Source organism: Herbiconiux flava (assembly GCF_013409865.1).
Taxonomy (GTDB): domain Bacteria; phylum Actinomycetota; class Actinomycetes; order Actinomycetales; family Microbacteriaceae; genus Herbiconiux; species Herbiconiux flava.
In genome coordinates, this window is the sequence record NZ_JACCBM010000001.1 from 1959596 (window position 1) to 2072830 (window position 113235).

The following is a 113235-nucleotide window of genomic DNA, read 5'->3' on the forward strand; positions in this document are numbered from 1 at the left end:
TGCAGCTGTATCGGGCGCTCTCGGACTAGAGCGCGTGGCGTGTGGCGTGCTTGGCGGCCGCGTGCCGCGCTCGGCCGTCGCGTGCCGCGTGCCGCACTTCGCTACAGGGCGAGGGTGGTGATCACCGCGAGGTGGTCTGAAGACCCCGCGCGCAGGGTGGTGTTCGACGTGACGTCCATGCCGCGCGAGAGCACGTGGTCGGGGCGGGTCGCCGGGAAGGCGGCCGGCCAGGTGAAGCCGAAGCCGCCGCCGTTCTGGTTCGCCTCGGCGAGCTGACCCGTGAGACCGGCGAGGCTGCGGTCGGAGCTGCCCGCGTTGAAGTCGCCCATCATGATCAGCCGCGCGTTCTCGTCGCGCGGCACGTAGTCGGCGAGGTTCGCGAGCATCTCGTCGCGGGCCTCGTGGTCGGCCGGCCGCGCCGACGCCGCGTGGATGACGTAGAGACTGACGAGCCCCGTCGGCGTCGCGAGGTCGGCCGCGATGCCGCGCTGCCAGCCCAGCCCGAGGTCGAGCGCCTGGGCGTTCTCGATCGGGTACTTGCTCCACACGCCGACCGTGCCGATGCCGTAGGAGTGCGGGTAGCTCTCGCTCAGCACCGCCTCGACCTCGGCGCGGGCCGTGTCGTCCATCTCCTGCAGCCCGATCACGTCGGCACCCTGGGCGGCCAGCGCCTGCGCCGACTCGGCGGCGGTGCCCGAGTCCGCCTCGACGTTCTGGCTGGCCACGGTGAGGGTTCCGGATGCTCCGCCGGCGCTCTGCGTCAGCGGCACCAGCGCGGGCACGAACATCACGCCCCAGACGATCGCGGGGATCACGGCCGCGGCGACCGCACCCCGGCTGCGCGCGATCAGACCGGCCACGAGGAGCACCGGGATCGCGGCACCGAACCACGGGAGGGCGGACTCGACGATGAGCGAGAGCCCGAGCATCCGCGGCACGAGCACGTGGGCAGCGAGCAGCAGAGCGAGTGCGAGCGAGGCCAGGCACACCGCGATGGCCAGGGCGGGGCGGCTGCGCCGCCGCCTCGGCGGTGTCGGACGGCCGCTCTGACGCGGCTTCTCGAGCAGTGCTGACATCGGGGACATTCTGCACCGCACGACTGACAATCCTCTCCGTGCTGCGGGTGATTCGCCGGAGGGACCCTGTGCCGGGCCGCTCCCGAGGCGGTGTCAGAGGCCCGCCGTATGCTGGACGGCATGAAGGTTCTCGCAGCAATGAGCGGTGGCGTCGACTCCGCGGTGGCCGCCGCGCGGGCGGTCGAGGCGGGCCACGAGGTGGTCGGCGTGCACCTCGCCCTGAGCCGCATGCCCGGCACCCTGCGCACCGGCAGCCGCGGCTGCTGCACCATCGAAGACTCGATGGACGCGCAGCGGGCGGCGAACAAGATCGGCATCCCCTATTACGTGTGGGACTTCTCCGAGCGCTTCAAGGCCGACGTCGTCGACGACTTCATCGCCGAGTACTCGGCCGGCCGCACCCCCAACCCCTGCATGCGCTGCAACGAGCGCATCAAGTTCGCCGCCCTGCTCGAGAAGGCGCTCGACCTCGGCTTCGACGCCGTCTGCACCGGTCACTACGCCACGGTCACGACCGACGCCGACGGCAACCCCGAGCTGCACCGGGCCGCCGCCTGGGCGAAAGACCAGAGCTACGTGCTCGGCGTGCTCACCACCGAGCAGCTGCGGCACAGCCTGTTCCCGCTCGGGGCCACGCCCTCCAAGGCCGAGGTGCGCGCGGAGGCCGCCGAGCGCGGCTTCTCGGTGGCGAACAAGCCCGACAGCCACGACATCTGCTTCATCCCCGACGGCGACACGAGCGGGTGGCTCGCCGAGCGCGTGGGCACCGCCACCGGTGAGATCGTCGACCGCTCCGGCGCCGTCGTCGGCTCGCACGAGGGCGCACACGCCTTCACGGTCGGGCAGCGCCGCGGCCTCAAGCTCGGCATGCCGGCGCCCGACGGCAAGCCGCGATTCGTGCTGGAGGTGCGGCCGGTCACGAACGAGGTCGTCGTGGGGCCGAAGGAAGCGCTCGCCATCGCCGAGATCGCCGGTGCGCGGTTCACCTGGGCGGGGCTCGCGCCCTCCGACGTCGAGCGCGGCTTCGACTGTCAGGTGCAGATCCGTGCGCACGCCGATCCGGTGGATGCGTGGGCCGTGGTTCGGGGCGGCGAGCTCGTCATCACGCCCGTGCTGCCGCTCGTCGGGGTGGCCCCGGGGCAGACCGCGGTGGTCTACGTGGGCACGCGGGTGATGGGGCAGTGCACGATCGACCGCACGGTGGCGGCCGACACGGTCGCGGCGGACACGATGGCGGTGGTCTGATGGCGCGCGCGGCCGAGACGGCCGGCGACGGGGTCGCCGCAGACGAGGCGCTGCCGGAGGAGACGCCCGACGAGCTCGAGTCGGCGGCGGTCGAGGTCGAGCGGCTCACCACGCGCATCCTCGAGCTGCGCGACCAGTACTACGAGAAGAACGCCTCGACGGTGTCCGACCAGGAGTACGACGCGCTGGTGCATCGGCTCGACGACCTCGAGCGCGAGCATCCGGAGCTCCGCTCGCAGGACAGCCCCACCCAGACCGTCGGCGGCCGCGCCGTCACCACGATGTTCACCCCCGTCACGCACGCCGAGCGCATGCTGAGCCTCGACAACGTGTTCAGCGAGGAGGAGCTCGACGAGTGGGCGGCCAAGGTGCAGCGCGACGCCGGCCGCGGGGTCGTGCGCTTCCTCAGCGAGCTGAAGATCGACGGGCTCGCCATCAACCTGCGCTACGAGAACGGAGTGCTGGTCACGGCCGCCACCCGCGGTGACGGCGTGGTCGGCGAGGACGTGACCGAGAACGTGCTGCAGATCGACTCGATCCCGGCGCGATTGAAGGGCTCCGGGCATCCGCCGCTCGTCGAGGTGCGGGGCGAGATCTTCTTCCCCGTCGCGTCGTTCGACGAGCTGAACGCGGCCCAGGAGGCGGCGGGCGAGCGTGTCTTCGCCAACCCGCGCAACGCGGCGGCCGGTTCGCTCCGGCAGAAGTCCGAGGGCAAGAACGAGCGCCAGCTGGCCCTCGTGACGGCCCGTCTGCACCGGCTGCGGATGCTCGTGCACGGCATCGGCGCCTGGCCGAACCCGCCCGTGGCCGCCCAGTCCGAGGTGTACGAACTTCTGGCCGAGTGGGGGCTGCCGACCTCGACGCACTACCGCGTGTTCGACACGATCGGCGAGGTGGCGCAGTTCATCCGCGGCTACGGCATCAACCGCTCGAGCGTCGAGCACCAGATCGACGGCATCGTCGTGAAGGTCGACGACCTCGCGCTGCACGAGGAGCTGGGTGCCACCAGCCGCGCACCGCGCTGGGCAACGGCCTTCAAATACCCGCCAGAAGAGGTCAACACGAAGCTGCTCGACATCGTCGTGAGCGTCGGGCGCACCGGGCGCGCCACGCCGTTCGCCGTGATGGAGAAGGTGGAGGTCGCGGGCTCGGAGGTTCGCCAGGCGACGCTGCACAACCAGGACGTGGTGAAGGCCAAGGGCGTGCTGATCGGCGACACGGTGGTGCTGCGCAAGGCGGGTGACGTCATCCCCGAGGTGCTCGGCCCGGTGGTCGAGCTGCGCGACGGCAGCGAGTACGCGTTCGTGATGCCCGAGAACTGCCCCGAGTGCGGCACGAAGCTGGCGCCCGCGAAAGAGGGCGACATCGATCTCCGCTGCCCGAACGCCCGCAGCTGCCCCGCGCAGGTGCGCGGGCGCGTCGAGCACGTCGGATCGCGCGGAGCGCTCGACATCGAGGGCCTCGGCGAGGTGTCGGCGGCGGCGCTGACGCAGCCGAGCGAGCCGGCGGAACCCCCGCTCGAGACCGAGGCGGGGCTGTTCGCACTGACGATGAGCGACCTGTTCCCCATTCGGGTGATCGTCCGCGACAACGAGACCGGGCTCGAGAAGCTGAACGACGACGGCACGCCGAAGCTCGTCACCCCGTTCCGGCGCAAGCGACGGGTCTCGGGGCGCGACGCCGACCCGGCCTACGATCCCGAGGCGACGGAGTTCTGGGGCGACGCCGGCTCGGTGCCGTCCTCGAACGCCATCGAGCTCCTGGCGAACATCGAGAAGGCCAAGACGAAGCCGCTCTGGCGCATCCTCGTGGCGTTGAGCATCCGGCACGTGGGGCCTGTCGCGGCGCGAGCGCTCGCGGACTACTTCGGGTCGCTCGACGCGATCCGGGCGGCGACCCGCGACGAGCTCGCGGCGGTCGACGGCGTCGGCGGCATCATCGCCGACGCGCTGATCGCGTGGTTCGAGGTCGACTGGCACGTCGAGATCCTCGACCGGTGGGCCGAGGCGGGCGTGCAGTTCGCGACCCCGGGACACCCGGGGCCCGGCGCGAACGTCGGCGCGGGCGGGGTGCTCGAGGGAATCACCGTCGTGGCCACGGGCTCGCTCGAGGGATACACCCGCGAGGGCGCCCAGGAGGCGATCATCGCCGCCGGCGGCAAGGCGGCCTCGAGCGTCAGCAAGAAGACCGACTTCGTGGCGGCCGGCCCCGGCGCCGGCTCCAAGCTGCCGAAGGCCGAGGCCCTCGGCCTCCGCATCATCGACGCCGCCCAGTTCGCGCTCCTGGTCACGGAGGGCCCGGCGGCCCTCGGCCCGCCCCCGGGCGCCGACCCCGCCGACGCCGACCCGGATGGTTCGCTCCCTCCCACCGCGAGCGACGACGCCGCGCCGGCCGCCGGGGAGGCGGAGACGACGCCCACGAAGCCCCGGGCGAAACGGGCGCCCCGTGCCAAGAAGCCCACCACGCCGGCACCGTCGCCCGACGACGAGGCAGCGGTCGACGTGACTGCGGCCGACGGCGACGAGGGGTAGCGGATGCGCGGGCGCGCGGCCGCGGTCGGGGGAGTGATCGCGGCGGCGGCCGGCCTCGGCGCGGCTGCCGTCTGGGTGCGCAGCTCGCCGTGGCCGGCGGTGATGGCCATCCGCGCGGTGTTCGACCGCGACGCCCGCCGTACGGTCGCCGAGCTGGAGCGCCACGCTCCGCCCGGCCCCTTCCGCGAGCTGCACGACGTGCCCTACGGCCCCGTCGCCGGCCGCGCCGGGGGCACCTTCGACCTCGTCTCGCCGATCGACTCCGCAGCACCGCGGCCGGTCGTCGTGTGGATCCACGGCGGCGCCTGGATCTCGGGGAGCAAGGCTCACGTCACCCCGTACCTCCGCCACCTCGCCGCAGCGGGGTACATCGGTGTCGCCGTCGACTACACGATCGCGCCCGACGCCGCCTATCCCACCGCCGTGGAGCAGCTCGGCGACGCCCTCGCCCACCTCGTCGAGCACCCCGACGAGCTCGGTATCGACCCCGGTCGCATCGTGCTCGCCGGTGACTCGGCGGGCGCGCAGCTCGCGAGCCAGCTCGCGGCCGCGATCGTGAACCCGGCGTACGCGGCCCGCACGGGCATCCGCCCCGCCCTCGAGCCCGGTCAGCTCGCCGGGATCGTGCTGCACTGCGGCATCTACGACCTCGACGCCATGACGCACCTCACCGGCGTGCTCGAGTGGGGCTTCACGAGCGCCCTCCGGGCCTACACCGGCAGCCGCGACTGGTCGGCGACCGAGGCGGCCGACTCGATGAGCACGATCCGCGCCGTCACCGGGGCCTTCCCGCCGGCCTTCCTCTCGGGCGGCAACGGCGACGGGCTCACCGCCGTGCAATCGGTGCCCCTGAGCGAGCGGATGCGCGCGGCCGGCGTCCCCGTCACCACGATGTTCTGGCCCGCCGACCACCAGCCCTCCCTGCCCCACGAATACCAGTTCAAGCTCGACTTCCCCGACGCCCGCCGAACCCTCGACGCGACCATCGCCTTCCTCGACGAGGTGACGGGGCCGCGGTCCGACGGGTGACCGCCCCACCGGTCGAAGGCCGAGGCGCGACAGCCCGACGCCCGCCTTCCGACGCCCGCCCATCTGCGCCCCGACCCCGCAAGCGGCCACCCCGTAGAATTGCCCCACACCCTTCGCGAACAGAACACCGGAGCACCATGTCCGAAATAACCCAGGAGCAGGTCGCGCATCTCGCGAACCTCGCCCGGATCGCCCTGACACCCGAGGAGATCGAGAGCCTCACGAGCGAGCTCGGCTCGATCGTCGACAACGTCGCGAAGGTGTCCGAGGTCGCGACGGCCGATGTGCCGGCCACGAGTCACCCGATCCCGCTGCAGAACGTCTACCGCGACGACGTGCCCGGTGCCACGCTCACCACCGAGCAGGCGATCGCCGGTGCACCCGACCACGACGGCACGCGCTTCCGCGTGACCGCGATCCTCGGAGAGGAGCAGTGATGGCCCGCCACGACCACGAGCTCGTCCGGCTGCCGGCCGCCGCGCTCGCCGAGAAGCTCTCCAGCGGCGAGATCAGCGCCGTCGAGGCCACCGACGCGCACCTCGACCGCATCGCCGCCGTCGACGAGGAGGTGCACGCGTTCCTGCACACCGCCCCCGAGCTGAGCCGCCGCACCGCCGCCGCGATCGACGAGCGCCGACGCGCGGGTGAGGCCCTGCATCCGCTCGCCGGTGTGCCGATCGCCATCAAGGACGTGATCGTCACGAACGACATGCCCACCACGAGCGGCTCGAAGATCCTCGAGGGGTGGGTGCCGCCCTACGACGCGACCGTCATGACCAAGCTGCGCGCGGCCGGCCTCGTGCCGATCGGCAAGACGAACATGGACGAGTTCGCGATGGGCTCCACCACCGAGCACTCCGCCTACGGCCCCACCCACAACCCGTGGGATCTCGAGCGCATCCCCGGCGGCTCCGGCGGCGGCTCGGCCGCGGCGGTCGCGAGCTTCGAGGCGCCGCTCGCCCTCGGCAGCGACACGGGCGGCTCCATCCGGCAGCCGGCCCACGTCACGGGCACCGTCGGCGTCAAGCCGACCTACGGGGGAGTGAGCCGCTACGGCGCCATCGCGCTCGCCTCGAGCCTCGACCAGATCGGCCCCGTCAGCCGCACCGTGCTCGACTCGGCGCTGCTGCACGACGTCATCGGCGGCCACGACCCGCGCGACTCCACCTCGCTCACCGACGAGTGGCCGAGCATGGCCGAGGCCGTGCGCCGCGGCGACGTGAAGGGCCTGAAGATCGGGGTCATCAAGGAGCTCGACGGCGACGGCTTCCAGGCCGGCGTGCTCGAGCGCTTCCGCGAGGCGCTCGACCTGCTGGCCGCGAACGGCGCCGAGATCATCGACGTCAGCCTGCCGAGCCTCGAGTACGCCATCGCGGCCTACTACCTGATCATGCCGGCCGAGGCTTCCTCGAACCTGGCGAAGTTCGACTCCGTGCGCTTCGGCCTGCGGGTCAACCCGCCCGGCGGCGGCACCGTCGAAGACGTCATGGCGGCGACCCGCGAGGTCGGCTTCGGCGCCGAGGCGAAGCGTCGCATCATCCTGGGCACCTATGCGCTGAGCGCCGGCTACTACGACGCCTACTACGGCAGCGCCCAGAAGGTGCGCACGCTCGTGCAGCGCGACTTCGCCGCGGCCTTCGCCGGGGTCGACGTGCTGGTCTCGCCGACCGCGCCGACCACCGCGTTCAAGCTCGGCTCCAACACGGGCGACCCGATGGCGATGTACCTCAACGACATCGCGACCATCCCCGCGAACCTCGCGGGCATCCCCGGCATCTCGCTTCCCGTGGGCCTGGCCCGTGAAGACGGCCTGCCCGTCGGCATCCAGTTCCTCGCCCCCGCTCGCGAAGACGCCCGTCTCTACGGCGTCGGCGGGGCTCTCGAGCGGATGCTCGAAGAGAAGTGGGGCCACACGCTGATCTCTCAGGCACCCGATCTCGCCCCCGGCGAGATGGCGGCCGCGCAGGAAGGAGCCGTCTGATGGCCACCGCGAAACTGATGGACTTCGACAAGGCCCTCGAGCTGTTCGAGCCCGTGCTCGGCTTCGAGGTGCACGTCGAGCTCTCGACGAAGACCAAGATGTTCTCCGACGCCCCGAACTTCTTCGGCGGCGAGCCCAACACGAACATCACGCCGGTCGACCTGGGCCTGCCCGGGTCGCTGCCCGTGGTGAACGGCGAGGCGGTGCGGTACAGCATCAGCCTGGGACTGGCACTCGGATGCTCGATCGCCCCCTCGAGCCGCTTCGCGCGCAAGAACTACTTCTACCCCGACCTGGCGAAGAACTATCAGATCTCGCAGTTCGACGAGCCGATCGCCTTCGGCGGCTCGGTCGACGTCGAGCTGCCCGACGGCCGCATGTTCACCGTGCCGATCGAGCGCGCGCACATGGAGGAGGACGCCGGCAAGCTCACGCATGTCGGCGGGGCCACCGGCCGCATCCAGGGCGCCGAGTACTCGCTCGTCGACTACAACCGCGCCGGTGTGCCGCTGGTCGAGATCGTCACCGACATCATCTACGGCGCCGAGGCCGATGCGCCCGAGCTGGCGAAGGCGTACGTGGCGACCATTCGCGACATCGTGGTGGCGCTCGGCATCTCCGAGGCCCGGATGGAGCGCGGAAACCTGCGCTGCGACGCGAACATCTCGCTGCGTCCGCGCACCGCTCCCGGCGAGCCGCCGGCACCGCTCGGCACTCGCACCGAGACGAAGAACGTCAACTCGCTGCGCTCGGTCGAGCGGGCCATCCGCTACGAGATCCAGCGCCAGGCGCAGATCCTCGCCGACGGCGGCACCATCACGCAGGAGACGCGGCACTGGCACGAGGACACGGGCACCACCTCGGCCGGGCGCCCGAAGAGCGACGCCGACGACTACCGCTACTTCCCCGAGCCCGACCTGCTGCCGGTCGTGCCCTCGGCCGAATTGATCGAGGAGCTCCGCGCCGCCCTGCCCGAGCCGCCCGCCGCACGCCGCCGCCGGCTGAAGCAGGAGTGGGGCTTCACCGACCTGGAGTTCCAGGACGTGCAGAACGCCGGGCTGCTCGTCGAGGTCACCTCGACCGTCGAGGCCGGCGCGTCGCCGGCCGCCGCTCGCAAGTGGTGGTCGGGGGAGATCTCGCGCATCGCGAACGCGCGCTCGGCCGAGCCTGCTTCACTGGTGTCGCCCGCCGACGTCGCGGCGCTCGTCACCCTGATCGACAGCGGTGCGCTGAACGACCGTCTGGCCCGCCAGGTGCTCGAAGGCGTCATCGACGGCGAGGGCACCCCGCAGGAGGTCGTCGACGCCCGCGGACTGGCGGTGGTCTCCGACGACGGCGCGCTGATCGCGGCCATCGACGAGGCGCTCGCCGCCCAGCCCGACGTGCTCGCCAAGATCAAGGACGGCAAGGTGCAGGCCGCCGGCGCCGTCATCGGCGCGGTCATGAAGGCGATGAAGGGCCAGGCCGACGCGGCCCGCGTGCGCGAACTCGTGCTCGAGCGCGCGGCGGCCGAGTAACCGCCCCTCACACGGACGACGGCCCTTCCCGGAACGGGAAGGGCCGTCGTCGTGTCCGGTCGGTCTAGGCGGCCAGGCGCGCGTCGCGGCCCGTGAGTGCGAGCAGCCGCGTCTGCAGCGGCGCGTCGTCGGCCACCGGAACGGGAGACGCGAACAGGCCGCTCAGCTCCAGGGCGTCGCGCTGCGGCTCGAACACCGTCCACACGGCCGCGACCAGGTCGACGTCGAGGTCCTCGGGCGCTCCGACGGCCCGCGCCAGGTCCCAGCTGTGGATCGTCACGTCCGCCACCTGCTCCTTGAGGTACTCCACGACGGTCACCGTGTCGGACGCGAGGTTCACCTCGGAGTCGGGCGCCGCATCCTGCCACGCGGTCGTCGCCGCGAGCGAGTAGCGGTGCCACTCGTGCCGCAGATCGGCTTCGATCGCGCGCAGTCGGCTCTTCGCCTGCCGTGTGCTGAGGCCTGAGAGCAGCCACGGCACCCACTGCTGCTCCTCGATCACGTGCTGCACCAGGTCGCGCACGCGCCAGTCGGTGTCGGGGGTCGGGCCGTCCCAGTCCTCGACGGCGGCCAGGCGGCTGCCGAACTCGTGGTGGGCGCGGCGCTGCAGTCGCAGCCACTGGGCGGTCTCGGTGTCGAGGGGGGTTCGTGCGGTCATCCGGAGCTCCTGTCGATCTCTATTGTCAATGACGGGCCCCGGATGCGCATTCCTCCTGCTCCCCGATGCGACGACCGATCAGCGCAGAGCGAACACCGCGCGGGCGCTAGGGTCGGCACATGACCCACCACGGCACCCGCGTGCGCCCCCTCACCGAGGCCGACGTGCCCCGTCTGCTCGAGCTCAACCACGCGGCGGTGCCCGCGGTGAACGACATCGATGCGGGGGAGATGGGCGCCCTCATCGGCGCCGCGGCGCTGGCGGCCGGGGTGGTGCGGGGCGGGCATCCGGATGCGCGTGAGGGAGAGCTGCTCGGCTTCGTGCTCGCCCTGGCGCCGGGCGCCGACTACGCCAGCGAGAACTACCGCTGGTTCTCGCAGCGCGGCGATCGCTTCCTCTACGTCGACCGCATCGTCGTGGGGGAGGGGCACCGCGGTGAGGGACTCGGACCGCGGCTCTACGACGCGGTCTTCGTCGAGGCGCGGGCGCGGGGCGCGGCCGAGGTCGACTGCGAGGTCAATGTCGAGCCGCCGAACCCCGGCTCGCTCGCCTTCCACGCACGGCTCGGCTTCGAGGAGGTGGGCCGCCAGTCGACGAAGGGCGGCTCGGTGGTGGTCGCGCTGCTGGCGAAGCCCACCTCCTAGGCAGGCAGAAATGTCCGTCGACTGCGGGCCCTGAAGCGGGTCGGAGGTGGTGGCCCGCGGGAGCGGCCGGGCCGGGGGCCCGGCCGCAGCGGGGGTCAGACCACGCGGGTGGGGGGAGAGGTCGTCTTCGACGGGTCGGTGACGGCGGCCGAACCGAGGATGTCATCGATCTGCGACAGCACGTCGGCCGGCAGCTCGACGCCCGAGGCCTCGACGTTCGACGCGACCTGCTCGGGGCGCGAAGCGCCGATGATGGCGGCGGCCACGTTCTCGTTCGCGAGCACCCAGGCGATGGCGAGCTGCGCCATCGTCAGGTCGAGCGAGGCGGCGACCGGCTCGAGCTTCTCGACGCGCTGCAGGATGTCGTCGGTCAGGAACGACTTCACCGTGTCGGCACCGCCCTTCTCGTCGGTGGCGCGCGAGCCCGAGGGCAGCGGCTGGCCGGCCTTGTACTTGCCGGTGAGCACGCCCTGCGCGACCGGCGACCAGACGATCTGCGAGATGCCGAGCTCCTTCGAGGCCGGCACGACCTCCTCCTCGATGACCCGCCAGAGCATCGAGTACTGAGGCTGGTTCGAGATCAGCTGGAAGCCGAGCGACTCGGCCAGGGCGTGGCCCTCCCGCAGCTGCTCGGCGGTCCACTCGCTGACGCCGATGTAGAGCGCCTTGCCCTGACGGACCACGTCGGCGAACGCCTGCATGGTCTCGAACAGCGGCGTCTCGTAGTCGTAGCGGTGCGCCTGGTAGAGGTCGACGTAGTCGGTGCCGAGGCGCTGGAGCGAGCCGTCGATCGACTCGAGGATGTGCTTGCGCGAGAGCCCGGTGTCGTTCGGGCCCTTGGGTCCGGTGGGCCAGTAGACCTTCGTGAAGATCTCGAGCGAGGAGCGTCGCTCGCCCTTCAGGGCGTCGCCCAGCACCTGCTCGGCGACCGTGTTCGCGTAGGCGTCGGCCGTGTCGAAGGTGGTGATGCCGTTGTCGAGAGCGGCCCGCACGCACTGCGTGGCCGTGTCGTTCTCGACCTGGGAGCCGTGGGTGAGCCAGTTGCCATAGGTGATCTCGGAGATCTTGAGTCCGCTGTTGCCGAGGTATCGAAACTTCATGCTCCGAAAGCTACTCCCGCAGCCCGGGAAGCGCCCGCGCCGTCGTCGGCCAGGATGTCGGCGACGACCCGGCACGCGTCGTGCTCACCCGTGCCGAGGTGGGCGCCGGCCGCTGCCCGCTCCAGCAGGGCGCGCAGGGTGACGGTCTCGACCGGGCTGAGACCGGGGAAGAGAGCGGACTCCGCCGCGTCGACCTTCGCCCGCAGCGACTTCAGGCGGCGCCGGCCGCTCGTCGTGAGGGCGATGCGCCGCACCCGCCGGTCGCGCTCCTCGGTGCGCCGCTCCACCAGCCCGGCCGCCGCCAGGTCGTCGATCACGTAGGTGAGCACCGTGCGGTCGATGGCGAGGTGAGCCGAGAGCTCGGCCTGCGTGGGCGCCCGGCGGTCGCTGTCGAGCGCGCCGAGCAGTTGGAAGCCGCGCGGCCCGTGCGGCAGCTCGCCGACGATGCCGGTGACCGTCGTCTGCCAGCTGCGGAAGAGCGTGCCGAGGGACCACCCGAGGTCGAGTCCGTCTGCCATGGAATGAGTCTAGCGGAATAGGTTGCCGAACAGATAGGTTGTGAGACAGACGATCTGCGGGGCAACACGTTCCGCCCGACTGAGAACGGCATCCGCCCATGGACTACGGTCACAGCATCCGCTTCGGCACCTTCATCACCCCCTCCGCCGCCCGGCCCCAGGCGCCGGTGCAGCTCGCGCGGCTGTCCGAGTCGCTCGGCTACGACCTGGTGACCTTCCAAGACCACCCCTACCAGTCCTCGTTCCTCGACACGTGGACCTTGCTGTCCTACGCGGCCGCGGCCACCGAGCGCATCCAGCTCGCCCCCAACGTGCTGAACCTGCCCCTGCGGCCCGCGCCCGTCACGGCCCGGGCGGCCGCCTCGCTCGATCTGCTGAGCGGAGGTCGGTTCGCCCTGGGGTTGGGATCAGGAGCCTTCTGGGAAGCCATCGAGGCGATGGGAGGGAGGCGGCTGAGTCCCGGCCAGGCGGTCGACGCACTCAGCGAGGCGATCGATCTCATCCGCGGCATCTGGGCCGCGGGTGAGCGCGGAGTGCTGCGGGGCGGCGAGTACTACCCGGTCGACGGGGCGAAGCGGGGCCCGGCCCCGGCTCACGACGTCCCGATCTGGCTCGGTGCCTACAAGCCGCGGATGCTCGGGCTCACCGGCCGCAAGGCCGACGGCTGGCTGCCGAGCCTGCCCTACCTGAAGGCCGGCGATCTCGAGACGGGCAACCGTCGTATCGACGACGCGGCCGCCTCCGTCGGGCGCGACCCGCGCGAGATCCGTCGCCTGCTCAACATCGGCGGGTCGGAGGGGGTCGAGCAGCTCACGGCCCTGGCCCTCGAGAACGGCGTCTCCACGTTCATCGTCGGCAGCGACGATCCGACGGCGCTCGAACGCTTCGCCGACGAGACCGTTCCGGCCGTGCGGGCCGCGGTCGAGGCCGAGCGCCGGGATCGCGGCGTGGTCGCCGTCGACGCGGTGCGCCCGTCCCGGGCCCTGGCGAAGCGCCGAGAGGGAATCGCCTACGACGAGGTCCCGGCGTCGCTCCGGGAGCGGGCCGTGGAGCCCGGAGACACCGACTACGCGTCGGTGCGCTCCACCTACATGAGGGGCGGCGCACCCGGTCTCGTCCTGCGCCCGCAGACGGTGGAGCAGGTGCAGGAGGCGCTCGCCTTCGCCCGACTTCATCCGGCGGTGCCGCTCGGCATCCGCAGCGGGGGCCACGGCATCAGCGGGCGAAGCACCAACGACGGCGGCCTGGTGATCGACCTCGGCGCACTCGACGGTGTCGAGGTCGTCGACGAGGCCAGACGCTTGGTGCGCATCGGGCCGGGCGCCCGGTGGATGGAGGTGGCCGCCGCCCTCGCCCCGCACGGGCTCGCCCTCTCCAGCGGCGACTACGGCGGGGTCGGCGTGGGCGGGCTCGCCACGGCCGGCGGCATCGGCTTCCTCGCGCGCGAGCACGGGCTGACCATCGACCATCTCGTGGCGGCCGAGATCGTGCTGGCCGACGGAACGCTGGTGCGCGCCTCGGCCGAGCAGGAGCCCGAACTGTTCTGGGCGGTGCGCGGCGCCGGCGCGAACGTGGGCATCGTCGTCTCGTTCGAGTTCGAGGCCGACGAGGTGGGCGACGTGGGTTGGGCGCAGCTCGCACTCCAGGTCGACGATCTCGCCGACTTCCTCGAGCGCTTCGGCCGCACCATGGAGGAGTCGCCGCGCGACACCACCCTCTTCCTCATCGTCGGGGCCTCCCGGCCCGCCGAGCCGATCGTCGCACAGCTCTACGGCGTGGTCGACTCAAGCGACCCCGAGACGATCGTGGAACGGCTGCAGCCGTTCGCCGAGCTCGCTCCGCTCGTGGGTCAGCAGGTGCAACTGCTGCCCTACGCGGCCGTGATGGCGAATGCGTCCGAGCTGGCGCACGACGGGCAGGGCGAGCCGCACTTCCGCTCGGGGCTGGTCGAGCACCTCGACCCGGTCACGGCCGAGGCCGCCGCCGCGCTGGCGGGCTCAGGCTCGGCGCCCTGGTTCCAGATCAGGTCGGTGGGCGGCGCCGTGAACGATGTTCCGGCCGAGGCGACCGCGTACGCCCACCGATCGGCGAACTTCTCGATCACCTCGGTGGGGCGCTCGGCCCGTTTCGACGAGCTCTGGTCGGCACTCGCCGCGAACTTCGAGGGCCTCTACCTGAGCTTCGAGAGCCGTACCGATCCCGAACTGATCGAGCAGGCGTTCCCACCGGCGACCCTCGAGAGGCTGAGATCCGTGAAACGGCGCGTCGACCCCGACGGGGTCTTCCGCGACAACTTCGGGGTGTCGGTCGTGCCGGAGCCGCTGGGGTGACGGTGCCAGTGAGGCGGAAGCTACGCCTGCCGCCCGAAGCTCCGCACGGCCTGCCGCGCCGAGAGCGTCGGCAGGTAGGCCCGGCCGAGCGCCAGCCCGATCGCCGGCAGCGCCAGCGGGTCGGGGTAGCACAGGTGCAGTCGGTGGAACTCGGGCCGGAACTTCAGCTTGAACCGCAGCAGCGACCGGAACCCGTAGACCGGCTCGAGGGTTCGGCTGAGGAAGGCCAGCACCGCGTCCATCGGCCCCGGCCGAGCATCCGCCCCCGGGCCGACCGCGAGCGGCGCCCCCGAGAGGCTGACGAACTCGACCCCGTCGTCGCGCGCTCGCAGGATGGTCTGCGCGATCAGGAACTCCATCAGGCCGTTCATGCCGTCGGGCCGGCGCCGCATGAAATCGAGGGTCCAGCCGATCACCTGCCCGTCGGCGTAGGTGGGCAGCCAGCTCGTGACGCCGTGCACCCGCCCGTCGCCGTCGAGGCCGACCATCAGCAGCACTTCGTCGTCCATCAGCTCGTCGAGTCCCCCGAGCGTGAAGCCCATCTCGGGCAGCTCCTTCTCGGCCACCCACAGCTCCGAGATCTCGCGGATCTGCGCGGTCTGCGCCGCCGGCAGCTCCCGGTAGCGCACCCACTCGGCGCGCAGCCCCTCCTTCGCCGCCCGGTTGATCGCGGTGCGGATGTCCTGCATCTTCTTGCCGTCGAGCGACCAGCCGGCCGGCCGCACGAGCGTCTCCTCGGCCACCTGGAGCGACGACCAGCCGACCGCCTGCAGGGTCTCTCGCAGCGCATCCGTCACCGAGTAGAACGCGGGGGTCCAGCCGTGGTCGCCGCAGTACGCGGCGAAGGCCAGGGCGGTGGCCGACTGCGTCTCGGGCGGGCCGAGCGGGTCACCCGTGGTCACGGCCACTCCGCCGACCACGCGGTAGGCCACAACTCCGCCCGACGGCGCGAACCAGTAGCGGTTGCCCTGCCAGGTCGTCATCCACGAGAGGGTGCCGCCCGAGCCGGCGTGCAGCAGCTCGCGCACGCGCCCCTCCTCGGTCGAGGCGAGCTCGGTCGAGACGAGCGGATGCGCGTTCCGCATGCCGCGCACCGCCGCCACGATCACGGCCCCCCAGAACAGCGGACCCACCCACTGCGAGGCGATCACCGCCACCGGCCCGACCGGCACGATGTCGACCGGCTCGAACGCGAGGAAGCCGACGGGCACGAAGCGCTCCGGCAGGTCGAGCAGCAGCTCGTAGAGCGAGGCGGTGGGGGAGAACTGGTCGCGCACGATCCACGCGACGGCCAGGTAGAGCACCGAGCAGGCCACCGCGGCGAGACCGACGGTCGCCGCGAAGCGGAGCACCGGCCGCCGCCCGGGCTCGGCCGGAACGAGCCGCGAGGCCGCGATCAGCGCGGCCGCGATGACGAGCGGCACGAGGGCCGAGACCAGCTCGAAGGAGCGGAAGTCCTCCGCCGCCGTCGCCTGGAAGCGCGTGAACTCACTCGTCGCGAGCACGGGGAAGAAGCCGTAGTAGACGGCGGCGAGCAGGGCGAGGGCCAGGTTGATCCAGACGGCCAGGTGCAGGCCCACCCGGCGGCCGCGCTGGATCCCCCGGGCCGCGACGAGCAGCGCCACCAGCGGCAGCAGCGTGAGCAGCACGGCGCCGGGGCCGTCCAGCCGCGAGAGCGCGAGGGCGTCGACGCAGTGCCGCGAGTAGTCGCCGGTCTGGCAGCGTGCGGCGATCGCCGCGTAGTCGCGCAGCGGGTCGCGGAACAGCAGGCCGAGCGGGTTCAGCACGCCCACGCCCTGCGGTGCGGCGATGGTCACCAGCGGTCCGAGCGCGGTGACCGCGACGACCGCCGCCAGCAGCGTGCGCGTCTCGCGCCGGGTCGCGCGCGGGACGCGCACCTGCAGGCGCGTGCGGGCGAGGGCGAAGCCGAGCACCAGCCCGACCACGGCGGCGAACAGCCGGAACTGGTCGCTCGGCGCACCCGAGTACAGCACGAAGACCGCGAGCACCGTGAAGCCCACGATCCGGATGCGCCGCCGCAGCAGCGGCCCGCAGAACGCGCTGGCGGTCATCACCACACCGGTCACGGCGATCAGCGGGTCGACGATGCGGTGGGTGCGCGTGATCTCGGAGGCGTAGAGATCCAGCCCGATGCCGAAGCCCTGTGCCGCGAGACCCAGGGCGATCCCGACGACGGTGACGACCACGAAGGCGACGCCCGTGCGGAGGTGACCCATCCGCCGCTCGCTCCAGCCGATGCCGAGGAGCACGAGGGCGAGCACGGGCGCGAGGAGCACGGCGTTGTGCACGAAGAACACCGAGGTCAGGGTCGACAGCCAGTCGTGGTGCACGAAGACGGCGTCGAAGCCGGTCGACACGAAGGCGTCGACGTCGCCGCGGGCGCGGCCCGGGCGGAGCGTGAGACGGAAGGCGCTCGCCGCGAGCACGAGGGCGACGATCACCCAGGTCACGGGGATCGACCGGGCGCGGGTGCCGAGAGCGACGATCACCGCACGCGCGGCAGGGCGCCGCCCGGCGGCGGCCGGCGGCGTGGCCGTCGGTGTCGGTGTCGGTGTCGGCGAAGGTGAAGGCGCCGATGTCTTCGGCGGGCTCCCCGCGTGCGTCATCGGTTCAGCCCCCAGTCGTCGGCGATCACCGTGAGGCCCTTGTCGAAGACGTAGCTCCAGCTCGTGGCGTCGTGGGCACTGCCGGGCGACTCGACGTAGGTGGCCGTCATGCCGGCGGCCTGCGCATCCGCATAGAGGGTCTTGATGCCGGGGAGGTAGGCCGTGTCGGCACTACCGACCCCGAAGACGGCGACCATATCGGTGTAGGGGGCGTTCGCCGCCATGATCGCCGAGGGGGCCGCCGCGGCGAAGGCGGCCGCGTCGCCGTCGAAGCCCTTGGCGATCGTGGTGGCGTCGTCGCCGAGGGAGGGGTGCAGCTCCCCCGAGGCGTCGAGGATGGCGCTGAACAGCTCGGGGTGGGCCGCCCCCAGCTGGATGGCGCAGGTGCCGCCCTGCGACAGTCCGCCCACGCCCCAGCCGGCGGGGCTGTCGAGCACGTTCAGGTGCCCGCGGATCCAGTTCGGCACGTCGACCGTGAGGTACGTCGCCGAGTTGCCGCCGGCCGTCGAGTCGATGCACATCGGGTTGCGGTCGGGGGCGCCGAGCTGGTCGGGCGAGACGACGATCGGGGCGAGTCCCTCGTGGGCCGAGGCGTAGGCATCCAGGTACTGCTGCAGCTTGTCGGTGACCAGCGGATCTTCCGGCGTACCCGGCTGGCCCGACATGACGATCAGCACCGGCAGCTTCGGCGGGTTCGCCACGAGGGCGGCCGGTGGGAGGTAGACGACGGCCTGGCGGGGGGTGAAGCCCGAGACGGTGCCGGGGATGTCGGTCAGGGCGGCGGTGCCCTTCGTCGGCATATCGGCCGGCGGCGCCCAGCTCTCGATCGTCGGGGCGTCGCCCGCGCTCGCTGTGGGGCGGATCGGCAGCGTGCCGTCGATGCTGCTGATGCCGAGGGCCGTGCGCACCGTGGGGTACTGGCCGAAGTCGATGTTGATCGACATGGCGGTCGTGCCTGCGAACAGCAGAACGGCGAGCAGGCTCGCGATCACGCGCCGCCGGCTGGCGCGCCAGAGCGAGACGAGGGCGAGCAGGATGCCCGCGAAGCCCACCGCGATCCAGACGCGAACCACGAGCGTGAACTCCGCCCCGAACAGGTTCAGCGTGTCGGACAGCAGCCACGTCAGGCCGACGCCGATCAGGGCGCCCACCCCGAGGGCGAGTGCGGCGGTCGCGATCCAGCGCCCGCGCCGCCAGCGCGTCGAGGGCCGGACGGCGACGAGCAGCAGAGCCGCGACGGCCGCGACGGCGTAGACGACGATGACGAAGGGGCCGGAGACGATGCCGATGTCGAGGAGGGCGTTCATCGGTCGGTGGTCCTGTCGTCGGGCAGAGCGCCCGCGGCGGCGGGCGACGAACAGTATTCTGTCCCAGTCTGGGCGGGGACTGTGCGGTTCCGGTGCCCGGGCCGGTCGAGGCCCGGTCCCGGCTCGATGCGGCGCCCGATGTCGGTGGTCGTGGCTAGGCTCGGAGCATGAGCTCCGCGGCATCGATCGACACCCCCGGCGGGGGAGCGATCGAGGCCAGCCCGCCCATCCTGCACGTCGACATGGACGCGTTCTTCGCCTCGGTCGAGCTGCTCTCGCATCCCGAGCTGAAGGGCAAGCCGGTCATCGTCGGCGGCCACTCGCCGCGCTCGGTCGTCACGAGCGCCACCTACGAGGCGCGGGCCTTCGGGGTGCACTCCGCCATGCCCGTGGGCAACGCCCTGCGCCTGTGCCCCAAGGCCGTCGTGCTCGAGCCGCACATGCACCTCTACCGCGAGTACTCGCGCCAGGTCATGGCACTGTTCCGGGAGGTCACGCCGCTCGTCGAGCCGCTCAGCATCGACGAGGCGTTCCTCGACGTCTCGGGCGCGCGGCGGCTGCTAGGCGAGTCCGACGTCATCGCGCAGAACCTGCGCGCGCGGGTGCTCGCGGAGACCGGGCTGCCCTGCTCGGTGGGCGTGGCGCCCACGAAGTTCATGGCGAAGCTCGCCTCGGGGCGGGCCAAGCCCGACGGCATGCTGGTCATCCGCCCCTCGGAGCTGGTCGCCTACCTGCGGCCGCTGCCCGTGCGGGCGCTCTGGGGCGTCGGCGCGAAGACCGCCGAGCAGCTCGAGCGCCTGGGCCTGCGCACGGTCGCCGACATCGCCGACACCCCCCTCGACGCGCTGGTGCGGGCCGTGGGGGAGGCCACCGGATCGAAGCTGCACGAGCTCGCGCAGGGCATCGACACCCGCTCCGTCGTGCCGGCGAGCCAGGAGAAGAGCGTCGGTCACGAGCGCACGTTCGACGTCGACGAGCGGTCGACCGAGGTGCTGAAGCGCGAGCTGCTGCACCAGGCGAGCCGCGTCGCCGTGCGCCTTCGCGCCGCCGGGCTGATGGGGCGCACGGTCTCGCTCAAGCTGCGCTTCAGCGACTTCACCACCATCACCCGTTCGCGCACCCTGAGCGAGCCCACCGATCTCGGGCGCCGCATCTACGAGGAGGCGATAGCGATCTTCGACGCGGTGGGGTTGCGCGGCGAGGCCATCCGCCTCATCGGCGTGCGGGTCGAGCAGCTCTCCGAGGCCGACGGCACGATGCACCAGCCGGCGCTCTGGGCCGACGAGACGGTGCCGTCCGAGGGCTGGCGCGAGGCCGAGCTCACGATCGACCGCGTCACGGCCCGCTTCGGCACCGACATGGTGCGCCCGGCCTCACTCGTGCGCGCCCCCAAGTCGGGCGAGACCGCCGACCGCAACGGCACCCGCTCCTAGAGCAGACAGCGCGGTCGCGGTCGGCGGCGACCCCTACTTCTGCCGCGCCACCACCACCGAGCGCGGCGCCACGCCCGCCGGCCGCCCCGCGGCCTCGTCGGGCGTCGTCGCCGACGGCCCATGCAGCACCGCGTGCGAGTCGAACAGCACGTCACCGGCCAGCGGCGCCACCTGCGCCACGGTGCCCGCGTCGAGCCGCGCGTCGCCGAGGTTGACGATCACGACGATCGACGGCCGCGACAGCACCAGCCACCGCGCGTCCTCGTCGAACTCGACGTTCACGTCGGCGAGCGTCAGCGACGACCCCGCCGGCAGCGTGCGACGGATCGCCGCGAGCCGCCGGTACACCTCGAGCATCCCGGCGTGCGAGGGCTCTTCCAGCTCGCTCCAGTCGAGCTTCGAGTTCTCGAACGTCGCCGGATCCTGCGGGTCGGGCACGATCGCCGGGTCCCAGCCGTGCTTCGAGAACTCCTCGATCCGGCCCTTGGCCGTGGCCTCGCCGAGGTCGGGCTCCGGGTGCGAGGTGAAGAACTGCCACGGCGTCGACGCTCCCCACTCCTCGCCCATGAACAGCATCGGCGTGAACGGCCCGAGCAGCGTCAGCGCGGCCGCGATGGCGAGCCGGTCGGGCTCGAGCGTGGCCGTGATGCGGTCACCGGTGGCCCGGTTGCCGATCTGGTCGTGGTTCTGCGAGGCCACCACGAGTCGCCACGGAGCCGTGGTGGCGCGGTCGAGCTGCACCCCGTGCTCCTTCTCGCGGAAGCTCGAGTAGGTACCGTCGTGGAAGAACCCGCGCGTCAGCACCTTCGCCAGCGCCCCCACCGAGTCGAAGTCGGCGTAGTAGCCCGCCGTCTCGCCCGTCAGGTTCACGTGCACCGCGTGGTGGAAGTCGTCGCTCCACTGCCCGTCGAGCCCGTACCCGGTGCCCTGGGCATCGGCGGCCCGCGGGTCGCCGTCGCGCGGCAGGAACATCACCGGGTCGTTGAGGTCGCTCTCCGCGACCACCAGCCGCTTCACCCCCGTCGAGGCCGACAGCGCATCGGCCTCGGCGGCCAGCTCGGCCAGCAGGTGCGTCGGGCTGTCGTCGACCAGCGCGTGCACCGCGTCCAGTCGCAGTCCGTCGACGTGGTAGTCGCGCAGCCACATCTGCGCGTTGTCGAGGATGAACCGGCGCACCTCCGCCGAGCCCTCCTGGTCGAGGTTCACCGAGACGCCCCAGGTGTTCTTGTGCGCGTCGCTCAGGTAGGGCCCGTACAGCGGCAGGTAGTTCCCGCTCGGCCCGAGGTGGTTGTAGACCACGTCCTGGATGACCGCGAGCCCGGCCGCATGGCACGCGTCGACGAAGCGGCGGTACGCATCCGGCCCGCCGTAGCCCTCGTGCACCGTGAACCACGCCACCCCGTCGTAGCCCCAGTTGTGCGTGCCGTTGAAGCCGTTCACCGGCAGCAGCTCGATGTGGGTCACACCGATCGAGCGCAGGTGCTCCAGCTTGTCGGGCGCCGACGCCGCGGCCAGCGTCCCCTCGGGCGTGAAGGTGCCGACGTGCAGCTCGTAGATCTCGGCGCTGTCGATGGGCAGGCCGGTCCAGTCGCCGTCCTGCCACTCGTACGCCGAGGGGTCGTCGGTGCGCGAGAGGCCGTGCACGCCCTCGGGCTGGCGGCGCGAGCGCGGGTCGGGGTAGGGGCCCTCACCGTCGAGCAGGTAGCCGTAGTCGACCCCGGGCATCCATTCGACGCCGTCGGCGGGCCTCCACCAGCCGTCGCCGTCCACGGTCATCGGATGCTCGGCCCGCCCGTTCTGGTCGGCGAGCACGAGCTCGACCTTCGTGGCGCGGGGCGCCCAGACGCCGTAGTCGTTCTCGGTCATGATTCGATCCTCTGCAGCAGGGCGACGGGGTAGGTGCCGAGCAGCTCGGCCAGCCGCACCGAGCCGTCGCGGTAGAGCCGGCCGGTCAGCGCGTCGGCGTAGCCGTTCCGCGCCTCGGGCAGCTCGATGGTGGTGTCGTCCCAGCCGCCGTGCCGGGCGAGCCCGATCGGCAGACGGGTGACGACGGTGATGGCGCCGCCGCGGTCGAAGGCGACCGCGTGGCGGGCGGCCGAGCCGCGCGGCTCGAGCGGCGTGTAGCCCTCGAACAGCTCGGGGCGGTCGCGGCGCAGCGTCAGCGCCGAGGTGGTGACGAGCAGCTTCACGGCGCCCGTGTCGTCGGCGCCCTCCTCGAGCACCGGCGGCTCACCGGCCTGGATGTCGGCGAGCAGCGACGCCCGCAGCTCGTAGTCGACCTCGCGCCGGTTGTCGGGATCGACGAGCGAGAGGTCCCACAGCTCGGAGCCCTGGTAGACGTCGGGCATGCCCGTCGTGGTCAGCTGCACCAGCTTCTCGCCGAGGGAGTTCGAGCGGCCGGCGCCCTCGACCGCGGCCACCGCGCTCGCCACGAGGCCGGCCGTGATCTCGTCGTCGTAGACGGCGTCGACGGCGGCGGCCATCCGCTCTTCGAACTCCTCGTCCACATCCAGCCAGGCCGTCGTGTTCCCGGCCTCGCGTGAAGCCTTCGTGGCGTAGGCCTGCGCACGCTCGCGGCTGATCGGCCACGCCCCCACGATCGCCTGCCAGAGCAGGTTCTCGAGCGGTCCGTCGCCGAGCGGGTGCCGCGAGCGCAGCTTCTCCAGCGTGCCGGCCCAGCCGTCGGGCGTCTCGGCGAGCGCCGTGATGCGGGCCCGCACGTCCTCGGAGCGCTTCGTGTCGTGCGTCGAGAGCGTGGTCATGGAGTGCGGCAGCGTCTCGAGCCGGCGCCGCTGCTCGGCGTGGAACCGCTCGGGGCTCCAGCTGAAGTCGTCGGGGTCGGCGCCCACCTCGGTGAGGCTCGTCAGCCGCGTGAAACGGTAGAACGCGCAGTCCTCCACGCCCTTCGCCATCACCATGCCCGAGGTCTGCTGGAACCGGATGCTCGGGGCGGTGCCCGCGCGTCCGAGCGCCTCGGCGACCTCGCGCAGAACGGCGTCGAGGTCGGGGCGGTGGCTCAGCGCGAGCTGCAGCGCCTCGTCGAGGTGCTCGCGGCCGGCGGGGAGGTAGGAGCGGTAGACGGGGAAGCAGGCCAGGAGCTCGGCGAGAGCATCCTGCACCACCGTCTTCTCGGTGGGGGTCGGGAGCCCGCCGGCGCGTTCGATGTCGCGGGCCAGGCGGCGAACCTCGGCCTGCAGGATGCCGTCGGCCACGTCGCGCTTCGTGTCGTGGATCATGGCGCGGTAGCGGTCGGCGGCGGTGCCTGCGGCGGCAGCCCCCTCGGTCGCCGCCCCGTCGCGCAGGGCGACGTCGAGCCGGTCGAGCCCCTCCTCCCCGGAGGGGTCGACGAACAGGCGGTCGATGCCGGCCAGCGCGTCGTAGCCCGTGGTGCCGGCCGAATGCCAGGACGGCTCGAGCGGCTCGTCACCCTCGAGGATCTTCTCGATCAGGATGTACGCCCCGCCGGTCAGCGCACTGAGCCGGTCGATGTACCCGCCCGGGTCGGCGAGTCCGTCGGGGTGGTCGACCCGCAGCCCGTCGACGAGCCCCTCGCGGAACCAGCGGCCGATCTCGGCGTGCGACTCGTCGAACACCCACGGCTCCTCGACCCGGATGGCGGCGAGCGTCGACACGGCGAAGAAGCGCCGGTAGTTCAGGTCGGTGCCCTCGCGGCGCCAGTTCACCAGTTCGTAGCTCTGGCGGGAGTGGACGGTCTGCGCATCCGCCCCGTCGTCGGCCGTGCCGGGAGCGACCGGGTAGCGGTTGTCGTAGTAGGCGAGGATCGTGCGGTCGTCCTCGAGAGTCAGCGCGTCGAGGGTGTCGTCGCCGAGCACCGGCAGCAGCAGACGGCCGTCGCCCGCCTCCCAGTCGATGTCGAAGGCCTCGGCGTAGCGGCTCTCGCGGCCGTTTCGCAGCAGGTCCCACCACCAGGGGTTCTGCGACGGCGTGGCGACGCCGACATGGTTCGGCACGATGTCGACGAGCACGCCCATCCCGGCGTCGTGGGCGGCCTGGGAGAGCTCGCGGAGGCCCTCCTCGCCGCCTCGCGACACGTCGATGCGGGAGTGGTCGGTGACGTCGTAGCCGTGCTCGGAACCCTCCTCGGCCTGGAGGATGGGCGAGAGGTAGACCCAGTCCACCCCGAGTCGCCCGAGGTAGGGCACCAGCCGCGCGGCGTCCTGCAGGGTGAAGTCGGCCGTGAGCTGGAAGCGGTACGTGGAACGGGGGGTGCGCATCCGCTGCCCTCTTTCGTGGTTCGGGGCCCTCCCTAGACCACGGTGGGCGTGATCGGGATGGCCTGCGTCGTCGTGTCGGCCTGTGCTGTCAGAGATGCGGCGACCGAGTGATCGGGCTCCGTCTCGGGCTCCTGATGGACCCGCAGCACCATCATCGATCGTGCCCTGACGTTGACCTGACCGCCAGCGGTGAAGACCTGGGAATCCGCCGCCTCGCCCGCGGTGTCGATCACGGCGTCCCAGGCTTCGCTGTACTCGGCCGACGGCAGGGTGAACTGCTCGTCCTCGTCGTGGGCGTTGAAGTACAGCAGGAAGTTGACGTCGGAGAGGCGCTGCCCGCGCGGGTCGCGGCCGGCGATGCCCTGCCCGTTCAGGAACAGGCCCACCGAGCGCGAGAGCCCGGAGTCCCAGTCCTCCGGCGACATCTCGACGGCATCCGCCGTGAGCCAGACGATGTCGGGCAGGGGCTCGCCCGCACCGCGTCGCACCGGTCGGCCGTCGAAGAAGCGGCTGCGCCGGAAGGTCGGATGCTCCTTCCGGAGCCGGAGCACGGCCGCCGTGAAGTCGATCAGCGGCTGATCCTCCTGGTCCCAGTGGATCCAGGTCAGCGGCGAGTCCTGCGCGTAGGTGTTGTTGTTGCCGAGCTGGGTGCGGCCGAGCTCGTCGCCGTGCAGCAGCATCGGCACGCCCTGGCTGAGCAGCAGGGTGGCGATGAAGTTGCGCTGCTGGCGGGCACGGAGGCCGAGCACCTTCGGGTCGTCGGTCGGGCCCTCGACACCGCTGTTCCAGGAGCGATTGTGCGATTCGCCGTCGTTGTTGTCCTCGCCGTTGGCGTCGTTGTGCTTCTCGTTGTAGCTGACGAGGTCGCGCAGGGTGAAGCCGTCGTGGGCGGTGACGAAGTTGATGCTCGCGACCGGGCGCCGGCCGGAGTGCTCGTAGAGGTCGGCGCTGCCGGTGAAGCGGCTGGCGAACTCGCCCAGGGTGCTGGGCTCGCCGCGCCAGAAGTCGCGCACGGTGTCGCGGTACTTGCCGTTCCACTCCGTCCACTGGGGCGGGAAGTTGCCCACCTGGTAGCCGCCGGGGCCGACGTCCCAGGGCTCGGCGATGAGCTTCACCTGCGAGACCACCGGGTCCTGCTGCACGAGCTCGAAGAAGGTCGACAGGCGGTCGACGTCGTAGAACTCGCGGGCGAGGGCGCTGGCGAGGTCGAAGCGGAAGCCGTCGACGTGCATCTCGGTCACCCAGTAGCGAAGCGAGTCCATGATCAGCTGCAGGGAGTGCGGGTGGCGCACGTTCAGGGTGTTGCCGGTGCCCGTGTAGTCCATGTAGTAGCGCAGGTCGTCCTCGACCAGGCGGTAGTAGGCGCCGTTGTCGATGCCGCGGAACGACAGCGTCGGGCCCAGGTGGTTGCCCTCGGCGGTGTGGTTGTAGACCACGTCGAGGATGACCTCGATGCCCGCCGCGTGCAGCGACTTCACCATGCCCTTGAACTCCTGCACCTGCTGACCGCGGTCGCCGGTCGAGGAGTAGGAGTTGTGCGGTGCGAAGAAGCCGATCGTGTTGTAACCCCAGTAGTTGCTGAGGCCCTTGTCGAGCAGCACGCTGTCGTTGACGAACTGGTGCACGGGCATCAGCTCGATCGCGGTCACGCCGAGCTTCTTCAGGTGCTCGATGATGGCCGGATGCGCGACCGCCGCATAGGTGCCCCGCTGCTCCTCGGGGATGGCCGGGTGCAGCTCGGTGAGACCCTTCACGTGGGCCTCGTAGATCACCGACTCGCTGTACGGGATGCCGAGCTTGCGGTCGCCCGACCAGTCGAAGAACGGGTTGATCACGACGCCGAGCGTCATGTGCGGGGCGCTGTCGTCGTCGTTGATCGAGTCGGGGTCGCCGAAGGTGTACGAGAAGAGCGACTGGTCCCAGTCGATCTCGCCCGCCGTGGCCTTGGCGTAGGGGTCGAGCAGCAGCTTGTTCGGGTTGCAGCGCTGACCGGTCTTCGGGTCGTACTCGCCGTGGACGCGGTAGCCGTAGCGCTGACCGGGCTGCACCTGGGGCAGATAGGCGTGCCAGACGTAGGCGTCGACCTCGAACAGCTCGACCCGGGTCTCGGTGCCGGCGTCGTCGAAGAGGCACAGCTCGACGCGCTCGGCCGCTTCGCTGAACAGCGCGAAGTTCGTTCCGCTGCCGTCGTAGGTGGCTCCGAGCGGGTAGGCGGATCCTGGCCAGGACTGCATCTGGTCTCCTCATGGGTGGTGATGGTGGTGACGTCGTGCGGGGTCGGCCCTTACCGTACCGGGTTCTCGCCGTGCCTCCACATCGGCCGGGCTCGCGTCCCGCTCTGTACCCGCGCCCGCGTGCGCGGTAGCGTTGCGGCATGGCCGACCTCGTGGAATCCCTGACCGACTCCCTCAAGAAGCTGGGCATCGACGCCGCCTACGGCGCCCCCGTCGAGATCGACGGCTCGACGATCGTGCCCGTCGCGCTCGCCTGGTCGGGCTTCGGCGGAGGCACGGGCAACGCCTCCTCGCCCGGCACCGTCACCGAGCGCATCGCCGCGGGTGACGCCGGCGGCGAGGGCTTCGGCGGCGGCGGCGCGACCATCCCGATCGGCGCCTACGTCGCCTCGAACGGCACCGCGGTCTTCCAGCCGAACGTGGTGGCGCTCGCCGCGGTCGCGATCCCCCTCGTCTGGACCACGGGCCACGCCCTGGCCCGCATCATCCGCGCCCTCAAGAAGTAGCCCCGCCCGCCCGACTTGGCCCTTCCCGTCCTTCACCGCGCGTTTTAGAACGGCTAGGGCCAACTCGGTTCCGGATGCGCGGCGAGGGCAGCGCGGACGAGGCGCACGGCCTCGTGTCCACCGGCCGCGAGCTGACGTCTTCGCACGCGGACGACGCGGTAGCCGAGGGCGTGGAGCTCGTCGATGCGGCTGATGTCGCGGTCGTACTGGCGTGCATCCGTTCGGTGCTGGTCGCCGTCGTACTCGACCACGACCCGTGCGTGACGGTAGAGCATGTCGACTCGCGCGACGAAACGGCCCCCGGTCGTTCGGAGCTCGCAGTTCAGGGCGGGTTCGGGCAGGCCGGCCCTCGTGAGGGCCAGACGGAGGCGCGACTCCTGCGGCGAGTCGGATCCCTCGCGCACGAGCTCCGCGGCCCGACGGGCGAGGGTCGCCCCGCGACCTCGGCACTCGCGGCTCCGCTGGACCAGTTCGTCGACCGTGCAGAACGGCCGGCGGAGATCGTCCCGCCGGGACGGGATGCGCACCAGGTGGTCACCAGCCACCACCAGTTCGTCCAGGGTCGACCCGCCTGCGAGCTGTAGCCACGCCGACACGGGGTCGACGACGGGAAGACCTCGGACGGTGCTCCGGGCACAGGCCTGGCAGAGCGCCATCAGGCCGCCCGGCGAGGCGGGGGCGCGGACGCCACGGAACGGGATGTCGAGGTCGCTTCCCCGCAGCCGGGTCTCGCCGACGCCCGCCGAGAGTGCCTCACCGAGGGCGAAAGGCCTTGAGGTGAGGTGGGACGGGAGGTCGATGCGGTGGGACACGACCCGATGATGCCGCGCCCACACGACCCGGACGCGGTTATCCACAGGGGTGGGGCGGGTGCCTATACTGGGGGCACACGGGAGTCCGGTGAGCCGGGCTGAGAGGAAGGTTCTCAACCTTCGACCGTCGAACCTGATCTGGATCATGCCAGCGCAGGGAGGCATCTCACGGTGCGACGGCTCCAGCCGTACGCCCGACCCGTGCCCCTTCCACCGAATGAAAGGGCACGATCAGTGCATTCCACCATCAGCAAGCCCGCGGCCGCCGCCGCGACCCGCCCCCGCCCGACGCTGAAGTGGCGGGTGGTCGACATCGTCATCGCGAGCGTCATCGGCGTCGCCGCCGGACTCATCTTCTGGGTCTGGAACCTCACCTACTCGCCCTTCAGCGCCGGCCTCGAAGCCGTGCTCCCCGGCCTCCAGTCGGCCATCGGCGGCGTGTGGCTGTTCGCCGGCGTGCTCGGCGGGCTGATCATCCGGAAGCCCGGCGCCGCCATCTACACCGAGCTCGTCGCGGCCACCGTGTCGGCGCTCGTCGGCACCCAGTGGGGTGTGCTCACACTCGAGGCGGGCCTCGTGCAGGGCCTCGGCGCCGAGCTCGTCTTCGCGCTGTTCCTCTACGGCAACTACCGCGTCTACGTCGCCGTGCTCGCGGGCGCCGGTGCCGGCCTCGCCATGGGCATCAACGACATCGTGCTCTGGTACCCGGCGCTCGGCGGCGACTTCAAGACGATCTACGTGATCGCCGCGGTCGTCGGCGCCTCGATCGTCGCCGGGCTGCTGTCGTGGCTGATCGTGCGGGCGCTCGCGTCCACGGGGGCGCTCAACCGCTTCGCTGCCGGTCGCGAGGTGACGGCGCGAGAGGCGTCGGCTCGGGCGTGACGCGGGTGACTCGGGTGGCGCGCGGCGAGGGTTCGGGGCCGCTGGGTGCGGTTCCGGATGCTCGTGCCGAGCCGTCCGGGCCCGCCGACGTGGCCCCCGCCGCCGCTGCGCGGGCCACCGCTCCGGCCGCCGCCGCGCGCGGCGCCGAGCTGCGCGCCGAGGGGTGGGGCTGGCGCCACGCCGGACGCTCCGAGTGGGCCGTCCGCGGCCTAGACCTCGCGATCGAACCGGGGGAGCGGGTGCTGCTGCTCGGCGCGTCCGGGGCGGGCAAGTCGACGCTCGTGCATGCCTTCGCGGGCGTGTTGGGCGGATCCGACGAGGGCGAGCAGGAGGGCTCGCTCACCGTGGGCGGCCGCCTCCCCGCCGAGTCGCGCGGCCGCACGGGTCTCGTGCTGCAGGACCCCGACTCCCAGGTCGCCCTCGCCCGCATCGGCGACGACATCGCTTTCGGCTGCGAGAACCTCGGCATTCCGCGCGAGGAGATCTGGCACCGGGTCGGCGAGGCGATGACGGCCGTCGGCCTCGACCTCCCGCTCGACCGCCCGACCTCGGCGCTCTCGGGCGGGCAGAAGCAGCGGGTCGCGCTCGCCGGAGTGCTCGCCATGCGCCCCGAGGTCGTGCTCCTCGACGAGCCGACGGCCAACCTCGATCCCGCGGGCGTCTCCGAGGTGCGGGATGCCGTGGCCGCCGTCGTCCGCGCCTCGAACGCCACCTTCGTGGTGATCGAGCACCGCGTCGACGTCTGGCTCGACGTCGTCGACCGCGTGATCGTGCTCGATCCCGGCGGCGGCGTGCTCGCCGACGGTGACCCGGCTACGGTGCTCCGCGAGCGGGGTGCCGAACTCGCGCGCGGCGGCGTCTGGGTGCCGGGCTTCGACCCGCTCGAGGGGCGACCGGCTCGGCAGGCGCACCCCTCGACGACGGATGCTCGGCCCACCCTGCTCGCCACCACCGACCTCGCCGTCGGCCGCACCCCGGCGACGGTCGCCGCCCGTGGACTCGACCTCGAGGTCGCCCGCGCGTCGGCTCTGGCGCTGACCGGCCCGAACGGAGCCGGCAAGTCGACCCTCGCCCTCACGATCGCGGGCCTGCTCGAACCCGTCGGGGGAATCCTCCGCGCCCTCCCGACGCTCACGGGCGACCCGGCGAGCGACGCGCCGTCCTCGTCCGAGACGGCGGTCGCCGAGCCCGGAACCCGGCGGGTGGCTCGGAGACACCGCCGCGCCGTGCGGCGCGCGCGCCGGTGGGGCGGGGTGGGCGGGAGGCCGCTGGGCGAGCATCCGTTCGCCTGGCCCTCGCGGGAGCTGCTCACCCGGATCGGAACGGTGTTCCAGGACCCTGAGCACCAGTTCGTGGCCGGGACCGTGCGGGGCGAGCTCGAGGTGGCGCTCAAGGCGCTGCGGCTCGAGGCCACCGAGATCGACGCGCGGGTGGCCGAGGTCGCCGGGCGGCTGCGGCTCGACGGGCTGCTCACCGCCAACCCCTACACGCTCTCGGGCGGCGAGAAGCGGCGGCTCTCGGTGGCGTCGGTGCTCGTCGCGCGACCCGCCGTGCTGGTGCTCGACGAGCCGACCTTCGGGCAGGACTCGCGCACCTGGGCCGAGCTCGTGCGCCTGCTCGGCGAGCAGCTCGACCGGGGGACGGCGGTGGTGGCGGTCACCCACGATCGCGCCTTCATCGACGCCCTCGCCGACCGCGAGCTCGAGGTCAGGCCGGCCGACGGGACCCTGTCGTGAGCGTTCTGACCCCGGTGCGCGGCAGCGGGCGCATCTACGCCGTCAACCCGGTGGCGAAGCTGGCGGCGTCGCTGCTGCTGAGCCTGTTCCTGCTCGTGACGGTCGACTGGGTGTCGGCGCTCGTGGCGCTGGCGCTGGAGAGCGTGCTGTTCGTCTGGGCAGGGCTCGGGCCGCGGGCGTTCTTCCGGCGCACGGCCGCGATCTGGATCGCCGCACCGCTCGCCGGCGTCACCACCGTGCTCTACGGGCTGCCGTCGGGCACGGCCTACTTCGAGTTCGGGCTGATCCACGTCACGGAGGGCTCGGTGCAGCTCGCGCTGGCGTCGGCGCTGCGCATCCTCGCGATCGGTCTGCCGGCCGTCGTGCTGTTCGCGACCATCGACCCGACCGACCTCGCCGACGGGCTCGCCCAGGTCGTGAAGCTGCCCAGCCGTTTCGTGCTCGGGGCGCTGGCCGCGCTGCGGCTCGTGGGGCTGTTCCTCGACGACTGGCGGCAGCTCGAGCTGGCGCGGCGCGCGCGGGGGATCGGCGACACCGGCCGCCTCCGCCGCTTCCTCAACCAGGCGTTCGCGCTGCTGGTGCTGTCGCTCCGGCGCGGCAGCAAGCTCGCGACGGCGATGGAGGCCCGCGGCTTCGGCGGCAGCACGGTGCGCACGTGGGCTCGCCCGTCGCGGTTCGGGGCGCGCGACTGGATGCTCGTGCTGATCGGCCTCGCGATCGGAGCGGTGGCGCTCGGCGCCTCGATCGCCACCGGTTCCGTCAACTTCGTGCTCGGGTGAGGGGCGGGCGATGACGGTAATCCTGATCGACGGGCCGAGCGGCTCGGGCAAGACCGTGCTGGCCGAGCGGATGCGCGCCGGCTGGGTCGGCGGAGACCGTCCGACCCTGGTGCACCTCGACGACATGTACCCCGGCTGGGACGGGCTGGAGGCAGCGAGTGCACTGCTCGTGACCGAGCTGCTGGAGCCGCTGCGCGCCGGACGTCCCGCGGGGTGGCGGCGCTGGGACTGGGCGGGGGACACGGCGGCGGAGTGGCACGGGGTCGACCCCGCGCATCCGCTCATCGTGGAGGGCTGCGGGGCGATGAGCCGCCGGGCCGTGGAGCTGGCCGACCTGACGGTGTGGGTCGAGGCCGACGAGGTGGAGCGGAAGCGCCGGGCGCTCGAGCGCGACGGGGAGCTCTATGCGCGGGAGTGGGAGCGGTGGGACGCGCAGTGGCGCACCTTCGTGGCCCGCGAGCAGCCGCGGGCGGCGGCGACGTTCGTCGTGCCGACCTGAGTCGACTTGCTCTGGGCGGGGCGTGAGTCGTCTTGCTCTGGGCAGGGCGAGCGTCGTCGACGGCCCCGGGTCAGCCGAAGCGGGAGGCGATGAAGGCCTCGATGACCGGCACGGGGTGGGTGAGACGCCAGATCGGGCCCGGGTCGCCGATGCGGCCGTCGAGCTCGAGCAGCACGTTCAGGGGGCCGTCGGGCGTGGTGACCGTGACGCTGCCGATCTGCTCGCCCTTCGAGCCGGTGCTGAGCGGCTTGGCGTCGACGTCGTACCGAAGCGGCGACGTGGCCCAGAGCATGCGGCTCTCGGTGCCCATGGCGACGCCGTTCGCGCTCTCGCCCCAGGCGGTGCTGTACGTGACGAAGCTCTGCCCCTCGGTGACGACGGGGGTGGCGCGCACCGTGCTCGCCGCCGTCTCGGTGAGGGTGGTGAGGTCGGCGTCGAGCGTCTCCCAGTCGGGTTCGCGCAGGAACGCGCCGTAGAGGCGCACCGAGCCCTCGGCCCCGGCCGGCGTGACGTCGAGCGCGAAGAGAACGCAGACGCCCGCCTCGTCGGTGTAGCTGCGGGAGAGCATCGTGTAGCCCTCGTCGGCGGCGTAGGCGGCCAGGTTCTCGACCGAGCGGTTGCCGTTCACCGTGACGCTCTCGCTCGCCATGATCTCGGCGAGAGCCGGTTCGGTGCCGGCCAGTGCCGCGATCTGTGCGAGGTCGGATGCGCTGCCGACGTCGCCCTCGGCGAGCCCGGTCGCGTCGACGAGCTGCACGCTCGCGAACCCCTTCTCGGTCAGCCACGCCTGAGCGGCCTCGAGGTAACCATCCATCGAGCCGAAGGCCCAGCGAGCGAGGGCGTCGGCATGGTTGTTGCTCGAACCGAGGAGCATGGCCTCGAGCATCTGGCGCTGGCTCCACTGCTCGCCCGCGATGAACGAGATGGCGCGGGCGCGCTCGCTGAGGTACTGGACGTAGGAGGCGTAGTCGTCGGCCGAGACGGTGACCTGCTCGCCGGCGGCGCCCGCGGCCAGCGGCTTGGCGTCGAGCACGACGAGCGCCGTGATGATCTTCGCCGTGCCGCCGAGAGGCACAGCCTCGGCGATGCCGCCCGAGGCCAGCACGCCGTCGGACTTCTCGGCGACGATGGCGCTCGCGCCCGTCTGCGGCACCGTGGGCGCCCCGGTGGTTCCCGACTCGGCGGCCGCGTCGCCGACGGAGGCCGTCGCGGCGGGCAGCGGGCCGACCAGCGTCGCCGGACCGTAGACGCCGACCGCGAGGATGACGAACACGCCGACGACGATCACGACGGCGCGGAGGGCCTTGCGCGCGGGGGATGCTGCCATGGCATCAGGCTAGGGGCGACCGCCGACAGCGCGGGGGAGGGACGCGGGCGTCCGGGTAACGATGTGCTGTGAAGCCGCTGGACCTGGAGCGCCGCTCAGCCCCAGCCGAGCTCGTGCAGCTTCTCGTCGTCGATGCCGTAGTAGTGGGCGATCTCGTGCACGAGGGTGACGTGCACCTGATCGCGCAGCTCCTCGACGTCGTCGCAGATGGCGAGCAGGGGCTCGCGGTAGAGCGTGATGCGGTCGGGCATCTCGCCGAAGCCGTACTGGCCGCGCTCGGTGACCGCGACGCCGTCGTAGAGGCCGAGGAGGTCGAGGCTGCCGTCCTCGGGCCGGTCGTCGACGACGAAGACCACGTTGTCGAGCCCGTCGAGCATGTCGTCGGGCAGCTGATCGAGTTCGTCGCCCACGAGCGCCTCGAAGTCGTCGGCGGTCATCTCGAGCATCCGGAGCCCCGTTCATGGTGCAGAGCAGGCCGGCACCCGGCGACCTGCATGGAGTGACGATGGGTGGATACGACGATGGCCCGGCGTGAACCGGGCCATCGTGGCGGCTGTCGGCCGCCGGTGGGGTGAATAACGGGACTCGAACCCGCGACATCCGGCACCACAAGCCAGCGCTCTACCAACTGAGCTATATCCACCATGCGCCCCGTGATCGAGATCGTGGGGCAACGACAAACGAGTCTATTACATATTGGAGCCGAAGTCGCGCACGACGTCGGCGGAGATGGTCTTGAGCTCGATCGAGGTCGGCCCGGGCTCCTGAATGAAGACGGCCTTGCGGTAGTACTCGAGCTCACGGATGGACTCGAGGATGTCGGCCAGGGCGCGGTGCCCGCCGGCCTTCTCGGGCGCGTTGAAGTAGACGCGGGGGAACCAGCGGCGGGCCAGCTCCTTGATCGACGAGACGTCGATGCTGCGGTAGTGCAGGTGGCCGTCGACGCGCGGCATGAACTTGGCGAGGAACATGCGGTCGGTGCCGATGGTGTTGCCCGCGAGCGGCGCCGACTGGGCGGCCGGCACGTGCTTCAGGATGTACTCGAGCACCTGGTACTCGGCGTCGGCGAGGCTGACGCCGTGCGGGATCTCGTCGGCGAGGCCGCTGGTGGCGTGCATGTTCGTGACGAAGTCGTTCATGTGCTCGAGCGCGGAGTCGTCGGGCTTGATGACGATGCTGAAACCCGGGTCGACGAGGCTGAGATCGAAGTCGGTGACGACCACCGCGACCTCGACCAGTTCGTCGACCTCGAGGTCGAGCCCCGTCATCTCGCAGTCGATCCACACGAGACGGTCTGAGGAAGAACTCATGCGAGAAGTCTAGGGCCGGGCGCCGACACCGGGCGGGCCGACCCCCGACCCGCGGCGCCTTCTAGACTGGCGGCGATGACTACCGCACTCGCCGTCCTGCTGTTCGTGAACGCCGCCTTTAACGTGATCGTGTGGCCGCAGTTCTACAAGCGGGTGAGCCGCGACACGCGGGCCCGCGATGCGGCGGGCAAGCCGACGACGTTCCTGATCGTGCACGCGGTGCTGATCGCGATCGCACTGGTGATCGCCGTGGTGTCGGTGATCGCGGGGATCGCGGCTCTCGCCGGAGCCTGAGCTCGTCGCTCGGGCCGGGAGCAGACCGGTCGCTCGCTGGTCGGCCCGGTCGGTCGGCCCGGTCGGCTCGGTGCGCCGGTTGCCGACGGGTGTGCCCCTGGCTGGATTCGAACCAGCGACAAACGGATTAGAAGGCCGGTGCTCTATCCACTGAGCTACAGGGGCGACCCGAAAAGCGTACTACCTCCGCCGGGTCGCCCCCGGGCGGGCTCAGTCAGTGGAGCCGGCGCGCGGCGGGAACGCGTGCACCGGCGGCGGCACGTCACCCGAGGCGCGCGCGTCATCACCCGGGTCGACGGTGTTCTCGAGGGTGCCGAGCGGTGAGGCGGCCCCGCGCGGCCCCGCGGCGATCGGCTTGCGAGGAGCCATCCCGCGGGTGCCCGTGCCCGACGCGACCTGCTGCACGATGGGGCGCGGTTCGTGGGTCGGCGCGAGGGGCGACGAGGGCATGATCGGCGTGGCCTGGGTCGGCACGTCGGTGTAGTCGGGGCGAGCGGATGCCGTGGGCGCCGAGTTCGACGCCGCGGAACGCTGCTCGGGCCGGCCCTGCGCGGCGTCGGGGCGGGCGAACTGCTCGTGGTGCTGCTGGGCGACCCACTCGTCCTGCTTGGAGGCGAGCTCGGACTCCTTCGTGGAGTCGGCCGCGGCCCAGCGCTCGAGGTCGGCCTGGAACAGGCGCTTGGAACGAGCCGGACGCTGCTGCCACTCGATCAGCCGGTCACGGAACTCGATCACGGCGGGCTCGATGCGGTAGCCGAAGGTGGCGGACTCGCGCTTCATCTCGGCGAGGCAGTGCGCGGCCCAGTTGGCGGCGACGTCGGAGCCCTTGATCGGCAGCAGGCGCACCTGGATGTCGGCCTGGCCGCTCGCGCGGTCGGAGAGGATCTGCTCCTGCGGCGTGAGGGAGTTCCACACCGAGGCCTGCTCGGCGGCGTCGATGAGGGCGGCGATGGCGGAGATCTTCAGCTCGCGGTCGTGCTTGGCGAGCAGGCGCTTCACCGAGGAGTGCGCGATCCAGGCGGCGAGGAGGCCGGCCACGATGATCGCGGCGGCCGGGAGCACCAGATTCGAGACGACGTATTCACCATCGGCGGACGAGAACCACCGGACGAGACCATTCCACCATTCCATGAGCGGCACGATACCCGCGGCTCAGCCGCACGACGGGGCGACGAGCCGGTGTCGCCGGGATCGGGTGGATCGGACGTCGTCGGCCACCGGGACGACGGCGGCACGCGCATCCGCCCCCCTGCTCAGCGGAGGCACTCGACGGCCTCCGCCCGCTGCCCGAACTCGCCCACGTCGCCGACGCGGCCGGAGGAGTAGAGCCGCCGGGCGCGGAACCGCGGACCCTGCGGGTCGGCGACCTCTTCGACGTAGCCGAGCACGATGCCCGAGGCGGCGGTGACGCGCCAGTAGCCGTCTCGCACACGGTGCACGGCGGGGGCGCTGAGCGTTTGTATCGACATGACTGCACGCTACGGGCGACCACCGACATCGGCCGGGGCGCTGCCCGCCGTGGCCGGCCGTAGAATCCAGGCATGGAAACTTTCGTTGTCGCAGGAGGCTGCTTCTGGTGCCTCGACGCCGTCTACCGCACCCTCGAAGGCGTGCAGGACGTGGTGTCGGGCTACACGGGCGGCTCCGTCCCGAACCCGAGCTACGAAGAGGTCTGCACCGGCACCACGGGCCAGGCCGAGGCCGTGGCCGTGACCTTCGACCCGGCCGTCATCCCGGCCGAGGTGATCCTCGACGTGTTCTACACGCTGCACGACCCGCGCCAGCTGAACCGCCAGGGCAACGACGTCGGCACGCAGTACCGCTCCGCGATGTTCTACGACGGCGACGAGCAGAAGGCGCTGTTCGAGGCGGCGCTCGAGCGCGCGTCCGAACTGTGGGACGGCGGGATCGTCACCACCCTCGAGCCCCTCGGCGAGTACTACCGCGCCGAGGAGTACCACCAGGACTTCTTCGCCAAGAACCCTGGCCAGGGCTATTGCATGGCCGTCGCGCTGCCGAAGGTGAACAAGGTGCGCAAGGCCTACGCGAAGTACATCAAGGCCGCGTAGCCACTCCTCCTGCACTTCCTGCTCCGGCCGGGGCCCTGTCCACAGATGGGGCCCCGGTCGTTTCTCGTGCGTCCCACCGCCGCAGACTCGGGGCACGGATCACCCACGACGGTGACCCCACACGACGGTGACCGCCCACGAGGGTGATCACTCACGACAGAAGGAGCACGACATGTCCGACACCATGACCCTCACCGGAGTCGTCGCGACGGCGCCGCGGCACATCACCACGAACGCCGGTCTCGACATCACCAGCTTCCGGCTGGCCTCGAGCCAGCGGCGCTTCGATCGCGACCGGCAGAAGTGGGTCGAGACCGACACCAACTGGTACACGGTCACCGGGTTCCGGCAGCTGGCGCAGAACATGGCCGCGTCGATCGAGCAGGGGCAGCGCGTGGTCGTGTCCGGGCGGGTGCGCATCCGGCCGTGGGAGAACGCCGAGCGCTCCGGCACCACAATCGAGATCGAGGCCGACGCCCTCGGGCACGACCTCGGCTGGGGAACGGCGGTCTGGGCGCGCGTCTCGCCGGCGGGCTCGGGTTCCGGTTCGGGTTCGGCTCCGGCTGACGGCGCTGCGGGCGACACGTGGGCGCACGATGCGCTCGCGGCGGGCCTCGAGCCGGCGGGCGGGCTGCACGACCCGCAGCAGGGGCAGGGGGTTCCGGATGCTCGGGAGCCCGCCATGGCGTCCACGGCGGCCGAGGAGCCCGCCGACGCGGGCCTCCCGTTCTGACCGGGCGGTTTCGACCGAGCGGTTCTGCCCGAGCGGGTGGGAGCGTCCCACCACGGTCTGCCGATCGAGCGCGTTCGAGCGTGCTGGGGACGGACGCGGTGCGAGACGGCAGGCGCGGCGGTCTCTCAGGCGACCGGGGTCGCGAACGCATACACTCGTGTCGGTCTCACGGGCCGGGGCGGGATGGTGCCGTGATCGAGAGGATTGTGGGAGCGATGCAGACGAGACGAGCCGGAGCGCCGGCCCGGAGGTGGGCCGTCGCGGTGGTGGTGCCGGTGGCGTTGGTGGGGCTGCTCAGTGCCTGCACGCCCGACGCCGAGCCGGCGCCGTCGGCGAGCGCGGCGCCGTCGGTCACGGCGGCACCCACCGAGACCGCCGCGGCGCCGGCAGCGCTGAACCCCGAGGGGTCGGCGGCCGACAACAAGGCGTTCTTCGACCAGGTGAACCAGGCGCTCGTGGCGGGCAACCCGGCTGCCGGGGGAGTGGAGTTCACGAGCAACCTGCGCACGAACGGCTTCGACATCGCCGCGATGCAGGTGACGCCCGACATCACGACGGTGGGGGTCGCGGCCGACTCCATCCAGTTCTCGGTGCTGTGGAAGAACGAGTGCCTGATCGGGCAGTACGGCCACGGCGCCTACACGAGCACGGTCGCGCCGGTGCTCGGCACCGGCCAGTGCCTGATCGGTCAGACCCGCGCCATAGACTGGTGACCATGGCCGAATACATTTACTCGATGGTGCGCGCCCGCAAAGCGGTGGGCGACAAGCTGATCCTCGACGACGTCACGATGGCATTCCTGCCCGGGGCGAAGATCGGTGTCGTCGGCCCGAACGGCGCCGGTAAGTCGACCATCCTCAAGATCATGGCGGGGCTCGACACCCCCTCGAACGGCGAGGCCAAGCTGACGCCGGGCTTCACCGTGGGCATCCTGATGCAGGAGCCCGAGCTCGACGAGACGAAGACCGTGCTCGAGAACGTGCAGGAGGGCGTCGGCCCGATCAAGGGCAAGATCGACCGCTTCAACGAGATCAGCGCGCTGATGGCCGAGCCCGACGCCGACTTCGACGCGCTGCTGGAGGAGATGGGCACCCTGCAGGAGGCCATCGACGCCGCCGACGCGTGGGACCTCGACTCCCAGCTCGAGCAGGCGATGGATGCGCTGCGCACCCCGCCCGCCGACTCGCCGGTCGCCAACCTCTCCGGCGGTGAGAAGCGCCGCGTCGCGCTCTGCAAGCTCCTCCTGCAGAAGCCCGACCTGCTGCTGCTCGACGAGCCCACCAACCACCTCGACGCCGAGAGCGTGCTCTGGCTCGAGCAGCACCTGAAGCAGTACCACGGCGCCGTGCTCGCCGTGACCCACGACCGGTACTTCCTCGACCACGTCGCCGAGTGGATCGCCGAGGTCGACCGCGGTCGCCTCTACCCCTACGAGGGCAACTACTCGACCTACCTCGAGAAGAAGCGCGAGCGTCTCGCGGTGCAGGGCAAGAAGGACGCCAAGCTCTCCAAGCGTCTCTCCGAGGAGCTCGACTGGGTGCGCAGCAACGCGAAGGGCCGCCAGGCGAAGTCGAAGGCCCGTCTGGCCCGCTACGAGGAGATGGTCACCGAGGCCGAGCGCACCAAGAAGCTCGACTTCGAGGAGATCCAGATCCCGGTGGGTCCGCGCCTCGGCTCGCAGGTGATCGACGCCAAGAAGCTCCGCAAGGGGTTCGGGGAGCGCGTGCTCATCGACAACCTCTCCTTCACCCTGCCGCGCAACGGCATCGTGGGCGTGATCGGCCCGAACGGCGTCGGCAAGTCCACCCTGTTCAAGACCATCGTGGGCCTCGAGCCGCTCGACGGCGGAGATCTGAAGATCGGCGAGACGGTCGACATCTCCTACGTCGACCAGTCGCGCGGCGGCATCGACCCGAACAAGACGCTGTTCGAGGTGGTCTCTGACGGCTTCGACTACATCCAGGTCGGCAAGACCGAGATCCCGTCCCGCGCCTACGTCGGCACCTTCGGCTTCAAGGGGCCCGACCAGCAGAAGAAGGCCGGGGTGCTCTCCGGTGGTGAGCGCAACCGCCTGAACCTCGCGCTCACGCTCAAGCAGGGCGGCAACCTGCTGCTGCTCGACGAGCCCACCAACGACCTCGACGTCGAGACCCTGTCGAGCCTCGAGAACGCGCTGCTCGAGTTCCCCGGTTGCGCCGTGGTCATCACGCACGACCGGTGGTTCCTCGACCGCATCGCGACGCACATCCTCGCCTACGAGGGCACCGAGGACGACCCGGCGAACTGGTACTGGTTCGAGGGCAACTTCGAGGCCTACGAGGAGAACAAGATCGAGCGCCTCGGGGCCGACGCCGCGAAGCCGAGCCGCACCACCTACCGCAAGCTCACCCGCGACTAGGCGAGCGATGCGGCTGCACGTCCCGATCCAGCTGCGCTGGAGCGACCTCGACGCGTACGGGCACGTCAACAACGCGTCGATGCTGAAGATCCTCGAGGAGGCCCGCGTCTTCGCCTTCTGGGTCGACGGCGACATCGCCGACCCGCAGCAGGCGCAGTGGTCGACGGCGGTCATCGACGCGGGGCCGCAGGCCGACACGAAGAGCGTGATCTCCCGGCAGGAGATCGAGTACGTCACGTCGATGCCGTACATCCGGCAGCCGATCGACGTCGAGCTGTGGATCGGGCACCTGGGCGGGGCGAGCCTCGACGTCTACTACGAGGTGAAGAGCCCGATCGGCGTCGAGCCGCGGGTCACCTACGTCAAGGCGTCGACCACCCTGGTGCTCGTGGACGCGGCCACCGACCGCCCGCGCCGCATGCACCCGCACGAGCGGGCCGCGTGGGAGCCCTACCTCGACGAACCCCTCACCTTCCGCCGCCGCGCCTGAGGAACGGCCGGATCCACCGGTGCGCGAGTCAGTCCTTGACGCGGACCATGCCCTCCTGCGCCACCGACGCGATCAGGCGGCCGCCGAGGTCGTAGATGCGCCCGAGCGCCAGCCCGCGGCCGCCGCTTGCGCTCGGCGAGCTCTGCGTGTACAGCAGCCACTCGTCGGCCCGGGCGAACCGATGCCACCACATGGCGTGATCGAGGCTCGCCATCTTCAGATCGGGTCGCGCCCACGACACCCCGTGCCGCCGCATCACCGACTCCAGGATCGTGTAGTCGCTCGCGTAGACCAGCGCGGCACGGTGTAGAGCCGGGTCGTCGGGCAGGGTGCCGAGCGAGCGGATCCACACGGCCTGCCGCGCCTCGCGCTCGCCCTCCACACTGAAGTAGATCGGGTTCGGCACGTGCCGCATGTCGAAGGCGCGCTCCCGGGCCCAGGTGCGCGCCACCGGGTGGTCGACCGCCGAGAGCACCTCGACCGCGCTCGGCAGCTCTTCGGGCCCCGGCAGGTCGGCGGGCATCTCGACCTGGTGCTCCAGCCCGGAGTCCTCCGTCTGGAACGACAGGATGGCCGAGAGGATCGGCACGCCGTTCTGGTAGGCCTGCGCGCGGCGGGTGGTGAACGAGCGGCCGTCGTGGATGCGGTCGACCGCGAAGGTGATGTCGGCCGAGGCGTCGCCCGGCCGCAGGAAGTAGCCGTGCAGCGAGTGCACCGCCCGGTCGTCGTCGACCGTGCGGGTCGCGGCGATCAGCGACTGCGCCAGCACCTGGCCGCCGAAGACGCGGCCGTTGGGCATCGACTGCGAGGGGCCGGTGAAGATGTCCTCGGTCGTGCGGGCGCCGGTGTCGACGAGGTCGAGGGTGGTGAGGAAGCCCGCTAGCGCGTCTGACACGATCTCTCCCGGGGGTTCAGGCTGGTGCGAACGCGAGCGGAATGCGTGCGCATCCGTCGCTGTGAAGTAGTTTAGACAGCACAGATGGTCCAGTCCTTCACGCTCATCGACGCCGCGTCGCTCGGCGATCTCAAGGTGTACCTCGGCCGCGCCGCCCGGGTCGAGCCCGGTTCGGCGCGCCTGCTCGGCAGCCTCGGGGTGCTCGCCGTGTACACGCCGACCCTCACGCCGAAGGGGCTGCTCGACCGCGCGCCGACCGTGCTCGGGCTGCGCACCTTCGCGCTGAACAGCCCCGAGCCGTTCGACACCGTGGTGCCGATCCGCTCGCTGCTGGATCGTCTCGCGCAGCTCTCGGTGATGAGCAACGCGGCCGAGGGGCCCCTCGAGGTTCCGCTGCCGCCGGGGGAGCAGGGCGTGGCCTGGGCCGGCATCAGTCCGCCGCGCGGCGGCTGGGAGGCGGCGGGCGCCGTCGAAGGCGCGGTCCTCGACGAGGCCACCCGCGCGGGTGTCGCCGAGGTGGCCGCCGCGGTCCCCGACAACACGGGCGAGCAGCTCGTGCACAAGGTGCGCTCCGAGGTGTGGGGCCGCGACCTCGACGTGCTGCCCGAGCTCGAGCCGCGCATCCCGGCCGGTGCCGCGTTCAGCGCCGTGAGCCTCGGCTTCGTCAGACCGGATGACGCCGTGTCGGTCTACCGCTCCGGTTCCTGGCTGCGCCTCACGACCCGCCGCGGTCACGTCCTCGTGCGCCGCTGACACCACCCGCGCCCGGCACGAAGCGCCCTACGCGAGACGAGACGCCGACAGGCGCCTCACACCGCCCCCGCCGCCGCCCGACCCGCGGCCCGCCCCGAGAACAGGCACCCGCCGAGGAACGTCCCCTCCAGCGCCCGGTACCCGTGCATCCCGCCCCCGCCGAACCCGCTGGCCTCGCCCGCCGCGTACAGGCCGGGCACCGGCGATCCCGAGGCGGAGAGCGCCCGTCCCTGCAGATCGGTCTGGATTCCCCCGAGGCTCTTCCGCGTCAGCACGTGCAGCTTCACCGCGATCAGCGGCCCGGCCGCCGGGTCGAGCAGCCGGTGCGGCTTCGCCACCCGGATCAGCTTGTCGCCGAGGTAGTGTCGGGCACCGCGCACGGCGGTGAGCTGCGCGTCCTTCGTGAACACGTTGTCGACCTCCCGGTCGCGGGCGACGATCTCACGCGCGACCTGCGCCGGGTCGAGTGGAGCCGTCGTGATCCGCGCCATCCCGTGCAGCAGCTCGGGCAGCGTCGATGCGACCACGAAGTCGGCGCCCTTCTCCTTGAACGCCTCGACGGGCCCGGGGGCTCCTGGGCGCACGCGCTGCGCCAGCAGCTTCAGGTCGCGCCCGGTCAGATCCGGGTTCTGCTCGCTGCCCGAGAGGGCGAACTCCTTCTCGATGATCGACTGCGTCAGCACGAACCAGCTGTGGTCGTACCCGGTCGACAGGATGTGCTCGAGCGTCCCGAGCGTATCGAAGCCCGGGAACAGCGGCACCGGCAGCCGCTTCCCGGTCGCGTCCAGCCAGAGCGACGACGGCCCGGGCAGGATGCGGATGCCGTGCTGCCGCCACACCGGCGAGTGGTTCTCGATCCCCTCGGTGTAGTGCCACATCCGGTCGCCGTTGACGAGGCGGGCTCCGGCCGAGGCGGTGATGCCGAGCATCCGCCCGTCGACGTGCGCCGGCACCCCCGACAGCATCGTCGCCGGAGCCGCCCCCAGCCGCCGTGGCCACTGCTGCCGCACCAGCTCGTGGTTGCCGCCGATGCCCCCGCTCGCCACGATCACCGCCCCCGCCGAGATCTCGAACGACCCGACGACCTCGCGCGAGCTCTCCTCACCCCGATCCACCGCACTCGCGGCGAGCACCGACCCCCTGGCACCCACGACACGATGAGCGGATGCGCGTTCCGCCTCGCCCCCGGACGTGACGAGCTCATCCACCCGATGCCGGTGCAGCACCCGCGCGCGCCCCTCCGCCACGCCCCGCCGGAATCGCGCCACGAACGGCTCGAGCACCCCCGGACCCGTGCCCCAGGTGATGTGGAACCGCGGCACCGAGTTGCCGTGCCCGTTCGCGGTGTACCCGCCGCGCTCCGCCCAGCCGACGACGGGGAAGAACCGCACCCCGAGCGAGTTCAGCCAGGCCCGCTTCTCGCCGGCCGCGAACTGCAGGTAGGCCTCGGCCCACCGCCGCCCCCACTCGTCCTCGGGGCGGTCGAAGCCGGCCGAGCCGAGCCAGTCCTGGCGGGCGAGCTCGAGGGAGTCGCGCACGCGCATCCGCCGCTGCTCGGGGCTGTCGACGAGGAAGATGCCGCCGAACGACCACCAGGCCTGCCCGCCGAACGACGACGCGGGCTCCTGCTCGAGCACGGTCACGTGCTTGCCGGCCTCGAGCACCTCGCAGGCGGCGACGAGACCGGCGAGGCCGGCCCCCACGACGATCACGTCGGTCGAGGAGGTCGACGAGACCGAGACGGGCGAGGCCGCCGAGGCCGCCGAGGCCGGCGATGCGTTCGATTCCACGGGCAACTCCTTCGTCGCAGCAGTGTCTCAGGGCCACCCGGCCCAGGTGAGGACCAGGCGACTAGTCCTCGAAGGTATTCACCATGGCATGGGCCGCCCGCTCGAGATAGTCCCAGAGCAGTTCCCGGTCGGCGGGCGCGAGTGAGAGCGAGTCGACGGCCACGCGCATGTGGGCCAGCCAGCGGTCGCGGGCGTCGGGGTTCACCTTGAACGGGTTGTGGCGCATCCGCAGCCGCGGGTGCCCGCGCTCGGCGCTGTAGGTGCCCGGCCCGCCCCAGTACTGCTCGAGGAACATCGTCAGCCGGCGCACCGCCCCGTCCCAGTCGTCGGCCGGGTACATCGGCTTCAGCACGGGGTCGGTCTCGACGCCTTCGTAGAACCGCTCGACGAGGGCGACGAACGTCTCGTGCCCGCCCACCTGCTCGTAGAACGGGTTCTCGGGCACCTTCGGTGTGAGATCCATCACGCCTCGTCCTTCGGGGGCTTCGGCGCCTTGGGGGCGCGGGGTGCACGAGGCGCGCGGGGAGCCCGCGGCGCCTTGGTGAGCGCGGTCTCCTGGGCGGCCTGCTGCGTCTCGACCGACTTCGTCTTCGGCGGCCGCGCACCCTGCACGCTGGCCGCGCCCTCGAAGCCCGAGAGCACGACGGTGTTCAGCGAGGGCAGGGTGACACCGATCTCGTCGAGCGACTTCTTCAGACGGATGCGCAGCTCGCGCGCCACGTCGTCCTTCGCCGAGGTGCGGGTCTTCACCACGATGCGGATCACGAGCGCCTCGGCCGAGATCGACTCGAGCCCCCAGATCTCGGGCTTCTCGACGATGCGCGAGCGCCACTTGGGCTCGTTCGCCATGGCGGTCGCGGTGGAGAGCATCTTCTCCTGCACCCGGTCGAGGTCGGAGTCGTAGGGGATCGCGAGGTCGATGATCACGCGCGCCCAGCCCTGCGACATGTTGCCGACGCGCAGGATCTCGCCGTTCCGCACGAACCAGAGCGTGCCGTTGACGTCGCGCACCTGCGTGATGCGGATGCCCACCGCCTCGACGACACCGGTGGCGGGCCCCAGGTCGACGACGTCGCCGACGCCCAGCTGGTCCTCGAAGACCATGAACAGGCCGTTCAGCACGTCCTTGACGATGTTCTGGGCGCCGAAGCCGAGGCCGGCGCCGAGCGCGGCGGTGAGGAGGGCCAGGGAACCGAGGACGCGCTCGTCGATCGTCTGCACGATGAGCAGCAGCGAGACGACGACGATCGTGACGTTGATGATGTTCTTCAGCACCGAGCCGAGGGTGCGGGTGCGTTGCACGATGCGCACGGCCGCGAGCGGCGAGGCCACGAGGGCCTGTGTGTCGCTGACGTTCTGCTTGCGCTTGACCCCGTTGACCACCTGATCGACGAGGCGGCGCACGAGGTAGAGCAGCACCGCTCGCACGATGAACGCCACGACGATGATGGCGAGAACCCCGATGGGCTTCTGGTACGTCTCGAGGAAGGAGGCGATGTTCGCCCAGATCATGTTCCAGTCCATATGCCTCGATCCTACGGGCGCACTCTTGGCAGAGCCTCGGAGCGCGCCCGCAGGACCGTGAGCAGGGGAGCGGCGGAGCGGGGAGGAGCGGGCGCGTTACCGCGCGTCGCGCGCCTGCGCCGCCAGGGCCCGGTCGACGCCCGCGAGGTTCTCGACCACGAGGCGGCGGAGCGCCGGCGGCTCGCCGTTCCGGTCGAGCCACTGCTGCGTCGCGTCCCGCAGGGCCTGGTTCGCCAGTCCCGCCGGGTACAGCCCGTTGATCACGGCGCTCGCGATCGCGTAGCTGCGGGTCTCCCAGAGCAGCTGCAGCGAGTCGAAGTAGCGCTCGACCAGCGGCTCGAACAAGGCGGGGTCGCTGCCGCGCTGGAAGCCGAGCCCGGTGGCCCGCACGATCGCGTTCGGCGCCGTGTCGACGTCGACGAGCGAGGCGAACGCCGCCGCCTTGCCCTCGGCGGTCGGCACGGCCGCGCGGGCGTGCGCCGCCGACTGGGCGCCCGAGGCGGTGTTGTCGGCCTCGAGCGTGGTGGCGATCTCGGCCTCGCCGGCCTTGCCTCCGGCGACGAGCGCGATGAGCAGCTCCCACGTGAGGTCGGTGTCGATGTCGAGACCCTCGAGCGCGACGGTGCCGTTCTTCAGGTGGGCGACGTTCTCGAGCTGCTCGTCGGTGGAGGCGAGCGCGGCGAAGAACTTCACGAACTGGAACTGGGCGTCGGAACCCGGAGCCGCGTCGAGCGCGAGGCGCCACAGGGTGGTCGCGGCGTCCTCGATGACGGCGTCACGCGCATCCGGAGCCACATAGCTCGACGCCGTGAGCACGAGCTGGTTCAGCACGGTGCGGATGGTCGTCGACTCGGTCTCGGTGGCGATGTTGCCGAGCACCAGCCGCACGAAGTCGCGCGGGCGGGTCTCGGCGTCGCGCGTGGCGTCCCAGACCGAGCCCCAGACGAGCGAGCGGGCGAGCGGCGACTCGATCGAGGAGAGCTGCTCGATGGCGGTGTCGAGCGAGTAGCCGTCGAGACGGATCTTGGCGTAGGCCAGGTCGTCGTCGTTCAGCAGCACGATCTCGGGGCGCGAGCGGCCCACCAGCTCGGGCACCGGCGTCGAGGCGCCGTCGACGTCGAGCTCGACGCGGTAGGTGCGCACCAGCTTCTCGCCCTCGCGCTCGTAGAAGCCGATCGCCAGACGGTGCGGGCGGATGGTCGGGTAGTCGAGCGGGGCCTCCTGGGCGACCGCGAAGGAGGTGATGACGTCGTTCTCGTCGTACTCGATCACGGGGCGCAGGGTGTTGACGCCGGCGGTCTCGAGCCAGAGCTCCGACCAGCTGGTGAGGTCGCGCCCGCTGGTGGCCTCGAGCTCGACCATCAGGTCGTTCAGCTCGGTGTTCGAGAACTGGTGCTTGTTCACGTAGGCGGCGACGCCCTTCATGAACTCGTCCTGGCCGACCCAGGCGACGAGCTGCTTCAGCACCGAGGCGCCCTTGGCGTAGGTGATGCCGTCGAAGTTCACCTGCACGTCTTCGAGGTCGTTGATGCGGGCGACGATCGGGTGCGTCGAGGGCAGCTGGTCCTGGCGGTAGGCCCAGCTCTTCTCCATCGCGGCGAAGGTGGTCCAGGCCTCCTTCCACTCCGTGGCCTCGGCGGTGGCGAGGGTCGACATGTACTCGGCGAACGACTCGTTCAGCCACAGGTCGTTCCACCAGCGCATGGTGACGAGGTCGCCGAACCACATGTGGGCGAGCTCGTGCAGGATCGTGACGACGCGGCGCTCCCGCACCGCATCCGTCACCTTCGAGCGGAAGACGTAGGTCTCGGTGAACGTCACCGCACCCGCGTTCTCCATGGCACCCGCGTTGAACTCCGGCACGAAGAGCTGGTCGTACTTGGCGAAGGGGTAGGGGAAGTCGTACTTCTCCTCGTAGAACGCGAAGCCCTCGCGGGTCTTCTCGAAGATGTACTCGGCGTCCATGTACTGCGCCAGCGAGGCGCGGCTGAAGACGCCGAGCGGGATCTCGCGACCGTCGGCGCTCGTCAGCGAGGAGCGCTCGACGATGTAGGGGCCGGCGACGAGCGCGGTGATGTAGCTCGAGATGCGGGGCGTGGGCTCGAACGCCCAGGTGGCTGAGGTGCCCTCGACCGCCACCGTCGGCGACGGGGTGGGGGAGTTCGAGACGACCTCCCAGTAGTCGGGCGCCGTGACCGTGAAGGTGAAGACGGCCTTGAGGTCGGGCTGCTCGAACACCGCGAACATGCGGCGGGAGTCGGGCACCTCGAACTGGCTGTAGAGGTAGACCTCGTCGTCGACCGGGTCGACGAAGCGGTGCAGGCCCTCGCCCGTGTTGGTGTAGACCATGTCGGCGTCGACGACGAGCACGTTCTCGGTCTGCAGGGAGGGCAGCTGGATGCGCACGCCGTCGCTCACCCGGGCGGGGTCGAGCGACTCGCCGTTCAGGGTCACCGCGTGCACCGTTCGGGTGATGGCGTCGATGAAGGTCGACGCCCCGACCGCCTCGGGGATGGCGCTGAACGTGACGGTGGTGGTGCTGCGGAACGTCTCGGGACCGGTGGTGAGGTCGAGGACGACGTCGTAGCTCGTCACGTCGACGATGGCGGCGCGTTCGCGGGCTTCTGCGCGGGTGAGGTTTTCTCCAGGCACGGGGCTGCTCTCCTTTTCGATTGCCCGCTCAGCCTAATGCGATGATGGTTCCGTGACTTCAGAGAAGACGAGCGTTGATTTCTGGTTCGACCCCTCCTGCCCCTGGGCCTGGATGACCTCCCGCTGGGTCGACGAGGTGGCGGAGCACCGCGACCTCGACGTGACCTGGCACATCATGAGCCTCGCGGTGCTGAACGAGGACCAGGACGTGTCGGAGGAGTACCGGGCCTTCTTCCCGCGCGCCCTCCGCTACACCCGCCTCGTCGCCGCGGCCGCCGAGCTGCACGGCCAGCAGATCGTGAAGCCGCTCTACGACGCGCTGGGCACACGCATCCACCCGGGCGGCAGCACCGACTCCGACGAGGTCATCGCCGGGGCGCTCGCCGAGGTGGGGCTGCCCGCCGAGTTCGCCGCCCACGCCGACTCCGAGGAGTACGACCCGCAGATGCGGGCCTCGCACTTCGACGGCATCGAGCGCGTCGGCCAGGACGTGGGCACGCCCGTCATCGCGGTGAACGGCGTCGCCTTCTTCGGGCCCGTGATCAGCCCCGCGCCCACGGGCGAGATGGCGCTGACGCTCTGGGACGGCGTGGTGGCCGCGGCCTCCTACGACGGGTTCTTCGAGCTCAAGCGCAGCCGCACCCGCGGCCCCCAGTTCTGACGGGACTGTGAGGCGGGTGCCGACGCGCCCGCCCGCCCGGTCGTTCTAAGCTGAGAGCCATGCGCATCCACATCGGCACCGATCATGCCGGGCTCGAATTCAGCCGCACCATCACGGAGCACCTCACCGCCGCCGGCCACGACGTCGTCGACCACGGCCCCGAGAGCTACGACCCGCTCGACGACTACCCCTCGTTCTGCATCAACGCCGCCCACGGCGTGGTGCAGGATCAGCAGGCCGGCGTCGAGGCGCTCGGCGTCGTCTTCGGCGGCTCGGGCAACGGTGAGCAGATCGCCGCGAACAAGGTCACCGGGGTGCGCGCCGCCCTGGTCTGGAACGAGTCGACCGCGAAGCTCGCCCGTCAGCACAACGACGCGAACGTCATCTCGATCGGCGCGCGTCAGCACACGGTCGAGGAGGCCGTCGCGCTGATCGACTGGTTCGTCGCCGAGCCCTTCTCCTTCGAGGAGCGCCACGTGCGCCGCATCGCCCAGCTCGCCGAGTACGAGGCCACCGGGCTCATCGCCGGCCGCAGCGTCGACGCCTGACCCGAGACCTCCGTCATGCCCGAGGGTCATTCCGTCCACCGCATCGCGCGACAGTTCGCCGCGAACTTCGTCGGCCACCGCGTCTCGGCGAGCTCTCCGCAGGGCCGCTTCGCCGAGGGCGCGTCGGTGCTCGACGGCCGCACCATGACGGGTGCCCGCGCCGTGGGCAAGCAGATGTTCCTCGAGTTCGACGACGGCGTCTGGCTGCGGGTGCACCTCGGCATCTACGGCGCCTGGGACTTCGCGGGCGAGATCACGACCGACGCCACGATCCGGTCGGCCGGGGGCCGGATGGGGCAGACGAACATGCGCGGCACCGACCTCGAACCGGGTCTCGGTGCGCAGGCGGAGGGGACGATCGACGAGCTCGCGGCCGCGGGCGAGCTTCCCGAGCGCGCGCGCGAGGCGCTCGCAGCCACCGAGGCCGCCCCCGATGACGCCGACGGCGAGGACTCGGTGCATTCCATCGGCGCCCCCCGCCGTGCCCGTCTCCGCATGTCGGAGCAGGAGAAGGAGACCGAGGAGGAGGGTGATTTCCCGCCGCCCCCGGTCGGCGCCGTGCGGGTTCGCCTGCTCACCGACACGGCGGTCGCCGACCTCCGCGGCCCGACAGCCTGCGAGGTGCTCGACGTCGCCGGCGTCGAGCGTGCCATCGCGAAGCTCGGCCCCGACCCGCTGAACGACGACTCCGCCGAGGCCGAGGAGCGCTTCGTCGCCGCCGTGCGCAAGAAGCCCACGCCCATCGGCCTGCTGCTGATGGACCAGAGCGTCGTCAGCGGCATCGGCAACGTCTACCGCGCCGAGATGCTCTTCCGCGCCCGGCTGAACCCGCACACCCCCGGCAAGCAGGTGCCCGTCGACACCGCCCGGGCGCTCTGGCGCGACTGGGTCTATCTGCTCGACCTCGGCGTGCGCACCGGCCAGATGCTCACCATGGACGGTCTCGACGACGAGGCGCAGGCCCTCGCCATGGCGAGCCGGGCCGATCGGCACTGGGTCTACAAGCGCGAGGGCCTGCCCTGCCGAATCTGCGGAACGAACATCGTGCTCGAGGAGTTCGGCGGCCGGAAGCTCTACTGGTGCCCGAAGGATCAGGCCTGACATGCGACACACCCCCGTCTTCGCCCTCACCGACTCCGCCGTCGTCGCGCAGCTGATCCGCGACCACCCGTGGGCCACGCTCGTCTCGAACACCACCGAGGGACTCGTCGCCTCGCACTACCCGGTGCTGGTCGAGGAGGGCTCCGACGGCTCCCTCACGCTGCTCACCCATGTCGGCCGGCCGGACGAGCGGCTGCACGAGCTCGGCGAGCACGAGCTGCTCGTGGTGATCCAGGGGCCGCACGGCTACATCTCGCCCGGCTGGTACGACGAGCATCCGTCGGTGCCCACCTGGAACTTCGTGACCGCGCACCTGCACGGCACCCCCGAACTGCTCGACCCGGCCGAGAACCTGCGCGTGCTCGAGAGGCTCGTCGACCACTTCGAAGAGCGGATGCCCGAGCCGCAGCTCATGCGGGGCACCCTCGAGAACTCCGCCTACGCCGACCGCATCAGCGCGGGCACGGTGGGCCTGCGCATCCCGGTCGAGCGTTTCACCGCCAAGCTGAAGATGAGCCAGAACCGCACCGAGGGCAGCCTCCGCCGCATCGTGGCGGGGCTGGAGGGCGACGGGCCCTACGCCAGCGCCGAGCTCGCGCAGCACGTGCGGCGCGCGAACCCCGCGGTCTTCGGCGAGATGGAGACCAGCGGATGACCGGAGACCTCCTCCTTGCGGGCGGCCGCCTGCCCGGCAGCACCTCGGAGGGGCGCTTCTCCGACGGCGGTGCCGCCGTCGACATCGTGATCGCCGACGGCGAGATCGCCGTCATCACTCCCGCGGGCGACGGCACCCCCAAGGGCTTCGAGCGCGTCGAGCTCGACGGGCGCTGGGTGGTTCCCGGCCTCTGGGACAACCACGTGCACTTCACCTCGTGGGCCGCGGTGGCGCAGCGCCTGGACGTCGCCGCGGCGCGGTCGGCCGCTGAGGCGGCGACGCTCGTCGGCGAAGCCGAGCGGAGCGAAGCGGCCCGCGGCGCGGCCGGCGAAGGCGAGGGCGAGGGGTCCGAGCATCCGCTGGTGGGCATCGGTTTCCGCGACGCGCTCTGGCCCGACGAGCCCTCCGCGGCGCTGCTCGACGCCGTGAGCGGCAGCCGGCCCGTGGTGCTGATCTCGGCCGACCTGCACTGCTGCTGGCTGAACACGGCGGCCCTCCGGCGCTTCGGACTCGAGGGGGAGAGAACCGGCGTGCTGCGCGAGGAGCCCGCCTTCGCCGTGCAGCGCGCGCTCGGCGAGCTGCCGGACGCCCTGACCGACGCCTGGGCCCTCGACGCCGCCCGCGCGGCGGCGGCGCGCGGCGTGGTCGGCGTCGTCGACCTCGAGATGACCTGGAACGCGGAGACCTGGGCCCGCCGGGCCGCGAACGGCCACGACCTGCTGCGGGTGGAGTTCGGCGTCTATCCGCAGCACCTCGACCGCGCGATCGCCGAGGGGCTGCGCACGGGCGAGCCTCTCGCGGGCGCTCGGGGACTGGTGCACGTCGGCCCGTTCAAGGTGATCACCGACGGCTCGCTGAACACCCGCACGGCCTACTGCTACGACGAGTATCCGGGGCTCGAGGGGCAGCCCGGCGCCCACGGACTGCTCACCGTACCGCCCGACGAGCTCTCGGCGCTGCTCCACCGGGCGCGCGAGGCGGGGCTGGTGCCGGCCGTGCACGCGATCGGCGACCACGCGAACCGTCTCGCGCTCGACGCCTTCGAAGCGCTCGGCGCCGGCGGTTCGCTCGAGCACGCTCAGCTGCTCGACGAGGCCGACATCGCGCGCTTCGCCCGTCTCGGCGTGATCGCGAGCGTGCAGCCCGAGCACGCGATGGACGACCGCGACGTCGCGGAGCGCTACTGGGCCGGCCGCACCGGCCGGGCCTTCGCCCTCGGCAGCCTGCAGGCTGCCGGCGCCACCCTCGCGCTCGGCTCCGACGCTCCCGTCGCCCCGCTCGACCCGTGGGTCACGATGTCGGCCGCGGTCGGGCGCACCCGCGACGGCCGCGAACCGTGGCACCCCGAGCAGCGCATCCCGGCGACGGATGCACTGGTGGCGAGCACGCGAGGCCGTGCCTCCGTGCGCACCGGGCAGCCGGCCGACCTCGCGGTGGTGGAGTCCGACCCGCTGACGGCGGCTCCGGATGCGCTGCGCACGATGCCCGTCGCCCTCACCCTGCTCGCCGGCCGCGAGACGCACCGCGCCCTCTAGGCCGGCCGACGGTCGGCGCTGCGGCGCGCATCCGGAACCCCGCCCGGAGACGCGAACGGCGGGCCCGCCCGGAGGCGAGCCCGCCGGAGCGGAGGCGGAGAGCTACTCCGAGATGTGCGCGAAGAGGAACCAGCGATCCTTGTCGAGGCCGCGGGCGATCTCGATCGCCACGTCCTGCGAGGAGGGGTCGATCTCGCCGAGCTCGGTGACGGCCTTGTTGACGACCGCGAGGGCGACGTCGATCTGACCGATGATCGCCTGGATCATCGTGTCGGACTTCTGGAAGCCGGCGGGCATCGCGGTGGTGCCGGTCTTCTCGGCGACGGTCTGGATGCGCGCGTCGATCGGCAGGCCCAGGGCGACGACGCGCTCGGCCGCCGTGTCGGCGTACTCCTGCGCGTGGTCGACCACGGTGTCGAGCAGCTCGTGCACGCCGATGAAGTTGGAGCCGCGCACGTGCCAGTGGGCCTGCTTGCCGTTGACCGCGAGGGCCTGCAGCTCGATCACGACGGGGCTGAGGAACTGAGCCGCTGCGGCGGCCACGTCGGGGCTCGTGGTGCTGGCGGGGCTGGTGGTGCGGGTGCCGATGACTTCGGTCATGATGAGGTGTCCTTCCGATCCCTGTGACTCAACGGTACTCAGCAGGAAATGTTCCGCAAGCAAGCTGAGGCAACGCTCACGAAGGTGAGGCGTACCTTGCTAAACGCCCGCTGACGTGGGGAAAGGTGCGCGGATGTAGGCGTTGGAGTTCGGCAGGTACATCGTCACCAGCGCGACGACGGTCACCAGCGCGTGCGCGATCGCGACACCCGCGTTGCCCTGGAACTCCAGCGTCACACCGATCAGCGCCAGCACGCCGAGGATGGTCAGGGCGTTGCGGGCCCACGGCTTGCCGCGCAGCAGCTTGGCGGCGCAGACGATGCGGAACACCGCGAGGGCCATGATCAGGATGCCCGCGCCGACGACCAGCGCGATCGTGATGGGGGCCGCATCGCCCTCGGTACCGACCACCAGTGCCACGGCCGCGCCGGCGAACACCACGAGGATGCCGCTGATCAGAGCGAGGATCGCCTCGGCGAGCCAGAGGCCGAACGAGAGCTTGATCTCCCAGGGCGAGGCCTCGAGGGGCCGTTCGCCCGTGAACTCGGGGCCGGAGAGGGTGCGGTCTGCCATGGGGGAGCCTTTCGAGGGTCGACGGGAACGAGCATCCGTCGCACTGCCCCCAGCACCGACCCTAGGGCACGGGAGGAGTCTCGTCCCACCCCGTTTCGGGGGAGGCGCAGGTGCCGCGGAAGACGTATTGCGACGGCTTCTTGCGCTCGTGGCTCGACCAGTCGATGGCCGGCCGCACCTGGTCGGCGGGCAGGTAGCCCAGGCGGTAGACCGCCATCAGCTCGAGTTCGTCGGGCACCTGGAGGAGCGACTCGATCTCGGCCCACTTGCCCGGCACCTCCATCGGGAAGGACACGAACTGGATGCCCATGCCGAGCTCCACCGTGCTGAGCCAGACGTTCTCCATGGCCGCGCCCATGCTGAAGACCGAGTAGAACGAGCTCAGCTCACCCGGCCGGTACTCGGAGCGGTCGAGCATCACGCCGAGCAGCAGGGGCGAACCGGCGACGAGCTTGCGGTTCTCCTCGCCGAGGGTCTGCGGCACGCGCAGGCCGTTCATCAGCTTCTGGCCGCGGGGCGTGAAGACCTGCTTGGTGAAGGGGCGGAGCACCGCCGGCAGCTTGTCGAAGAGCATCCCGCTGCGCTTCTCGGCCATCTCCTCTGCGCTGAATCGGAAGTAGGGCTTGTAGCGCTCGAAGAAGGTGCCGTTCGACATCGCCTCGGTCATGCTGTCGCCGCTGATGCGGGCGATCTTCTCGATCGTGTCGCGTTCCTCGACGATGACGAAGCGCCAGGGCTGGCTGTTCAGTTGCGACGGTGCACGGCCCGCCACCTCCATCAGGAGCCGCTGGTGCTCCCAGCTCACCGGGTCGGGCCGGAACGGGCCGTTGGTCGTCTTGCGACGGCGCACGACGTCGAGGAACTCCACGGGACAGCTACCTCCTGGACAGCATCAGGCCGGCCACGAGGAACGGGGCGGCGGTGAGGGCGACGAGCGGATGGCGCGCGGTGCGCGCGCTCACGCGGGGGATGACGACGAGGGGCACCGCGGCGGGGGCCAGGGCGAGGGCCGCATGGCGGGCAGCGGCCGCCGCTGCGGGGCCGGCGGGGCGGAGCGCGGGCAGCACCGCGGAGGCGGCCGCTGCGCCGGCGAGGGTGCAGGTCGCGATGTAGAGCGCGTGGTGCACCCAGCGGAAACGCCGTGTGTCGACGACACCGGCGGCGACCGACGCGCCGAGGGCGCAGTTGACCGCGTAGCTCGTCGTGGCCGCGACGAAGAGCGGCTGGGGTGACATGTCGCCAGACTACGCGGCCCGCCCCCGAACGGCAGGGCTTCGGGCGCTGCGGATGCCAGACTGAGGGGGATGCCGTCGACCCCGCCGCTGCCGCCGTTGCCGCCCCTTCCGCCGTCGTTCGGCGGGCGGGACGACGAGCCCGCGTCGGCGGTCCCGGTCGCACCGCCCGCCGCGGCTCCGCTCACCGCACCCGCGGCCGCTCCCGCGGAGCCGAGCCGGTGGGAGATCAAGCGGCCGGGCAACCCGCTGCCGGGCACCGCTCCCGCCGCGCCGCGGCGCGCGCAGCAGCCGCGCCCCGGGGGTCGCTCCGCCCGCGCGCAGCCGCCGCGCCCCGGGGGTCGCTCCGCCCGCGCGCAGTCCCGGCCGCCGCGGAACCGCCTCCTGGTGCCCGGCCTCGTGCTCGCGGGGATCGCGTTCCTCGTGGTCGTCGTGCTCGGCGTCGTCTTCGCCGTCGGCGTGATCGGCGCGGCCACCTCCTCGGCGCTCTTCGGTGGTCAGGCGGCCGACGGCGGCGGGCCGGCCGCATCCGGGACCGAGGTGGTGCCGGCGCTCTTCGACCAGACCGTCACCTATGACGACGGCCTGCAGATCTCGGTCGCCGCGCCCCAGTCGTTCAGCCCCTCGCCCCAGGCGTCGGGCGCCGGCCAGCCCGCGAACATCGCCGTCACGGTCACCGTCTACAACGGCGGCGCGACCGACTTCGTGCCCGGCACCGTCACCTCGGTGGTGTCGGCGGGTGCGAGCGGCAACCCGATCGTCGACCCCTCGAACGGCATGACGGGGCTGCCCCCGGCCGCGACCGTGCCGCCGGGGGCGACCGTCAGCTACGTCGAGGCCTACTCGGTGGCGGATGCCGACGACGTCGTCTACGTGGTCACCCCCGCGGCGGCGTACCTGCCCGCGCGCTTCACACGCTGAGCGCGCTCTCCCTGCCGCGCGTGCCGGCGGCCGCTCAGATCGCGGCGATCTCCTCGCGCAGCGACGCCAGCAGCTCGACGGCCTCGAGCGGCCGGGGCCCGGCCGGCATCAGGTACATCACCGTGAAGCCCTGCTCCTTCGCTCCGCGGAGCAGGCCGAGCAGCTCGTCGGGAGACGTCCCGGGGGCGAGGCCGCCGATCGTCGTCTTCTCGATCTCGTCGTAGTCGCGGCCCACGTCGTCGCAGTGCCCGCGCAGCACCTCGAGCTTCCGCCCCGCATCCGGCCCGCCGAAGATGTTGCAGGCGTCGGCGTACTGCGCCACGAGCCGCAGCGTCTTGCGCTCGCCGGAGCCGCCGATCATCAGGTAGGGGTGGGGCCGGCTGATCGGCGCCGGCTCGCTCAGCGTGCGGCCGAGCCGGTAGTGCTCGCCCTCGAACGGGCTCTCGTCGTCGCTCCACATCTGCAGGCAGATGCGGACGGCCTCCTCCAACCGCTCGAAGCGCTCCTTCATCGGCGGGAACTCCAGGCCGAGACCCGTGGCCTCCTCCTCGTTCCAGGCGGCACCGATGCCGAGCCCGGCACGGCCGCCGCTCAGCACGTCGAGGGTCGCGATCTGCTTGGCGAGGAGGCCGGGCGCGCGGTAGGTCACGCCGGTCACGAGGCAGTGCAGGAGCATCCGCTCGGTGTGCGCGGCCAGGAACCCGAGCGTCGTGTACGCCTCGAGCATCGCGTTCTCGGCGGGGCCGACGCCGCGGATCTGCCAGAGGTGGTCCATCACGGTCAGGCGGGCGACGCCAGCGGCCTCGGCCTCCCGGGCGACGCGCGCCAGGGTGGGGGCGAGCGCGGGAGTGCCGCCCTCGAACGTCAGATTCGCGAGGTGCAGTCCGATCTCCATGGGGGGAGACTACGCCCGCCCGGTGGCCGGGCGGGAGCGGATCAGCTGAAGCGGTCGAGCGCCAGGTAGACCAGGGCGGCGGTGCCCGCGAGCAGCAGCACGACGACGGTGACCTTCACCACGACGCTGCCGGTGATGCGCTGGGTCGTGCTGTAGAGCTCGGGACGGTAGAAGCGGCCCTTGGGGTGGTGGGCCTCGGCGGGCTTCGCCGGAGCCGGAGCAGCGGCCGGAGCCGGAGCAGCGGCCGGAGCCGGAGCGGGAGCCGGAGCAGCGGCCGGGGTGCGCGCGGGCGCCGCGGCGTTCGCGTGGGTGCTGGCGGGCTTGGGTGCGGCCTCCCCGCGGGAGTCGTCGGAGAACTGCTCGTCGGCGATCAGCTCGTCGAAGCTCACCTCCTCGACACGACGTCGGGCGCGGCGGGTGTCCGCAGAGGTGGGGTGGATGCGCGGCTCGTCAGTCGCGGTCATGGCATGGCCTTCCTTGGCCGCCCGGGTCGGATCGTGCGGCATTCTGCACGACGGTAGTAGAAGTGCGGGCCCAGATCAACCGGCAGCGCACGTCGACAGCAGGGCGTGGAGGGGATGACGGGAATCGAACCCGCGTGATCAGTTTGGAAGACTGAGGCTCTACCATTGAGCTACATCCCCGGAACAGGGCTCGCGCCCGGCACCCGACACATCGTAGTACAGCTTCGAACGCGCTGTGTGACCGGTACCGGGCGGTGCACTAGACTTGCCGAGGCCATTTCGCCGCCGGGGCGTAGCTCAGCTTGGCTAGAGCGCCCGCTTTGGGAGCGGGAGGTCGCAGGTTCGAATCCTGTCGCCCCGACACGACGCACGAACCTCGAGACAACCACAGGAGACACTCAACGTGAAGACCACGGTCGAAAAGCTCAGCCCCACGCGTGTGAAGATCGCGATCTTCGTCACTCCCGACGAGCTGAAGCCCAGCATCGATCACGCCTACAGCCACATCGCCGAGCAGGTCAACATCCCCGGCTTCCGCAAGGGCAAGGTGCCGCCGCCCATCATCAACCAGCGCGTCGGCAAGGCCGCGGTGCTCGAGCACGCCGTCAACGAGGGCCTCGACCGCTTCTACCGCGACGCCGTCACCGAGAACGAGCTGCGCCCGCTCGGCCGCCCCCAGGCCGACATCGTGGAGTGGCCCAAGGCCGAGGACTTCTCGGGTGACCTCGAGCTCGCCATCGAGGTCGATGTGCGCCCCGAGATCGAGCTGCCCGACTACGAGGGCTTCGAGGTGCAGGTCGAGCCCGCCCTCGTCGAAGACAGCGACGTCGACGAGGAGCTCGAGCGCCTGCGCAGCCGCTTCGGCACCCTGGTCACCGTCGACCGCCCGGCCAAGACCGGCGACTTCGCCCAGCTCGACCTCGTCGCCATGGTCGACGACGTCGAGGTCGACACCGCCTCCGGCATCTCCTACGAGATCGGCTCGGGCGAGCTGCTCGAGGGCATCGACGAGGCGCTCGACACCCTCACCGCCGGCGAGACCACCACCTTCGAGGCTCCGCTGCTCGGCGGCGAGCACGCCGGCCGCGACGCCCTCGTCACGGTCACGCTCAACTCCGTCAAGGAGCGCGAGCTGCCCGAGGCCGACGACGACTTCGCCCAGATCGCGAGCGAGTTCGACACCCTCGACGAGCTGAAGACCTCGCTCAAGGAGCAGGTCGAGAAGCAGAAGGCGTTCGGTCAGGCCTCCGAGGCTCGCACCAAGATCGTCGAGAGCCTGCTCGAGAAGGTCGAGATCCCGGTTCCCCCGGCGCTCATCGAGGACGAGGTGCACCGTCACCTCGAGAGCGAGAACCGCCTCGAGGACGAGGAGCACCGCGCCGAGGTCACCGCTTCCAGCGAGAGCACCTTCAAGACGCAGATCCTGCTCGACGCGGTCGTCGACCGCGAAGAGGTCAAGGTCTCGCAGGACGAGCTCACCCAGTACCTCATCCAGTCGGCCGCCCAGTACGGCATGGAGCCGAACGAGTTCGTGAAGATCCTCTCCGAGTCGAACCAGATCCCCGCCATGGTGGCCGAGGTCGCCCGCAACAAGGCGCTCGCGATCGTGCTGTCGAAGGCCAAGGTCGTCGACACGAACGGCAAGGCCGTCGACATCTCCGAGTTCACCGTGCTGGCCGACGACGACGCCGACGCCGAGAACCTGGTCGGCATCGAGTCCGCCGACGAGCACGAGGGCCACGACCACGAGGGCCACTCGCACTAGTCGCACCCCGTCATGAAGGGCCTGCATCCGAGCACCGGATGCAGGCCCTTCGTCGTTCGCGGAGCATCCGGAGACCCGGCACGGCTCTGCCGACGGCGAACACGGGAGCCGGGGCGCACAAGCTCCAGTAGATTCAAACCACTGCAAGTGAATTGGAGCGACACACATGGCCGATCAGGCTTTCCCCTCAACTGTCTTCGACCGACTGCTGAAGGACCGCATCATCTGGCTCGGGTCCGAGGTTCGCGATGACAACGCGAACGAGATCTGCGCCAAGATCCTGCTGCTCGCGGCTGAAGACCCGAAGCGCGACATCTTCCTCTACATCAACTCTCCCGGTGGCTCCATCACGGCCGGCATGGCGATCTACGACACGATGAAGTTCGTGCCGAACGACATCGTCACGGTGGGCATCGGAATGGCGGCCTCGATGGGCCAGTTCCTGCTCACCTCGGGCACCAAGGGCAAGCGCTACATCACGCCGAACGCGCGCGTGCTGCTGCACCAGCCGCACGGTGGCTTCGGTGGAACGGCCTCCGACATCCAGACCCAGGCTCAGCTCATCCTGAGCATGAAGCAGCGTCTCGCCGAGATCACCGCCGCTCAGACGGGCAAGTCCGTCGAGCAGGTCAACGAGGACGGCGACCGCGACCGCTGGTTCAGCGCGCAGGAGGCCCTCGAGTACGGCTTCGTCGACCACGTGCGCGAGTACGCCACCGACGTCGCGGGCGGCGGCGGCACCATCGACGCCCCCTCCACCCTGTAGTCGCAATCGCATCCCAGAGAACAGGTAAAGAGAACATGGAAACCCCCACTTTCGGTGCGAGCGCCTACCGCAACGGCACCATGCCGTCCGACCGCTACATCCTCCCGAGCTTCGAGGAGCGCACGGCCTACGGCTTCAAGCGCCAGGACCCGTACGCGAAGCTCTTCGAGGACCGCATCATCTTCCTCGGCGTGCAGATCGACGACGCCTCGGCCGACGACGTCATGGCCCAGCTGCTCGTGCTCGAGTCGCAGGACCCCGACCGCGACATCGAGATGTACATCAACTCGCCCGGTGGCTCGTTCACCGCGATGACCGCGATCTACGACACGATGCAGTACGTGCGCCCGCAGATCCAGACCGTCTGCCTCGGCCAGGCGGCCTCCGCCGCGGCCGTGCTGCTGGCGGCCGGCACGCCCGGCAAGCGCCTCGCGCTGCCGAACGCGCGCATCCTGATCCACCAGCCCGCCACCGGGCAGGGCGGCGGCCAGGCCTCCGACATCGAGATCCAGGCCCGCGAGATCATGCGCATGCGCGAGTGGCTCGAGGGCACGCTGTCGCACCACTCGAACCGCTCGCTCGAGCAGGTCTCGAAGGACATCGACCGCGACAAGATCCTCTCGTCGGAGGAGGCCCTCGAGTACGGCCTCATCGACCAGGTGCTCACCTCGCGCAAGGCCGTCCCGGCCCTGGTCAGCTGACCTCGCCGACGGCATGACGCCTCCGGCCCGCCCTTCCGAGGGCTGGCTCACCGACAGCCGGGTCATCCGCAGAGCATCGCTCTCGGCGGATGCCCCGGCTGTCGCCGTCTCGTGGCCCCTCACGGTGCCGGCGGTCGCCGCCCTGCGCGACGGCCTGGAGCTCGGCGCCGGCGTGACCTTCCTCGTGGGCGAGAACGGCAGCGGCAAGTCGACGGTGCTCGAGGGCATCGCCGAGGCCTACGGCTTCCCGGCCGAGGGCGGCACCCGGAACGGCGGCGCCGTCACGCGGCGCAGCGAGTCGCCGCTGGGGCAGTGGCTCACCCTCGAGCGCGGGGTCGGCGCACCGCGCTGGGGCTTCTTCCTGCGGGCCGAGACCATGCACGGCTACTTCAGCTATCTGGGCGCCATGCCCGGATCGCCCGACGGCGACCTGCACGAGATGAGCCACGGCGAGTCGTTCCTGGCGCTCCTGGATCGCAAGCTCGACGGCCCCGGCTTCTTCTGTCTCGACGAGCCGGAGGCGGCGCTGTCGTTCCAGTCCACGCTGCGCTACCTCCGGCAGCTGGACGCGCTGGCGAAGGGGGGCTCGCAGATCGTCTGCGCAACGCACTCGCCGGTGCTGGCGTCGCTGCCCGGCGCGAGGGTGCTCGAGTTCGGGGAGTGGGGCATCCGGGAGACCGCGTGGGAGGAGCTCGAGCTGGTCGCGCACTGGCGGAGCTACCTGCAGGCGCCCGGCCGCTACCTGCGGCACATGCTCGACTGAGCGGCCGCAGGGGCCGGCGGGAACGGGTAGGTCACGAATGCGGGTCGGTGTCGGTGCTTGTCGGGGGTTCGGGTTAGGCTCGTCGGAACACAGGTTGAGGAGAGTGGGCATGGCACGCATAGGGGAGAGCGCCGACCTGCTGAAGTGCTCGTTCTGCGGAAAGAGCCAGAAGCAGGTCCAGCAGCTCATCGCCGGTCCCGGCGTCTACATCTGCGACGAATGCGTGGAGCTCTGCAACGAGATCATCGAGGAGCGGCTCTCCGAGGCCAGCGAAGAGGCGGCCGGCGAGTTCGAGCTGCCGAAGCCGAAGGAGATCTACTCCTTCCTCGAGGAGTACGTCATCGGGCAAGACGCTGCGAAGCGCGCCCTCTCGGTCGCCGTCTACAACCACTACAAGCGCACCAAGGCGCGCACCGCGATCGTCTCGGCCGAGGCCCAGGCCAACGAGGTCGAGATCGCCAAGAGCAACATCCTGCTGATCGGCCCCACGGGCTGCGGCAAGACCTACCTGGCGCAGACGCTGGCGAAGCGCCTCAACGTGCCGTTCGCCGTCGCCGACGCCACCGCCCTCACCGAGGCGGGCTACGTCGGTGAAGACGTCGAGAACATCCTGCTGAAGCTCATCCAGGCCGCCGACTACGACGTCAAGCGGGCCGAGACGGGCATCATCTACATCGACGAGGTCGACAAGATCGCCCGCAAGGCCGAGAACCCCTCCATCACGCGCGACGTGTCGGGCGAGGGTGTGCAGCAGGCGCTGCTGAAGATCCTCGAGGGCACGGTCGCCAGCGTTCCGCCGCAGGGTGGCCGAAAGCACCCGCACCAGGAGTTCATCCAGATCGACACGACGAACGTGCTGTTCATCGTGGCGGGCGCCTTCGCGGGGCTCGAGGAGATCATCTCCCAGCGCGCCGGCAAGCGCGGCATCGGCTTCAACTCCCCGCTCTACAGCAAGAAGGCCGACGCCAACCTGTTCGGCGAGGTGCTGCCCGAAGACCTGCACAAGTTCGGGCTGATCCCCGAGTTCATCGGCCGGCTGCCCGTCGTCACCACGGTGACGCCGCTCGACCAGGCCGCGCTCATGCAGATCCTCACCGAGCCGCGCAACGCGCTGGTACGGCAGTATCAGCGCATGTTCGAGCTCGACGGCGTCGACCTCGAGTTCGAGCACGACGCGCTCGAGTCCATCGCCGATCTCGCGGTGCTGCGCCAGACCGGTGCGCGCGGGCTCCGTGCGATCCTCGAGGAGGTGCTGGGGCCGATCATGTTCGAGGTGCCCTCCACCGACGAGGTCGCCCGGGTCATCGTCACGAAGGAGACGGTGCTCGAGAATGCGGCGCCCACGATCGTGCCGCGCAAGCCCCGACGCGAAGAGAAGTCGGCGTAGCCGCACGACCACGACGCAGAACGAAGGGCCGCCCCCGTGGGAGTGGCCCTTCGTCGTTCCCGCCCTATGACCGGAACAGCCCGCTGTACGCGTTCAGCGCCAGCTGTCCGCCGAGGTGCGCGTAGAGCACCGTGCTCGTCGCCGGGATCTCCTTCGACTTCACGAGGTCGATCAGCCCGGCCAGCGACTTGCCCTCGTACACCGGGTCGGTGATCATCGCCTCGAGCTCGGCGCCCAGCCGGATGGCCTCGAGCGTCGAGTCGACCGGGATGCCGTAGAGGTCGCCCGCCCATCCCTCCAGCACCTCGATCTCGTCGTCGCGCAGCTCGCGCCCGAGCTCGATCAGCGACGCGGTGTGCCGCGCGATCCGCGCCACCTGGTCCCGCGTCTTCTCGAGCGTCGCGGAGGCGTCGATGCCGATCACGCGGCGCGGCCGGTCCTGCCCGGCGAAGCCGGCGATCATGCCGGCGTGCGTCGAGCCGGTCACCGTGCAGACCACGATCGTGTCGAAGAAGACGCCGAGCTCGCGCTCCTGCTGCTCGACCTCGTAGGCCCAGTTGGCGAACCCGAGCCCGCCCAGGCGGTGCTCCGAGGCGCCGGCCGGGATGGGGTACGGCGTGCCGCCGTCGGCGATCACCTCGTCGATCGCCTGCTGCCAGCTGGAGCGGATGCCGATGTCGAAGCCGGCGGAATCGAGCGTGACCTTCGCCCCCATGATCCGCGACAGCTGGATGTTGCCCACCCGGTCGCTCAGCGGGTCGGGCCAGTCGACCCAGTTCTCCTGCACCAGCCGGGCCTTGAGCCCGAGCTTGGCGGCGACCGCGGCCACCTGCCTCGTGTGGTTGGACTGGTAGCCCCCGATCGACACCAGCGTGTCGGCACCGCTCGCCAGAGCATCCGGAACCAAGTATTCGAGCTTGCGGATCTTGTTGCCCCCGAAGGCGAGACCGCTCGAGACGTCCTCCCGCTTCGCCCAGACCTGGGCGCCGCCGAGGTGCTGCGAGAGCCGGGGGAGGTGGTGCACGGGGCTCGGCCCGAAGGTGAGCGGGTAGCGGGGGAAGTCGGCGAGGGCCATGGGGCTCCAGAGGGTCGATGGGTCGTTGTCGATGTGCTGTATGCAATATATCGCACCGCCGAGCGATACGATGAGGCCATGCCCGTTCCTTCCTCGACGGCCGTGCGCGCCCGCACGCTTCTGCGCGACGACGTCTATCTGACGCTTCGCGCCGCCATCGTCGACGGCACGCTGCAGCCGGGCGAACGCCTGCGCGACCCCGAGCTCGAGACCTGGCTCGGCGTCAGCCGCACTCCCATCCGTGAGGCGATGCTCCGTCTCGAGCGCGCCGGCCTCGTCGTGGCCCGGCCGGGTCGCGCGACGACGGTGGCCGAGGTCGACGGGCCCGAGGTGACGGATGCGCAGCAGGTCGCCGCGTCGCTGCACGAGCTGGCTGCCCGCCTCTCCGTCCCCGTGCTGGGTGCCGACGACCTCGAGCGTCTTCGCGCCGCCGCGGACGACTTCGCCGTCGCCCTGGACGACCACGACGTCGACCGCGCGCTCGAGGCCGACGACCGCTTCCACGCCGTGTTCGTCGAGGCGAGCGGCAACCGGCTGATCGCCGAGGTGCTCGACGGCGCGACGGCGGTGCTGCGGCGGGTGGAGCGCATCCGTTTCGCCTCGCTGAACGGCCGCGAGTCGGTCGAGCAGCACGAGCGCATCCTGGCCGCAGCGACCGCGGGCGACGCCGACCGCGCCGCCCTCCTGACCCGCGAGAACTGGCTGACCCTCGGCCTCGGAAAGGCATCGGACTGACATGGAGCACGTACGTCTCGGCCGCTCCGGCCTGAAGATCTCACCCATCGTGCTGGGCTGCATGAGCTACGGCACGCCCGATCGCGGCACCCACCCGTGGACCCTGCCGGAGGAGGAGGCGCGCCCGTTCTACGTGCAGGCCGTCGAGGCCGGCATCACCACCTTCGACACGGCCGACATGTACTCCGCCGGCACCAGCGAGGAGATCACGGGCCGGATGCTCGGCGCTCTCGCCCGCCGCGAGGAGATCGAGATCGCCACCAAGGTGTACTTCCCGTCGGGCCCGGGCGCCAACGAGCGCGGACTCTCGCGGGTGCACGTCATGGCGTCGATCGACGCGAGCCTGCGCCGACTCGGCACCGACTACGTCGACCTCTACCAGATCCATCGGTGGGACGACGAGACGCCGATCGAGGAGACGATGGAGGCCTTGCACGACGTCGTGAAGGCCGGCAAGGCCCGCTACCTCGGCGCGAGCTCCATGTGGGCCTGGCAGTTCGCGAAGGCGCAGCACGTCGCCGAGCGCCAGGGCTTCACCCCGTTCGTCTCGATGCAGGACCAGTACAACCTGCTGCAGCGCGAGGAGGAGCGGGAGATGCATCCGCTCGCCCTCGACCAGGGCGTCGGAGTGCTGCCCTGGAGCCCCCTCGCCCGCGGCCGGCTGACCAGGCCCTGGGGCGAGGAGACCGCGCGTACGGCCAGCGACGAGGTCACGAAGGCGATGTACGGCCAGGCCGAGCAGGCCGACCGGGCGATCACGGATGCGGTGGGCCGCATCGCGGGCGAGCGCGGCGTCACCCGGGCCCAGGTCGCGCTCGCCTGGGTGCGGCAGCAGACCGCCGTGACCGCGCCGATCGTGGGCGCTACGAAGGCGCAGCACCTGTCCGACGCGGTGGCGTCGCTCGAGCTGACGCTGACGCGCGAGGAGCTCGATGCGCTGGAGCAGCCCTACACGCCGAGGCGCCCCGAGGGGTTCTGAGCACGGAGGCGGCCGGCGGCCGGAGCGCGCCGGCCGGCCTACTCGCCCGGTGCGGTGACCAGCGCGATGTCGGTCTCGGGGTCGAACTCGATCGTGGTGTCGTCGTCGAGCGAGACCACGGGCCGGCCCTCGAGCCAGGTCAGCGTCCAGCTCCAGTCCTTGGCGTCGACGCCCTGCTCGGCGAGTTCGCCCTCGACCTCGTAGATCGCGTCGATCACGGTCTGCGGAAGGCGGGAGGGGGGTTCGTCGCCGACCAGCCAGCGGGTTCCGAGCTGCATCATGCTGTTCCTCTCACTGCGGCTTCTCTGAAGGGCTCAGAGTGCCTTGTCGTAGGTGACCCAGCGGGTCTTCTCGGCCACGGTGTCGTAGAGGGCGCGTGCGGCCTCGTTGTCCTTCGCCGTGATCCAGCGCACCACGCTCGCACCGCGGCGGCGGCCGATGTCGGCCACACCCTCGATCAGCGCGGTCGCGATGCCCTGCTTGCGGTTCTCGGGCAGCACGAACAGGTCGTCGAGATAGAGGCCCCGGCTGCCGTCGAGCGGGCGGGAGAACGGTCGGTAGTGCGCGAGGCCGACGATCTGGTCGTTCTCGTCGACCGCCACGAGACACTCGAGCTCGTGGGCCGGATCGATGATCCAGCTCCAGACCAGCACGGCCTTCTCGTCGTGCAGCGGCTTCTCGTAGAACTCGCCGTAGCCCGTGTAGACCGCGTGCCAGGCGAAGAACTCGTTCGTGGCGACCGGGCGCACGCGCACCGCGGTCGTGGTGGTCTCGTTCGGCATCGTCGCCTCCTGGCTCATGCGGGGGCCTCGGCGTTCTGCTCGGGCGCTAGAACTATATCGCCGACCGAGAGTTCCTCAGCCGAGGCGTAGCCGAGAACCGCAATCCGGCCGAGCGCCTTGAGGTCGCCCTCGGCGCGCTGCAGCAGCTCGATCTCGGCGTCGGTTCCCGAGATGGTCGCCGAGGCGACCGGGGTCTTCTGCGAGGCCTTGGCGTCGGTCTTGGCGCGACGCACCGAGACGATGGCACGCGAGGCGAGCGCCAGCAGGCCGGCGTCCTCGGCGAACGAATCGGAGCTCACGGTCACGCCCTCGGGCAGCGACTCGAGCACGGCGGTCGGCCACCCGCTGGTGTGCACCGAGCCCTCGTGCGTCCACGACCAGACCTCCTCGGTGGCGAAGGGCAGGTAGGGCGCGAACAGCCGCAGCAGCACGTCGATCGCGGTCTGCAGGGCGAGCACGGCGGAGGCCTTGCCCGCCGCCTCCGACTCGTCGCGGTACGCGCGCTCCTTGACCAGCTCGAGGTAGTCGTCGCAGAAGGTCCAGAAGAAGGTCTCGGTGATCTCCAGCGCCCGGGCGTGGTCGTAGCGCTCGAGGGCGGCCGTGGCGGTGCGCACGACCTCGTCGAGACCGGCGAGCATGCTGAGGTCGAGCGGCTCGGTGATCTCGGTGTGCCCCTCCGGCAGCGTGAAGCCGTAGACGAATTTCGCCGCGTTCAGGATCTTGATCGCGAGGCGACGGCCGATCTTGATCTGCGTCGGGTTCTTCTCGTCGAAGGCCGCGTCGGTGCCGAGGCGCGACGAGGCGGCCCAGTACCGCACCGCATCCGAGCCGTGGGTCTTCAGGATGTCGGCCGGGGTGACGACGTTGCCCTTCGACTTCGACATCTTCTTGCGGTCGGGGTCGACGATGAAGCCCGAGAGGGCGGCGTTCTGCCAGGGCTTCACGCCCTCCTCGAGAGTGGCGCGCAGCATGGTCGAGAACAGCCAGGTGCGGATGATGTCCTGCCCCTGGGGGCGCAGGTCGTAGGGGAAGACGAGCTTCCATAGCTCCTCGTCGCGCTCCCAGCCGCCCGCGAGCTGCGGGGTGAGCGAGCTCGTCGCCCAGGTGTCCATCACGTCGACCTCGCCCTGGAAGCCGCCGGGCACGCCGCGCTGGTCCTCCGAGTAGCCGGGTGCCGCATCCGACGACGGGTCGACCGGCAGCATGTCGCGCGGGGCGACGATCGGCTGGTCGAAGACGGGGTTGCCGTCGCCGTCGAGGGGGTACCAGACGGGCAGCGGCACGCCGAAGAAGCGCTGGCGCGAGATCAGCCAGTCGCCGGTGAGGCCGCCGACCCAGTTCTCGTAGCGCACCCGCATGAAGTCGGGGTGCCAGTCGAGCTCGGCGCCGAGCTCGAGCAGCTTCGCCCGCAGGGCCTCGTCGCGGGCGCCGTTCGTGACGTACCACTGACGCGTCGACACGATCTCGAGCGGGCGGTCGCCCTTCTCGAAGAACTTCACCGGGTGGGTGATGGGCTTGGGCTCGCCGATCAGCTCGCCGGTGCCGCGGAGCAGCTCGACCACGGCCTGCTTGGCCGAGAAGACGGTCTTGCCGGCCAGCTGGGCGTAGGCCTCGCGCCCGGCCTCCGAGGTGATGGCCGCGGGGGCCTCGCTGATGATGCGGCCGTCGAAGCCGATGATCGCGCGGTTGGGCAGGTCGAGGTCGCGCCACCAGATGACGTCGTTCAGGTCGCCGAAGGTGCAGACCATGGCGATGCCCGACCCCTTGTCGGGCTGCGCGAGGTGGTGCGCCACGACGGGCACCTCGACGCCGAACACGGGGGTGGTGACGGTGGTGCCGAACAGCGCCTTGTACCGTTCGTCGTCGGGATGCGCGACCAGGGCCACGCACGCCGGCAGCAGCTCGGGGCGCGTGGTCTCGATGAACACGCCCTCCCCGTCGGGGCGGTGGAACTCGAGCCGGTGGTAGGCGCCCGGCTGCTCCTTGTCTTCGAGCTCGGCCTGCGCCACCGCGGTGCGGAAGGTGACGTCCCACAGGGTGGGCGCCATGGCCTGGTAGGCCTCGCCGCGCTCGATGTTGCGGAGGAAGGCCAGCTGCGAGGCGGCTTGTGACTCGCGCGAGATGGTGCGGTAGGTCTGGGTCCAGTCGACCGAGAGTCCGAGGTCGCGCCAGAGCGTCTCGAACTGCTTCTCGTCCTCGACGGTGAGGATCTCGCACAGCTCGATGAAGTTGCGGCGCGAGATCGGGATCTGGTCGGCCGCCTTCGACGACTTGTTGTCGCCGCCCTCGAACGGCGGGGTGAAGTCGGCGTCGTAGGGCAGCGACGGGTCGCAGCGCACGCCGTAGTAGTTCTGCACCCGGCGCTCGGTGGGCAGGCCGTTGTCGTCCCAGCCGATCGGGTAGAACACGCGCTTGCCCGTCATGCGGCGGAAGCGCGCGATCACGTCGGTGTGCGTGTACGAGAACACGTGGCCGATGTGCAGCGAGCCGGAGGCCGTGGGCGGCGGGGTGTCGATCGAGTAGACGTCGTCACGGTCGGCGTCGGCGCGGTCGAACAGGTACGTGCCCTGCTCGGTCCAGACCCCGTCCCACTTCGCCTCGAGGCCTTCGAGTGCGGGCTTGTCGGGCACGTGTGCGGACATGGTTGGGCCTCCTGGCGATATGGGCGGCACCGTGTCAGGTGGAGAGGTGCCTCACTGTCCTCCCAGGATACCGGTCGGCGCCGCCCACGCGCCCGCTCGCCTCCGCTCGCGCGAACCCGCGCCTCAGCGCAGGTTCGCCCGGAGCGACGACAGCTGACGCCGGAGCTCGACCGGCACGCGCTCCCCGCCGATCTCGTCGAAGTAGGCGTCGATCTCGTCCACCTCGCGCAGCCACGCCGAGCGGTCGACCGAGAGGATGCCCTGCAGCTCCTCGTAGCCGAGCTCCAGCCCCTCGACGTTCACGTCGCGCACCCGCGGCAGCCGTCCGATCGGGGTGTCGACGGTCTCCACCGAGCCCTCGACACGGCGGACGATCCACTCGAGCACGCGGGCGTTCTCGGAGAAGCCGGGCCAGACGAAGTGGCCGTCGGCATCCTTGCGGAACCAGTTCACGGAGAACACCGGGGGAGCATCCGCCCCCAGCGTCTGCCCGATCTCGAGCCAGTGCGCGAAGTAGTCGGTGACGTCGTAGCCGCAGAACGGCAGCATCGCGAAGGGGTCGTGCCGCAGCCGGCCGACGGCGCCCTCGGCCGCGGCGGTGGTCTCGGAGGCCATCGTGGCGCCCATGAACACCCCGTGGGCCCAGTCGCGCGCCTCGGAGACGAGCGGCACCGTGCTCGGCCGCCGCCCGCCGAACAGGATCGCGTCGATCACCACGCCCTCGGGGGAGTCCCAGTCGTCGGCGATCGAGGGGCACTGGTCGGCGGTCACGGTGAAGCGGGAGTTCGGATGCGCGGCCGGCCCGTCGGAGGCCGGCGTCCAGTGCTCGCCCTGCCAGTCCAGCAGGTGCGCCGGCGCCTTCGGCGTGAGGCCCTCCCACCACACGTCCCCGTCGTCGCGCAGCGCGACGTTCGTGAAGATGGTGTTGCCCCAGACGGTGTCGACCGCGGTCGGATTCGTGGTGATGCCGGTGCCGGGGGCGACCCCGAAGAAGCCGCGCTCGGGGTTGATGGCCCGCAGCTTGCCGTCGGCGCCCGGCCTCATCCAGGCGATGTCGTCGCCGATGGTCTCGACCTTCCAGCCGGGGATCGAGGGGTTCAGCATGGCGAGGTTCGTCTTGCCGCAGGCGCTCGGGAACGCGGCGGCCACGTGGTGCACCCGCCCCTCGGGGCTCGTGATCTTGATGATCAGCATGTGCTCGGCGAGCCAGCCCTCGTCGCGGGCCATGACGCTCGCGATGCGCAGCGCGAAGCACTTCTTGCCGAGCAGGGCGTTGCCGCCGTAGCCCGAACCGAACGACCAGATCTCGCGGGTCTCGGGGAAGTGCGAGATGTACTTCGTCGGGTTGTGCGGCCAGGCCACGTCCTCGTGGCGGGTGCCGTCGGCGTCGACGAGCGGGGCGCCGACCGAGTGCAGCGCGGGCACCCAGGGGGTGTCGGCCTCGATCAGGTCGAGGGCCGCCGAGCCCATCCGGGTCATCAGCTGCATGCTCACCACGACGTAGGGGGAGTCGGTCAGCTGCACGCCGAGCTGCGAGATCGGGCCGCCGAGCGGTCCCATCGAGAAGGGCACGACGTACATCGTGCGGCCGCGCATGCTGCCGGCGAAGAGGGTGGTCAGCTCCTCGCGCATCGCGAAGGGGCTGCGCCAGTTGTTGGTCGGGCCCGCGTCCTCGCGACGCTCCGAGCAGATGAAGGTGCGGTCCTCGACGCGGGCCACGTCGGCCGGGTCGCTGCGCGCCAGGAAGCTGTTCGGGCGCCACTCGGGGTTCAGGCGGATGAGCGTGCCCTGCGCCACCATCTCCTTGGTCAGCTCGTCCCACTCCCGGGTCGATCCGTCGCACCAGACGATGCGGTCGGGCTTGGTGAGCAGCGCCACGTCGCGCACCCACTCGTTGATCGCGGGGTTCTTCGACGGACCCTCGGTGTCGACCATGCTCGTCGTCTCCAGAATGCTCATCCTCGGCCTCATCTTCGTCAATTGGCGGCTGGTTCTTCCACTATGAGCGTCAGGGGAGGTAGATTCTGGGCCAGGATCTGTAAAGATCCGCTGATCTTGACGAGGAGAGAAGATGAACGGCGACCTCATCACGCTCGGGAGGCGCATCCGCCACCATCGCAAGCGGCTCGGCCTCACCCTCGATCAGCTCGGCGAGCGCGTCGGCGTCGTCGGCAGCCAGCTCTCCTTGATCGAGAACGGGCGCCGCGAACCCAAGCTCTCGCTGCTGCAGGCGCTCGCCGCCGAGCTGGGCGTGCCCCTCGCCGATCTGCTGAGCGACGAGGCTCCGGATGCGCGCACCGCCCTCGAGATCGAGCTCGCCCGGGCCCAGCAGAGCCCGCTCTACGCCTCGCTCGGCCTGCCCGCGGTGCCGGCGAGCCGATCCCTGCCGCAGGAGACGCTCGAGTCACTCGTCGGGCTGCACCGGGAGCTGCGCCGCCGTGCCGCCGAGTCGATCGCCACTCCCGAGGAGGCCCGCCGCGCCAACACGGAGAACCGTCTCGCGATGCGGGGCCTCGACAACCATCTGCCCGAGCTCGAGCGCCTGGCCGAGGAGACCCTCGCGACCGTCGGCCACAGCTCGGGGGCGCTCACCCATCGCAGCGTGTCGCTGCTCGCCGAGCACCTCGGCTTCACCCTGATCTACGTCGACGACCTGCCGCATTCCGCCCGCTCGGTCACCGACCTCGAGAACGGGCGGATCTACCTGCCGCCCGCGTCGATTCCCGGCGGCCACGGGCTGCGCTCCATGGCGCTGCAGGCGATGGCGCACCGGCTGCTCGGCCACACGCCGCCGCAGAGCTACGCCGAGTTCCTGCAGCAGCGGCTCGAGATCAACTACTTCGCGGCGGCCTGCCTGATGCCGCAGACGGCCTCGGTCGCGTTCCTGTCAGCGGCCAAGCAGCGCAAGGACCTCTCGGTCGAGGACTTCCGCGACGCGTTCGGGGTCACCCACGAGGCGGCGGCGCTGCGCATGACGAACCTCGCGACGGCCCACCTCGACATGCGGGTGCACTTCCTGCGCGTCGGCGAGGACGGGGCGATCTACAAGTCCTACGAGAACGACGGCCTGCCGCTGCCGGCCGACGTGACGGGCGCCGTGGAGGGCCAGCTGGTCTGCCGCAAGTGGGCGGCGCGAGGGGCGCTCGGCCGCACGAACCGCACCACGGAGTTCTACCAGTACACCGACACCCCCGCCGGCACGTTCTGGTGCGCGACGCAGACGGGCAAGACCGACGCGGGGGAGTTCTCGATCACCTTCGGCGTGCCGTTCTCCGACGCGAAGTGGTTCCGCGGGCGGGACACGGCGATGCGGCAGCAGTCGCGCTGTCCCGACGAGTCGTGCTGCCGGCGCCCCGCCTCCGAGCTGGCCGAGCGCTGGTCGGGTGCCGCGTGGCCGAGCGCGAAGCTGCACGCGCACATCCTGTCGCCGCTGCCCTCGGGCAAGTTCCCCGGGGTCGACGAGAACGAGGTGTACCAGTTCCTGGAGGCGCACGCGGGGTAGGGCCGCGAGGGTCAGGCCCGGCCGAGCTCCTCGAGCTGCTCGAGCAGGCCGGCGCCGTCGGGCGCGAACACCCACGGCACCGCCGAGCCGGCGAGCTGCTGGTCGGGCTTGGAGCGCCCGCCCGCGAGCACGGCCTCACTGGGTGAGAGCTGCCGGATGACGACGGCCCGCACGTTCCCCGGCTTCTCGACGGCGAACTCGCCGTAGATCTCCTCGTCGTGCTGCCCGTCGTCGCCGATCAGGATCCAGCGGATGTCGGGGAACTCCTCGGCCAGGCGCCGGAGGTTCTTCTCCTTGTGCTCGCGGCCGTTCCGGAAGAAGCGATCGTGCGTCGGCCCCCAGTCGGTCAGCAGCAGCGGGCCGCGCGGGTAGAGGTTGCGCGAGAGGAAGCGGGTGAGGGTCGGCGCGACGTTCCAGGCCCCGGTGGAGAGGTACACGACGGGGGCGGTCGGATGCTCTGCCGTGAGCCGCTCGAGGAAGACCGACATGCCCGGGGTCGGCGTCCGCGCGTGCACGTCGAGCACGAAGGTGTTCCAGAACGCGAGGAACGGGCGGGGGAGCGCCGTCACCATCACGGTGTCGTCGATGTCGCAGACGATGCCGACGTCGGTGCCGGGCGCGACGATCGAGACCGGCGCCTCGACCGCCTCCGATCCCGCCGCCGTCATGGCGATGGAGTGCCAGCCGGGTTCGAGCTCGACGTCGACGGAGACGTCGACCACGCCGCCGCGGTCGGCCCGCACGGTGCGGCGGATGCCCTCGACCTCGATCAGCACGTCGACGTCGCCGAGCGGCACGCTGGTGAAGCTGCGCCAGCCGCGCACCCGGTCCTCGCGTCGCTGCATCGTCTTGGCCGCCCGGGAGCCGGGTTTCGGCTGCTTCACGAGCACGACCCGGCCGAGCACGCGGATGCGGCTGGTGGAGCCGTAGCCGGCGTAGGGGATGACCGTCGGGAGGTGGCCGCGACGGCGGGCCCACCTCACCCGGAAGCCGTGGATCGCGTCGTCGATGCGGGCGGCCCGGTGCAGTCGGGGTGCCGCAAGTCGTGTCTCTGGCACGTCCCCAGTCTGTCACGGCTTGCCCTGAACGTGCGCCCTGCGTACGAATGACGGAAACTCGGATCTACACTGGGTGCGGGACATCGGGAAGGAACTCCGTGGCATTCAACGACCTGATCAGCGGTGCGCTCACGACGAGCGGCCAGGTGCGCAACGAACCGGTGCAGGCGCGCAGCAGCGAGCGCATCGCGACTCTGCTCGACGCGGCCTCGGCGGTGGTGGCCGAGGTGGGCATCGAGCGCCTGACGACCGCCATGGTCGCCGAGCGGGCGGGTGCCTCGATCGGCACGGTGTACCGCTACTTCCCCGACCGCATCGCGGTGCTCGCGGCGATGAGCCTCCGTGGCTTCGAGCGGTTCCTCCGCCTGAGCGTCGAGAACCTCGAGGCGACGAAGCCGACGACGCTCGACGAGGCCATCACCTGTCTGATCGACGCCGCGGTGGAGCTGCACCGCACCGAGCCCGGCTTCACCTCCATCCGGCTGAGCGACCAGATCGCGCTGCCCGAGGTCGACGGCGGCACCGCGTCGGCCGCGCGCATCGCCGGCCCGCTGGCGGCGATCTTCATCGAGGAGCTGGGCGTCGACGCCGAGGGCCTCGCCGAGCGGCTGGACATCGCGCTCACGATGGGCGACGCGCTGCTGGTGCGCGCCTTCATCATCGATCCGAAGGGCGACCCCGCCGCGATCGAGGCCACCCGGGCACTCGTCACGGGCTACCTCGCCCCGGCGGCCGTGCGCGCCTGAATCGCACCGGTGCGGCACCGGCGGGCCCCGAGCATCCGGATTGTGACGTCTTCTTGCACGGGTCTTTGCGTTTCCGGCCGATGATGCTTGGCTGAACCGGCGGACCGCGCTGTGCGGTCCCCGACGATTGGGCTGAGCGATGATCGAGTTCCGATCGGTGACCAAGAGATTCCCTGACGGAACCCTCGCCGTCGATTCCTTCGACCTGGTCATCCCCCCGCGCAAGACGACCGTGCTGGTCGGCTCCTCGGGCTGCGGCAAGACCACCCTGCTCCGCATGATCAACCGGATGATCGACCCCACCTCGGGCAGCATCCTGATCGACGGGGAAGACACGAGCGGCCTCGAGCCCGTCAAGCTCCGCCGCCGCATCGGCTACGTGATGCAGAACTCGGGCCTGCTGCCGCACCGCAAGGTGATCGACAACGTGGCGACCGTGCCGATCCTGAACGGCACCCCGAAGCGCGAGGCCCGCGAGCACGCGCTCGAGCTGCTCGACACCGTGGGGCTCGACCGTTCGCTCGCCGACAAGTACCCCCGCCAGCTCTCGGGCGGCCAGCAGCAGCGCGTGGGCGTGGCCCGTGGTCTCGCGGCCGACCCGAACATCCTCTTGATGGACGAGCCCTTCGGCGCCGTCGACCCGATCGTGCGGGCCGAGCTGCAGCAGGAGACCATCCGCCTGCAGGAGGGGCTCGGCAAGACCGTGGTGTTCGTCACGCACGACATCGACGAGGCGTTCCTGCTCGGACACCAGGTCGTCATCCTGCAGAAGGGCGGGCACATCGCCCAGGCCGGGTCGCCGGCCGAGATCCTCGCCGCCCCGGCGAACGACTTCGTCGCCACCTTCGTCGGAGCCGACAAGGGCAAGCGGGCGCTGCGCATCCAGCGCGTCGGCGACCGTGACGTCGTGGTCGACGAGAACGGCACCCCGACGGGAGTCCTCCAGCCGTGAAGTGGCTCGAGTCGAACCTCGATCTCGTCTGGGAGCTCGTGCTGGCGCACATCGGCCTCAGCGTCCCGCCGATCCTGATCGGCTTCCTGGTCTCCATCCCGATCGGCTGGCTGGCGAACCGCTACCGGCCATCGCGCGGCGTCATCCTCGTGGTGCTGGGGCTGCTCTACACGGTGCCGTCCATCCCGCTGTTCATCTTCATGCCGATCTTCCTCGGCACCCCGCTGCTCTCGCCCGTCAACGTGGTGGTGGCGCTGACGATCTACGCCGTGGCGCTGATGGTGCGCACCGCCGCCGACGGGCTCGCCTCGGTCGACGACGACACCCTGCTGGCCGCCTCGGCCATGGGCTACTCGGGCTGGCAGCGGTTCTGGCGGGTCGAGCTGCCGCTGAGCGGCCCCGTGCTGCTCAGCGGGCTGCGCGTCGTCTCGGCGAGCACCGTGAGCCTCGCCACCCTCGGCGTGATCATCGGCGTGCAGAGCCTCGGCTACCTCTTCACCAACGGCTTCCAGCGGAACATCCCGGCCGAGGTGATCACCGGCATCGTCGCGACGCTCGTCATCGCGGTCGTCTTCGACCTGCTGCTGGTGCTCGTCGGCCGCCTCCTGCTGCCGTGGAGCACCCCTGACCGGCGGCGCAAGGCCTCCCGCCGCACCACGCCCGCCCTCGTCGCCGGAGGCGTCTCGTGAATCTCGTGCTCGGCGGCATCGCCTGGATCCTCGACCCCGCGAACATGAACGGACCGACAGGCTGGATCGCCCGGCTGTTCGAACAGCTCGGCTACACCTTCGGAGCGGTGGCCATCGCGGCGGTCGTCGCCATCCCGCTCGGCTACGTCGTCGGCCACACCGGGCGGGGCCGCGACATCGCGGTCGCGTTCTCGGGCGGCCTGCGCGCGCTGCCCAGCCTCGGCGTGCTGATCCTGTTCGGCTTCGCCCTGGGCATCGGCTTCAAGGCGCCGATGCTCACCCTGGTCATCCTCGCCATCCCGCCGCTCCTCGCCGGCGCGTACGCCGGCTTCGAGGCCGTCGACCGCCGCACCATCGACGCCGCCCGCGCGGTCGGCATGACCGAGCTGCAGGTCGTGGGCAAGGTCGAGGTGCCACTGGGGCTGCCGCTCCTGATCGGCGGCGTGCGCTCGAGCGTGCTCCAGGTCGTGGCCACCGCGACGCTCGCCGGCTACATCGGCGGCGGCGCGCTCGGCACCTTCATCTTCCAGGGCGCGGCGACGCGCAACTACGACATGATGCTCGGCGCGTCGATCCTCGTCACCGCACTGGCGCTGGTGCTCGAGGGAATCTTCGCCCTGCTGCAGAAGTTGGTGGTTCCACGGGGCGTCGTCGCCACGAGGCAGCAGAACGTCCGTGCGCGGTCATCCCGTCCGCGCGCGGTGATGGGATCCCCCATCCGAGAAGGGAAATGATCACATGTTCACAGCAATCACGAAAGGCCGGCTCGTCGCAGGGCTAGTCGCGGTCAGCGCAGCGGTGGCGCTGGCAGGGTGCTCGTCCGGCGACCCGCTGGACACCTCGTCCACGTCGGCGGCCGGCTCGACCGACGGAGGAGCCATCGTCATCGGCTCGCAGGCGTACTACTCCAACGAGATCATCGCGGAGATCTACGCGCAGGCGCTCGAGGACAACGGTGTCGAGGTGACGCGCCAGTTCAACATCGGCCAGCGCGACGCCTACCTGCCGGCGCTCGAGAACGGCGAGGTGCAGCTGTTCCCGGAGTACTCCGGCAACCTGCTGCAGTACTACGACCCCGAGACCACCGCCAAGACCAGCGACGACGTCTACGCCGCCCTGGCCGGCGCCCTCCCCGAGGGCCTCGAGGTGCTCGACCAGTCGCCCGCCACCGACCAGGACTCCTACAACGTCACCAAGGAGTTCTCGGACGCCAACAGCGTCACGAGCCTGGAGGACCTCGCGAAGGTCACCACGCCGCTGACCCTCGGCGGCAACTCCGAGCTGCAGACCCGCCCCTACGGCCCCGACGGCCTGAAGAGCACCTATGACGTCACCGTCGGCTTCACGCCCATCGAGGACTCGGGCGGACCGCTCACCATCCAGGCGCTGAAGGACAACACGGTGCAGCTGGTGAACATCTACTCGGCCGACCCGAACATCAAGACCAACGACCTCGTGACGTTGGAGGACCCGAAGGGTCTCTTCCTCGCCTCGAACGTGGTGCCGCTGATCAACACCGACGCCGCCACCCCCGAGGTGACCGACGTCATCAACAAGGTCAGCGCCGCACTGACGGCCGAGGACCTGGTCGACCTCAACTCGCAGAGCGTCAACGACCAGGAGTCGCCCGACACCATCGCGAAGACCTGGCTCGAGAAGGTCGCGCTCTTCTAGGAGCCCGCACCTCAGCAGGTCACGAGGCCCCGTTCTCCCCGTCGTCGACGGGCGAGGGCGGGGCCTCCTCCATGTGCCGGCGCTCGAGCCGGTTGATGACCTTCTTGACCACGAACACCGCCACCACGAACAGCGCGATGGCCCCGACGAAGAGGTAGCCGGCCCAGTGCAGCTCGCGCGAGAGCTCCCGGTAGCCGCCGGCGGCCGCGCTGCCGACGGAGACGTAGGCGAGCGACCAGAGGATGCACGCCGGCACGGTCCAGGCCATGAAGCGCCGGTAGCGCATCGGGCTCATACCCACCGTCAGGGGGATGAGCGAGTGCAGCACGGGGATGAACCGCGACAGGAAGACGGCGATTCCGCCGCGCCGGGCGAGGTACGTCTCGGCCCGCGCCCAGTTCTTCTCACCCAGCCGCCGGCCGAGCCTCGACGCCCGGAGTCTCGGCCCGAACCAGCGCCCGATCGCGAAGCCGATGCTCTCGCCGGTGAGGGCGCCGATGATAACCACGATGACCAGCGACGTGTATTCAAGTGGCCCTTCGACCCCGGTCGCGGCGACCAGCACGACGCTGTCACCCGGAACGACGAGACCGATCAGGATGCTCGTCTCGAGCATGATCGCGACTCCAGCCAAGAGGGTTCTGACCAGGGGATCTACCGACTGGACGGTATCCAGCACCCAGGACAGCACCTCGTTCATGCTTGTATTCCACACCGCATGCCCGACACTCTAGCGGAGTGACCATGGGAATCCCCGATGGGTTTGGAACCTTGTATACAAGCAAGCTAAACTGAGGGCGTCGCAATCCACTGCGACGGCAGCGTGGCCTCACTTCCCACGCAAGGAGTACAGCGTGAACGAGCTGCTCGACCCTCTGATCCTCTCCCGCTGGCAGTTCGGCCTCACGACGATCTACCACTTCCTCTTCGTGCCGCTGACGATCGGGCTCGCGGTCACGGTCGCGATCTTCCAGACCGCCTGGGTGCGCACCGACAAGGAGAAGTACCTCCAGCTGACCCGCTTCTTCGGCAAGATCTTCCTGATCAACTTCGCCATGGGCGTCGTGACCGGAATCGTGCAGGAGTTCCAGTTCGGCATGAACTGGAGCGACTACTCCCGCTTCGTCGGCGACGTCTTCGGCGCCCCGCTCGCCCTGGAGGGCCTGCTCGCCTTCTTCCTCGAGGCCACCTTCATCGGTCTCTGGATCTTCGGCTGGGACAGGCTTCCGAAGAAGCTCCACCTCGCCAGCATCTGGATCGCGGCGCTCGGCAGCGTGCTCTCGGCGTACTTCATCATCGCGGCGAACGCCTTCATGCAGAACCCGGTCGGCTTCCGCATCAACGAGGTCAAGGGCCGCGCCGAGCTCACCGACATCTGGGCGCTGCTGACCAACAAGGTCGCCCTCGCCGCGTTCCCGCACACGATCTTCGCCTGCTTCATGGTGACGGCCGGCCTGATCATCGCCGCGGCCGCCTGGCACCTGTACCGCAACCAGCACCTCGAGACCATGCGCCCGGCCCTGAAGTTCGGGCTCTGGATGATGGTGATCGCCGGTGGCCTCACCGTGCTCACCGGCGACCAGCTCGGGCTCGCGATGGTCGAGACCCAGCCCATGAAGATGGCGGCCGCCGAGGCGCTCTACAACACCTCCACGGGGGCGGCGGCATCCTTCTCGATCTTCACGCTCGGCACGCCCGACGGCACCAGCGAGCTGTTCTCGATCCGCATCCCGTACCTGCTCTCCTTCCTGTCGACGCACACCTTCGACGGAACGGTCGAGGGCATCAACGACCTGCAGGCCCAGTACGTCCAGGCCTACGGCCCCGGCGACTACACGCCGACGGTCTGGATCACCTACTGGGCCTTCCGCTGGATGATCGCGCTCGGCATGCTGCACGTGCTGATCGCCGTCGCCGGCCTCTGGCTCACCCGCAAGGGCCGTGACCCGAAGTGGCGCTGGATGTGGCGGGTGGCCGTCTGGGCCTTCCCGCTCTCGCTCGGCGCCATGATCGTCGGCTGGATCTTCACCGAGATGGGCCGCCAGCCCTGGATCGTGTTCAGTCTGCTGAAGACCTCCGACGCCGTCTCGCCCGGCATCTCGGGGCTCGACGTGCTGATCTCGCTGATCGCGTTCACCGCGGTCTACGGCACCCTCGCGGTCGTGGAGTTCCGGCTGATCAAGAAGGCCATCCAGAAGGGGCCCGAGGCGGCCCCCGAGCCCGACCCCGAGACGGGCGAGCTCCAGCACGCGGCCACGGTCTACTAGGCCGGGAGAGACATCATCATGGACCTGACCATCCTGTGGTTCTGCATCGTCGGCTTCCTGTTCGTGGGGTACTTCGTGCTCGACGGCTTCGACTTCGGCGTCGGCATGTCGCTGCCCTTCCTCGGCAAGGACGACACCGACCGGCGGGTGCTGATCAACACCATCGGCCCCGTCTGGGATCTCAACGAGACCTGGGTGATCGTCGCCGGCGCCGCTCTGTTCGCCGCCTTCCCCGAGTGGTACGCGACCCTGTTCAGCGGGTTCTACCTGCCGCTGCTTCTCATCCTGATCGCCCTGATCCTGCGCGGCGTCTCGTTCGAGTACCGCCATCAGCGGCCCGAGAAGGCCTGGAAGGCGCGCTTCGACCGGATGATCGTGGTCGGCTCGGCCGTGCCCGCCTTCCTCTGGGGCGTGGCCTTCGCCAACATCGTGCAGGGCGTGGCGCTGGATGCGAACCACGACTACACCGGCAGCGTGTTCGATCTGCTGAACCCCTACGCCCTCCTCGGCGGCGCCACGACGCTGCTGCTGTTCTTCACCCACGGCGTGGTGTTCGTGTCGTTGAAGACCGACGGCGACATCCGGGCCCGGGCGCGCACGCTCGCCACCCGCTCGGGGGCGGTGACGATCGTCGTCGCGGCGGCCTTCCTCGTCTGGACGACGCTCGCCTACGGCAGCCTGCTCTCGGCGGTGTTCGCGCTCGTGGCCGCCCTCGCGCTCGTCGTCTCGTTCCTCGCCAACCTGCGGGGTCGCGAGGGGGCGGCGTTCGCGCTGATGGCCGGCACCATCGGCTTCGCCGTGCTCAGCCTGTTCGCCTCGCTCTTCCCCGACGTGATGCCCGCGTCGAACGACGCGGCCAACAGCCTGACGATCGAGAACGCGTCCTCGTCGGCCTACACGCTGCAGATCATGAGCTGGGTGGCACTGATCTTCCTGCCGCTGATCCTCGCCTACCAGGGCTTCACCTACTGGATCTTCCGCAAGCGGGTCACCCGCGCCCACATCCCGGTCGAGGCGGCACACTAGTACCGTGCGTCCCGTCGATCCCCGGCTCCTCCGATACGCGGCGTCGGCGCGGGCGTTCTTCGCCGCCGGTGGCGTGCTGGCACTCGGGCAGACCGCCGCGATCGTCGCCTTCTCCTGGCTGGTCACGCAGGTGGTCGTCGGCGCGATCGACGGCTCGTCGCTCGCCGCGCTGATGCCGGAGATCGGCGCGCTCGCCGCTGTCGTGGCGCTCCGCTTCGCCCTCGGCTGGCTGGCCGAGTACAACGCGGCACGGGGCGCCGCGGTCGTGAAGAGCGAGCTGCGTCGCCGCGTGCTCTCCGCCGTCACCCGGCTCGGCCCGGGCTGGCTCGGCGGCGGCCGCAGCAGCACCGCCGTCGGCGTCACCGCCGGGCCGGGGCTGGACGCCCTCGACACCTACTTCTCGAAGTACCTCCCGCAGCTCATCCTGACGGCGATCGCGATGCCGCTGGTGGTGCTCACGATCTGGTCGCAGGACTGGATCTCGGGGCTCACCGTCACGCTCACGCTGCCGCTCATCCCGATCTTCATGATCCTGATCGGCTGGGCCACCCAGACCGTGCAGCAGCGCCAGTTCGAGAAGCTGACCCGGCTCTCCACGGCGTTCCTCGACGTGGTGGGCGGGCTGTCGACGCTGACGGTGTTCGGGCGGCAGCACCGCCAGGCCGCCCGCATCCGGACCGTCACCGAGGAGTACCGCACGCAGACGATGAAGGTGCTGCGGGTGTCGTTCCTCAGCGGCTTCGCTCTCGAGCTGGCGGCGAGCCTGTCGGTGGCGCTCGTGGCGGTGTCGATCGGCGTGCGGCTGATCGACGGCAGCCTCGGGCTCGGGGTCGGGCTGTTCGTGCTGCTGCTCGCGCCCGAGGCGTTCCTGCCGCTCCGCAACGTGGGGGCGCAGTTCCATGCGGCGGCCGACGGGGTGGCGGCGTCGACGTCGGTGTTCGAGATCCTCGACGAGGCGGCGGGTTCGGCGCGCGCAGGTGCGACGGCGACGGATGCGCGGCCGGCCGCTTTCGGTGGGTCCTCCGTTCGCGCAGCCGCCCCTGATGAGCGCGGGCTAGAGGTGCGGGGGCTCGGCGTGCGGTACGGGGAGACGGTGGCGTTCGAGGGGCTCGGGGCGAGCATCCGTCGCGGTGCGGTCACGGCGCTGACGGGGCCGAGCGGGAGCGGCAAGACCTCGTTCGTGAACGCCCTGCTCGGCTTCGTGCCGGTCGAGGGGCGGATGCTCGTCGGCGGCCACGACGTCACCGACGATCCGGCGCCGCGACCCTGGCTCGCGTGGGCGGGGCAGCGTGCCGCGCTCGTGGAGGGCAGCGTGGTCGAGAACGTGGCGCTCGGCGACGATGAGCCCGACGCCTCGCGCGCGCGGGCGGCCCTCGACCTCGTGGGCGGGACGGGCATCCGGCTCTCGGAGCGGATCGACCCGCGCGGCGGCGGACTGTCGGGCGGGCAGGCGCAGCGCGTGTCGAGCGCGCGGGCCGTGTACCGGGCCAGGGCGCTCGACTGCCCGGTCGTGGTGTTCGACGAGCCGACGTCGGCGCTGGACGCCGGGACGGAGGCGGAGTTCATCCGGAGTCTGCGCGCACTGGCCGAGGAGGGTCGCGCCGTGATCGTGGTGAGCCACCGGCCCGCGGTGACGGCGTCGGCCGACGAGCGGCTGGAGTTCGCGGCGCCTTCGGTCGCGCATCCGCTCGTCGAGCCGGCCGGCGCCCGCGGAGGTGCCGCGTGAACCGGCGGGAGGTGCTGCGGCTCGCCCAGCCGCCGCTCGTGCGGTTCGTACCGGGTGTGGCGCTGGGACTGCTCAGCGCGCTCTGCGCCGTGGGGCTGCTCGGGGTGTCGGCGTGGCTGATCACGCGGGCGGCCGAGCAGCCGCCGATCCTGTTCCTCTCGGCCGCGATGGTGGGGGTGCGGGCGTTCGCGCTGGGGCGGGCGACCTTCCGGTACCTGGAACGGCTCGTGGGGCACGACGCGGCGTTCGCGACCATGCCGGCGCTGCGGGTCGGCTTGTACGAGCGGCTCGTGCCGGTCGCGCCCGACGGGCTGGGCTCGGCGCGGAGCGGGGACCTGCTGAGCCGGCTCGTGTCCGACGTCGACGAGCAGCAGAACCTGCCGCTGCGCGTGGTGCAGCCGCTCGTGGTGTCGGGGCTGACGTCCGCCGCCGTGGTCGTCGTGGTGTGGCTGCTGCTGCCCGCGGCCGGGCTCGTGCTGCTGCTGTCGCTCGTCGCCGCGCTGATCGTCGGCACCGTGCTGAACGCTGGTCTCTCGGGGCGGGCCGAGCGAGCGCTCGCGGGGCTGCGGGGGAGGCACCGGGCGGCCCTCGCGGACTACCTGACGAACCTCGACGTGCTGGTGGCGTACGGGGCCGACCGTGCGGCCCTCGCCTCCCTGGATGAAGCCGATGCCGCGCTGACCGCTGCGTCCCGGCGGCGGGCCGTGGGGGCCGGGGCGACGGCGGCCGCCGTGACGTTCTTCGCCGGGCTCGCGACGGTGCTGACGCTCGTGGTGGGAGTGCCGGCGCTCGGGTCGGGTGGGTTCGGCGGGCCGGCGCTCGCCGTGGTGGCGCTGGTGCCGCTGGCCGCCTTCGAGGTGTTCGCGATGATCCCGCTGGCGGCCGGGGCGTGGCGGCAGGTGCGGGCGAGTGCCGACCGGATCGCGTCGGTGGTGCCGTCGCGCGTGCCGACCGAGATCCCGGTCGACGGGCCTTCTGCGCTCCGACCGGCACCCGAGGTGTTCACGGGGCTGTCGCTGCGAGACGTGACCGCGCGTTGGCCCGGCGCCTCCTCGCCCGCGCTGGCGCCCGTCTCGCTCGATCTCTCCCCGGGCGACCGCGTGCTCGTGCGCGGGGAGAGCGGCGCGGGCAAGACCACGCTCGCGCACGTGCTCGTGCGCTTCCTCGAGTACAGCGGCAGCTACCGGCTGAACGGGCACGAGGCGCGGGAGTACCCGGTCGACGCCGTGCGGCAGGTCGTCGGGCTGTGCGAGCAGCGGCCGCACCTGTTCGACGACGACATCCGCCAGAACCTGCTCTTCGCCCGCGACACCGCCACCGACGAGGAGCTGCTCGCCGTGCTCGACCGCGTCGGGCTGGGGCCGTGGGTGCAGGCCCGCGGCGGGCTGACGGCGCGCGTGGGGGAGCGCGGCGCCCTCGTCTCGGGCGGACAGGCGCAGCGTCTGGCGCTCGCCCGGGCGCTGCTCGCCGGCTTCCCGGTGCTCGTCCTCGACGAGCCCACGGCCAACGTCGACCCCGAGCAGGCCGACGCCCTGCTCACCGACCTGCTCTCGGCGGCGGCCGCCGCATCGCGCGCCGTGCTCCTCATCTCGCACACACCCGTGCCGCCCGCCCTCGTCACGCGCACCCTCACCGTCCTTCCTCCTGGCGAGTCGCCAGAAGGTCGTTAGGCGCGCGTGGGTGGGGCGCGGGTGGGGTGCGCGGGGGTCAGAGGGGGCGGGAGAGGGCCGCGAGGCGGCGGCGCCAGGTGGCCGCGCGGGAGGGGCGCGCCGCGGTGGCCGGGCCGCCGATCCAGCCGTCGACCACGGTGATGCCGTGCAGGGCGCTGACCGACCAGACCTCGCAGCCCACGAGGTCGGCCGGGCGGGCCCGCTCCTCCACGACGCGGGTGCCCGTGGCGGTGGCGATCAGGCGGATGCTCCGGGCCGTCACGCTCGCCACCCGAGGGAGGTCGCCCGCCGGCGCGACCAGCGTCTCGTCGCGCCACCAGAGCAGCGCCGACGTGCTGCCGTCCACCACCAGCCCGTCGCGGAGCAGCACCAGCTCGTCGGCTCCGTCCTCCCGGGCGGCGGCGCGGAGCGCGAGGAGCGCCTCCAGGTCGGGGCCCTTGATGCGCGGCGTGGTGCGGGGGTCGGGGCCGGCGTGGGTGGCGAGCACCGTCGTGGTGCGCAGGCGCGGGGCGACTCGGGCGCGCAGGCGCAGCTGGGGGCCCGAATCCGTCTGCGCCAGTTCGACCCGCGGGAAGAGGGCGGTTCCCGCGTAAGAGCGGAGGCGGCCGGCGGCGGCGGCCCAGAAGGTCTCGGCGTCAGCGCGCATCCGCTCGCCCGTCGCCGCGAGGAACCGCTCACGGTGGGTGTCGAGCGCCCGCACCCGGCCCTCGGGGGAGACGTACCACGAGTCGGCCGCCGCGAGAGCGTGGTGCGGAGCGAGCTCGGTCTCGACGAGGGCGCCGCCGTGCCAGGCGAAGGCGGCGGGCGCTTCGGCCACGGGCGGCTCCTCTCGGCGGTGTCGGTCGGCGCCGCGGGCTGTGCACCGCGGGCGGTGCGGGGTGGGCGCCTGCGGCGACGCGGGCGGCGGTGCCTTCAACGCTACTGCAGGGGTGTCGGTGCGGGCGGGCATCCGGAACCCCCGTCGGCCCCGAACCGGGCGCCCGGCGGGAACACGGCGGGATTCGCTACTGTTGTTCACTGGTGCGCCCTGCGCGCCTCCCCAGCGACCCACCCTCTGGCACCAGCTGCCGACCCCGGTGGTGAGCCGCGCCAGCAACGAATGTGAGTCACCGTGAACACCTCTGCCCCCGACGGACGGTTCGACAACCCCGGTCAGCCCGACGACGAGCGCGACGGCGCCGAGCGCTACGATTTCCGCGCCCTGCAGGACAAGTGGCTGCCGGTCTGGGAGGAGCAGAAGCCCTTCCGCACCGACATCGAGGGCGACAAGCGCCCGCGCAAGTACGTGCTCGACATGTTCCCCTACCCCTCGGGCGACCTGCACATGGGGCACGCCGAGGCCTACGCACTCGGTGACGTCGTGGCGCGCTACTGGCGTCAGCAGGGCTTCAACGTGCTGCACCCGATCGGCTGGGACTCGTTCGGCCTGCCCGCCGAGAACGCCGCCATCAAGCGCGGCCTCGACCCGCGTCAGTGGACCTACGACAACATCGAGCAGCAGCACTCGAGCTTCAAGAAGTACGCCGGCTCGTTCGACTGGGACCGCGTGCTGCACACCAGCGACCCCGAGTACTACAAGTGGAACCAGTGGCTGTTCCTGAAGATGTACGAGAAGGGCCTGGCGTACCGCAAGGCCAGCTGGGTCAACTGGGACCCGGTGGACCAGACCGTGCTCGCCAACGAGCAGGTGCTGCCCGACGGCACGTCCGAGCGCTCGGGCGCCGTCGTGGTGAAGAAGAAGCTGACGCAGTGGTACTTCCGCATCACCGACTACGCCGACCGCCTGCTGGATGACCTGAAGCAGCTCGAGGGCACCTGGCCCGCCAAGGTGATCGCGATGCAGCGCAACTGGATCGGCCGCTCCATCGGCGCCGACGTCGACTTCGCGGTCGAGGGGCGCGACGAGCCCGTGACCGTGTTCACGACGCGGCCCGACACGCTGTACGGGGCGACGTTCATGGTGGTCGCACCCGACTCCGACCTGGCGATCGAGCTGGCCGCGGGGTCGCCCTCAGAGGAAGTTCGCGACCGCTTCGCGTCGTACCTGGCCGAGGTGCAGAAGTCGTCGGAGACCGAGCGTCAGGCGACCGACCGGCCGAAGACCGGTATCTTCCTCGAGCGCTACGCGATCAACCCCGTCAACGGCGAGCGCCTGCCCATCTGGGCGGCCGACTACGTGCTGGCCGACTACGGCCACGGCGCCGTGATGGCCGTGCCCGCGCACGACCAGCGCGACCTCGACTTCGCGCGCGCCTTCGGGCTGCCCGTGCGCGTCGTGGTCGACACGCTGCAGCCGGTCACCGGCGTCATCCCCGTGCTCGACCCCGACGACCTGCCCGAGCTGGAGGACCTGAACCCCGGCACCACCGGCATCGCGCTGGCCGGCGAGGGGCGACTGATCAACTCGGGGCCGCTCGACGGGCTGTCGAAGTCGAACGCGATCCGCAAGATCATCGAGATCCTCGAGGCGGCGGGCACCGGGCGGCCGGCGAAGAACTACCGCCTGCGCGACTGGCTGATCTCGCGGCAGCGGTACTGGGGCACGCCGATCCCGATCATCCACGGTGCGGACGGTCAGGAGTACCCGGTCCCGGAGGACCAGCTGCCCGTCGAGCTGCCGCCGACCGAGGGGCTCAACCTCACGCCGAAGGGCTCCTCGCCGCTCGGCGCAGCGTCGGACTGGGTCAACGTGCCCAACCCCGTCGACGGCTCGCCCGCGCGCCGCGACCCCGACACGATGGACACCTTCGTCGACAGCTCGTGGTACTTCCTGCGCTTCCTGTCGCCGAATGACTCCACGCAGGCGTTCGACCCGCGCGAGGTCGACAAGTGGGCGCCCGTCGACCAGTACGTCGGCGGTGTGACGCACGCGATCCTGCACCTGCTCTACGCCCGCTTCATCACGAAGGTGCTGTTCGACCTCGGCTACGTCTCGTTCACCGAGCCCTTCAGCGCGCTGCTGAACCAGGGCATGGTGCTGATGGACGGCTCGGCCATGTCGAAGTCGAAGGGCAACCTGGTGCGCCTGTCCGACCAGCTCGACGAGCACGGTGTCGACGCGGTGCGTCTCACGATGGCCTTCGCCGGGCCGCCCGAGGACGACATCGACTGGGCCGACGTGTCGCCGGCCGGGTCGGCGAAGTTCCTGGCGCGGGCGTGGCGGCTCGTGCTCGACGTGACCTCCGACCCCTCGGTGAACTGGCGTGAGGGCGACCGGGCGCTGCGGCGGCAGACCCACCGCTTCCTCGCCGAGGCGCCGGGCCTGATCGAGGCGTTCAAGTTCAACGTCGTCGTCGCGCGCCTGATGGAGCTCGTGAACGCGGCCCGCAAGGCCATCGACTCGGGCCCGGGCGGCGGCGACCCCGCCGTGCGCGAGGCCGTCGAGACGATCGCCCTCGGGCTGTCGCTGTTCGCGCCGTACACGGCCGAGGACATGTGGTCGCGCCTGGGCTACGACGCCTCCGTCGCGAACTACGGCTGGCGCAAGGCCGACCCGTCGCTGCTCACCCAGGACCTCGTGACCGCGGTCGTGCAGGTCGACGGCAAGGTGCGCGACCGGCTCGAGGTCTCGCCCAAGGTCGAGGGCGCCGCGCTCGAGGAGTCGGCGCGGGCGCTGCCCTCGGTGCAGCGGGCGATCGGCGACCGCACGGTCGTGACCGTCGTGGTGCGGGCGCCGCGGCTGGTGAACTTCGTCACCAAGCCGGCCTCGTAGGGAGTTCTCCACAGGTTCTTCGTCCGCGTCTCGAGTTGGGGGGCGGCGTTCGTAGGGTGACGGCATGTCACTGCCTGCGGCGCCGCCCCCTTCCTCGTCTGCTTCTTCGCCTTCTGTGCGGGTTCGGGTGGGCGTGGGGGCGGCCGTCGTCCTGGTGGTGGCGGCCCTGGTCGCGTCGGTGCTCGTGACAGCTCTCACCCCGGTCGGTGCGACGACGGTCGTTCCGGATGCTCGTGCCGCCGGTTCCTCGTCGCCATCACCTGCCCCGCCGCTGCCGGGCGCCGGGCCCTCTTCGACCGCGTCGTCGTCATCCCTGTCCGAGCCCGTTCCGCCCGCCGCGCCGGCGCTCCTCGTCCACGTCCTCGGCGCAGTCGCTTCGCCGGGGGTGTACGAACTGGGCGCCGGCTCGCGGGTCGTCGACGGTGTCGCGGCGGCGGGCGGGTTCGCGCCCTCCGCCGACAGCGCCTCGGTCAACCTCGCCCGCCCGCTCGTCGACGGGGAGCAGCTGCGGGTGCTCGCGGTCGGGGAGGCTCCGGCCCCACCGCTCCCGGGTACGCCGGCGGGTGCGTCGTCGGGCTCTGCTGCGCCCTCGGGTGGCGCGTCCGCCCCCTCACTCGTCAATCTCAACTCGGCGACCGAGATCGACCTCGACACCCTGCCCCGCATCGGCCCGGCGATGGCCACCCGCATCGTCGCCTACCGCGACGCCAACGGCCCCTTCGCCTCCATCGACGACCTCCTCCAGATCCCGGGCATCGGCGACAAGACCCTCGAGTCCCTCCGACCCCTCCTCACCCTCTGATGTCCGCGCCGACCCTCTCCGCCGTTCGCCGGTCGCGGCTCGCCGCAACCGTCGCGCCGTGAGCAGTGACCTCGATCTGCGTCTCGCACCGGCAGCCGTGGGCGCCTGGCTGGCGGCGTGGATGCTCGGCAGCTCCGACGGACAGGTGGCGGCCCTCGTCGCAGCCGCGGCCTGGCTGCTCGCTGCAGGGTCGACAGTCTCCCTCGTGGTGCGTCCACGCGGCCAGCATCACGTCGACCCGGGCCAGGCAGGACGTCGCCGGTTTCGCGCCGTGCTTCCGGTGGCCGCGCTGGCGGTCGCTGCGGTGGCGCTCGTGGCGACAGCGGTGGCTGCGGGCGACGGGCTGCGACGGCCCGCGGAACTGGATGCCGGGCATCCGCGGCAGGGGACTACCGTGCTGGTGGTGACCGGCACGCCGCGGGTGGCGCAGGCCGGGTTCTTCGGCAGCGGCAGCGGCAGTGGCAGCGGCAGCGGCGCGGCGGGTGAGCGGATGCGGTTCGACGCCGAGCTACGGAGCTTCACCGCGGGAGGGCGGAGCACCGCCGCCCGGGCCCCCGCGCTCGTCTTCGCCACGGTCGGCGAAGCGGCGGCCCTGACGATCGGATCGAGCATCCGGGTCGAGGGGTCGCTCACGCCGCAGCCACGAGGGGAGTCGCACGACTACCTGCTGTTCGGACGATCACCGCCCGTCGTCACCGCGCCGCCTCCGCCGACGCTCGCCTGGGCGGTGACGGTGCGCACCGCGTTCCGCACCGCGACGGCCGCGCTGCCCGGCGACGGCGCCCAGCTGCTCACGGGCCTCGCGATCGGCGACGACAGCCGCGTCACCGACGATCTCGTGGATGACATGACGGTCTCGGGCCTGACCCACCTCACTGCCGTCTCGGGTGCCAATTGCGCCATCGTCGTGACCGCCGTCATGCTCATCGGCGGCGCCGTGGGCCTCGGCCGGCGACTCCGCATCGCGGTCTCGATCGGCGGGCTCGCCCTCTTCGTCGTGCTCGTCACCCCCGAGCCGAGCGTGCTGCGGGCGGCGACGATGGCCGTCATCGTGCTCGCCGCCCTCGCTGCCGGGCGACCGGCGGCGGGAATCCCGCCGCTCGCGCTCTCGGTGGTCGTGCTGCTCGCCCTCGACCCGACGCTCGGCCGCAGCACCGGCTTCGCCCTCTCGGTGCTCGCCACCGGCGGCCTCCTCGTGCTGACCCGACCGCTGGCGGCAGCGGCGGCGCGCCTGATGCCCCGGCCGCTCGCGCTCGCGCTCGCCGTACCCGTCGCGGCGCAGCTCGCGTGCCAGCCGGTGCTGTTCCTCCTCGCGCCACAGGTGACGCCGTACACGCTGCCCGCGAACCTGCTCGCCGAGCCGGCCGCCGCCCTGGTCAGCGTGCTCGGGCTGATCGTCTGCCTGGTCGCGGTGGTGGCGCCCGGTCTCGCCTCGCTGCTCGCCTGGCTGCCGTGGCTCCCCTCCGCCTGGATCGCCGCCGTCGCCCGCTTCTTCGCCCACGCCCCGCTCGCCGCCGTGCCGATCCCCGACGGCGCCCTCGCAGCCGCGGCGGCGGTGATCGCCCTGCTGCTCGTCGGCACCGCGGCCCTCGCCGCGCCCCGGCGTCCCCGCCTCGGCCGCACGACCGCGCTCCTCGCGACGCTCGGCCTCGTCATCGCCGCCGGCACGCTCGCGGGGTCGCAGCTCGCCCGCCTCACCTCGGTGCCGTCCGACTGGCAGCTCGCCGCCTGCGACATCGGTCAGGGTGACGCCGTGCTCGTCCGCAGCCGCAGTCAGACGGCACTGATCGACGTGGGCCCCGACCCCGAGCCGCTCGCGGCGTGCCTCGACCGCCTGGGCATCCACCGCCTCGACCTGCTCGTGCTCACCCACTACGACCTCGACCACGTCGGCGGCCTCGACGCCGTCGTCGGCCGGGTCGACCGCGCTCTGGTCGGCCCGCCCGACGGCTCTCACGACGAGCGGATGCTCACCCGCCTCCACGACGCCGGAGCCGACGTGATCCAGGCCCGCCGCGGCCTCACCGGCACCCTCGGGGATGACCGCTGGGAGGTGCTCTGGCCCCGCCCCGGCACACCCCTCCGCGGCAACGACGCGAGCGTCACCCTCCTCGTCACGGGCACGCTCCGGATGCTCTTCCTCGGCGACCTCGGAGAGTCAGCCCAGCGCGGGGTCGACGCCGGTGCCACCCTCGGCCCGGTCGACGTCGTCAAGGTCGCCCACCACGGCAGCGCCGACCAGAGCCCAGACGTCTACGCCGAGGCCGACGCCACGCTCGGCGTCATCTCGGTCGGCGCCGACAACGGCTACGGCCATCCCACCGACCGTCTCCTGGGCATCCTCGGCCGCACGGGCACCCGTCCCCTCCGCACCGACCTCGGCGGCCTCACCCTCGTCAGCGGAACTCCGGCCTCCCTCGAGGTCTGGACCGAGCATCCGCCCCCACCCTGACACCGACGCCCCGCGGCCCGGCGCCCGGCCGGTTCGGCACCGGGCCGGGGCGTCGGTGGGGGCCGGTAGGCTGGCGGGGGAGTTCGAGAGGGGTGGGCATGGCCGTCGCACGCGGGAGCCGGGCGCCGTCGAAAGCGGCGAAGCCGAGCGCCAAGGTCGCCATCCCTCAGCTCGAGTGGAACCAGGTGCGGCCCGCGCCCGTGGTGCTCGTGTCGGGCACCGAGACGTTCCTCGCCGAGCGGGCCATCCGGCAGCTGCGCGACCTCGTCAAGGCCGAAGACCCGAGCCTCGAGATCACTGACATCGAGGCGTCGTCGTACGGGCCGGGGGAGCTGCTGTCGCTCGCCAGCCCGTCGCTGTTCGGAGAGCCGCGGCTGATCCGCGTCGCCGGGGTCGAGAAGTGCACCGACGCGCTGATCGAGGACGTCATCTCGTACCTCGCCTACCCGGCCGACGACGTGTACCTCGTGCTGCGGCACGGCGGTGGAGTGCGCGGCAAGAAGATGCTCGAGGCGGTGCGGGCCGCGTCCGGGGTGGCGATCGAGATCGTCTGCGCCGAGATCAAGCGCGACTCCGACCGGTACGAGTTCGCGTCGGCCGAGTTCCGGGCGCTCGGCAAGCGGGTGTCGCCGGGAGCGATCCGGGCGCTGGTGTCGGCGTTCAGCGACGACCTGGCGGAGCTGTCCGCGGCGTGTGCGCAGCTCGCGTCCGACTCCGCCGAGGAGATCACCGAGGTCACCGTCGAGCGGTACTACGCCGGGCGGGTCGAGACGAACGCCTTCGCGGTGGCCGACTCGGCGATCGGCGGAGCCTACGGCGATGCGCTGGCGCTGCTGCGGCACGCGCTCGCGTCGGGCGCCGATCCGGTGCCGATCGTGGCGGCGTTCGCGATGAAGCTCCGCACCATGGCGAAGGTGCTCGGCACGCGCGGCGGCTCGGGCCAGCTGGCCGGACAGCTCGGCATGGCGCCGTGGCAGATCGACCGCGCCCGGCGCGACCTGTCGGGCTGGACGGGCGAGGGCCTCGGCCGCAGCATCCAGGTGCTGGCCGAGACCGACGAGTCCATCAAGGGTGCCGGCCGCGACCCGGTCTTCGCCCTCGAGCACATGATCGGCGTCATCTCCTCCCGCGGCACCCTCTAACCTCCGCCGCCGGCCGGCGGCCCCGCCCGCACCCCACCCCTGCGCGGTGGCGCTGAGTCGCGCCAAACCGCTGCAGGGTGCCGGTGAGTTGCGCCGAACCGCTGCGCTTTCCCGCGACTCAGCTCCTAGAGCGACACTTAGGCGCGACTCGGCCTCGGCGCGCCTGGCGGGCGTGGGAGGGCGAGCGGGAAGTGGGCGGCCGCGGGAACGGCGCGGGACCTGCCGGAGGGTGAGGGGTAGGCGCCTGCGGGAACGGCGAAGGACCCCGCCGGAGCGGGGCCTTCAGTGCCCGAAGGCCGGGTGCGGTACCGGGGCGCCGTCGGCCACTCCCGACGCGGCCGATGCGTCGGGGGCGCGGGAACGGCGAAGGGCCCCGCCGGAGCGGGGCCCTTCAGTGCCCGGAGGCCGGGTGCGGTGCCGGAACGCGGGCGGCGCGCGGAGCGCGTCCGGGCGGCGCGGGGAGCACCTGCGGCGCGCGAGGCGCCGCGGGCGGCTCAGAGAGCCGAGACCTGCTTGGCGATGGCCGACTTGCGGTTCGCCGCCTGGTTCTTGTGGATGACGCCCTTCGAGGCCGCCTTGTCGAGCTTCTTCGACGCGAGGGTCAGGGCCGAGGCGGCCTTGTCCTTGTCGCCGGCCACGACAGCGGCGCGGGTGGCGCGGATGGCGGTCTTGAGCTCGCTCTTGACGGCCTTGTTGCGCTCCTGGGCCTTCTTGTTGGTGCCGATGCGCTTGATCTGCGACTTGATGTTTGCCACGGAAATAACCTCTGTATCTGTTCGGATGAGTGCGGTGCGATGGTCCGCTGCGGCCGGGCCGCGGATGGAGCCACTCGCTGTTCGCACCCACCTTGTCGCGCGGATGCGTAAGCCAACAGGCAACATTACCAGGTAGAGCACCCACCGACAATCCGAGGCCGAAAACCGAGCAAAGGCCCCAGGGGCCCGGAGTACCGTAGAACCCTATGCCACGCCTAGCCGCCCACACCGACACCGTCCCGCCCTCGGGCATCCGTCGCCTGTTCGAACTGGCGCACTCGCTCGACGACGTCGTCTACCTCGTGGTGGGCGAGCCCGACGTGGCCGTCGACCCGGCCGTGCTCGCCGAGGGCGCCGCCGCCTGGGAGGCCGACGACACCGCCTACACGCCGAACGGCGGCATCACCGAGCTGCGCGAGGCGATCGTCGACACGGTGCGCGAGCAGAACGGCATCACCACCGAGCTCGAGCGCGTCTGGGTCACCGCCGGCGCCACCCAGGGCCTCTACCTCGCCATGTCGCTCCTCCTCGACCCGGGCGACGAGGTGCTCGTGCCCGACCCCGGCTACACGACCTTCACGATGAACGCCCACCTCGTCTCGGCCGTACCGGTGCCCTACCCGCTCCGCCCGGCGGCCGGCTTCACGCCGGACCTCGACGAGCTCGACCGCCTGATCACCCCGCGCACGAGGGTGCTGATCGTCAACTCCCCGTCCAACCCCCTCGGCGCCGTCTTCGACCGCGAGACCCTGGATGCCCTGCTCGACTTCGCCGAGCGCCACGACCTCTGGGTGATCAGCGACGAGGTCTACGAGCGCTTCACCTATGGCGTCGAGCACGTCAGCCTCGCCGCCCTGGCCGCCGAGCGCGGCGACGCGGCCGAGAACCGGGTGCTGACCGTCTTCTCGGCCTCCAAGACCTACGCGCTCACCGGCGCCCGCGTCGGCTGGCTGCTCACCCCGCCCGGCTTCGCGCCGCTCCTCCGCGCCGCCCAGGAGGCGATGGTCAGCTGCGTCAACACCCCCGCCCAGCGCGCGGTCGTCACCGCCCTCCGCGGCTCCCAGCAGCACGTCGCCGACGCCGCCCGGCACTACCGCGAGAACCTCGATGCGGCCGTCGCCCTGCTGAAGGAGCGGGGAATCGCCCACCTCGAGCCCACCGGCGCCTTCTACCTCTGGGTCGACGTCTCCTACGCCACCGGCGGCGACGTCGCCGAATGGGCCGAGCGCTTCCTGATCGAGCAGCGCGTGGCCGTGGCCCCGGGCAGTGCCTTCGGCCGCACGGGCGAGGGCTGGATCCGCCTCTGCGCCGCCGCCTCCACCGACGACCTGCTCGAGGGCATCCGCCGACTCCCGGCCCCACCCGCCGAACCGGCACGACCCGCCGAACCGGCCGCGCAGAAGGCCTGACCGTGCGCGTCGGAGTCATCGGCGCCGGAGCCGTCGGCGGTGTCATCGCCGCCCTCGCCGACCGCGCCGGCCACGACGTCGAGGTCACGGCGCGTGGCGCCCAGCTCGACGCGATCGAGCAGCGCGGACTGAGACTGACGGGCCACTGGGGCGAGCACACGGCGCGGCCCCGGGCATCCGCTCGTCTGCACGCCGACGAGGCGCACCAGTTCGACCTCGTGCTCCTGACGGTCAAGGCCCAGGATGCGCGGCCGGCCCTCGAGGCCAACGCCTCCGCCCTGGCCGGCGTGCCCCTGGTCGTCGTGCAGAACGGTCTCGGCGGGGCCGCCGCAGCGGCCGCCCAGTTGCCCGCCACCCCCGTGGTCGGCGCGCTGGCGCTCTTCGCCGCCTCGTACCTCTCACCGGGTGAGGTCTCGATCACGACCCCCGCGAGCACCTACCTCGGCCTGCCCAAGGCGACGGATGCCCGCCCGGCACGTCCCGCCGACGACGCCGCCCTGGCGCTCGCCGAGCGCGTGCTCGGGGCGCTCCTGCCGATCGAGCGCACCCCCAACTTCGAGGGCGCGCAGTGGACGAAGCTCATCGTCAACCAGATCAACGCGCTCCCGGCGATCACGGGGCTCGCGGTGCAGGAGACGATCACCGACCCGCGTCTGCGCGCGGTGCTCACGGCGAGCATGCGCGAGGCGGTCGACGTGGCCCGCGCGACGGGGGTGCGGTTCGAGACGCTGCTCGGGCTGAGCGATCCGCTGCTGCGCGCGTTCAGCGCCGCGCCCGAACCGCTCGCCCGGCTGCTGCCGCGGTTGATGGGGCGGCGGATGGGGAGCACGCCCAATCCGGGATCGACGCTGCAGAGCATCCGTCGCGGTCAGCTCACCGAGATCGACCACCTCAACGGTGCGGTGGTCGACGCGGCCCGGGCTCTCGGGCGGGAGGCGCCGGTGAACGCGGCCCTGGTGGAGCTGGTGCACCGCGTCGAACGCGAGACGGAGTTCGTCGCGCCCGACGCGGTGGCGGCAGCCGTGGCGGCAGCCCGACGAGGCTGAGTGAGCCGCAGGCCGACCCCGCCGCCGCAGCGACGCCTACCGCACGTACGACCCCGACCGCAGCTCCTCCACGAGCGACGGCCCGTTCGGCTCCCAGCCGAGGTCGATGCGCGCCGACGACCCGGTCGCCTGCTGATCGAGCAGCAGTGCATCCGCGAACGCCTCGCCCAGCCGCTCGTGCGCCGACGAGACGGTGCCCGGCGTGACCCGCCCGTCGAGCCCCGCGGCCTGCGCCGCCGCCTCGCCGAGCTCGCGCACGGTCGGGTTCTGCCCGCTCGCGCCGATGTAGTACGACCCGGCGGGAGCGAGGTCGAAGGCGAGGACGTACAGTTCGGCGAGGTCGTCGACGAACACGGTCGTCCAGTGCTGCTCGCCCGGGCCGATCAGCTCGAGAGCCGGGGCGACGCCCGAACCGCGGGGCGCATCCACGATCAGGTTCGGGATGCCGCCGCCGTTGCCGAACACGATGCCGGGCGCGATGATCGACGTCTTCACGCCGACGGCCGAGCGCACGCGCGCCTCGACGGGCAGACGCCAGGAGGTGAGGGCGGGCGGGTCGAAGGGCGAGGTCTCGGTGATCGCCGACCCGTTGCCGAAGATCCAGATGCCGCCCGTGTGCACGTAGGGCTTGTCGCTGCCCTCGAGGCCCGCGAGCACCGCGGTGACGAAGGCGTCGTCGGTCGGCGCGCTCGACTCGTCGCCGGGGGAGGCGAGGTGGATGACGCCGTCGCTCTCGAGGGCGAGGTGCGTCACGATCTCGCGATCGGTGAGCTCGCCGAGCACCGCGCGGGCGCCGAGCGCCTCCACCTCGGCGGCCGAGGAGGACGAGCGCACGAGGGCGACGACGTCGCGCCCCTGCTCGCGGAGCTGACGGAGGACTGCGGAACCGATGAAGCCGGTCGCGCCGGTGAGGAAGATGGCCATGCACCGATTCAACCGCCAAACCGGTCCGTCATTCCAGACGTGGCAGAATGAGTCCCTGCGATCGTGCGCGTCCGTCCGGCGCCGATCACACCGACACTCCAGAGGAATGCGTGAGCCCCAAAGCCCTGAAGGCCCTCCAGCCGGCCTCCACCGACCCGGCATTCATCCGCAACTTCTGCATCATCGCGCACATCGACCACGGCAAGTCGACGCTCGCCGACCGCATGCTCGGCATCACGGGTGTGGTCAGCGACCGCGACATGCGCTCGCAGTACCTCGACCGCATGGACATCGAGCGCGAGCGCGGCATCACCATCAAGAGCCAGGCCGTGCGCATGCCGTGGGCGCTCGAGGGCCAGAGCTACGCGCTGAACATGATCGACACCCCCGGGCACGTCGACTTCAGCTACGAGGTCAGCCGCAGCCTGGCCGCGTGCGAGGGCGCCATCCTGCTCGTCGACGCGGCGCAGGGCATCGAGGCGCAGACGCTGGCGAACCTCTACCTCGCGCTCGAGAACGACCTCACGATCATCCCGGTGCTGAACAAGATCGACCTGCCGGCGGCCGACCCCGAGAAGTACTCGAAAGAACTGGCGAGCCTGATCGGCGGCGACCCGGCCGACGTGCTGCGGGTCAGCGGCAAGACCGGCGAGGGCGTCGAGGCGCTGCTCGACCGCGTCACCGAGCTCATCCCGGCCCCGGTCGGCAAGGCGGATGCACCGGCCCGCGCCATGATCTTCGACTCCGTCTACGACGCCTACCGCGGCGTGGTCACCTACGTGCGCATGATCGACGGCAAGCTGAGCCCGCGCGAGCGCATCCAGATGATGTCGACCCGCGCCACCCACGAGATCCTCGAGATCGGCGTCTCCAGCCCCGAGCCCACCCCCAGCCAGGGTCTCGGCGTCGGCGAGGTGGGCTACCTCATCACCGGTGTGAAAGACGTGCGGCAGTCCAAGGTGGGCGACACGGTCACGACCGCGGCGAAGCCGGCGACGGATGCTCTGCCGGGCTACACCGAGCCCCTCCCCATGGTCTTCTCCGGCCTCTACCCGATCGACGGCAGCGACTACCCGGTGCTCCGTGAGGCGCTCGACAAGCTCAAGCTGTCCGACGCCGCGCTCGTCTACGAGCCCGAGACCTCGGTGGCGCTCGGCTTCGGCTTCCGCTGCGGCTTCCTCGGCCTTCTGCACCTCGAGATCATCACCGAGCGCCTCGAGCGCGAGTTCAACCTCGACCTCATCGCCACGGCCCCCAGCGTGATCTACGAGGTCACCACCGAAGACAAGCGCACGGTCACGGTCACGAACCCGAGCGAGTTCCCCGGCGGCAAGATCCTGAACGTCAAGGAGCCCGTGGTGAACGCGGCGATCCTGGCGCCCAAGGACTACGTGGGCACCATCATGGAGCTCTGCCAGCAGCGTCGTGGCACCCTGCAGGGCATGGACTACCTCGGAGAAGACCGGGTGGAGATCAAGTACACGATGCCGCTGGGTGAGATCGTGTTCGACTTCTTCGACAACCTCAAGTCGAAGACCGCGGGCTACGCCAGCCTCGACTACGAGCCCGCCGGCGAGCAGGAGGCCGACCTGGTGAAGGTCGACATCCTGCTGCAGGGCGAGCAGGTCGACGCGTTCAGCGCGATCGTGCACCGCGACAAGGCCTACGCCTACGGCGTGCTGATGACGGGCCGGCTCCGCGAGCTCATCCCGCGCCAGCAGTTCGAGGTGCCCATCCAGGCGGCCATCGGCGCGCGCATCATCGCGCGTGAGTCGATCCGCGCGATGCGCAAGGACGTGCTGGCCAAGTGCTACGGCGGTGACATCACCAGAAAGCGCAAGCTGCTCGAGAAGCAGAAGGAGGGCAAGAAGCGCATGAAGATGGTGGGTCGCGTCGAGGTTCCTCAGGAGGCGTTCATCGCCGCGCTCTCGGGCGACGTCGAGAAGAAGGACAAGAAGTAGCGGTGTCGGCGACGCTTCCCCGGTCGGCTGCCGAGACGCCACTGAGCTACGCGGCCGTCGGCGCCACCCAGGCGCCCGATCTGCTCTACTTCCCGCCGAAGGGCTTCCGGCCGATGCAGGTGCGGGCGCGCCTGGGAAGCGGGCAGGCTCGGTTCGAGGCGGCGTCGTCACGGCTGATGGCGTGGGGCGTGCAGCGGGGGGCCGGCATCCGGGTGGGGGAGATCCAGCCGCCGGCGCCGTCCGAGACCGATTGGGCGGGGCTCCGGTACGACGAGACGGGGGTGCCGCTCGGGCCGCTGGCCGTGCATCCGGAGCAGGCCTACGGAGAAGACGGCACACCGCTCGTCACGGCCGGGACCACGGCCGAGCTCACCATCTCGGCGTTCGGCCTGAAGGTCACGGCACCCGTTCGTGTGGTGTACCTCGTCGACGAGCCCGGCCGCCTGGGCTTCGCCTACGGCACGCTGCCCGGCCACCCCGAGTCGGGCGAGGAGAGCTTCGTCGTCGAGCAGCTCGCCGACGGGTCGGTGTGGATCGTCATCCGCGCCTTCTCGCGGCCGAGCAGCTGGATCTACCGGCTCGGCTACCCCGTGCTGCGGTTCATGCAGTGGCGCTACACCCGCCGATACCTGCGGGCGCTGCTGCCCGGGCGGGTGCCCCTGGCGCCGGCGACGGCCGCCGACGGCCCCACCGGCGGCCGCTGACCGTGCCCTCCGTCCTCCCGCTCGGCGACCCGGCTCCCGCCGACGGACTCATTCCACCCCCGGCCGGCCGCGCCTCTGGGGCCGCCCACCGCGACTTCGGGCTCTACGTGCACGTGCCGTTCTGCCGGGTGCGCTGCGGCTACTGCGACTTCAACACCTACACGGCCACCGAGCTGCGCGGGGCGAAGCAGGCCGACTACTGGCAGGAGGCCGTCGCCGAGATGCGCTTCGGCGCCGAGGTGCTCGACCGCTCGGGCTACGCACCGCGGCCGATCTCGACGGTGTTCTTCGGCGGCGGCACCCCGACGCTGCTGCCCGCCCACCAGCTCGCCGGCATGCTGCACGCTGCCCGCGACACCTGGGGCTTCGCCCCCGACGCCGAGATCACCACCGAGGCGAACCCCGACTCCGTCGACGCCGCGTATCTTCAGACGCTCGCCGATGCCGGCTTCACGCGGGTCAGCTTCGGCATGCAGTCGGCCGTGCCGAGCGTGCTGGCCACCCTCGAGCGCACGCACGACCCCGAGCGCATCCCCGACGTGGTGCGCTGGGCGAAGGAGGCGGGCCTGCAGGTCAGCCTCGACCTGATCTACGGCACCCCCGGCGAGACGCTCGACGACTGGCAGCGCTCGCTCGACGCCGTCGTCGCCGAGCGGCCCGACCACGTCTCGGCCTACGCGCTGATCGTCGAAGAGGGCACGAAGCTCGCCCGCCAGATCAAGAGCGGCGTGGTCGCCGCGCCCTCCGACGACCTGCAGGCCGACATGTACGAGCGGGCGGATGCGACCCTCGGCGACGCGGGCTACGACTGGTACGAGGTCAGCAACTTCTCGACCGGCCCCGGCACCCGCTCGCGGCACAATCTCGGCTACTGGGTCGGGCACGACTGGTGGGGCATCGGCCCTGGTTCGCACAGCTACGTGGGCGACACCCGCTGGTGGAACGTCAAGCACCCGGCCGCCTACGCGCAGCGCATCGCCGCCGGGGAGTCGCCCGCCGCCGGCCGCGAGAGCATCGACGACGACATCCGGGAGCTGGAGCGCATCCTGCTGCTCAGCCGGGTGCGGGGCGCGCTGCGCACCGACTCGCTCGCGCCCGAGGCGCGCCAGGAGGTCGCCGGGCTGATCGCCGACGGGCTCGTGGACGGCAGAACGGCCCTCCGGGGCGAGATCGCTCTCACCCTGAAGGGCCGTCTGCTGGCCGATGCCGTCGTGCGGCGCCTCACCTAGGCGCCGCCGGCGTCGGCGCTACTTGATGAACCGGAAGGTGAACGGGTAGCGGTAGGTGCCGCCGGCGTTGACCTTGACACCGGCGATGATCGCGAACACGACGCCGACGATCTGCACCGCCCAGGCGAGGAAGTAGAACAGGAAGCCGATCAGGATCACCGAGAGGATCGTGCCCAGGATGTAGAGGGCGACGACCGCGATCGCGACGGAGATCTGGAAGTTCAGCGACTCCTTGCCCTCCTGGTTGGTGAGCGGGCCGCGATCTTTGAAGATCAGCCAGATGATCAGCGGCGGCAGGAAGCCGAGGATGCCGCCGAGCTGGGCGAGGAACGCCCACTGCTTGTCGTCGGCCGGTGAGAGCGGCGCCTGCGGAGCGGCCTGCTGGTAGCCGGGCGGCTGCTGGTAGCCCGAGCCGGGCGGGGGAGCCTGGTACCCGGGAGGCGGTGCCTGGTAGCCGGGGGGAGGAGCCTGGTACCCGGGAGGGGGCGTGGGCTGACCCGAAGGCGGCGTCGGCTGGCCTGCGGCCGGATCGTTCGGCGTTGCGTTGGGGTCGGTCATTGTCTCGCGCCTTTCAGACGGATGGACGGGGTGGTACACGAGACAAGATAGCGGTAGCCCAGGGGCCGAGCAATGATTTTCGCTCACTGTGTCTCCCCGCGTCCCCAGCCGGTTGTCGGTCCCGGCGCGATATGATTGGCACTCCAGCCGTCTGAGTGCCAAAAGGGAGGTGGTCGACATGGTCTCCGAACGCAGCCTCGAAGTGCTCCGCGTGATCGTGCAGGACTACGTCGCCTCCCGCGAGCCCGTCGGTTCCAAGAGCATCGCCGAGCGACACTCCTTCGGCGTCTCGGCGGCCACCATCCGCAACGACATGGCCCTGCTCGAAGAGGAGGAGCTGATCACGGCTCCGCACACCTCGAGCGGCCGGGTGCCCACCGACAAGGGCTACCGCCTGTTCGTCGACCACCTCTCCGAGGTGCGACCCCTCACGCCGGCGCAGCGGCACGCCATCGAGGCCTTCCTCGACTCGAGCGTCGACGTCGACGACGTGCTCGCCCGCACCGTGCGCCTGCTCTCCCAGCTCACCCACCAGGTCGCCCTGGTGCAGTACCCGTCGCGCTCCCAGGCCCGGGTGCGTCACATCGAGGTCGTCGCCCTCGCCCCCCGCAAGCTCATGACGGTGATCATCACCGACGCCGGCCACGTCGAGCAGCGCATCGTAGACGTGCCGACCGACATCGACGACAGCCTCATCGGCGAGCTCCGCCAGCGCTTCAACGAGGCGGTCGGGGGCAGGGGCCTGGTCGAGGCGGCGGGTGCCCTCGACGGCGTGCCCGAGCGCTTCCCGGCCGAGCTGGCGGCCACCGCATCCGTCGTCGCGGCCACGCTGAAGGAGCAGGTCTCGGCGAACCGCCAGGAGAAGCTGCTGATCGCCGGCGCCGCCAACCTGGTGCGCACCGAAGGCGACTTCCACGGCAGCATCCTGCCCGTGCTCGAGGCGGTCGAGGAGCAGGTCGTGCTGCTGCGCCTGTTCAGCGAGCTCGAGGCCGACCAGCGCGGTCTCCTCGTCTCGATCGGCCGTGAGAACGAGTCGTTCGGCCTCGGCGAGACCTCCATCCTCGCGAGCGGCTACACCGGCATCGGCAGCGCCATCTCGCGCCTCGGCGTGCTCGGCCCGACCCGCATGGACTACTCCAGCAACATCTCCGCGGTGCGCGCTGTCGCGCGCTACCTCTCCCGAACCCTCGGCGAGACCGGCAGCGCGAGCTGACCGGCGACCCGACCCCCGACCCTCCACGACTTCCGGACGACAACGAAGGAGAAGCCCCTGGTGGCTGACCATTACGACGTGCTCGGCGTCTCGCGCGACGCGACTCCCGAAGAGATCAAGAAGGCCTACCGCCGGCTCGCCCGCGAGCTGCACCCCGACGTCAACCCGAGCCCCGAGGCCCAGGAGACGTTCAAGGCGGTCACCCATGCCTACGACGTGCTGAGCGACCCGGGTCAGCGACGCGACTACGACCGCGGCCCGCAGCAGGGCTTCGGCGGTGCGGGCGCCCAGGGCTTCGGCGGCTTCGGCGACATCTTCGAGACCTTCTTCGGCGGGCAGGGCGGCGGCAGCCGTGGCCCGAAGTCCCGTGCCGAGCGGGGTCAGGATGCGCTGCTGCGCGTCGAGGTCGACCTCGGCGAGGTCATCTTCGGCACCCATCGCGACCTCGAGGTCGACACCGCCGTGCTCTGCGAGACCTGCAACGGCTCGTGCTGCGCCCCGGGCACCGCTCCTGTCACCTGCGACATCTGCCACGGCTCCGGCTCGATCCAGCGCACGGTGCGCTCGCTCCTCGGCAACGTCGTGACGAGTGCCCCCTGCGGCACCTGCCGCGGCTACGGCACGATCATCCCGAACCCGTGCCCCACCTGCCAGGGCCAGGGCCGCGTGCGCGCGCGCCGCACCCTCCCCGTCGACATCCCCGCGGGCGTCGACACCGGTCTGCGGCTCCAGCTGCCCGGTCAGGGCGAGGTCGGCCCCGCCGGCGGTCCCCAGGGCGACGTCTACCTCGAGATGAAGGTGCGCCACCACGACGTCTTCTCCCGCAACGACGACGACCTGCTCTGCACCCTCGAGGTGCAGATGTGGGATGCGGTGCTCGGCACGACCACCACCATCAAGGCCCTCGACGGCGACATCGAGATCGAGCTGAAGCCCGGCACGCAGAGCGCGGAGGTGCTGACGGTCAAGGGCCGCGGCGTCACGCATCTGCGCGGCAACGGGCGCGGCGACCTCCGGGTGGGCATCCAGGTGGTCACCCCCACGAAGCTCGACCACAAGCAGAAGGAGCTGATGAAGCAGCTCGCCTCCGCCCACAAGTACCCGGCGCCCTCGCTCGGCCAGTTCCAGCAGGGGCTGTTCGCGAAGCTCCGCGACCGCTTCCTGAACGTCTGAGCCGCCCGTGAGCTCCCTCTTCCTGCTCGACGAGCTGTCGGTGGTGCCGCACCAGCTCGGCGACGTCGTGACCCTCGGGGGCGACGAGGCCAAGCACGCGGCGACGGTGAACCGGATGCGCGTGGGCGAGCACACGGCGATCGGCGACGGTCGCGGACTGATCGTCGAGGGCGTCGTGGTGCGGGCCGAGGCAAAGGAGCTCGACCTCGCGGTCGAGCGGGTTCACGAGCATCCGGAGCCCTCGCCCCGCATCGTGCTGGTGCAGGCCCTCGCCAAGGGCGATCGCGACGAGCTGGCCGTGCAGACCGCCACCGAGCTCGGCGTCTCGGGCGTGGTGCCCTGGCAGGCCGAGCGATCGGTCTCGCGCTGGGCGGGTCCCAAGGCCACCAAGGGCGTCGAGCGCTGGCGCAGCATCGTGCGCGAGGCGGCGAAGCAGTCGATCCGCCCGTTCGTGCCTCCGGTCGGCGACCTGGTCGACCTGCCCGAGCTGATCGCCGAGACCGACGGCTGCCGGATGCTCGTGCTCGAGCCGAGCGCGAGCATCCGTCTCACCTCGCTGACCTTCGGAACCACCCCCGAAGGCGACGCCGACGACCGGTCCATCGTGCTCGTCGTGGGCCCGGAGGGCGGCATCTCGCCGCGCGAGCTCGAGAAGCTCGACGAGGCGGGCGCCGAGACCGTGCGGCTCGGCGACGAGGTGCTGCGCACCTCGAGCGCGGGGCCGGCGGCGATCGCGGTGCTGAACGTGGCGCTGGGGCGCTGGTAGGGCGATATCCGCGGCGTCGGCGGCAGCCGCTCCGACGCGGCGCCCGACGCTGGTAGCGAAACCCACGTCGAGGCCCCCGTCGGCCCCTCCTCGGTGTCGGCGGTCGAACCTAAGATGGAGTCATGTCCAGCGAATCCGAGTCCCCCTCGATCTTCTCGCGCATCGTGGCCCGTGAGATCCCGGCGACGATCGTGCGCGAGACCGACCGCGTCATCGCCTTCGAAGACATCGCGCCCAAGGCCCCCGTGCACGTGCTCGTGGTGCCGAAGACCGAGCAGTACCGCGACGTGGTCGAGCTCGCCGCGGGCGATCCTGGCCTCCTGGCCGAGATCGTCGCGACGGCGCAGTCGATCGCCGAGGAGCGCGCCGAGGGCGAGTTCCGTCTCATCTTCAACACCGGCGAGAACGCCGGTCAGACCGTCTTCCATGTGCACGCCCATGTTCTCGCGGGCGGGCTGAAAGAGTAATTTGGCTCCCACCGAACCCACCCCCCAGGCCTCCCGGGGCACCAGCCCCTCACGCGCCGACGGCTCCTCGCAGGGCGAGCGCTCCGAGGCCAAGCTGCACATCGACGGCATCGAGATGGTGCGCCTGCTCGGCCCCCAAGACCGGCTGCTGACCACCGTCGAGCGCCGCTTCCCCGAGGTCTCCGTGCTCGTGCGCGGCAACGACATCACCATCTCCGGCCCGGCCGATCAGGTCGACGCCGCCCGCCGCCTCGTCGAGGAGCTGCTGCAGATGGTGCGCAACGGCCACGAGCTGACGCCCACCGAGGTGTCGTCGTCGGCGCGCATCCTCGAGAACGACCGCGGCTCGAGCCCGGCCGAACTGCTCAGCCAGGCCATCGTGACCGCCCGCGGCAAGAGCGTGCGACCGAAGACCCTCGGCCAGAAGGAGTACGTCGACTCGATCGACGAGAACACCATCGTCTTCGGCATCGGGCCCGCCGGCACCGGCAAGACCTACCTCGCGATGGCGAAGGCCGTGCAGGCGCTGCAGCGCAAGGAGGTCGAGCGGATCATCCTGACCCGCCCGGCCGTCGAGGCGGGCGAGCGGCTGGGCTACCTGCCCGGCACCCTCACCGACAAGATCGACCCCTACCTGCGGCCGCTCTACGACGCGCTGAACGAGATGATGGATCCGGAGATCGTGCCCAAGCTCCTGGCCGCCGGCACCATCGAGGTGGCACCGCTGGCCTACATGCGCGGTCGCACGCTGAACAACTCCTTCATCGTGCTCGACGAGGCGCAGAACACCACGCCGGAGCAGATGAAGATGTTCCTCACCCGGCTCGGCTTCGGCTCGAAGATGGTCGTCACGGGTGACATCACGCAGGTCGACCTGCCGAACGGCACCTCGGGCCTGCAGGTCGTCAGCCGCATCCTCGACCGCATCGACGACATCCATTTCGCGCTCCTGACGAGTGCCGACGTCGTGCGGCACACCCTCGTGGGCCAGATCGTCGACGCATACACCGAGTACGACCAGGTGCAGCTGGCCCGCCAGCAGGGGCACGACTTCAGCAGCGAGCGCGATCGCCGCTACACCAAGGGAAAGCGGTAGACACCCCGTGTCGATAGAGGTCAACAACGAGTCGTCGGTCGAGGTCGACGAGACGGCGCTGCTCCGGCTCGCGACGTTCGCGCTCGACTTCCTGCACGTCCACCCCGACGCCGAGCTCGCGATCGTGCTCGTCGACGAGGCGGCGATGGAGCAGCTGCACGTGCAGTGGATGGACGAGCCCGGCCCCACCGACGTGCTCAGCTTCCCGATGGACGAGCTGCGCCCCGGCACCGAAGACATGCCGACCCCCGCGGGGCTCCTCGGCGACGTGGTGCTCTGCCCGCAGGTCGCCGAGTCGCAGGCGCAGACGGCGGGGCACTCCACGCTGGAGGAGCTGCTGCTGCTGACGACGCACGGCATGCTGCACCTCCTCGGCTTCGACCACGCCGACGCCGAGGAGGAGCGGGAGATGTTCGGCATCCAGCGCGACATCCTGGTCGGCTACGCGATGAGCGAGCGCCGCCGCCGGTAATGACGATCGTCGTCTTCCTCCTCGCCGCCGTGGTGCTGGTCGCCCTGGGCGGCCTGTTCGCAGCGGTCGACTCGGCGATGACGTCGCTGTCCCGCGGCGACATGCTCGACCTCGCCGAGCGCTACCGCGCCAAGCGGTCGCTCCGCGCCATCGCGAACGACGTGGGCGCGCACCTGAACGCCGCGAACTTCGCTCGCGTCGTGTTCGAGACGACCGCGGCGGTGCTCGTCACCATCTCCTTCGCCTTCACGATCGACGAGCTGTGGATCGCGCTCGTCGTCTCGGCGGTGGTGATGATCGTGGTGTCGTTCGTGCTCGTGGGCTCGAGCCCGCGCAGCGTCGGGCGCGTGCATCCGCGGGTCGTCGTGCGCTACGGCGCCGTGGCGGTGCACATCGTGCGGGTGTTCCTCGGCCCGATCGCGAACCTGCTCGTCGCCATCGGCGACCGCGTCACGCCGGCCCGCGCCCGCTCGGCGGGCTTCGCCTCCGAGGAGCAGCTGCTCAGCATGGTCGACGAGGCCACCGAGCTCGACGTGCTGGAGGAGGACGACCGGGAGCTCATCCACTCGATCCTCGAGTTCAACGACACCGTCGTGCGCGAGGTGATGATCCCGCGCACCGACATGGTCACGATCGACGACGACGCGACCGTGGGGCACGGGCTCGGTCTGTTCCTCAGCAAGGGCGTCTCGCGCATCCCGGTCGTGGTCGACGACGACGTCGACGAGATCGCGGGCGTGCTGCACCTCCGCGACGTCGCCCGGGTCAGCTACGAACGGCCCACCCTCGTCGACACGATGCCGGTGCGCGAGCTCGCGCGGCAGCCCCTCTTCATCCCCGAGTCGAAGAAGGTCGACGACACCCTGCGCCAGATGCAGACCGAGTCGAACCACCTCGCCATGGTCGTCGACGAGTACGGCGGCATCGCCGGCCTCGTCACGCTCGAAGACCTGATCGAGGAGCTGGTCGGCGACATCTCCGACGAGTACGACCGCGACGTGGTCGAGGTCGAGCCGCTCGACGACGACGCCGGCTACCGGGTCAGCGCCCGGCTGCCGGTCGACGAGCTCGGCGAGCTGTTCGACCTCGAGCTCGACGACGACGACGTCGACTCCGTCGGAGGCCTGCTCACCAAGGCGCTCGGCCGGCTGCCCGAGGCGGGTTCCACCGCCGAGGCGCTCGGCCTGGTGCTCACCGCCGACCGCATCGACGGCCGGCGGAAGCGGGTCGTCACGGTGCTCGTGCACCGCGCCGAGCCCGCCGACCCCGACAATGGTCAGGAGCCTGCCGACGACGTCGCCGCCGGCACCGCCCCCAGCAAGGAGAACGCATGACCGACACCGGCACCCCCGGCCCCGACGACTTCCGGGCGGGCTTCGTGACCTTCGTCGGCCGCCCCAACGTGGGCAAGTCGACCCTCACGAACGCACTGGTCGGCGAGAAGGTCGCCATCACGAGCCCCAAGCCGCAGACCACCCGGCAGACCATCCGCGGCATCGTGCACGACCCGGCCGGGCAGCTCATCCTCGTCGACACCCCCGGCGTGCACCGCCCGCGCACGCTGCTCGGCGAGCGACTGAACTCGCTGGTCCAGTCCACCCTCGGCGAGGTCGACGTGATCGGCTTCTGCCTGCCGGCCGATGAGAAGCTCGGCCCGGGCGACCGCTTCATCAACGAGCAGCTCGACCAGTACCCGAAGGCCAAGAAGGTCGCGATCGTCACGAAGATCGACTCGGCCTCGAAGCAGCAGGTGGGGGAGCAGCTGCTCGCGATCTCCGAGCTCCGCGACTGGGAGACCGTGGTCCCCGTGTCGGCGACCAGCCGCATCCAGCTCGACGTGCTCACCAGCGAGCTCATCCGTCTGCTGCCCCGCTCGGAGCGGCTCTACCCCGACGACCAGTACACCGACGAGGGCATCGAGAGCCGGGTCGCCGAGCTCATCCGCGAGGCGGCGCTCGAGGGCGTGCGCGACGAGCTGCCGCACTCCATCGCGGTGACGATCGACGACATGCGCCAGCGGGAAGACAAGGAGCTGGTCGAGATCTACGCCAACCTCTTCGTCGAGCGCGACAGCCAGAAGGGCATCATCATCGGCCCGAAGGGCTCCCGCCTCGGCGAGGTCGGGGCGCGTGCCCGGGCCGAGATCGAGCCGCTGCTCGGCAGCCAGGTGTACCTCAACATCCGGGTGAAGGTCGCGAAGGACTGGCAGCGCGACCCGAAGCTGCTCGGCCGGCTGGGCTTCTGAGCGGGCATCCGGATGCCCGGTCTGATCGCCGTGGCGCCGGGAACCGATACCCTGTAGACGTGTCATACGCTTCGAACCCGTTCGGCCAGGTGCTGGTCGCCATGGTCACCCCGTTCACCGCCGACGGCGAGGTCGACTGGCCCGGTGTCGAGAAGCTCATCGACGACCTCATCGTGGGCGGGGCCGACGGCATCGTCGTCTCGGGCACCACGGGTGAGACGTCGACCCTGACCGACCCCGAGAAGATCCGCCTCGTCGAGGTCGGCAAGTCGGTCGCGGCAGGTCGCGCGAAGATCATCACGGGCGGCGGCTCGAACGAGACCGCGCACGCCATGCAGCTCGCCCGGCAGAGCGAGAAGGCGGGCGCCGACGGCAACCTCGTCGTCACGCCGTACTACAACAAGCCCACCCAGGCCGGCATCCTCACGCACTTCCGCATGATCGCCGACGCCACCGACCTGCCGGTCATCCTGTACGACATCCCGGGTCGCACCGGGGTGCCGATCAAGTACGACACCATCCTCCGGCTGGCGAAGCACCCGAACATCCTCGCCGTCAAGGACGCCAAGGGCGACTTCAGCGAGGTCAGCCGGGTGCTGAACCAGACGAGCCTGCTCTACTTCTCGGGCGACGACGCCAACGTGCTGCCGCACATGGCGATCGGCGCCGCCGGGCTCATCGGGGTCACCGCGAACATCGCGCCGGCGCCCTACCGGGTGATCGTCGACGCCGTGAACGCGGGCGACCTCGCCACGGCCACCAAGGCGCACCAGGCGCTCGAGCCGCTCGTGCGTGCGGTCATGACGCACGTCCCGGGCACGGTCGCCGCCAAGTACATCCTGCACGGGCTCGGCCGTATCGCCAGCCCGCGCGTCCGCCTGCCCCTCGTGGGGCCCGAGGAATGGGAGGCCGCGCAGATCGAGAGCGAGATCGATCTCGTGCGCGACATCCCCGGTCTCGACCTCGGCAACTTCCGCCCCGACCGCAACGCGGCCGCCGGCGGAGCGCTGCCCAAGGTGGCGGGCACCACCCGCTGAGGCGGGTGCCATCAGCCACAGCGCGCGCACGACGCGCGCACCTGCATCAGAAGAAGAACTAGGAGGGCCCATGCAGAGCCCCATCATCACTCCTCCGCCCCTCGAGGCCGGAACCCTGCGAGTCACCCCCGTGGGCGGACTCGGCGAGATCGGCCGCAACATGACGGTCTACGAGTTCGGCGGCAAGCTGCTCGTCGTCGACTGCGGCGTGCTCTTCCCCGAGGAGCACCAGCCCGGCGTCGACCTGATCCTGCCCGACTTCAGCGTCGTGCGCGACCGCCTCCGCGACATCGTCGGCATCGTGCTCACGCACGGCCACGAGGACCACATCGGCGCCGTGCCCTATCTCCTGAAGCTGCGGGAGGACATCCCGCTGATCGGCTCGGCGCTGACCCTCGCACTCGTCGAGGCGAAGCTCAAGGAGCACCGCATCAAGCCGTACACGCTCGACGTCGCCGAAGGACAGGTCGAGAACCTCGGCCCGTTCGAGTGCGAGTTCGTGGCCGTCAACCACTCCATCCCCGACGCCCTCGCGGTGGCCATCAAGACCCCGGCCGGCCTCGTGCTGCACACCGGTGACTTCAAGATGGACCAGCTGCCGCTCGACGGCCGGCTCACCGACCTCCGCGCCTTCGCCCGCCTGGGTGAGGAGGGCGTCGACCTGTTCCTGCCCGACTCCACCAACGCCGACGTGCCGGGCTTCACGCCCACCGAGCGCGACATCGGACCGGTGCTCGAGTCGATCATCGAGCGCGCGCCCCGCCGCGTGATCGTGGCCAGCTTCTCCAGCCACGTGCACCGCGTGCAGCAGGTGCTCGACGCCGCGGCCGCCAACGGCCGCCGCGTGGCGCTGCTCGGCCGCTCGATGGTGCGCAACATGACCATCGCCGCCGAGCTCGGCTACCTCAAGGTGCCCGACAACGTGCTGGTCGACTTCAAGAAGGCCGGCGACATCCCCGACGACAAGATCGTCTACATGTCGACCGGGTCGCAGGGCGAGCCGATGGCCGTGCTGTCGCGCATGGTCAACCTCGAGCACCAGATCGAGGTGGGCGAGGGCGACACGGTCATCCTCGCGTCGAGCCTCATCCCGGGCAACGAGAACGCCGTGTACCGCATCATCAACGGCCTCACCAAGCTCGGCGCCAACGTCGTGCACAAGGCCAACGCCAAGGTGCACGTCTCGGGCCACGCGGCCGCCGGCGAGCTGCTCTACTGCTACAACATCCTGAAGCCGAAGAACGTGCTGCCCGTGCACGGCGAGTACCGTCACCTGGTCGCGAACCAGAAGCTGGCGATCGAGACCGGCGTTCCGGCCGAGAACACCTTCATCGGCGAAGACGGAACGGTCATCGACCTGAAGAACGGCGTGGCGAAGGTGGTCGGCCAGTACGACCTCGGCTTCGTCTACGTCGACGGCTCGACGGTCGGCGAGATCACCGACGCCGACCTGAAAGACCGGCGCATCCTGGGCGAGGAGGGCTTCATCTCGATCATCGTCGTGGTCGAGGCCCAGACCGGCAAGGTCGTCTCGGGCCCCGAGATCCACGCCAAGGGCTTCGCCGAGGACGACAAGGTCTTCGACGCGCTGAAGCCCAAGGTCATCGCCGCCCTGGCCGAGGCCGCGCAGAACGGCACGCGCGACAGCCACGCCCTGCAGCAGGTCGTCCGCCGCGTCGTGGGCCGCTGGGTCAGCGCCTCGTTCCGTCGCCGGCCGATGATCGTGCCGGTCGTCATCGAGGCGTAGCACGCACTGATTTCCAACACCCGCGGTCGGTGACGGCCTGCTGTCACCGGCCGCGGGTAGCGTGAAACCATGGCCACCAGCAGTAAGTCGACGCCCCGCAAACCGGCGTCCACCCCGCGCTCGACGCGGGGCACGGCAGCGGCCGCGACGCCCCGCAAGGCGCCCGCCCGCACCGCCGCCCAGAAGACCGTGAAGTACCCGGTCATCCAGGAGGAGCAGGGCCCCAACCCGCTCACCACGTTCTGGCTCGGGCTGGCGCATGTCACCGGCGGCGCCGCGCGCGCCTTCGGCACCGAGAAGCTGGCGAAGGACGAGCGCCGCGACGGCCTCCCCTTCCTGTTCTTCGTGCTCGCGGTCGCGGGGGCGATCACCGAGTGGTTCCTCGCCTCCAACGAGGTGGCCGTCGCCATCAACGCGTGGACCTTCGGCGGCCTGTTCGGCCGTGTCTCCTACGCGCTCCCCGTCATCCTGATGCTGCTGGCCATCTGGCTGTTCCGCCATCCGAGCTCGGTGCACGACAACGGGCGCATCGGCATCGGCCTGAGCGTCTTCCTCGTCACGGTCTCGGGTCTCTGCCACATCTTCAGCCAGGCCCCCGATCCGTCGCAGGGCATGGAGGTTCTGGCGCTGGCCGGTGGCGTGATCGGCTGGATCGCCGCGGCCCCGCTCGCCGCGCTGATCACCCCGGCCGGCTCGGCCGCCGTGCTGATCGTGCTGCTCACGCTGTCGCTGTTCATCATCACCAAGACGCCCCCGAACCGCATCGGGCGGCGCCTGCGCGAGCTGTACGCCTACCTCTTCGGAGCGGCCGAGGAGTCCGACGCCTCCGGTGCGCCCGTCGCCCCCGGCTCGGACGCGACCGCCCCCGTCGCCGACAAGCGCGGCCGACGCGGGCGCTCGGCCGAGAGCGACGATCCGAACATGCTCGACCTCGAAGCAACACCCGAAGAGTCGGGTGCCCTGCCCTGGTGGCGGCGCAACTCCAGCGGCCGCGAAGAAGACCCCGAGTCGTCGGCCCCGCCGCTGCAGCCCCGCATCGAAGACCGCACGCCCGCGCCCGAGGGCCCGTTCGAGAGCCCGGCCGAGGTCGTGCATCCCACCGACCTCGACAGCACCGAGAGCTTCGGCTCGGGTCTGCTGCACGACATGGAGGCCGCCGAGCAGGCCATCAAGCGCGTCACCGGCGAGATCCTGCCCGGCCGGCTGCAGACCACCGGGCTCCTCGACGACGAGTCGACCGAGGGCCTGCCCGCGTTCGCGACTCCGATCCCGGATGCTCCGCTCGACCTCTCGGGCACGGGTGCCGTCGACGGCATGCCGGCCCCGGCGCCGGCCTCCGACCCGGCGAACTACCGCCTGCCCTCGGTCGCGAACCTCTCCGTCGGCGAGCCCTCCAAGGCCCGCTCGGCGGTGAACGACGACATCGTGCGCGCCATCACCGACGTGCTGAAGCAGTTCTCGGTCGACGCCACGGTCACCGGCTTCTCGCGGGGCCCCACCGTCACGCGATACGAGATCGAGCTCGGCCCGGGCGTCAAGGTCGAACGCGTCACGGCGCTGTCGAAGAACCTCTCGTACGCGGTCGCATCCAACGAGGTGCGCATCCTGTCGCCCATCCCGGGCCGGAGCGCCATCGGCATCGAGATCCCCAACACCGACCGCGAGACCGTGTCGCTCGGCGACGTGCTGCGGTCGCAGAAGGCGATGAACGACCCCCACCCGATGACCATCGGCGTCGGTAAAGACGTCGAGGGCAAGTTCGTGCTCGCGAACCTCGCCAAGATGCCCCACCTCCTCGTGGCCGGCTCGACCGGTTCCGGCAAGTCGAGCTTCATCAACTCGATGGTCACCTCGGTGCTGATGCGCGCGAAGCCCAGCGAGGTGCGCATGGTGCTGATCGACCCGAAGCGCGTCGAGCTCACCGCCTACCAGGGCGTGCCGCACCTGATCACCCCCATCATCACCAACCCCAAGAAGGCGGCCGAGGCGCTGTCGTGGGTGGTGAAGGAGATGGACATGCGGTACGACGACCTCGAGAGCTTCGGCTTCCGGCACATCGACGACTTCAACCGCGCGGTGATCAACGACGAGATCCAGCTGCCGCCGGCCTCGCAGCGGGTGCTGAAGCCGTACCCCTACCTGCTGGTCGTGGTCGACGAGCTCGCCGACCTGATGATGGTCGCCCCGCGTGACGTCGAGGACTCGATCGTGCGCATCACCCAGCTGGCGCGTGCATCGGGCATCCACCTGGTGCTCGCCACGCAGCGGCCCTCGGTCGACGTCGTCACCGGTCTGATCAAGGCGAACGTGCCCTCGCGGCT

General features: G+C 71.2%; 102 protein-coding genes and 4 tRNA genes (2 of these 106 only partly in view). 66 read left to right on the forward strand and 40 right to left on the reverse strand.

All coding sequences use genetic code 11. From position 1 onward, the window contains the following. Positions 1-29: the 3' end of a glycogen debranching protein GlgX gene (glgX, locus tag BJ984_RS09505; RefSeq protein WP_179547809.1), read on the forward strand. Its footprint begins 2032 nt before the window's first position; only the last 29 of its 2061 coding nucleotides appear in the window; its start codon lies beyond the left edge, outside the window; the stop codon is at positions 27-29. 72 nt (positions 30-101) lie between these two features. Here the strand turns inward: glgX (BJ984_RS09505) and BJ984_RS09510 are convergent, their stop codons facing one another. Then, entirely contained in the window at positions 102-1076 is a 975-nt protein-coding gene (locus BJ984_RS09510; protein WP_179547810.1) for an endonuclease/exonuclease/phosphatase family protein, read from the reverse strand. 120 nt (positions 1077-1196) lie between these two features. On the opposite strand from BJ984_RS09510, the gene mnmA reads away from it, so the two are divergent. The 6 genes from mnmA to gatB all read left to right on the forward strand — a co-directional run bounded on the left by mnmA (position 1197) and on the right by gatB (position 9379). After that, on the forward strand, positions 1197-2321 hold the full coding sequence (mnmA, locus tag BJ984_RS09515) for a tRNA 2-thiouridine(34) synthase MnmA (protein WP_179547811.1): 1125 nt from the start codon (positions 1197-1199) through the stop codon (positions 2319-2321). Next, the gene (gene ligA / locus BJ984_RS09520; RefSeq protein WP_179547812.1) at positions 2321-4852 is read left to right on the forward strand and encodes an NAD-dependent DNA ligase LigA; all 2532 of its coding nucleotides are present in this window, start codon (positions 2321-2323) and stop codon (positions 4850-4852) included. Before mnmA ends, ligA begins: the two co-directional genes overlap by 1 nt. Before the next feature lie 3 nt (positions 4853-4855). Continuing rightward, the gene (locus tag BJ984_RS09525; RefSeq protein WP_179547813.1) at positions 4856-5881 is read left to right on the forward strand and encodes an alpha/beta hydrolase; all 1026 of its coding nucleotides are present in this window, start codon (positions 4856-4858) and stop codon (positions 5879-5881) included. Positions 5882-6018: 137 nt separating this feature from the next. Continuing rightward, a complete protein-coding gene (gatC, locus tag BJ984_RS09530; RefSeq protein ID WP_179547814.1) occupies positions 6019-6318 on the forward strand; it encodes an Asp-tRNA(Asn)/Glu-tRNA(Gln) amidotransferase subunit GatC in 300 nt (99 codons plus the stop codon). Further along, positions 6318-7862: an Asp-tRNA(Asn)/Glu-tRNA(Gln) amidotransferase subunit GatA gene (gatA, locus tag BJ984_RS09535; protein WP_179547815.1), complete on the forward strand. Its 1545-nt coding sequence runs from the start codon at positions 6318-6320 to the stop codon at positions 7860-7862. The genes gatC and gatA overlap by 1 nt, the downstream gene beginning before the upstream one ends. Beyond that, positions 7862-9379, forward strand: a complete 1518-nt coding sequence (gatB, locus tag BJ984_RS09540) for an Asp-tRNA(Asn)/Glu-tRNA(Gln) amidotransferase subunit GatB (RefSeq protein WP_179547816.1) — start codon at positions 7862-7864, stop codon at positions 9377-9379. Before gatA ends, gatB begins: the two co-directional genes overlap by 1 nt. Positions 9380-9443: 64 nt before the next feature. Here gatB and BJ984_RS09545 read toward each other — a convergent pair whose 3' ends face one another. After that, positions 9444-10037: a TIGR03086 family metal-binding protein gene (locus tag BJ984_RS09545; protein ID WP_179547817.1), complete on the reverse strand. Its 594-nt coding sequence runs from the start codon at positions 10035-10037 to the stop codon at positions 9444-9446. 119 nt (positions 10038-10156) lie between these two features. Here BJ984_RS09545 and BJ984_RS09550 point away from each other — a divergent pair, with 119 nt between their 5' ends. Next, positions 10157-10681 (forward strand): GNAT family N-acetyltransferase, encoded by a 525-nt coding sequence (locus BJ984_RS09550; RefSeq protein ID WP_179547818.1) that lies wholly within the window; start codon positions 10157-10159, stop codon positions 10679-10681. Between the two features lie 95 nt (positions 10682-10776). Here BJ984_RS09550 and BJ984_RS09555 read toward each other — a convergent pair whose 3' ends face one another. Next, the gene (locus BJ984_RS09555; RefSeq protein WP_179547819.1) at positions 10777-11781 is read right to left on the reverse strand and encodes an aldo/keto reductase family protein; all 1005 of its coding nucleotides are present in this window, start codon (positions 11779-11781) and stop codon (positions 10777-10779) included. Continuing rightward, positions 11778-12299: a MarR family winged helix-turn-helix transcriptional regulator gene (locus tag BJ984_RS09560; protein ID WP_179547820.1), complete on the reverse strand. Its 522-nt coding sequence runs from the start codon at positions 12297-12299 to the stop codon at positions 11778-11780. Before BJ984_RS09560 ends, BJ984_RS09555 begins: the two co-directional genes overlap by 4 nt. 98 nt (positions 12300-12397) lie before the next feature. Here BJ984_RS09560 and BJ984_RS09565 point away from each other — a divergent pair, with 98 nt between their 5' ends. Then, on the forward strand, positions 12398-14629 hold the full coding sequence (locus BJ984_RS09565; protein ID WP_179547821.1) for an LLM class flavin-dependent oxidoreductase: 2232 nt from the start codon (positions 12398-12400) through the stop codon (positions 14627-14629). Positions 14630-14649: 20 nt separating this feature from the next. Here BJ984_RS09565 and BJ984_RS19075 read toward each other — a convergent pair whose 3' ends face one another. Beyond that, positions 14650-17139 (reverse strand): bifunctional lysylphosphatidylglycerol flippase/synthetase MprF, encoded by a 2490-nt coding sequence (locus BJ984_RS19075; protein ID WP_271206489.1) that lies wholly within the window; start codon positions 17137-17139, stop codon positions 14650-14652. 113 nt (positions 17140-17252) lie between these two features. Continuing rightward, positions 17253-18563, reverse strand: a complete 1311-nt coding sequence (locus BJ984_RS09575; protein ID WP_179547823.1) for an alpha/beta hydrolase — start codon at positions 18561-18563, stop codon at positions 17253-17255. A 167-nt stretch (positions 18564-18730) separates the two neighbouring features. Here BJ984_RS09575 and BJ984_RS09580 point away from each other — a divergent pair, with 167 nt between their 5' ends. Next, positions 18731-19996 carry a DNA polymerase IV gene (locus BJ984_RS09580; RefSeq protein ID WP_179547824.1) on the forward strand — a complete coding sequence of 422 codons (1266 nt, stop codon included), beginning with the start codon at positions 18731-18733 and terminating at the stop codon, positions 19994-19996. 33 nt (positions 19997-20029) lie between these two features. Here the strand turns inward: BJ984_RS09580 and treZ are convergent, their stop codons facing one another. The 3 genes from treZ to glgX (BJ984_RS09595) are packed head-to-tail and all read right to left on the reverse strand — an operon-like array spanning position 20030 to position 26465. After that, complete coding sequence (treZ, locus tag BJ984_RS09585) at positions 20030-21862, reverse strand: malto-oligosyltrehalose trehalohydrolase (RefSeq protein WP_179547825.1); 1833 nt, start codon at positions 21860-21862, stop codon at positions 20030-20032. Next, positions 21859-24231, reverse strand: coding sequence for a malto-oligosyltrehalose synthase (gene treY / locus BJ984_RS09590; protein WP_179547826.1), 2373 nt, complete (start codon positions 24229-24231; stop codon positions 21859-21861). Before treY ends, treZ begins: the two co-directional genes overlap by 4 nt. Positions 24232-24263: 32 nt before the next feature. Then, a complete protein-coding gene (gene glgX / locus BJ984_RS09595) occupies positions 24264-26465 on the reverse strand; it encodes a glycogen debranching protein GlgX (protein WP_179547827.1) in 2202 nt (733 codons plus the stop codon). A gap of 140 nt (positions 26466-26605) precedes the next feature. Here glgX (BJ984_RS09595) and BJ984_RS09600 point away from each other — a divergent pair, with 140 nt between their 5' ends. Beyond that, the gene (locus BJ984_RS09600; protein WP_173183783.1) at positions 26606-26971 is read left to right on the forward strand and encodes a hypothetical protein; all 366 of its coding nucleotides are present in this window, start codon (positions 26606-26608) and stop codon (positions 26969-26971) included. 53 nt (positions 26972-27024) lie between these two features. Here the strand turns inward: BJ984_RS09600 and BJ984_RS19080 are convergent, their stop codons facing one another. Further along, positions 27025-27783 carry a DUF559 domain-containing protein gene (locus BJ984_RS19080; RefSeq protein WP_179547828.1) on the reverse strand — a complete coding sequence of 253 codons (759 nt, stop codon included), beginning with the start codon at positions 27781-27783 and terminating at the stop codon, positions 27025-27027. 234 nt (positions 27784-28017) lie between these two features. Between BJ984_RS19080 and BJ984_RS09610 the strand changes: the two genes are divergently transcribed. The 4 genes from BJ984_RS09610 (at position 28018) to BJ984_RS09625 (ending at position 31679) form a co-directional block, all read left to right on the forward strand. Beyond that, positions 28018-28665, forward strand: coding sequence for an ECF transporter S component (locus BJ984_RS09610; RefSeq protein ID WP_271206490.1), 648 nt, complete (start codon positions 28018-28020; stop codon positions 28663-28665). 89 nt (positions 28666-28754) lie between these two features. Further along, positions 28755-30401 (forward strand): ABC transporter ATP-binding protein, encoded by a 1647-nt coding sequence (locus BJ984_RS09615; RefSeq protein WP_179549407.1) that lies wholly within the window; start codon positions 28755-28757, stop codon positions 30399-30401. Next, a complete protein-coding gene (locus BJ984_RS09620; RefSeq protein ID WP_179547829.1) occupies positions 30398-31180 on the forward strand; it encodes an energy-coupling factor transporter transmembrane component T family protein in 783 nt (260 codons plus the stop codon). The genes BJ984_RS09615 and BJ984_RS09620 overlap by 4 nt, the downstream gene beginning before the upstream one ends. A gap of 10 nt (positions 31181-31190) precedes the next feature. Then, entirely contained in the window at positions 31191-31679 is a 489-nt protein-coding gene (locus BJ984_RS09625) for a nucleoside/nucleotide kinase family protein (RefSeq protein ID WP_179547830.1), read from the forward strand. Positions 31680-31749: 70 nt separating this feature from the next. Here the strand turns inward: BJ984_RS09625 and BJ984_RS09630 are convergent, their stop codons facing one another. The 4 genes from BJ984_RS09630 to orn form a co-directional block, all read right to left on the reverse strand. Further along, positions 31750-33006: a D-alanyl-D-alanine carboxypeptidase family protein gene (locus BJ984_RS09630; RefSeq protein WP_179547831.1), complete on the reverse strand. Its 1257-nt coding sequence runs from the start codon at positions 33004-33006 to the stop codon at positions 31750-31752. Positions 33007-33101: 95 nt separating this feature from the next. Continuing rightward, positions 33102-33452: a metallopeptidase family protein gene (locus BJ984_RS09635; protein ID WP_173183788.1), complete on the reverse strand. Its 351-nt coding sequence runs from the start codon at positions 33450-33452 to the stop codon at positions 33102-33104. A 121-nt stretch (positions 33453-33573) separates the two neighbouring features. Further along, positions 33574-33649 (reverse strand) — tRNA-His (locus tag BJ984_RS09640). A 46-nt stretch (positions 33650-33695) separates the two neighbouring features. Continuing rightward, complete coding sequence (gene orn, locus BJ984_RS09645; protein WP_179547832.1) at positions 33696-34316, reverse strand: oligoribonuclease; 621 nt, start codon at positions 34314-34316, stop codon at positions 33696-33698. A 75-nt stretch (positions 34317-34391) separates the two neighbouring features. On the opposite strand from orn, the gene BJ984_RS09650 reads away from it, so the two are divergent. Then, positions 34392-34610: an SCO4848 family membrane protein gene (locus tag BJ984_RS09650; protein WP_179547833.1), complete on the forward strand. Its 219-nt coding sequence runs from the start codon at positions 34392-34394 to the stop codon at positions 34608-34610. Between the two features lie 92 nt (positions 34611-34702). Here the strand turns inward: BJ984_RS09650 and BJ984_RS09655 are convergent. The 3 genes from BJ984_RS09655 to BJ984_RS09665 all read right to left on the reverse strand — a co-directional run bounded on the left by BJ984_RS09655 (position 34703) and on the right by BJ984_RS09665 (position 36079). Further along, a tRNA-Arg gene (locus tag BJ984_RS09655) sits at positions 34703-34775 on the reverse strand. 45 nt (positions 34776-34820) lie between these two features. Further along, positions 34821-35741: a hypothetical protein gene (locus BJ984_RS09660; protein WP_179547834.1), complete on the reverse strand. Its 921-nt coding sequence runs from the start codon at positions 35739-35741 to the stop codon at positions 34821-34823. 122 nt (positions 35742-35863) lie between these two features. Next, on the reverse strand, positions 35864-36079 hold the full coding sequence (locus BJ984_RS09665) for a hypothetical protein (protein ID WP_179547835.1): 216 nt from the start codon (positions 36077-36079) through the stop codon (positions 35864-35866). 72 nt (positions 36080-36151) lie between these two features. Here BJ984_RS09665 and msrA point away from each other — a divergent pair, with 72 nt between their 5' ends. From msrA to BJ984_RS09690, 5 genes are all read left to right on the forward strand, one after another. Next, the gene (gene msrA / locus BJ984_RS09670) at positions 36152-36679 is read left to right on the forward strand and encodes a peptide-methionine (S)-S-oxide reductase MsrA (RefSeq protein WP_179547836.1); all 528 of its coding nucleotides are present in this window, start codon (positions 36152-36154) and stop codon (positions 36677-36679) included. Between the two features lie 172 nt (positions 36680-36851). Continuing rightward, entirely contained in the window at positions 36852-37412 is a 561-nt protein-coding gene (locus tag BJ984_RS09675; protein ID WP_179547837.1) for a single-stranded DNA-binding protein, read from the forward strand. A gap of 215 nt (positions 37413-37627) precedes the next feature. Continuing rightward, positions 37628-38125 (forward strand): DUF6993 domain-containing protein, encoded by a 498-nt coding sequence (locus BJ984_RS09680; RefSeq protein ID WP_179547838.1) that lies wholly within the window; start codon positions 37628-37630, stop codon positions 38123-38125. Between the two features lie 2 nt (positions 38126-38127). Beyond that, positions 38128-39810, forward strand: coding sequence for an energy-dependent translational throttle protein EttA (gene ettA, locus BJ984_RS09685; RefSeq protein WP_173183795.1), 1683 nt, complete (start codon positions 38128-38130; stop codon positions 39808-39810). Between the two features lie 7 nt (positions 39811-39817). Then, complete coding sequence (locus tag BJ984_RS09690; RefSeq protein ID WP_179547839.1) at positions 39818-40300, forward strand: acyl-CoA thioesterase; 483 nt, start codon at positions 39818-39820, stop codon at positions 40298-40300. A gap of 28 nt (positions 40301-40328) precedes the next feature. Here the strand turns inward: BJ984_RS09690 and BJ984_RS09695 are convergent, their stop codons facing one another. Then, the gene (locus BJ984_RS09695) at positions 40329-41195 is read right to left on the reverse strand and encodes an acyl-CoA thioesterase (protein WP_271206491.1); all 867 of its coding nucleotides are present in this window, start codon (positions 41193-41195) and stop codon (positions 40329-40331) included. Positions 41196-41279: 84 nt separating this feature from the next. On the opposite strand from BJ984_RS09695, the gene BJ984_RS09700 reads away from it, so the two are divergent. After that, positions 41280-41948, forward strand: a complete 669-nt coding sequence (locus BJ984_RS09700; RefSeq protein WP_179547840.1) for a DUF8185 domain-containing protein — start codon at positions 41280-41282, stop codon at positions 41946-41948. Between the two features lie 56 nt (positions 41949-42004). Here the strand turns inward: BJ984_RS09700 and BJ984_RS09705 are convergent, their stop codons facing one another. The 4 genes from BJ984_RS09705 to pepN form a co-directional block, all read right to left on the reverse strand. Next, the gene (locus BJ984_RS09705; RefSeq protein ID WP_271206504.1) at positions 42005-43660 is read right to left on the reverse strand and encodes an FAD-binding dehydrogenase; all 1656 of its coding nucleotides are present in this window, start codon (positions 43658-43660) and stop codon (positions 42005-42007) included. A 139-nt stretch (positions 43661-43799) separates the two neighbouring features. After that, positions 43800-44201 carry a globin gene (locus BJ984_RS09710; RefSeq protein ID WP_179547842.1) on the reverse strand — a complete coding sequence of 134 codons (402 nt, stop codon included), beginning with the start codon at positions 44199-44201 and terminating at the stop codon, positions 43800-43802. Next, positions 44201-45262, reverse strand: coding sequence for a mechanosensitive ion channel family protein (locus BJ984_RS09715; RefSeq protein WP_179547843.1), 1062 nt, complete (start codon positions 45260-45262; stop codon positions 44201-44203). Before BJ984_RS09715 ends, BJ984_RS09710 begins: the two co-directional genes overlap by 1 nt. A 96-nt stretch (positions 45263-45358) precedes the next feature. Further along, a complete protein-coding gene (gene pepN / locus BJ984_RS09720) occupies positions 45359-47914 on the reverse strand; it encodes an aminopeptidase N (protein WP_179547844.1) in 2556 nt (851 codons plus the stop codon). 52 nt (positions 47915-47966) lie between these two features. On the opposite strand from pepN, the gene BJ984_RS09725 reads away from it, so the two are divergent. The 5 genes from BJ984_RS09725 to BJ984_RS09745 are packed head-to-tail and all read left to right on the forward strand — an operon-like array spanning position 47967 to position 52414. Continuing rightward, on the forward strand, positions 47967-48575 hold the full coding sequence (locus BJ984_RS09725) for a mycothiol-dependent nitroreductase Rv2466c family protein (RefSeq protein ID WP_179547845.1): 609 nt from the start codon (positions 47967-47969) through the stop codon (positions 48573-48575). Positions 48576-48634: 59 nt separating this feature from the next. After that, a complete protein-coding gene (locus tag BJ984_RS09730; RefSeq protein ID WP_179547846.1) occupies positions 48635-49123 on the forward strand; it encodes a ribose-5-phosphate isomerase in 489 nt (162 codons plus the stop codon). 15 nt (positions 49124-49138) lie between these two features. Further along, a complete protein-coding gene (locus BJ984_RS09735; RefSeq protein ID WP_179547847.1) occupies positions 49139-50224 on the forward strand; it encodes an Fpg/Nei family DNA glycosylase in 1086 nt (361 codons plus the stop codon). A gap of 1 nt (position 50225) precedes the next feature. Further along, on the forward strand, positions 50226-50879 hold the full coding sequence (locus tag BJ984_RS09740; protein ID WP_179547848.1) for an FMN-binding negative transcriptional regulator: 654 nt from the start codon (positions 50226-50228) through the stop codon (positions 50877-50879). Further along, positions 50876-52414, forward strand: coding sequence for an amidohydrolase (locus tag BJ984_RS09745; RefSeq protein ID WP_179547849.1), 1539 nt, complete (start codon positions 50876-50878; stop codon positions 52412-52414). The genes BJ984_RS09740 and BJ984_RS09745 overlap by 4 nt, the downstream gene beginning before the upstream one ends. 102 nt (positions 52415-52516) lie before the next feature. On the opposite strand, the gene BJ984_RS09750 is transcribed toward BJ984_RS09745, so the two are convergent. The 4 genes from BJ984_RS09750 to BJ984_RS09765 form a co-directional block, all read right to left on the reverse strand. Continuing rightward, on the reverse strand, positions 52517-53014 hold the full coding sequence (locus tag BJ984_RS09750; protein WP_179547850.1) for a Dps family protein: 498 nt from the start codon (positions 53012-53014) through the stop codon (positions 52517-52519). A 99-nt stretch (positions 53015-53113) separates the two neighbouring features. Continuing rightward, on the reverse strand, positions 53114-53587 hold the full coding sequence (locus BJ984_RS09755; RefSeq protein WP_179547851.1) for a hypothetical protein: 474 nt from the start codon (positions 53585-53587) through the stop codon (positions 53114-53116). A gap of 61 nt (positions 53588-53648) precedes the next feature. Further along, complete coding sequence (locus BJ984_RS09760; protein ID WP_179547852.1) at positions 53649-54455, reverse strand: nitroreductase family protein; 807 nt, start codon at positions 54453-54455, stop codon at positions 53649-53651. A gap of 7 nt (positions 54456-54462) precedes the next feature. Then, positions 54463-54822: a hypothetical protein gene (locus tag BJ984_RS09765; RefSeq protein ID WP_173183811.1), complete on the reverse strand. Its 360-nt coding sequence runs from the start codon at positions 54820-54822 to the stop codon at positions 54463-54465. A 69-nt stretch (positions 54823-54891) separates the two neighbouring features. Between BJ984_RS09765 and BJ984_RS09770 the strand changes: the two genes are divergently transcribed. After that, positions 54892-55740, forward strand: a complete 849-nt coding sequence (locus BJ984_RS09770) for a hypothetical protein (RefSeq protein ID WP_179547853.1) — start codon at positions 54892-54894, stop codon at positions 55738-55740. Positions 55741-55774: 34 nt separating this feature from the next. Here BJ984_RS09770 and BJ984_RS09775 read toward each other — a convergent pair whose 3' ends face one another. The 3 genes from BJ984_RS09775 to BJ984_RS09785 all read right to left on the reverse strand — a co-directional run bounded on the left by BJ984_RS09775 (position 55775) and on the right by BJ984_RS09785 (position 57279). After that, a complete protein-coding gene (locus BJ984_RS09775; RefSeq protein ID WP_179547854.1) occupies positions 55775-56635 on the reverse strand; it encodes an LLM class F420-dependent oxidoreductase in 861 nt (286 codons plus the stop codon). A 41-nt stretch (positions 56636-56676) separates the two neighbouring features. Further along, positions 56677-57099 (reverse strand): hypothetical protein, encoded by a 423-nt coding sequence (locus tag BJ984_RS09780; RefSeq protein WP_179547855.1) that lies wholly within the window; start codon positions 57097-57099, stop codon positions 56677-56679. A gap of 106 nt (positions 57100-57205) precedes the next feature. After that, positions 57206-57279 (reverse strand) — tRNA-Gly (locus BJ984_RS09785). A gap of 106 nt (positions 57280-57385) precedes the next feature. Here BJ984_RS09785 and BJ984_RS09790 point away from each other — a divergent pair. The 6 genes from BJ984_RS09790 (at position 57386) to clpX (ending at position 62481) form a co-directional block, all read left to right on the forward strand. Next, positions 57386-57460, forward strand: a tRNA-Pro gene (locus BJ984_RS09790). A 42-nt stretch (positions 57461-57502) separates the two neighbouring features. After that, positions 57503-58864 (forward strand): trigger factor, encoded by a 1362-nt coding sequence (gene tig, locus BJ984_RS09795; protein ID WP_179547856.1) that lies wholly within the window; start codon positions 57503-57505, stop codon positions 58862-58864. Between the two features lie 166 nt (positions 58865-59030). After that, positions 59031-59630 (forward strand): ATP-dependent Clp protease proteolytic subunit, encoded by a 600-nt coding sequence (locus tag BJ984_RS09800; RefSeq protein ID WP_173183815.1) that lies wholly within the window; start codon positions 59031-59033, stop codon positions 59628-59630. Between the two features lie 35 nt (positions 59631-59665). Then, entirely contained in the window at positions 59666-60331 is a 666-nt protein-coding gene (locus BJ984_RS09805) for an ATP-dependent Clp protease proteolytic subunit (RefSeq protein WP_173183816.1), read from the forward strand. 13 nt (positions 60332-60344) lie between these two features. Further along, on the forward strand, positions 60345-61094 hold the full coding sequence (locus tag BJ984_RS09810; protein ID WP_179547857.1) for an AAA family ATPase: 750 nt from the start codon (positions 60345-60347) through the stop codon (positions 61092-61094). A gap of 109 nt (positions 61095-61203) precedes the next feature. Further along, positions 61204-62481, forward strand: coding sequence for an ATP-dependent Clp protease ATP-binding subunit ClpX (gene clpX / locus BJ984_RS09815; RefSeq protein WP_173183818.1), 1278 nt, complete (start codon positions 61204-61206; stop codon positions 62479-62481). A 64-nt stretch (positions 62482-62545) separates the two neighbouring features. Here the strand turns inward: clpX and BJ984_RS09820 are convergent, their stop codons facing one another. Further along, positions 62546-63556, reverse strand: coding sequence for a 1-aminocyclopropane-1-carboxylate deaminase (locus tag BJ984_RS09820; protein ID WP_179547858.1), 1011 nt, complete (start codon positions 63554-63556; stop codon positions 62546-62548). Positions 63557-63634: 78 nt separating this feature from the next. On the opposite strand from BJ984_RS09820, the gene BJ984_RS09825 reads away from it, so the two are divergent. Together BJ984_RS09825 and BJ984_RS09830 are read left to right on the forward strand one after the other, a co-directional pair. Beyond that, a complete protein-coding gene (locus tag BJ984_RS09825) occupies positions 63635-64291 on the forward strand; it encodes a GntR family transcriptional regulator (RefSeq protein WP_179547859.1) in 657 nt (218 codons plus the stop codon). Position 64292: 1 nt separating this feature from the next. Continuing rightward, the gene (locus BJ984_RS09830; protein ID WP_179547860.1) at positions 64293-65270 is read left to right on the forward strand and encodes an aldo/keto reductase; all 978 of its coding nucleotides are present in this window, start codon (positions 64293-64295) and stop codon (positions 65268-65270) included. Between the two features lie 38 nt (positions 65271-65308). Here the strand turns inward: BJ984_RS09830 and BJ984_RS09835 are convergent, their stop codons facing one another. The 4 genes from BJ984_RS09835 to BJ984_RS09850 form a co-directional block, all read right to left on the reverse strand. Further along, positions 65309-65551 (reverse strand): hypothetical protein, encoded by a 243-nt coding sequence (locus tag BJ984_RS09835; RefSeq protein WP_246306452.1) that lies wholly within the window; start codon positions 65549-65551, stop codon positions 65309-65311. 33 nt (positions 65552-65584) lie between these two features. After that, positions 65585-66052 carry a GNAT family N-acetyltransferase gene (locus BJ984_RS09840; protein ID WP_179547861.1) on the reverse strand — a complete coding sequence of 156 codons (468 nt, stop codon included), beginning with the start codon at positions 66050-66052 and terminating at the stop codon, positions 65585-65587. A gap of 14 nt (positions 66053-66066) precedes the next feature. After that, the gene (gene valS / locus BJ984_RS09845; protein WP_179547862.1) at positions 66067-68694 is read right to left on the reverse strand and encodes a valine--tRNA ligase; all 2628 of its coding nucleotides are present in this window, start codon (positions 68692-68694) and stop codon (positions 66067-66069) included. A gap of 123 nt (positions 68695-68817) precedes the next feature. Then, a complete protein-coding gene (locus BJ984_RS09850) occupies positions 68818-70653 on the reverse strand; it encodes a phosphoenolpyruvate carboxykinase (GTP) (protein ID WP_179547863.1) in 1836 nt (611 codons plus the stop codon). Between the two features lie 112 nt (positions 70654-70765). Here BJ984_RS09850 and BJ984_RS09855 point away from each other — a divergent pair, with 112 nt between their 5' ends. Then, the gene (locus BJ984_RS09855) at positions 70766-72196 is read left to right on the forward strand and encodes a helix-turn-helix domain-containing protein (protein ID WP_179547864.1); all 1431 of its coding nucleotides are present in this window, start codon (positions 70766-70768) and stop codon (positions 72194-72196) included. An 11-nt stretch (positions 72197-72207) separates the two neighbouring features. Here the strand turns inward: BJ984_RS09855 and BJ984_RS09860 are convergent, their stop codons facing one another. Continuing rightward, entirely contained in the window at positions 72208-73254 is a 1047-nt protein-coding gene (locus BJ984_RS09860; protein ID WP_271206493.1) for an App1 family protein, read from the reverse strand. A gap of 98 nt (positions 73255-73352) precedes the next feature. Between BJ984_RS09860 and BJ984_RS09865 the strand changes: the two genes are divergently transcribed. From BJ984_RS09865 to BJ984_RS09885, 5 genes are all read left to right on the forward strand, one after another. Next, positions 73353-74000: a TetR/AcrR family transcriptional regulator gene (locus BJ984_RS09865; RefSeq protein ID WP_179547865.1), complete on the forward strand. Its 648-nt coding sequence runs from the start codon at positions 73353-73355 to the stop codon at positions 73998-74000. 139 nt (positions 74001-74139) lie between these two features. Further along, positions 74140-74952: an ABC transporter ATP-binding protein gene (locus BJ984_RS09870; protein ID WP_179547866.1), complete on the forward strand. Its 813-nt coding sequence runs from the start codon at positions 74140-74142 to the stop codon at positions 74950-74952. Then, entirely contained in the window at positions 74949-75641 is a 693-nt protein-coding gene (locus BJ984_RS09875; protein WP_179547867.1) for an ABC transporter permease, read from the forward strand. Before BJ984_RS09870 ends, BJ984_RS09875 begins: the two co-directional genes overlap by 4 nt. Then, the gene (locus tag BJ984_RS09880; protein WP_373877403.1) at positions 75638-76375 is read left to right on the forward strand and encodes an ABC transporter permease; all 738 of its coding nucleotides are present in this window, start codon (positions 75638-75640) and stop codon (positions 76373-76375) included. Before BJ984_RS09875 ends, BJ984_RS09880 begins: the two co-directional genes overlap by 4 nt. A 4-nt stretch (positions 76376-76379) precedes the next feature. Next, entirely contained in the window at positions 76380-77315 is a 936-nt protein-coding gene (locus tag BJ984_RS09885; RefSeq protein WP_179547868.1) for an ABC transporter substrate-binding protein, read from the forward strand. A 19-nt stretch (positions 77316-77334) separates the two neighbouring features. Here the strand turns inward: BJ984_RS09885 and BJ984_RS09890 are convergent, their stop codons facing one another. After that, entirely contained in the window at positions 77335-78015 is a 681-nt protein-coding gene (locus tag BJ984_RS09890) for a DedA family protein (RefSeq protein ID WP_179547869.1), read from the reverse strand. A 154-nt stretch (positions 78016-78169) separates the two neighbouring features. Between BJ984_RS09890 and BJ984_RS09895 the strand changes: the two genes are divergently transcribed. Genes BJ984_RS09895 through cydC form a run of 4 tightly spaced genes read left to right on the forward strand, consistent with a single transcriptional unit; the run spans position 78170 to position 84004 of the window. After that, on the forward strand, positions 78170-79582 hold the full coding sequence (locus BJ984_RS09895; protein WP_179547870.1) for a cytochrome ubiquinol oxidase subunit I: 1413 nt from the start codon (positions 78170-78172) through the stop codon (positions 79580-79582). 18 nt (positions 79583-79600) lie between these two features. Beyond that, positions 79601-80608 carry a cytochrome d ubiquinol oxidase subunit II gene (gene cydB, locus BJ984_RS09900; RefSeq protein ID WP_179547871.1) on the forward strand — a complete coding sequence of 336 codons (1008 nt, stop codon included), beginning with the start codon at positions 79601-79603 and terminating at the stop codon, positions 80606-80608. A gap of 4 nt (positions 80609-80612) precedes the next feature. Continuing rightward, positions 80613-82334: a thiol reductant ABC exporter subunit CydD gene (gene cydD, locus BJ984_RS09905; RefSeq protein WP_179547872.1), complete on the forward strand. Its 1722-nt coding sequence runs from the start codon at positions 80613-80615 to the stop codon at positions 82332-82334. After that, positions 82331-84004 carry a thiol reductant ABC exporter subunit CydC gene (gene cydC, locus BJ984_RS09910; RefSeq protein WP_179547873.1) on the forward strand — a complete coding sequence of 558 codons (1674 nt, stop codon included), beginning with the start codon at positions 82331-82333 and terminating at the stop codon, positions 84002-84004. Before cydD ends, cydC begins: the two co-directional genes overlap by 4 nt. A 37-nt stretch (positions 84005-84041) precedes the next feature. Here the strand turns inward: cydC and BJ984_RS09915 are convergent, their stop codons facing one another. Further along, entirely contained in the window at positions 84042-84821 is a 780-nt protein-coding gene (locus BJ984_RS09915; protein ID WP_271206494.1) for an aminotransferase class IV, read from the reverse strand. Positions 84822-85115: 294 nt separating this feature from the next. Between BJ984_RS09915 and leuS the strand changes: the two genes are divergently transcribed. From leuS to holA, 4 genes are all read left to right on the forward strand, one after another. After that, on the forward strand, positions 85116-87716 hold the full coding sequence (gene leuS / locus BJ984_RS09920) for a leucine--tRNA ligase (RefSeq protein WP_179547875.1): 2601 nt from the start codon (positions 85116-85118) through the stop codon (positions 87714-87716). A gap of 64 nt (positions 87717-87780) precedes the next feature. Beyond that, positions 87781-88518 (forward strand): ComEA family DNA-binding protein, encoded by a 738-nt coding sequence (locus tag BJ984_RS09925; protein ID WP_179547876.1) that lies wholly within the window; start codon positions 87781-87783, stop codon positions 88516-88518. Positions 88519-88576: 58 nt separating this feature from the next. Next, complete coding sequence (locus BJ984_RS09930; protein WP_179547877.1) at positions 88577-90970, forward strand: ComEC/Rec2 family competence protein; 2394 nt, start codon at positions 88577-88579, stop codon at positions 90968-90970. A gap of 98 nt (positions 90971-91068) precedes the next feature. After that, complete coding sequence (gene holA / locus BJ984_RS09935; RefSeq protein WP_179547878.1) at positions 91069-92112, forward strand: DNA polymerase III subunit delta; 1044 nt, start codon at positions 91069-91071, stop codon at positions 92110-92112. A 494-nt stretch (positions 92113-92606) separates the two neighbouring features. Here the strand turns inward: holA and rpsT are convergent, their stop codons facing one another. Further along, positions 92607-92867: a 30S ribosomal protein S20 gene (gene rpsT / locus BJ984_RS09940; protein ID WP_179547879.1), complete on the reverse strand. Its 261-nt coding sequence runs from the start codon at positions 92865-92867 to the stop codon at positions 92607-92609. A gap of 206 nt (positions 92868-93073) precedes the next feature. On the opposite strand from rpsT, the gene BJ984_RS09945 reads away from it, so the two are divergent. Together BJ984_RS09945 and BJ984_RS09950 are read left to right on the forward strand one after the other, a co-directional pair. Then, positions 93074-94276: a pyridoxal phosphate-dependent aminotransferase gene (locus BJ984_RS09945; protein WP_179547880.1), complete on the forward strand. Its 1203-nt coding sequence runs from the start codon at positions 93074-93076 to the stop codon at positions 94274-94276. A 2-nt stretch (positions 94277-94278) separates the two neighbouring features. Beyond that, positions 94279-95322, forward strand: a complete 1044-nt coding sequence (locus tag BJ984_RS09950) for a ketopantoate reductase family protein (protein ID WP_179547881.1) — start codon at positions 94279-94281, stop codon at positions 95320-95322. 36 nt (positions 95323-95358) lie between these two features. On the opposite strand, the gene BJ984_RS09955 is transcribed toward BJ984_RS09950, so the two are convergent. Then, complete coding sequence (locus BJ984_RS09955; RefSeq protein WP_179547882.1) at positions 95359-96246, reverse strand: NAD-dependent epimerase/dehydratase family protein; 888 nt, start codon at positions 96244-96246, stop codon at positions 95359-95361. A 110-nt stretch (positions 96247-96356) separates the two neighbouring features. Between BJ984_RS09955 and lepA the strand changes: the two genes are divergently transcribed. Genes lepA through hemW form a run of 3 tightly spaced genes read left to right on the forward strand, consistent with a single transcriptional unit; the run spans position 96357 to position 100140 of the window. Next, complete coding sequence (gene lepA, locus BJ984_RS09960) at positions 96357-98207, forward strand: translation elongation factor 4 (RefSeq protein WP_179547883.1); 1851 nt, start codon at positions 96357-96359, stop codon at positions 98205-98207. A 2-nt stretch (positions 98208-98209) separates the two neighbouring features. Then, complete coding sequence (locus BJ984_RS09965; RefSeq protein ID WP_271206495.1) at positions 98210-98911, forward strand: DUF1990 family protein; 702 nt, start codon at positions 98210-98212, stop codon at positions 98909-98911. Between the two features lie 2 nt (positions 98912-98913). Further along, on the forward strand, positions 98914-100140 hold the full coding sequence (gene hemW, locus BJ984_RS09970; RefSeq protein ID WP_179547884.1) for a radical SAM family heme chaperone HemW: 1227 nt from the start codon (positions 98914-98916) through the stop codon (positions 100138-100140). Between the two features lie 18 nt (positions 100141-100158). On the opposite strand, the gene BJ984_RS09975 is transcribed toward hemW, so the two are convergent. After that, entirely contained in the window at positions 100159-100698 is a 540-nt protein-coding gene (locus BJ984_RS09975) for a DUF4870 domain-containing protein (RefSeq protein WP_179547885.1), read from the reverse strand. Between the two features lie 178 nt (positions 100699-100876). On the opposite strand from BJ984_RS09975, the gene hrcA reads away from it, so the two are divergent. The 11 genes from hrcA to BJ984_RS10030 form a co-directional block, all read left to right on the forward strand. Then, positions 100877-101911, forward strand: coding sequence for a heat-inducible transcriptional repressor HrcA (hrcA, locus tag BJ984_RS09980; protein ID WP_179547886.1), 1035 nt, complete (start codon positions 100877-100879; stop codon positions 101909-101911). A 60-nt stretch (positions 101912-101971) separates the two neighbouring features. Next, complete coding sequence (gene dnaJ / locus BJ984_RS09985; protein WP_179547887.1) at positions 101972-103084, forward strand: molecular chaperone DnaJ; 1113 nt, start codon at positions 101972-101974, stop codon at positions 103082-103084. A 7-nt stretch (positions 103085-103091) separates the two neighbouring features. After that, positions 103092-103850 carry a 16S rRNA (uracil(1498)-N(3))-methyltransferase gene (locus BJ984_RS09990; protein WP_179547888.1) on the forward strand — a complete coding sequence of 253 codons (759 nt, stop codon included), beginning with the start codon at positions 103092-103094 and terminating at the stop codon, positions 103848-103850. A 122-nt stretch (positions 103851-103972) separates the two neighbouring features. Continuing rightward, positions 103973-104317, forward strand: coding sequence for a histidine triad nucleotide-binding protein (locus tag BJ984_RS09995; protein WP_179547889.1), 345 nt, complete (start codon positions 103973-103975; stop codon positions 104315-104317). Between the two features lie 115 nt (positions 104318-104432). After that, on the forward strand, positions 104433-105413 hold the full coding sequence (locus tag BJ984_RS10000) for a PhoH family protein (RefSeq protein WP_179549412.1): 981 nt from the start codon (positions 104433-104435) through the stop codon (positions 105411-105413). Positions 105414-105420: 7 nt separating this feature from the next. After that, positions 105421-105885: an rRNA maturation RNase YbeY gene (ybeY, locus tag BJ984_RS10005; protein ID WP_173183851.1), complete on the forward strand. Its 465-nt coding sequence runs from the start codon at positions 105421-105423 to the stop codon at positions 105883-105885. Then, a complete protein-coding gene (locus BJ984_RS10010) occupies positions 105885-107219 on the forward strand; it encodes a hemolysin family protein (RefSeq protein ID WP_179547890.1) in 1335 nt (444 codons plus the stop codon). The genes ybeY and BJ984_RS10010 overlap by 1 nt, the downstream gene beginning before the upstream one ends. Then, complete coding sequence (gene era, locus BJ984_RS10015) at positions 107216-108130, forward strand: GTPase Era (protein ID WP_179547891.1); 915 nt, start codon at positions 107216-107218, stop codon at positions 108128-108130. Before BJ984_RS10010 ends, era begins: the two co-directional genes overlap by 4 nt. A 59-nt stretch (positions 108131-108189) precedes the next feature. Continuing rightward, on the forward strand, positions 108190-109167 hold the full coding sequence (gene dapA / locus BJ984_RS10020; RefSeq protein ID WP_179547892.1) for a 4-hydroxy-tetrahydrodipicolinate synthase: 978 nt from the start codon (positions 108190-108192) through the stop codon (positions 109165-109167). A 70-nt stretch (positions 109168-109237) separates the two neighbouring features. Further along, positions 109238-110914: a ribonuclease J gene (locus BJ984_RS10025; protein ID WP_173183855.1), complete on the forward strand. Its 1677-nt coding sequence runs from the start codon at positions 109238-109240 to the stop codon at positions 110912-110914. A 69-nt stretch (positions 110915-110983) separates the two neighbouring features. Then, positions 110984-113235 carry the 5' portion of an FtsK/SpoIIIE family DNA translocase gene (locus BJ984_RS10030; protein WP_179547893.1) on the forward strand. Its footprint extends 664 nt past the window's final position, so the window shows 2252 of its 2916 coding nt (coding positions 1-2252); it begins with the start codon at positions 110984-110986; its stop codon lies off the right edge, out of view.

Bases quoted from the DNA above. Each gene is read 5' to 3' on its own strand.
- BJ984_RS10025 (WP_173183855.1), top strand. From the start codon at position 109,238: ATGCAGAGCCCCATCATCACTCCTCCGCCCCTCGAGGCCGGAACCCTG.
- BJ984_RS09820 (WP_179547858.1), bottom strand. From the start codon at position 63,556: ATGGCCCTCGCCGACTTCCCCCGCTACCCGCTCACCTTCGGGCCGAGC.
- BJ984_RS09715 (WP_179547843.1), bottom strand. From the start codon at position 45,262: ATGGACTGGAACATGATCTGGGCGAACATCGCCTCCTTCCTCGAGACG.
- BJ984_RS09510 (WP_179547810.1), bottom strand. From the start codon at position 1,076: ATGTCAGCACTGCTCGAGAAGCCGCGTCAGAGCGGCCGTCCGACACCG.
- BJ984_RS09885 (WP_179547868.1), top strand. From the start codon at position 76,380: ATGTTCACAGCAATCACGAAAGGCCGGCTCGTCGCAGGGCTAGTCGCG.
- BJ984_RS09625 (WP_179547830.1), top strand. From the start codon at position 31,191: ATGACGGTAATCCTGATCGACGGGCCGAGCGGCTCGGGCAAGACCGTG.
- BJ984_RS09580 (WP_179547824.1), top strand. From the start codon at position 18,731: ATGAGCTCCGCGGCATCGATCGACACCCCCGGCGGGGGAGCGATCGAG.
- ligA (WP_179547812.1), top strand. From the start codon at position 2,321: ATGGCGCGCGCGGCCGAGACGGCCGGCGACGGGGTCGCCGCAGACGAG.
- BJ984_RS09975 (WP_179547885.1), bottom strand. From the start codon at position 100,698: ATGACCGACCCCAACGCAACGCCGAACGATCCGGCCGCAGGCCAGCCG.
- BJ984_RS09850 (WP_179547863.1), bottom strand. From the start codon at position 70,653: ATGAGCATTCTGGAGACGACGAGCATGGTCGACACCGAGGGTCCGTCG.
- BJ984_RS09805 (WP_173183816.1), top strand. From the start codon at position 59,666: ATGGAAACCCCCACTTTCGGTGCGAGCGCCTACCGCAACGGCACCATG.
- cydB (WP_179547871.1), top strand. From the start codon at position 79,601: ATGGACCTGACCATCCTGTGGTTCTGCATCGTCGGCTTCCTGTTCGTG.
- BJ984_RS09825 (WP_179547859.1), top strand. From the start codon at position 63,635: ATGCCCGTTCCTTCCTCGACGGCCGTGCGCGCCCGCACGCTTCTGCGC.
- gatB (WP_179547816.1), top strand. From the start codon at position 7,862: ATGGCCACCGCGAAACTGATGGACTTCGACAAGGCCCTCGAGCTGTTC.
- hrcA (WP_179547886.1), top strand. From the start codon at position 100,877: ATGGTCTCCGAACGCAGCCTCGAAGTGCTCCGCGTGATCGTGCAGGAC.
- BJ984_RS09810 (WP_179547857.1), top strand. From the start codon at position 60,345: ATGACGCCTCCGGCCCGCCCTTCCGAGGGCTGGCTCACCGACAGCCGG.
- BJ984_RS09700 (WP_179547840.1), top strand. From the start codon at position 41,280: ATGGTCCAGTCCTTCACGCTCATCGACGCCGCGTCGCTCGGCGATCTC.
- ettA (WP_173183795.1), top strand. From the start codon at position 38,128: ATGGCCGAATACATTTACTCGATGGTGCGCGCCCGCAAAGCGGTGGGC.
- BJ984_RS09560 (WP_179547820.1), bottom strand. From the start codon at position 12,299: ATGGCAGACGGACTCGACCTCGGGTGGTCCCTCGGCACGCTCTTCCGC.
- glgX (WP_179547827.1), bottom strand. From the start codon at position 26,465: ATGCAGTCCTGGCCAGGATCCGCCTACCCGCTCGGAGCCACCTACGAC.
- BJ984_RS09630 (WP_179547831.1), bottom strand. From the start codon at position 33,006: ATGGCAGCATCCCCCGCGCGCAAGGCCCTCCGCGCCGTCGTGATCGTC.
- BJ984_RS09660 (WP_179547834.1), bottom strand. From the start codon at position 35,741: ATGGAATGGTGGAATGGTCTCGTCCGGTGGTTCTCGTCCGCCGATGGT.
- msrA (WP_179547836.1), top strand. From the start codon at position 36,152: ATGGAAACTTTCGTTGTCGCAGGAGGCTGCTTCTGGTGCCTCGACGCC.
- BJ984_RS09770 (WP_179547853.1), top strand. From the start codon at position 54,892: ATGCCGTCGACCCCGCCGCTGCCGCCGTTGCCGCCCCTTCCGCCGTCG.
- BJ984_RS09800 (WP_173183815.1), top strand. From the start codon at position 59,031: ATGGCCGATCAGGCTTTCCCCTCAACTGTCTTCGACCGACTGCTGAAG.
- BJ984_RS09835 (WP_246306452.1), bottom strand. From the start codon at position 65,551: ATGATGCAGCTCGGAACCCGCTGGCTGGTCGGCGACGAACCCCCCTCC.
- BJ984_RS10000 (WP_179549412.1), top strand. From the start codon at position 104,433: ATGGTGCGCCTGCTCGGCCCCCAAGACCGGCTGCTGACCACCGTCGAG.
- BJ984_RS09765 (WP_173183811.1), bottom strand. From the start codon at position 54,822: ATGTCACCCCAGCCGCTCTTCGTCGCGGCCACGACGAGCTACGCGGTC.
- BJ984_RS09945 (WP_179547880.1), top strand. From the start codon at position 93,074: ATGCCACGCCTAGCCGCCCACACCGACACCGTCCCGCCCTCGGGCATC.
- BJ984_RS09955 (WP_179547882.1), bottom strand. From the start codon at position 96,246: ATGGCCATCTTCCTCACCGGCGCGACCGGCTTCATCGGTTCCGCAGTC.
- mnmA (WP_179547811.1), top strand. From the start codon at position 1,197: ATGAAGGTTCTCGCAGCAATGAGCGGTGGCGTCGACTCCGCGGTGGCC.
- BJ984_RS10010 (WP_179547890.1), top strand. From the start codon at position 105,885: ATGACGATCGTCGTCTTCCTCCTCGCCGCCGTGGTGCTGGTCGCCCTG.
- BJ984_RS09995 (WP_179547889.1), top strand. From the start codon at position 103,973: ATGTCCAGCGAATCCGAGTCCCCCTCGATCTTCTCGCGCATCGTGGCC.
- era (WP_179547891.1), top strand. From the start codon at position 107,216: ATGACCGACACCGGCACCCCCGGCCCCGACGACTTCCGGGCGGGCTTC.
- BJ984_RS09680 (WP_179547838.1), top strand. From the start codon at position 37,628: ATGCAGACGAGACGAGCCGGAGCGCCGGCCCGGAGGTGGGCCGTCGCG.
- BJ984_RS09565 (WP_179547821.1), top strand. From the start codon at position 12,398: ATGGACTACGGTCACAGCATCCGCTTCGGCACCTTCATCACCCCCTCC.
- BJ984_RS09780 (WP_179547855.1), bottom strand. From the start codon at position 57,099: ATGACCGCGACTGACGAGCCGCGCATCCACCCCACCTCTGCGGACACC.
- BJ984_RS09525 (WP_179547813.1), top strand. From the start codon at position 4,856: ATGCGCGGGCGCGCGGCCGCGGTCGGGGGAGTGATCGCGGCGGCGGCC.
- BJ984_RS09745 (WP_179547849.1), top strand. From the start codon at position 50,876: ATGACCGGAGACCTCCTCCTTGCGGGCGGCCGCCTGCCCGGCAGCACC.
- BJ984_RS09650 (WP_179547833.1), top strand. From the start codon at position 34,392: ATGACTACCGCACTCGCCGTCCTGCTGTTCGTGAACGCCGCCTTTAAC.
- BJ984_RS09555 (WP_179547819.1), bottom strand. From the start codon at position 11,781: ATGAAGTTTCGATACCTCGGCAACAGCGGACTCAAGATCTCCGAGATC.
- BJ984_RS09925 (WP_179547876.1), top strand. From the start codon at position 87,781: ATGTCACTGCCTGCGGCGCCGCCCCCTTCCTCGTCTGCTTCTTCGCCT.
- clpX (WP_173183818.1), top strand. From the start codon at position 61,204: ATGGCACGCATAGGGGAGAGCGCCGACCTGCTGAAGTGCTCGTTCTGC.
- treZ (WP_179547825.1), bottom strand. From the start codon at position 21,862: ATGACCGAGAACGACTACGGCGTCTGGGCGCCCCGCGCCACGAAGGTC.
- BJ984_RS09870 (WP_179547866.1), top strand. From the start codon at position 74,140: ATGATCGAGTTCCGATCGGTGACCAAGAGATTCCCTGACGGAACCCTC.
- BJ984_RS09635 (WP_173183788.1), bottom strand. From the start codon at position 33,452: ATGCTCGAGATGACCGCCGACGACTTCGAGGCGCTCGTGGGCGACGAA.
- orn (WP_179547832.1), bottom strand. From the start codon at position 34,316: ATGAGTTCTTCCTCAGACCGTCTCGTGTGGATCGACTGCGAGATGACG.
- BJ984_RS09675 (WP_179547837.1), top strand. From the start codon at position 36,852: ATGTCCGACACCATGACCCTCACCGGAGTCGTCGCGACGGCGCCGCGG.
- BJ984_RS09665 (WP_179547835.1), bottom strand. From the start codon at position 36,079: ATGTCGATACAAACGCTCAGCGCCCCCGCCGTGCACCGTGTGCGAGAC.
- BJ984_RS09750 (WP_179547850.1), bottom strand. From the start codon at position 53,014: ATGACCGAAGTCATCGGCACCCGCACCACCAGCCCCGCCAGCACCACG.
- BJ984_RS09855 (WP_179547864.1), top strand. From the start codon at position 70,766: ATGAACGGCGACCTCATCACGCTCGGGAGGCGCATCCGCCACCATCGC.
- BJ984_RS09740 (WP_179547848.1), top strand. From the start codon at position 50,226: ATGCGACACACCCCCGTCTTCGCCCTCACCGACTCCGCCGTCGTCGCG.
- BJ984_RS09735 (WP_179547847.1), top strand. From the start codon at position 49,139: ATGCCCGAGGGTCATTCCGTCCACCGCATCGCGCGACAGTTCGCCGCG.
- gatC (WP_179547814.1), top strand. From the start codon at position 6,019: ATGTCCGAAATAACCCAGGAGCAGGTCGCGCATCTCGCGAACCTCGCC.
- treY (WP_179547826.1), bottom strand. From the start codon at position 24,231: ATGCGCACCCCCCGTTCCACGTACCGCTTCCAGCTCACGGCCGACTTC.
- BJ984_RS09890 (WP_179547869.1), bottom strand. From the start codon at position 78,015: ATGAACGAGGTGCTGTCCTGGGTGCTGGATACCGTCCAGTCGGTAGAT.
- BJ984_RS09830 (WP_179547860.1), top strand. From the start codon at position 64,293: ATGGAGCACGTACGTCTCGGCCGCTCCGGCCTGAAGATCTCACCCATC.
- valS (WP_179547862.1), bottom strand. From the start codon at position 68,694: ATGTCCGCACACGTGCCCGACAAGCCCGCACTCGAAGGCCTCGAGGCG.
- BJ984_RS09775 (WP_179547854.1), bottom strand. From the start codon at position 56,635: ATGGAGATCGGACTGCACCTCGCGAATCTGACGTTCGAGGGCGGCACT.
- holA (WP_179547878.1), top strand. From the start codon at position 91,069: ATGGCCGTCGCACGCGGGAGCCGGGCGCCGTCGAAAGCGGCGAAGCCG.
- BJ984_RS09545 (WP_179547817.1), bottom strand. From the start codon at position 10,037: ATGACCGCACGAACCCCCCTCGACACCGAGACCGCCCAGTGGCTGCGA.
- BJ984_RS09710 (WP_179547842.1), bottom strand. From the start codon at position 44,201: ATGGATCTCACACCGAAGGTGCCCGAGAACCCGTTCTACGAGCAGGTG.
- BJ984_RS09550 (WP_179547818.1), top strand. From the start codon at position 10,157: ATGACCCACCACGGCACCCGCGTGCGCCCCCTCACCGAGGCCGACGTG.
- BJ984_RS09755 (WP_179547851.1), bottom strand. From the start codon at position 53,587: ATGGCAGACCGCACCCTCTCCGGCCCCGAGTTCACGGGCGAACGGCCC.
- BJ984_RS09600 (WP_173183783.1), top strand. From the start codon at position 26,606: ATGGCCGACCTCGTGGAATCCCTGACCGACTCCCTCAAGAAGCTGGGC.
- BJ984_RS09690 (WP_179547839.1), top strand. From the start codon at position 39,818: ATGCGGCTGCACGTCCCGATCCAGCTGCGCTGGAGCGACCTCGACGCG.
- gatA (WP_179547815.1), top strand. From the start codon at position 6,318: ATGGCCCGCCACGACCACGAGCTCGTCCGGCTGCCGGCCGCCGCGCTC.
- BJ984_RS09730 (WP_179547846.1), top strand. From the start codon at position 48,635: ATGCGCATCCACATCGGCACCGATCATGCCGGGCTCGAATTCAGCCGC.
- BJ984_RS09575 (WP_179547823.1), bottom strand. From the start codon at position 18,563: ATGAACGCCCTCCTCGACATCGGCATCGTCTCCGGCCCCTTCGTCATC.
- BJ984_RS09840 (WP_179547861.1), bottom strand. From the start codon at position 66,052: ATGCCGAACGAGACCACCACGACCGCGGTGCGCGTGCGCCCGGTCGCC.